The 115343-nt window shown below is 59.4% G+C and carries 111 protein-coding genes, 3 pseudogenes and 2 riboswitches (1 of these 116 only partly in view); of the genes and pseudogenes, 64 read left to right on the top strand and 50 right to left on the bottom strand.

The window, feature by feature from the left end; genetic code table 11:
• Positions 1-1044, top strand: partial view of an ABC transporter ATP-binding protein gene (locus tag D3P04_RS16520; protein ID WP_119750900.1) — the 3' portion only. The gene continues 36 nt to the left of window position 1, outside the view; only the last 1044 of its 1080 coding nucleotides appear in the window; the start codon falls outside the window, past its left edge; its stop codon occupies positions 1042-1044.
• 57 nt (positions 1045-1101) lie between these two features.
• Here the strand turns inward: D3P04_RS16520 and D3P04_RS16515 are convergent, their stop codons facing one another.
• Complete coding sequence (locus D3P04_RS16515) at positions 1102-1743, bottom strand: DsbA family protein (protein ID WP_119750846.1); 642 nt, start codon at positions 1741-1743, stop codon at positions 1102-1104.
• The gene (locus tag D3P04_RS16510; protein ID WP_119750845.1) at positions 1737-2279 is read right to left on the bottom strand and encodes a DUF721 domain-containing protein; all 543 of its coding nucleotides are present in this window, start codon (positions 2277-2279) and stop codon (positions 1737-1739) included. The genes D3P04_RS16515 and D3P04_RS16510 overlap by 7 nt, the downstream gene beginning before the upstream one ends.
• A gap of 85 nt (positions 2280-2364) precedes the next feature.
• Here D3P04_RS16510 and D3P04_RS16505 point away from each other — a divergent pair, with 85 nt between their 5' ends.
• From D3P04_RS16505 to cysN, 7 genes are all read left to right on the top strand, one after another.
• Complete coding sequence (locus D3P04_RS16505) at positions 2365-3405, top strand: A/G-specific adenine glycosylase (RefSeq protein ID WP_119750844.1); 1041 nt, start codon at positions 2365-2367, stop codon at positions 3403-3405.
• Positions 3402-4541, top strand: a complete 1140-nt coding sequence (locus D3P04_RS16500) for an alkane 1-monooxygenase (RefSeq protein WP_119750843.1) — start codon at positions 3402-3404, stop codon at positions 4539-4541. Before D3P04_RS16505 ends, D3P04_RS16500 begins: the two co-directional genes overlap by 4 nt.
• A gap of 11 nt (positions 4542-4552) precedes the next feature.
• A complete protein-coding gene (locus D3P04_RS16495; protein ID WP_119750842.1) occupies positions 4553-5305 on the top strand; it encodes a 5-oxoprolinase subunit B family protein in 753 nt (250 codons plus the stop codon).
• Positions 5302-6315 carry a 5-oxoprolinase subunit C family protein gene (locus D3P04_RS16490; protein WP_119750841.1) on the top strand — a complete coding sequence of 338 codons (1014 nt, stop codon included), beginning with the start codon at positions 5302-5304 and terminating at the stop codon, positions 6313-6315. The genes D3P04_RS16495 and D3P04_RS16490 overlap by 4 nt, the downstream gene beginning before the upstream one ends.
• Positions 6312-7070, top strand: coding sequence for a LamB/YcsF family protein (locus D3P04_RS16485; protein WP_119750840.1), 759 nt, complete (start codon positions 6312-6314; stop codon positions 7068-7070). The genes D3P04_RS16490 and D3P04_RS16485 overlap by 4 nt, the downstream gene beginning before the upstream one ends.
• A gap of 171 nt (positions 7071-7241) precedes the next feature.
• Complete coding sequence (gene cysD / locus D3P04_RS16480; RefSeq protein WP_119750839.1) at positions 7242-8177, top strand: sulfate adenylyltransferase subunit CysD; 936 nt, start codon at positions 7242-7244, stop codon at positions 8175-8177.
• The gene (cysN, locus tag D3P04_RS16475; protein ID WP_119750838.1) at positions 8177-10099 is read left to right on the top strand and encodes a sulfate adenylyltransferase subunit CysN; all 1923 of its coding nucleotides are present in this window, start codon (positions 8177-8179) and stop codon (positions 10097-10099) included. The genes cysD and cysN overlap by 1 nt, the downstream gene beginning before the upstream one ends.
• 341 nt (positions 10100-10440) lie before the next feature.
• Here cysN and D3P04_RS16470 read toward each other — a convergent pair whose 3' ends face one another.
• The 11 genes from D3P04_RS16470 to D3P04_RS16420 all read right to left on the bottom strand — a co-directional run bounded on the left by D3P04_RS16470 (position 10441) and on the right by D3P04_RS16420 (position 19776).
• Positions 10441-11115 carry a rhomboid family intramembrane serine protease gene (locus D3P04_RS16470; RefSeq protein ID WP_119750837.1) on the bottom strand — a complete coding sequence of 225 codons (675 nt, stop codon included), beginning with the start codon at positions 11113-11115 and terminating at the stop codon, positions 10441-10443.
• Between the two features lie 7 nt (positions 11116-11122).
• Positions 11123-11317, bottom strand: coding sequence for a Trm112 family protein (locus D3P04_RS16465; protein WP_119750836.1), 195 nt, complete (start codon positions 11315-11317; stop codon positions 11123-11125).
• A complete protein-coding gene (locus tag D3P04_RS16460; RefSeq protein WP_119750835.1) occupies positions 11314-11940 on the bottom strand; it encodes an LON peptidase substrate-binding domain-containing protein in 627 nt (208 codons plus the stop codon). The genes D3P04_RS16465 and D3P04_RS16460 overlap by 4 nt, the downstream gene beginning before the upstream one ends.
• Positions 11940-12854 carry a tetratricopeptide repeat protein gene (locus D3P04_RS16455; protein WP_408634386.1) on the bottom strand — a complete coding sequence of 305 codons (915 nt, stop codon included), beginning with the start codon at positions 12852-12854 and terminating at the stop codon, positions 11940-11942. The genes D3P04_RS16460 and D3P04_RS16455 overlap by 1 nt, the downstream gene beginning before the upstream one ends.
• 103 nt (positions 12855-12957) lie before the next feature.
• Entirely contained in the window at positions 12958-13602 is a 645-nt protein-coding gene (locus D3P04_RS16450; RefSeq protein ID WP_232845048.1) for a PqiC family protein, read from the bottom strand.
• A 1-nt stretch (position 13603) separates the two neighbouring features.
• A complete protein-coding gene (locus tag D3P04_RS16445; RefSeq protein ID WP_119750833.1) occupies positions 13604-15664 on the bottom strand; it encodes a PqiB family protein in 2061 nt (686 codons plus the stop codon).
• Complete coding sequence (locus tag D3P04_RS16440; protein ID WP_119750832.1) at positions 15661-16356, bottom strand: paraquat-inducible protein A; 696 nt, start codon at positions 16354-16356, stop codon at positions 15661-15663. Before D3P04_RS16440 ends, D3P04_RS16445 begins: the two co-directional genes overlap by 4 nt.
• Positions 16353-17051, bottom strand: coding sequence for a paraquat-inducible protein A (locus tag D3P04_RS16435; protein WP_119750831.1), 699 nt, complete (start codon positions 17049-17051; stop codon positions 16353-16355). The genes D3P04_RS16440 and D3P04_RS16435 overlap by 4 nt, the downstream gene beginning before the upstream one ends.
• Before the next feature lie 166 nt (positions 17052-17217).
• Positions 17218-19014 (bottom strand): sensor histidine kinase, encoded by a 1797-nt coding sequence (locus D3P04_RS16430; protein ID WP_119750830.1) that lies wholly within the window; start codon positions 19012-19014, stop codon positions 17218-17220.
• Positions 19015-19026: 12 nt separating this feature from the next.
• Complete coding sequence (locus tag D3P04_RS16425) at positions 19027-19626, bottom strand: RNA polymerase sigma factor (RefSeq protein ID WP_119750829.1); 600 nt, start codon at positions 19624-19626, stop codon at positions 19027-19029.
• Between the two features lie 3 nt (positions 19627-19629).
• Positions 19630-19776, bottom strand: coding sequence for a NepR family anti-sigma factor (locus D3P04_RS16420; RefSeq protein WP_119750828.1), 147 nt, complete (start codon positions 19774-19776; stop codon positions 19630-19632).
• Positions 19777-19872: 96 nt separating this feature from the next.
• Between D3P04_RS16420 and D3P04_RS16415 the strand changes: the two genes are divergently transcribed.
• Entirely contained in the window at positions 19873-20676 is an 804-nt protein-coding gene (locus D3P04_RS16415; protein ID WP_119750827.1) for a response regulator, read from the top strand.
• Positions 20677-20723: 47 nt separating this feature from the next.
• On the opposite strand, the gene D3P04_RS16410 is transcribed toward D3P04_RS16415, so the two are convergent.
• The 4 genes from D3P04_RS16410 to D3P04_RS16395 are packed head-to-tail and all read right to left on the bottom strand — an operon-like array spanning position 20724 to position 23765.
• Positions 20724-21578 (bottom strand): YihY/virulence factor BrkB family protein, encoded by an 855-nt coding sequence (locus tag D3P04_RS16410; protein WP_119750826.1) that lies wholly within the window; start codon positions 21576-21578, stop codon positions 20724-20726.
• A gap of 51 nt (positions 21579-21629) precedes the next feature.
• Positions 21630-22334: a DNA polymerase III subunit epsilon gene (gene dnaQ / locus D3P04_RS16405; RefSeq protein ID WP_119750825.1), complete on the bottom strand. Its 705-nt coding sequence runs from the start codon at positions 22332-22334 to the stop codon at positions 21630-21632.
• Positions 22327-22914, bottom strand: coding sequence for a dephospho-CoA kinase (gene coaE / locus D3P04_RS16400; RefSeq protein WP_119750824.1), 588 nt, complete (start codon positions 22912-22914; stop codon positions 22327-22329). Before coaE ends, dnaQ begins: the two co-directional genes overlap by 8 nt.
• Positions 22911-23765, bottom strand: coding sequence for a shikimate dehydrogenase (locus D3P04_RS16395; RefSeq protein ID WP_119750823.1), 855 nt, complete (start codon positions 23763-23765; stop codon positions 22911-22913). Before D3P04_RS16395 ends, coaE begins: the two co-directional genes overlap by 4 nt.
• A 494-nt stretch (positions 23766-24259) precedes the next feature.
• Between D3P04_RS16395 and D3P04_RS16390 the strand changes: the two genes are divergently transcribed.
• The 7 genes from D3P04_RS16390 to D3P04_RS16360 all read left to right on the top strand — a co-directional run bounded on the left by D3P04_RS16390 (position 24260) and on the right by D3P04_RS16360 (position 31504).
• Positions 24260-24706: a CopD family protein gene (locus tag D3P04_RS16390; protein ID WP_119750822.1), complete on the top strand. Its 447-nt coding sequence runs from the start codon at positions 24260-24262 to the stop codon at positions 24704-24706.
• Positions 24707-24828: 122 nt separating this feature from the next.
• Entirely contained in the window at positions 24829-26100 is a 1272-nt protein-coding gene (gene rho, locus D3P04_RS16385) for a transcription termination factor Rho (protein ID WP_119750821.1), read from the top strand.
• Between the two features lie 10 nt (positions 26101-26110).
• On the top strand, positions 26111-27379 hold the full coding sequence (gene mnmE / locus D3P04_RS16380) for a tRNA uridine-5-carboxymethylaminomethyl(34) synthesis GTPase MnmE (RefSeq protein ID WP_119750820.1): 1269 nt from the start codon (positions 26111-26113) through the stop codon (positions 27377-27379).
• 13 nt (positions 27380-27392) lie between these two features.
• The gene (gene mnmG, locus D3P04_RS16375; RefSeq protein WP_119750898.1) at positions 27393-29252 is read left to right on the top strand and encodes a tRNA uridine-5-carboxymethylaminomethyl(34) synthesis enzyme MnmG; all 1860 of its coding nucleotides are present in this window, start codon (positions 27393-27395) and stop codon (positions 29250-29252) included.
• Positions 29249-29851, top strand: coding sequence for a 16S rRNA (guanine(527)-N(7))-methyltransferase RsmG (rsmG, locus tag D3P04_RS16370; RefSeq protein ID WP_119750819.1), 603 nt, complete (start codon positions 29249-29251; stop codon positions 29849-29851). Before mnmG ends, rsmG begins: the two co-directional genes overlap by 4 nt.
• The gene (locus D3P04_RS16365) at positions 29838-30623 is read left to right on the top strand and encodes a ParA family protein (protein WP_119750817.1); all 786 of its coding nucleotides are present in this window, start codon (positions 29838-29840) and stop codon (positions 30621-30623) included. The genes rsmG and D3P04_RS16365 overlap by 14 nt, the downstream gene beginning before the upstream one ends.
• On the top strand, positions 30623-31504 hold the full coding sequence (locus D3P04_RS16360; RefSeq protein WP_119750815.1) for a ParB/RepB/Spo0J family partition protein: 882 nt from the start codon (positions 30623-30625) through the stop codon (positions 31502-31504). The genes D3P04_RS16365 and D3P04_RS16360 overlap by 1 nt, the downstream gene beginning before the upstream one ends.
• A 134-nt stretch (positions 31505-31638) precedes the next feature.
• On the opposite strand, the gene D3P04_RS16355 is transcribed toward D3P04_RS16360, so the two are convergent.
• From D3P04_RS16355 to rph, 5 genes are read right to left on the bottom strand one after another with little or no spacing between them, the layout of a single operon-like run.
• The gene (locus tag D3P04_RS16355; RefSeq protein ID WP_119750813.1) at positions 31639-31992 is read right to left on the bottom strand and encodes a YbaN family protein; all 354 of its coding nucleotides are present in this window, start codon (positions 31990-31992) and stop codon (positions 31639-31641) included.
• On the bottom strand, positions 31993-33174 hold the full coding sequence (hemW, locus tag D3P04_RS16350) for a radical SAM family heme chaperone HemW (protein ID WP_119750811.1): 1182 nt from the start codon (positions 33172-33174) through the stop codon (positions 31993-31995).
• A complete protein-coding gene (locus D3P04_RS16345; protein ID WP_119750809.1) occupies positions 33171-33545 on the bottom strand; it encodes a RidA family protein in 375 nt (124 codons plus the stop codon). Before D3P04_RS16345 ends, hemW begins: the two co-directional genes overlap by 4 nt.
• Complete coding sequence (gene rdgB / locus D3P04_RS16340; RefSeq protein WP_119750807.1) at positions 33538-34146, bottom strand: RdgB/HAM1 family non-canonical purine NTP pyrophosphatase; 609 nt, start codon at positions 34144-34146, stop codon at positions 33538-33540. The genes D3P04_RS16345 and rdgB overlap by 8 nt, the downstream gene beginning before the upstream one ends.
• Entirely contained in the window at positions 34143-34856 is a 714-nt protein-coding gene (rph, locus tag D3P04_RS16335) for a ribonuclease PH (protein WP_119750805.1), read from the bottom strand. Before rph ends, rdgB begins: the two co-directional genes overlap by 4 nt.
• Positions 34857-34930: 74 nt before the next feature.
• On the opposite strand from rph, the gene hrcA reads away from it, so the two are divergent.
• From hrcA to D3P04_RS16275, 12 genes and pseudogenes are all read left to right on the top strand, one after another.
• Positions 34931-35986: a heat-inducible transcriptional repressor HrcA gene (gene hrcA, locus D3P04_RS16330; RefSeq protein ID WP_119750803.1), complete on the top strand. Its 1056-nt coding sequence runs from the start codon at positions 34931-34933 to the stop codon at positions 35984-35986.
• 8 nt (positions 35987-35994) lie between these two features.
• Positions 35995-36534, top strand: coding sequence for a nucleotide exchange factor GrpE (locus D3P04_RS16325; RefSeq protein WP_119750801.1), 540 nt, complete (start codon positions 35995-35997; stop codon positions 36532-36534).
• Positions 36535-36748: 214 nt separating this feature from the next.
• The gene (gfa, locus tag D3P04_RS16320) at positions 36749-37333 is read left to right on the top strand and encodes an S-(hydroxymethyl)glutathione synthase (RefSeq protein WP_119750799.1); all 585 of its coding nucleotides are present in this window, start codon (positions 36749-36751) and stop codon (positions 37331-37333) included.
• A 98-nt stretch (positions 37334-37431) separates the two neighbouring features.
• Positions 37432-38559 carry an S-(hydroxymethyl)glutathione dehydrogenase/class III alcohol dehydrogenase gene (locus tag D3P04_RS16315; protein ID WP_119750797.1) on the top strand — a complete coding sequence of 376 codons (1128 nt, stop codon included), beginning with the start codon at positions 37432-37434 and terminating at the stop codon, positions 38557-38559.
• A 74-nt stretch (positions 38560-38633) separates the two neighbouring features.
• The gene (locus tag D3P04_RS16310) at positions 38634-39617 is read left to right on the top strand and encodes a quinone oxidoreductase family protein (protein ID WP_220475361.1); all 984 of its coding nucleotides are present in this window, start codon (positions 38634-38636) and stop codon (positions 39615-39617) included.
• A 42-nt stretch (positions 39618-39659) separates the two neighbouring features.
• Positions 39660-40289: an ATP-dependent Clp protease proteolytic subunit gene (locus tag D3P04_RS16305; protein WP_119750795.1), complete on the top strand. Its 630-nt coding sequence runs from the start codon at positions 39660-39662 to the stop codon at positions 40287-40289.
• Complete coding sequence (locus D3P04_RS16300) at positions 40286-40801, top strand: GNAT family N-acetyltransferase (protein ID WP_119750793.1); 516 nt, start codon at positions 40286-40288, stop codon at positions 40799-40801. Before D3P04_RS16305 ends, D3P04_RS16300 begins: the two co-directional genes overlap by 4 nt.
• Positions 40791-41624, top strand: coding sequence for an S-formylglutathione hydrolase (gene fghA, locus D3P04_RS16295; RefSeq protein ID WP_119750791.1), 834 nt, complete (start codon positions 40791-40793; stop codon positions 41622-41624). The genes D3P04_RS16300 and fghA overlap by 11 nt, the downstream gene beginning before the upstream one ends.
• A 170-nt stretch (positions 41625-41794) precedes the next feature.
• Positions 41795-43591, top strand: a pseudogene (locus D3P04_RS16290) (methanol/ethanol family PQQ-dependent dehydrogenase); the annotation flags it as partial.
• Between the two features lie 289 nt (positions 43592-43880).
• Positions 43881-44468 (top strand): c-type cytochrome, methanol metabolism-related, encoded by a 588-nt coding sequence (locus D3P04_RS16285; protein ID WP_119750787.1) that lies wholly within the window; start codon positions 43881-43883, stop codon positions 44466-44468.
• Position 44469: 1 nt separating this feature from the next.
• Positions 44470-45285: a quinoprotein dehydrogenase-associated putative ABC transporter substrate-binding protein gene (locus D3P04_RS16280; protein ID WP_119750785.1), complete on the top strand. Its 816-nt coding sequence runs from the start codon at positions 44470-44472 to the stop codon at positions 45283-45285.
• The gene (locus D3P04_RS16275; RefSeq protein WP_119750783.1) at positions 45282-45812 is read left to right on the top strand and encodes a PQQ-dependent catabolism-associated CXXCW motif protein; all 531 of its coding nucleotides are present in this window, start codon (positions 45282-45284) and stop codon (positions 45810-45812) included. The genes D3P04_RS16280 and D3P04_RS16275 overlap by 4 nt, the downstream gene beginning before the upstream one ends.
• On the opposite strand, the gene D3P04_RS16270 is transcribed toward D3P04_RS16275, so the two are convergent.
• Together D3P04_RS16270 and D3P04_RS16265 are read right to left on the bottom strand one after the other, a co-directional pair.
• Positions 45787-46752, bottom strand: a complete 966-nt coding sequence (locus tag D3P04_RS16270) for a YncE family protein (protein WP_119750782.1) — start codon at positions 46750-46752, stop codon at positions 45787-45789. The genes D3P04_RS16275 and D3P04_RS16270 overlap by 26 nt on opposite strands.
• 3 nt (positions 46753-46755) lie before the next feature.
• Positions 46756-47316 (bottom strand): SRPBCC family protein, encoded by a 561-nt coding sequence (locus D3P04_RS16265; protein WP_182912899.1) that lies wholly within the window; start codon positions 47314-47316, stop codon positions 46756-46758.
• Between the two features lie 181 nt (positions 47317-47497).
• On the opposite strand from D3P04_RS16265, the gene D3P04_RS16260 reads away from it, so the two are divergent.
• From D3P04_RS16260 to D3P04_RS16195, 14 genes are all read left to right on the top strand, one after another.
• On the top strand, positions 47498-48688 hold the full coding sequence (locus tag D3P04_RS16260) for an ABC transporter substrate-binding protein (protein ID WP_119750780.1): 1191 nt from the start codon (positions 47498-47500) through the stop codon (positions 48686-48688).
• A gap of 8 nt (positions 48689-48696) precedes the next feature.
• Entirely contained in the window at positions 48697-49656 is a 960-nt protein-coding gene (locus D3P04_RS16255; protein ID WP_119750778.1) for a YVTN family beta-propeller repeat protein, read from the top strand.
• A gap of 152 nt (positions 49657-49808) precedes the next feature.
• Positions 49809-50378: a cupredoxin domain-containing protein gene (locus tag D3P04_RS16250; protein ID WP_119750776.1), complete on the top strand. Its 570-nt coding sequence runs from the start codon at positions 49809-49811 to the stop codon at positions 50376-50378.
• A gap of 6 nt (positions 50379-50384) precedes the next feature.
• Complete coding sequence (locus D3P04_RS16245; RefSeq protein WP_119750774.1) at positions 50385-51107, top strand: ABC transporter ATP-binding protein; 723 nt, start codon at positions 50385-50387, stop codon at positions 51105-51107.
• The gene (locus tag D3P04_RS16240) at positions 51104-51925 is read left to right on the top strand and encodes an ABC transporter permease (RefSeq protein ID WP_119750765.1); all 822 of its coding nucleotides are present in this window, start codon (positions 51104-51106) and stop codon (positions 51923-51925) included. The genes D3P04_RS16245 and D3P04_RS16240 overlap by 4 nt, the downstream gene beginning before the upstream one ends.
• Positions 51922-52518 (top strand): hypothetical protein, encoded by a 597-nt coding sequence (locus D3P04_RS16235; RefSeq protein WP_119750763.1) that lies wholly within the window; start codon positions 51922-51924, stop codon positions 52516-52518. The genes D3P04_RS16240 and D3P04_RS16235 overlap by 4 nt, the downstream gene beginning before the upstream one ends.
• Positions 52519-52617: 99 nt before the next feature.
• Positions 52618-53394, top strand: a complete 777-nt coding sequence (locus tag D3P04_RS16230; RefSeq protein WP_119750761.1) for an enoyl-CoA hydratase — start codon at positions 52618-52620, stop codon at positions 53392-53394.
• Between the two features lie 105 nt (positions 53395-53499).
• Entirely contained in the window at positions 53500-53769 is a 270-nt protein-coding gene (rpsT, locus tag D3P04_RS16225) for a 30S ribosomal protein S20 (protein WP_119750759.1), read from the top strand.
• Positions 53770-54289: 520 nt separating this feature from the next.
• The gene (gene dnaA, locus D3P04_RS16220; RefSeq protein WP_408634385.1) at positions 54290-55693 is read left to right on the top strand and encodes a chromosomal replication initiator protein DnaA; all 1404 of its coding nucleotides are present in this window, start codon (positions 54290-54292) and stop codon (positions 55691-55693) included.
• A gap of 99 nt (positions 55694-55792) precedes the next feature.
• On the top strand, positions 55793-56911 hold the full coding sequence (dnaN, locus tag D3P04_RS16215) for a DNA polymerase III subunit beta (RefSeq protein WP_119750757.1): 1119 nt from the start codon (positions 55793-55795) through the stop codon (positions 56909-56911).
• 11 nt (positions 56912-56922) lie between these two features.
• Positions 56923-57990: a DNA replication/repair protein RecF gene (gene recF, locus D3P04_RS16210; protein ID WP_232845047.1), complete on the top strand. Its 1068-nt coding sequence runs from the start codon at positions 56923-56925 to the stop codon at positions 57988-57990.
• Positions 57987-58622 (top strand): LysE family translocator, encoded by a 636-nt coding sequence (locus D3P04_RS16205; RefSeq protein ID WP_119750753.1) that lies wholly within the window; start codon positions 57987-57989, stop codon positions 58620-58622. The genes recF and D3P04_RS16205 overlap by 4 nt, the downstream gene beginning before the upstream one ends.
• 94 nt (positions 58623-58716) lie before the next feature.
• Positions 58717-61155 carry a DNA topoisomerase (ATP-hydrolyzing) subunit B gene (gene gyrB, locus D3P04_RS16200; protein ID WP_119750751.1) on the top strand — a complete coding sequence of 813 codons (2439 nt, stop codon included), beginning with the start codon at positions 58717-58719 and terminating at the stop codon, positions 61153-61155.
• Between the two features lie 199 nt (positions 61156-61354).
• Complete coding sequence (locus D3P04_RS16195; RefSeq protein WP_119750750.1) at positions 61355-62104, top strand: outer membrane protein; 750 nt, start codon at positions 61355-61357, stop codon at positions 62102-62104.
• Between the two features lie 71 nt (positions 62105-62175).
• Here D3P04_RS16195 and D3P04_RS16190 read toward each other — a convergent pair whose 3' ends face one another.
• Positions 62176-62898, bottom strand: coding sequence for a helix-turn-helix transcriptional regulator (locus tag D3P04_RS16190; protein WP_119750748.1), 723 nt, complete (start codon positions 62896-62898; stop codon positions 62176-62178).
• Between the two features lie 64 nt (positions 62899-62962).
• On the opposite strand from D3P04_RS16190, the gene D3P04_RS16185 reads away from it, so the two are divergent.
• Positions 62963-63559 carry a glutathione S-transferase family protein gene (locus D3P04_RS16185; RefSeq protein WP_119750746.1) on the top strand — a complete coding sequence of 199 codons (597 nt, stop codon included), beginning with the start codon at positions 62963-62965 and terminating at the stop codon, positions 63557-63559.
• A gap of 62 nt (positions 63560-63621) precedes the next feature.
• Here D3P04_RS16185 and rpsU read toward each other — a convergent pair whose 3' ends face one another.
• Positions 63622-63828 (bottom strand): 30S ribosomal protein S21, encoded by a 207-nt coding sequence (gene rpsU, locus D3P04_RS16180; protein WP_119750744.1) that lies wholly within the window; start codon positions 63826-63828, stop codon positions 63622-63624.
• Positions 63829-63927: 99 nt separating this feature from the next.
• Here rpsU and D3P04_RS16175 point away from each other — a divergent pair, with 99 nt between their 5' ends.
• Both D3P04_RS16175 and D3P04_RS16170 read left to right on the top strand, forming a co-directional pair.
• Positions 63928-64584 (top strand): COQ9 family protein, encoded by a 657-nt coding sequence (locus tag D3P04_RS16175; protein WP_119750742.1) that lies wholly within the window; start codon positions 63928-63930, stop codon positions 64582-64584.
• Between the two features lie 12 nt (positions 64585-64596).
• Positions 64597-65583, top strand: a complete 987-nt coding sequence (locus D3P04_RS16170; RefSeq protein WP_119750894.1) for an NAD(P)H-quinone oxidoreductase — start codon at positions 64597-64599, stop codon at positions 65581-65583.
• Between the two features lie 74 nt (positions 65584-65657).
• Here the strand turns inward: D3P04_RS16170 and D3P04_RS16165 are convergent, their stop codons facing one another.
• The 6 genes from D3P04_RS16165 to ubiE form a co-directional block, all read right to left on the bottom strand.
• Positions 65658-66674, bottom strand: coding sequence for a sn-glycerol-3-phosphate import ATP-binding protein UgpC (locus tag D3P04_RS16165; RefSeq protein ID WP_119750740.1), 1017 nt, complete (start codon positions 66672-66674; stop codon positions 65658-65660).
• Between the two features lies 1 nt (position 66675).
• Positions 66676-67524 (bottom strand): sn-glycerol-3-phosphate ABC transporter permease UgpE, encoded by an 849-nt coding sequence (gene ugpE, locus D3P04_RS16160; RefSeq protein WP_119750738.1) that lies wholly within the window; start codon positions 67522-67524, stop codon positions 66676-66678.
• On the bottom strand, positions 67524-68402 hold the full coding sequence (ugpA, locus tag D3P04_RS16155; RefSeq protein WP_119750736.1) for a sn-glycerol-3-phosphate ABC transporter permease UgpA: 879 nt from the start codon (positions 68400-68402) through the stop codon (positions 67524-67526). Before ugpA ends, ugpE begins: the two co-directional genes overlap by 1 nt.
• A gap of 55 nt (positions 68403-68457) precedes the next feature.
• The gene (ugpB, locus tag D3P04_RS16150) at positions 68458-69777 is read right to left on the bottom strand and encodes a sn-glycerol-3-phosphate ABC transporter substrate-binding protein UgpB (protein WP_119750734.1); all 1320 of its coding nucleotides are present in this window, start codon (positions 69775-69777) and stop codon (positions 68458-68460) included.
• Between the two features lie 273 nt (positions 69778-70050).
• Positions 70051-71580, bottom strand: a complete 1530-nt coding sequence (gene ubiB, locus D3P04_RS16145) for a 2-polyprenylphenol 6-hydroxylase (RefSeq protein ID WP_119750732.1) — start codon at positions 71578-71580, stop codon at positions 70051-70053.
• The gene (gene ubiE, locus D3P04_RS16140) at positions 71581-72327 is read right to left on the bottom strand and encodes a bifunctional demethylmenaquinone methyltransferase/2-methoxy-6-polyprenyl-1,4-benzoquinol methylase UbiE (RefSeq protein WP_119750730.1); all 747 of its coding nucleotides are present in this window, start codon (positions 72325-72327) and stop codon (positions 71581-71583) included. It abuts the gene before it with no gap.
• 76 nt (positions 72328-72403) lie between these two features.
• On the opposite strand from ubiE, the gene mutM reads away from it, so the two are divergent.
• From mutM to D3P04_RS16100, 8 genes and pseudogenes are all read left to right on the top strand, one after another.
• Positions 72404-73249 (top strand): bifunctional DNA-formamidopyrimidine glycosylase/DNA-(apurinic or apyrimidinic site) lyase, encoded by an 846-nt coding sequence (mutM, locus tag D3P04_RS16135; protein ID WP_119750728.1) that lies wholly within the window; start codon positions 72404-72406, stop codon positions 73247-73249.
• 267 nt (positions 73250-73516) lie between these two features.
• Positions 73517-75436, top strand: coding sequence for a molecular chaperone DnaK (gene dnaK / locus D3P04_RS16130; RefSeq protein ID WP_119750726.1), 1920 nt, complete (start codon positions 73517-73519; stop codon positions 75434-75436).
• 76 nt (positions 75437-75512) lie between these two features.
• Positions 75513-76676: a molecular chaperone DnaJ gene (gene dnaJ, locus D3P04_RS16125; protein ID WP_119750724.1), complete on the top strand. Its 1164-nt coding sequence runs from the start codon at positions 75513-75515 to the stop codon at positions 76674-76676.
• Positions 76677-76736: 60 nt separating this feature from the next.
• Positions 76737-77525 carry a RadC family protein gene (radC, locus tag D3P04_RS16120; RefSeq protein ID WP_119750722.1) on the top strand — a complete coding sequence of 263 codons (789 nt, stop codon included), beginning with the start codon at positions 76737-76739 and terminating at the stop codon, positions 77523-77525.
• Positions 77526-77760: 235 nt separating this feature from the next.
• Complete coding sequence (gene petA, locus D3P04_RS16115) at positions 77761-78321, top strand: ubiquinol-cytochrome c reductase iron-sulfur subunit (protein WP_119750720.1); 561 nt, start codon at positions 77761-77763, stop codon at positions 78319-78321.
• Between the two features lie 10 nt (positions 78322-78331).
• Positions 78332-79654 (top strand): cytochrome b, encoded by a 1323-nt coding sequence (petB, locus tag D3P04_RS16110; protein ID WP_119750718.1) that lies wholly within the window; start codon positions 78332-78334, stop codon positions 79652-79654.
• 441 nt (positions 79655-80095) lie between these two features.
• Positions 80096-80830 (top strand): annotated as a pseudogene (locus D3P04_RS23750) (cytochrome c1); the annotation flags it as partial.
• 107 nt (positions 80831-80937) lie between these two features.
• Positions 80938-81816, top strand: coding sequence for a ribokinase (locus D3P04_RS16100; protein ID WP_119750714.1), 879 nt, complete (start codon positions 80938-80940; stop codon positions 81814-81816).
• An 87-nt stretch (positions 81817-81903) separates the two neighbouring features.
• Here D3P04_RS16100 and D3P04_RS16095 read toward each other — a convergent pair whose 3' ends face one another.
• The 7 genes and pseudogenes from D3P04_RS16095 to D3P04_RS16065 all read right to left on the bottom strand — a co-directional run bounded on the left by D3P04_RS16095 (position 81904) and on the right by D3P04_RS16065 (position 89211).
• Positions 81904-82887, bottom strand: coding sequence for an ABC transporter substrate-binding protein (locus D3P04_RS16095; protein ID WP_119750713.1), 984 nt, complete (start codon positions 82885-82887; stop codon positions 81904-81906).
• A gap of 23 nt (positions 82888-82910) precedes the next feature.
• Positions 82911-83852 carry an ABC transporter permease gene (locus tag D3P04_RS16090; RefSeq protein ID WP_232845046.1) on the bottom strand — a complete coding sequence of 314 codons (942 nt, stop codon included), beginning with the start codon at positions 83850-83852 and terminating at the stop codon, positions 82911-82913.
• The gene (locus D3P04_RS16085) at positions 83849-84712 is read right to left on the bottom strand and encodes an ABC transporter permease (protein ID WP_119750711.1); all 864 of its coding nucleotides are present in this window, start codon (positions 84710-84712) and stop codon (positions 83849-83851) included. Before D3P04_RS16085 ends, D3P04_RS16090 begins: the two co-directional genes overlap by 4 nt.
• Positions 84713-84946: 234 nt before the next feature.
• Positions 84947-85729, bottom strand: a complete 783-nt coding sequence (locus D3P04_RS16080) for an ABC transporter ATP-binding protein (protein ID WP_119750709.1) — start codon at positions 85727-85729, stop codon at positions 84947-84949.
• Positions 85726-86424, bottom strand: a complete 699-nt coding sequence (locus D3P04_RS16075) for an SDR family oxidoreductase (protein ID WP_119750707.1) — start codon at positions 86422-86424, stop codon at positions 85726-85728. The genes D3P04_RS16080 and D3P04_RS16075 overlap by 4 nt, the downstream gene beginning before the upstream one ends.
• A gap of 1 nt (position 86425) precedes the next feature.
• Positions 86426-87877, bottom strand: a pseudogene (gene hydA / locus D3P04_RS16070) (dihydropyrimidinase).
• Between the two features lie 68 nt (positions 87878-87945).
• The gene (locus tag D3P04_RS16065; protein ID WP_119750705.1) at positions 87946-89211 is read right to left on the bottom strand and encodes a Zn-dependent hydrolase; all 1266 of its coding nucleotides are present in this window, start codon (positions 89209-89211) and stop codon (positions 87946-87948) included.
• A gap of 195 nt (positions 89212-89406) precedes the next feature.
• Here D3P04_RS16065 and D3P04_RS16060 point away from each other — a divergent pair, with 195 nt between their 5' ends.
• The 5 genes from D3P04_RS16060 to D3P04_RS23425 all read left to right on the top strand — a co-directional run bounded on the left by D3P04_RS16060 (position 89407) and on the right by D3P04_RS23425 (position 94733).
• Positions 89407-90027 (top strand): TetR family transcriptional regulator C-terminal domain-containing protein, encoded by a 621-nt coding sequence (locus D3P04_RS16060; RefSeq protein WP_408634384.1) that lies wholly within the window; start codon positions 89407-89409, stop codon positions 90025-90027.
• Positions 90028-90215: 188 nt separating this feature from the next.
• Entirely contained in the window at positions 90216-92390 is a 2175-nt protein-coding gene (katG, locus tag D3P04_RS16055; protein ID WP_119750703.1) for a catalase/peroxidase HPI, read from the top strand.
• A 117-nt stretch (positions 92391-92507) separates the two neighbouring features.
• The gene (locus tag D3P04_RS16050) at positions 92508-93425 is read left to right on the top strand and encodes a sulfurtransferase (RefSeq protein WP_119750701.1); all 918 of its coding nucleotides are present in this window, start codon (positions 92508-92510) and stop codon (positions 93423-93425) included.
• Between the two features lie 10 nt (positions 93426-93435).
• Entirely contained in the window at positions 93436-94572 is a 1137-nt protein-coding gene (locus D3P04_RS16045; RefSeq protein WP_119750699.1) for a YeeE/YedE thiosulfate transporter family protein, read from the top strand.
• Entirely contained in the window at positions 94569-94733 is a 165-nt protein-coding gene (locus D3P04_RS23425) for a hypothetical protein (RefSeq protein ID WP_182912898.1), read from the top strand. Before D3P04_RS16045 ends, D3P04_RS23425 begins: the two co-directional genes overlap by 4 nt.
• Positions 94734-94768: 35 nt before the next feature.
• Here D3P04_RS23425 and D3P04_RS16040 read toward each other — a convergent pair whose 3' ends face one another.
• From D3P04_RS16040 to D3P04_RS16030, 3 genes are read right to left on the bottom strand one after another with little or no spacing between them, the layout of a single operon-like run.
• On the bottom strand, positions 94769-95281 hold the full coding sequence (locus D3P04_RS16040) for a flavin reductase family protein (RefSeq protein WP_119750697.1): 513 nt from the start codon (positions 95279-95281) through the stop codon (positions 94769-94771).
• 3 nt (positions 95282-95284) lie between these two features.
• On the bottom strand, positions 95285-96178 hold the full coding sequence (locus D3P04_RS16035) for an aldo/keto reductase (RefSeq protein ID WP_119750695.1): 894 nt from the start codon (positions 96176-96178) through the stop codon (positions 95285-95287).
• Positions 96178-97332: an LLM class flavin-dependent oxidoreductase gene (locus D3P04_RS16030; protein WP_119750891.1), complete on the bottom strand. Its 1155-nt coding sequence runs from the start codon at positions 97330-97332 to the stop codon at positions 96178-96180. The genes D3P04_RS16035 and D3P04_RS16030 overlap by 1 nt, the downstream gene beginning before the upstream one ends.
• Positions 97333-97497: 165 nt before the next feature.
• Between D3P04_RS16030 and D3P04_RS16025 the strand changes: the two genes are divergently transcribed.
• The gene (locus D3P04_RS16025) at positions 97498-98205 is read left to right on the top strand and encodes a GntR family transcriptional regulator (protein ID WP_119750693.1); all 708 of its coding nucleotides are present in this window, start codon (positions 97498-97500) and stop codon (positions 98203-98205) included.
• Between the two features lie 7 nt (positions 98206-98212).
• Positions 98213-99340: a Gfo/Idh/MocA family protein gene (locus D3P04_RS16020; RefSeq protein ID WP_119750890.1), complete on the top strand. Its 1128-nt coding sequence runs from the start codon at positions 98213-98215 to the stop codon at positions 99338-99340.
• Between the two features lie 241 nt (positions 99341-99581).
• Here D3P04_RS16020 and gcvP read toward each other — a convergent pair whose 3' ends face one another.
• The 3 genes from gcvP to gcvT all read right to left on the bottom strand — a co-directional run bounded on the left by gcvP (position 99582) and on the right by gcvT (position 104072).
• Positions 99582-102422: an aminomethyl-transferring glycine dehydrogenase gene (gcvP, locus tag D3P04_RS16015; RefSeq protein ID WP_119750691.1), complete on the bottom strand. Its 2841-nt coding sequence runs from the start codon at positions 102420-102422 to the stop codon at positions 99582-99584.
• A 155-nt stretch (positions 102423-102577) separates the two neighbouring features.
• Positions 102578-102937, bottom strand: coding sequence for a glycine cleavage system protein GcvH (gcvH, locus tag D3P04_RS16010; protein ID WP_119750689.1), 360 nt, complete (start codon positions 102935-102937; stop codon positions 102578-102580).
• Positions 102938-102947: 10 nt separating this feature from the next.
• Positions 102948-104072: a glycine cleavage system aminomethyltransferase GcvT gene (gcvT, locus tag D3P04_RS16005; RefSeq protein WP_119750687.1), complete on the bottom strand. Its 1125-nt coding sequence runs from the start codon at positions 104070-104072 to the stop codon at positions 102948-102950.
• A 161-nt stretch (positions 104073-104233) separates the two neighbouring features.
• Positions 104234-104323: riboswitch (glycine riboswitch) on the bottom strand.
• A gap of 147 nt (positions 104324-104470) precedes the next feature.
• Here gcvT and D3P04_RS16000 point away from each other — a divergent pair.
• On the top strand, positions 104471-106216 hold the full coding sequence (locus D3P04_RS16000) for a glycosyl transferase family 90 (protein WP_119750685.1): 1746 nt from the start codon (positions 104471-104473) through the stop codon (positions 106214-106216).
• Between the two features lie 77 nt (positions 106217-106293).
• Here D3P04_RS16000 and D3P04_RS15995 read toward each other — a convergent pair whose 3' ends face one another.
• Positions 106294-107184 carry a DMT family transporter gene (locus tag D3P04_RS15995; protein WP_232845045.1) on the bottom strand — a complete coding sequence of 297 codons (891 nt, stop codon included), beginning with the start codon at positions 107182-107184 and terminating at the stop codon, positions 106294-106296.
• 345 nt (positions 107185-107529) lie between these two features.
• On the opposite strand from D3P04_RS15995, the gene D3P04_RS15990 reads away from it, so the two are divergent.
• The 3 genes from D3P04_RS15990 (at position 107530) to D3P04_RS15980 (ending at position 110731) form a co-directional block, all read left to right on the top strand.
• Positions 107530-108519, top strand: coding sequence for an ABC transporter substrate-binding protein (locus D3P04_RS15990; protein WP_119750683.1), 990 nt, complete (start codon positions 107530-107532; stop codon positions 108517-108519).
• A 96-nt stretch (positions 108520-108615) separates the two neighbouring features.
• Positions 108616-109671: an ABC transporter permease gene (locus D3P04_RS15985; RefSeq protein ID WP_119750681.1), complete on the top strand. Its 1056-nt coding sequence runs from the start codon at positions 108616-108618 to the stop codon at positions 109669-109671.
• A gap of 10 nt (positions 109672-109681) precedes the next feature.
• A complete protein-coding gene (locus tag D3P04_RS15980; protein ID WP_119750679.1) occupies positions 109682-110731 on the top strand; it encodes a quaternary amine ABC transporter ATP-binding protein in 1050 nt (349 codons plus the stop codon).
• 189 nt (positions 110732-110920) lie between these two features.
• Here the strand turns inward: D3P04_RS15980 and D3P04_RS15975 are convergent, their stop codons facing one another.
• From D3P04_RS15975 to D3P04_RS15960, 4 genes are all read right to left on the bottom strand, one after another.
• A complete protein-coding gene (locus D3P04_RS15975) occupies positions 110921-111613 on the bottom strand; it encodes a thiamine ABC transporter ATP-binding protein (protein WP_119750677.1) in 693 nt (230 codons plus the stop codon).
• Positions 111606-113132, bottom strand: a complete 1527-nt coding sequence (locus D3P04_RS15970; RefSeq protein ID WP_119750888.1) for a thiamine/thiamine pyrophosphate ABC transporter permease ThiP — start codon at positions 113130-113132, stop codon at positions 111606-111608. The genes D3P04_RS15975 and D3P04_RS15970 overlap by 8 nt, the downstream gene beginning before the upstream one ends.
• 426 nt (positions 113133-113558) lie before the next feature.
• Positions 113559-114542, bottom strand: coding sequence for a thiamine ABC transporter substrate-binding protein (locus D3P04_RS15965; RefSeq protein ID WP_119750675.1), 984 nt, complete (start codon positions 114540-114542; stop codon positions 113559-113561).
• 30 nt (positions 114543-114572) lie between these two features.
• A riboswitch (TPP riboswitch) is annotated at positions 114573-114670 on the bottom strand.
• 53 nt (positions 114671-114723) lie between these two features.
• Positions 114724-115251 carry a carboxymuconolactone decarboxylase family protein gene (locus D3P04_RS15960; protein WP_119750673.1) on the bottom strand — a complete coding sequence of 176 codons (528 nt, stop codon included), beginning with the start codon at positions 115249-115251 and terminating at the stop codon, positions 114724-114726.
• Between the last annotated feature and the right edge of the window lie 92 nt (positions 115252-115343).

Below are 115343 nucleotides of genomic sequence, written 5' to 3'. Positions count from 1 at the left end.
ACCCGTTCCTTCAACGGGCAAGCTGTTGTGGAAAATGTCAGTTTTTCGGTCGAGGCAGGGCAGGTGGCCTGCCTTCTGGGCCCCTCGGGCTGCGGAAAATCCACAACGCTCCGGCTGGTGGCCGGGGTGGATATGCCGGATAGCGGGCATATCCTTGTCGATGGCAAAACCATGTGCGATGCCGCGACACATGTTCCGCCCGAACGCCGCTCGGTCGGGCTGATGTTTCAGGATTTCGCGCTTTTTCCGCATCTTCCGGTCAGCGAAAATGTCGCCTTCGGGCTGAAGGGCGGTTTTTCGGCCAATCGCGACCGGGTGCGGGAGCTGCTGGCGCGCGTGCAGATGTCATCCCATATCGACAGCTATCCGCATCAGCTTTCGGGCGGCGAACAACAGCGTGTGGCCCTGATCCGTGCGCTTGCGCCGCAGCCACGCATCCTGTTGATGGACGAGCCTTTCAGCGGTCTGGATGAGCGTCTTCGCGACGGGATCCGCGACGAAACGCTGGCGCTACTGAAAGAAGAGGGCACCGCCGTCCTGCTGGTCACGCATGAACCCGACGAGGCGATGCGCATGGCAGATCAGATCCTGCTGATGCGCCGGGGCCGGATCGTGCAGCAGGGCGCGCCCTATAACCTGTATAATGCGCCGGTCGACCGCGAGGCAGCCGGATTTTTCAGTGATATCAACATCCTGACTGGGAAGGTGCAGGGCGCGTTAACGAATACGCCCTTTGGCGAATTTCTTGCGCCGGGCGTTGCGGACGGGCAAGAAGTGGAAATCGTCATCCGCCCGCAGCACCTGAAAATCGACTTCGACCGGGCCGGACGAGGGCCTGCCCCTACGGCGGAAAACGGCAGCGCGGCGCTAGCCCGTGTCAGACGCGCGCGGTTTCTGGGCAGGGAATCCCTGGTCGAGTTCATCACCGATAACGGGGAAATCACCCTGAACGCGACAGTTCCGGGGGTATTCCTGCCAAGCGCCGATACGCCGATGTGGCTGATGCTGCGCCGCGACCGGGTTTTCGTGTTTCCGAAAAAGTGAAGACGGCCCCTTTCGCCAAGAAGCGGCAGGGGGCCGCGAACCGGATCATGCGTTGGTTTATTCCGCCTCGGCCAGTTTGTCGTCGATGATCTTTTTCATATCATCCCACGGCTGGTTCATCACCTTTTCCTCACCGATGATAAAGGTCGGCGTCGCCTCGATCTCATCCGCGGTGGCATTGTCCTGGAAGGTCTTGATCAGGCTTTCGGCAGTGCCCTTGTCGTCCCAGCAGGCGGTCATCTGCTCTTCCGACATGCCCGCTTTCAGGCCGATCTTGCGCAAATTCGACGCGATTTCATCGCCCGAACCGCCGGACAACCATTTTTTCTGATCGTCGAACAGCATGTCCGATACGGCATAGTATTTATCATCACCACCGCAGCGGGCAAGAATACCAGCCCAAAGGCCGACCGCATCGAAATAAACGTCGCGCTGGATGAACCGGACCTTGCCCGTATCGACATATTCCGATTTCAGCTTGGGCCAGTTTTCCTCGTGAAAATTGGCGCAATGCCCGCAGGTGAAGCTGGCATATTCGATGATTGTCAGCGGCGCGTCCTCTGCTCCCAACGCGATGTCGGGAACGGTCTGCGCTTGGCTGGCCTCGGTTTCGGCCTCGGCGGTCGCGGCCTCGTCCTGAGCCAAGGCGGGAGTTGCCAGCGACAACGCCAATGCGGCAACGAAAGAGCGGGTCAGCATGAAGAATCCTTTCGGTTTGATCGGGATGAGATATTCAGTGTCAGTCGCGCCATGGCCTCGGCAAGTTGCGGATCCTCGAACTGCCCGGCAACCTGTCTTGCCTCGGCCTGCGCTTCGGGATCCGGCGGCCGCATTTCGCGGGGTGCCGCAGTAAACTGAGCCTGACCTTCGGCAAAACCGCTTGCGGCAGTCTGGGTCAGGGAAATTTTCTGAATCGCGTTATAGCCGTAGCAGGCATTGATACGCTCGCGCAGTTGCGGCAGCTGCATCTCGACCATCGGTGCGGCAGGCCCGGTGGTCAGCAGGATCAATGTCGCGCCGATTCCGCCCCGGCCATAGCTGATGCGCACCGGGCGGGTCTGCCGGGCAAGCTGTTCGCCCGCGACTTCCGGCCAATGCGTCAACAGCCGGGTCACGGCGAAGCCACGGCCCTCGGCCGCCTTCTGCACCTGCTTTGCCAGCACCGAAGACGCCGCCTGAAAGCCACGCTTCCGACGGTTTGTGCTTTTATTCGGGCTATGCGATATCTGGGCCATACCTGTCTGTTCGGTTATCCGTAATATATCCTTAACCAGCAGCAGGCCCGGATGAAAGCGTGCCGAATGGTCGGAGTCCTGAAAATTGCGTGACAGCAAGGTGATCGGAGCACAGCTTCTGGAATGGTATGACCGCCATGCCCGCGTCTTGCCGTGGCGTATTCCCCCCGGCAAAGGCAATGCCGATCCTTATCGCGTCTGGCTGTCCGAGATCATGTTGCAGCAGACCACGGTTGCGGCAGTGAAGGCATATTTCGAACGATTCACCAGTCTCTGGCCGACAGTTCAGGCACTTGCAGCGGCAGAGGATGCCCGGGTGATGGCCGAATGGGCGGGGCTGGGATATTACGCCCGCGCCCGGAACCTGCTGGCATGTGCGCGGCAGGTTTCCGAAGCGGGCGGTTTCCCGACGACTCGTGAAGGTTTGCAGGCATTGCCCGGCATCGGCCCCTATACATCCGCCGCCATTGCCGCCATCGCCTATGACCTGCCCGAAACCGTCGTGGACGGTAATGTCGAACGGGTCGTGGCGCGCCTGTTTGCCGTTGAAACCCCGCTGCCCACAGCCAAGCCTGAACTGGTGGCCCTTGCCGGTGGCCTGACACCAGGACACAGGCCCGGCGATTACGCGCAGGCGATGATGGATCTGGGCGCCACGATCTGCACGCCGCGCAACCCTGCCTGCGGTATCTGCCCGCTTATCGGTGACTGCGACGCGCGACAGCAGGGGATCGCAGCGGAACTGCCGCGCAAATTGCGGAAAACTGCCAAGCCGAACCGGAAAGGCGTTGTCTGGGTGGCGTGGCGGGGCGGTTCGCTGTTACTCGAAACACGGCCCGCCAAAGGATTGCTTGGCGGGATGATGAGTTTCCCCTCGACGGGGTGGGACGGGCGCGATCTGCCTCCGCCCGGTCAGGCCGATTGGCGCGAAATCGGAGAGGTGCGGCATGTGTTCACCCATTTCAACCTGTCCCTGACAGTGCTGCAGGGGAAATTGACGGGGCCGCCGCAGCGGGGGCATCTGGTCCCGGCACAGGATCTTGACAGGAACGGTTTGCCGGGATTGATGCGCAAGGTCTGGGATGTGGCACAAGCAGAACATGACAGTCTGAAAGAGCAAGCATGAGTGGAAAATCATCCGGCCCTCTTCCCGCAGCCGCGCCTTTCTGGATGTCGGCGGTCATGCCGCTGCTGGTCGCGCTTGCCGCGTGGCAGGGGGGGGGCTGGTGGATGCTGCTGCCCGCCTATGCATGGTATCTGACCACGGCGCTTGATGGCGTTCTGGGCCTGAACGAGGATAACCCCGATCCCGAAACCGCCCTGCCACAGCTTTTCTGGCACCGCGCGGTCACGATCATCTGGTTCCCGCTGCAATTCGCGGCGATTTTCGGATCGATCTGGTATGTGACCGCCACGGGACATCTGTCCGGGCTGGAAAAGCTTGGCCTGTTCTTTGGAATCGGCGTGCTGTCCGGCTCTATCGGCATCGTTTATGCGCATGAATTACTGCATCAGAAGACCGCGCTGGAGCGTTGGCTGGGCGATCTTTTGCTGGGCTCGGTTCTGTATTCGCATTTCCGGACCGAGCATCTGCTGGTTCACCACTCATGGGTCTCAACCCCCCGTGACGCTGTGTCGGCGCGCTATAACGAGAATTTCTATCGCTTCTTCTGGCGGGTGCTGCGCGATGGTCCGGTCAGTGCGTGGCGTGCCGAAACCGGCAAGCTTGCGCGGGGGCGCAAAGGGCCGTTCGACCGGCGCAATCCGTTCTGGCGTTATGCAGCGATCCAGCTTGGCATGCTGATACTGGCGCTGTGGCTGGGCGGCTGGCAGGGGCTTTTGCTGTTCGTCTTTCAGGCATTTATCGCCGTCTGGCAGCTTGAGCTGACGAATTACGTCGAACATTACGGCCTGACCCGCCGCTATCTGGGCGAGGGCCGCTATGAACATATCCTGCCCCGCCATAGCTGGAACGCTTCGCACAAGGGGTCGAACTGGCTGCTGATCAACCTTCAGCGTCACTCGGATCATCATTACAAGCCCGACCGGCGTTTTCCCCTGCTGCAAACCTATGGCGAGGACGAGGCACCGCAATTGCCTTTCGGCTATCCGGCGATGACCTTCGTGGCCATGGTTCCGCCCTGGTGGCGGCGGCGGATGAATCCACGCGTTCGCGCATGGCGGCGGCAATTCTATCCCGATATCGAGGACTGGGGTCCGTATAATCGCGGAGAACTGCCAATGCCTCGAAATGCTCTGTAAACGAGGCAGTCATGTCGCTTGAAACCATACAGAACACGGAACCCCAGGCGCTTTGGGCGGGAATGGACGGCGTATTGCTGCGCTTTGGACTGACCCCCGAGCCGGAGGCGATGGCGGCGGCGCAGCGACTGGCGGCCGATACCGAAAATCATACTCCTGACGGGGTGATCGAGATCGCGCCGGGCCTTGTTTCTGTCCTGCTGCGATTTGATCCGGCAAAAACCACACGGACGGCTTTGGCCAAGGAATTGCTGGCACGCGCACAGCATATTTGGCAACATGCGCAAGACCGGCCCGAGCCTGCCCGAAGATGGACGATTCCCGTTGCCTTCGGGGCCGAGTATGGTCCCCAGCTTGAGGAAGTGGCACAGATCGTCGGTTGCCGCCCCGAGGAAGCCATCCGCCGGATCTGCAAAGCGGATCTGCGGGTGCTGGTCATCGGCTTTGCCCCCGGTCAGCCATATATCGGACTGTTGCCCGAGGAATGGAACCTGCCGCGCCAATCAAGTCTTACGCCGGGCGTTCCCGCCGGTGCCATCGTCACCGCCGTGCGACAGATCGTGATGTTCGGCGCTGAGTCGACGACCGGATGGCGGCAGGTCGGGCGCACGGCATTCCGCAGCTTCCGTCCCGGGCAGGACACGCCCATGCCGCTCAGGGCGGGCGACGCGATCCGCTATGTTCAAGCCTCGGGCCCCGAGATCGAGGCGCTGGAACGGACGGGCGACCTGTCCGGCGGCGCAAAGCTTCAGGTGTTGCGATGAGCGTTCTGCATCTGCGCCGCGCCGATGGCATCCTGACGGTTCAGGATATGGGCCGCCCCGGACATCTTGCCAAAGGCCTGTCGCGCGGCGGCGCGATGGATCGGCTGGCATTGATCGAGGCTGCCGCATTGCTGGGAGCGGATCAGCCGCTGGCCGCAATCGAAATGGCGGGCGCGGGGGGAGTTTTCGAAACCGCCCAACCGATGCGCATCGCCCTGACCGGCGCACCCATGATCGCCACGCTGGACGATGCGCCGCTGCAATGGCACGCATCGCATCTGATCCTGCCGGGGCAAAGCCTGCGGATCGGAGGCGTGCAGGCGGGAAGCTACGGCTACCTGACACCCGCCGGAGGGATGGCAACCGAGGAATGGCTGGGCAGCCGCTCGGCACATCTGAGTATCGGTATTCTCGCTCCGCTATCGGCTTGCAACCTACCCGTCGGCGACGATCCCGATCCCGACCGACCGCCACAACTGATCGAGCCTGTCCGCCGCTTCAATGGCGGCACGATCAGGGTAATCGACGGGCCGCAAACCGGGCTGTTCGGTGACAATATCCTTGCCGCATTCTTTGAAACCACCTTCACCCGCTCGGATCGCGGTAATCGCCAGGGGGTCAGGTTCGACGCGGCACGCAACTTTACCGCGGATCTGGCGGCGGGTCTGGCCTCGGATCTCATCGGGCCGGGGGATTTGCAGATGACCGGCGATGGCGTGCCCTTTGTCCTGATGGCCGAATGCCAGACCATCGGAGGGTATCCGCGTATCGGGACGGTCATTCCCGCCGATCTGCCGATTGCGGCACAGGCCGCGCCCGGCGCGAAACTGCGTTTTCAACGTCTGCCACTGGACGAGGCGGACAGGCTTTGGCAAACCGAAACCCGGCAAATCCAGACCGCCGCGGCGGCCTGCCGTCCTTTGGTCCGCGATCCGGCCCTGATGCCGGATCTGCTGGCTTATCAACTGATCGGCGGTGTGACCGCGGGTCGAGAACTGGAGGATCAATGATGCGTGTCGATCTCAATTCCGATATGGGCGAAAGTTTCGGGCCGTGGGTGATGGGCGATGACAATGCGCTTCTGGATATCGTCACCTCGGCCAATATCGCCTGCGGTTTTCATGCCGGAGACCCTGATGTGATGGCCCGCACCATGAGTCTTGCCCATGCTCGCGGCGTCGGTATCGGCGCCCATCCGGGATTCGCCGATCTGCAGGGATTTGGCCGCCGGCGCATCCGGCTGGGCGCGGAAGAACTGGGAAACATGGTTGCCTATCAGGTCGGCGCGGCCATCGGTATGGCGCGCATGGCGGGCGTGGAGCTGCGGCATCTGAAACTGCACGGGGCGCTGTCGAACATGGCCACGGACGAGCCCGAGCTTGCCCGCATCTGCTATGATGCCGTCCTGAAGGTCGATCCGTCACTGGTCCTTGTCGTGCTGGCCGGTACGGCACTGGAGGCTGCGGCGCGCGATCTGGGCGCGGCATATGCTTCCGAGATTTTCGCGGACCGGGCGTATAACGACGATGCCTCACTGGTCGATCGCGGCCAGCCCGGAGCGGTGCTGCACGATCCGGACGAGGCGGGGAAACGCATGGTCGAGATGATCCGCGAGGGCGCGATCATCACCGGCAGCGGCAAACGCATACCGTGCCGAATCGACACGATTTGCGTCCACGGCGATTCTGCGCAGGCGGTGGCTATGGCCGCAACAGTGAAGAAAACCCTGACCGACGCCGGAATCGAGGTCAAGCGATTTGACTAGGCCGCATTCCGGCCATGAACCGCAACCAGGTCGAAGCCACTCAAATCATGAAGAGTTTACACAAACTTTGCCGATTTAAGCAGAATCTTAAGCGTAATTCTGCTGCACCCCCTTGGTATTATCGCCCAGATCTGCCACATGCCAGACCGCATAGGACAAAGAGTTATAGCCATGACAACCCAGCCCGCCACTGAACCTGAACTCAGCACGGCAACGCTGACTCATTTGCAGCGTCTTGAAGCTGAAAGCATTCACATTATGCGCGAGGTTGTGGCAAATGCCGACAACCCCGTGATGTTATATTCCGTAGGCAAGGATTCCGCCTGTATGCTGCATCTGGCGAAGAAGGCGTTTTATCCGGCCCCTCCGCCTTTCCCGCTGATGCATGTCGACACGACGTGGAAGTTCCGCGCCATGTACGAGTTGCGCGACCGCGCGGCCGAAGATGCCGGGATGAAGCTGATCGTGCATCACAATCCCGAAGCTGTCGAGAAAGGCATCAACCCGTTCGATCACGGCAGCCTGCACACCGATATGTGGAAGACCGACGGTCTGAAACAGGCATTGACCAAGTATAATTTCGACGTCGCTTTCGGCGGCGCCCGTCGCGATGAAGAGAAATCCCGCGCGAAAGAGCGGATCTTCTCGTTCCGCTCGGCCAATCATCGCTGGGACCCGAAGAACCAGCGGCCCGAGCTTTGGCGGCAGTACAACACCCGCAAGGCGAAGGGCGAATCGATCCGGGTCTTCCCGCTGTCGAACTGGACCGAGCTGGACATCTGGCAATATATCCATCTGGAAGGCATCGAGATCGTGCCGCTCTATTTTTCGGAGCCTCGTCCGGTGGTCGAGCGTGACGGATTGCTGATCATGGTGGATGACGACCGTTTCCGGCTGAACGAAGGTGAAGTTCCGCAAATGAAATCGGTGCGCTTCCGGACGCTTGGCTGCTATCCGCTGACCGGCGCGGTTGAATCCGAAGCGAAGACTTTGCCCGAGGTCATTCAGGAAATGCTGCTGACCACCACGTCCGAACGTCAGGGACGCGCGATCGACCACGATAGCGCCGCCTCGATGGAGAAAAAGAAACAAGAGGGGTATTTCTGATGACCCTGGATACCAAAGATCCCGTATACCTCACCGATACACTGATCGCCGAGGATATCGACGCCTATTTGCTGAAGCATCAGCACAAGACCATGCTGCGCTTCATTACCTGCGGCTCGGTCGATGACGGCAAATCGACGCTGATCGGGCGGTTGCTTTACGATAGCAAGATGATCTTCGAGGATCAGCTTGCCAGTCTGGAGAACGACTCGAAAAATGTCGGCACGCAGGCAGGCGAGATCGATTTCGCGCTTCTGGTCGATGGTCTTGCCGCCGAGCGCGAACAGGGCATCACCATTGACGTGGCATATCGCTTCTTCGCCACCGACAAGCGGAAATTCATCGTCGCCGATACGCCCGGCCACGAGCAATATACCCGCAACATGGTGACCGGCGCCTCGACCGCCGATCTGGCCGTGATCCTGATCGATGCGCGTCAGGGTGTGCTGACGCAGACCAAGCGTCACAGCTATCTTGTGAACCAGCTTGGCATCCGTAATGTCGTGCTGGCGATCAACAAGATGGATCTGGTCGATTACTCGGCCGAGCGGTTCTACGAGATCGTCGGCGAATATTCGCATTTCGCCAAGCAGATCGGCATGGAAAGCTTTCTTCCGATCCCGATTTCGGGGCTGAAAGGCGATAATATCGTCACCAAAAGCGAACATATGGCCTGGTTCCAGGGTCCGACCCTGCTGGGCCATCTGGAGCAGGCTCCGATCAGTGATGCGCGCATGCAGGACCATCCGTTCCGCATGGCCGTGCAATGGGTGAACCGTCCCAATCTGGATTTCCGCGGCTTTGCCGGCTTTATCGGCGCGGGTGTGGTGCGTCCGGGCGACGCGATCCGGGTTCTGCCCTCGGGCAAGACCACGCGCGTCAAATCCATCGTCACCTATGACGGCAATCTGGATCAGGCGATTGCCGGACAGTCCGTGACGCTGACCTTCGAAGACGAGATCGACTGTTCACGCGGCGATGTGATCGTGAAATCCGATGAACCCTGCGAGGTCGCCGACCAGTTCGAGGCAACGCTGGTCTGGATGTCCGAAGAGGAAATGCTGCCGGGCCGTCCCTATATCCTCAAGATCGGCACGCAAAGCGTCACCGCGACCGTGACCGAGCCGAAATACGAGGTGAACGTCAACACGCTTGAGCATCTGGCATCGAAGACGCTGGGGTTGAACGCGATCGGCGCGGTCAATATCTCGACCGACCGGGCGATCCCGTTCGAGGCTTATGACAAGAACCCGGATCTTGGCGGCTTCATCCTGATCGACCGCATGACGAATGCCACAGTCGCGGCGGGGATGATCAAATTCGCCCTGCGTCGCAGCCAGAACATCCACTGGCAGGCCGTCGATGTGGACCGTGACGCACATGCTTCGCTCAAGAACCAGAAGGCCGCTGTGGTCTGGTTCACCGGGCTTTCGGGTTCGGGCAAATCGACCATCGCCAATATCGTCGAGAAGAAGCTGCATGCGCTTGGCAAGCACACATTCCTTCTGGATGGCGACAACGTTCGCCACGGTCTGAACCGCGATCTGGGCTTTACCGATGCGGACAGGGTCGAAAACATCCGCCGCGTGGGCGAAGTCTCGCGGCTGATGACCGATGCCGGACTGATCGTGCTGACGGCGTTCATCTCGCCCTTCCGTTCCGAGCGGCGGATGGTCCGGGAACTTCTGACCAATGGCGAGTTCGTCGAGGTCTATGTGGACACGCCGCTTGAAGTCGCCGAGCAGCGCGACGTCAAAGGTCTGTACAAGAAGGCTCGCGCAGGCGAGCTGAAGAACTTTACCGGCATAGACAGTCCCTATGAAGCGCCCGAAACCGCAGAGCTGACCGTCAACACAGTCGAGCTGAGTGCCGAAGAAGCCGCCGAAAAGGTGGTCGATTATATCCTCAAGTCATCGCGCTGACGGATATCGCTTTGTATCATGGAGGCGGACGTTCGCGTCCGCTTCCGATTAGAACAGGTCGCGTTGAACCGGAAACGCCGGTTATTTGCGTCCCGCTACGGCCTGGGGCGCCGCCCCGTCGCCGGCAGGTCTCTCGAACCAGTGGCGCGACCCGCCGGCGACCCCGAGGTATTTGGACAAAGAAGAAGGGGAAGCGATCCGGGAGGCGTGATGCGCTCTGGAGTATGTCTCTGCATTGAATGGACGCGGAATGCGATGCTTTCACTGCCGCCATATCCCCACCCGGAATCAAGGCCCGCCGATGATCATTCCGATAAATCAGCCCGCCTGATCCCTGCCCTTTATCGCGTATTCGGTGGATTTACCGTTGGAAAACGCGACCGGCGCGGTCGCTTGAATTCCGGTCTCAGCGGCAGCAGAAGCCCCAGAACAAAACCCGCCACGGTTCCGCCCAGATGCGCCTGCCATGCGATATTGGGCACAGCGAAAGTCAGGGCGACGTTCAGCCCGCCGATGATCAGCACCGTCCGCCAGATCGGTCGCATCGACATCGCGTTATGAAGACGCCACTTGATTGCCTGACCGATCAACGCACCGGCAAGCCCGAAAATCGCACCGGACGCGCCAACCATCGGCGCCGTCAGTGAAGACATCCAGGCAAATGCCAGGGCAGCGGCAACCTGTGAAACAAGATAGACCAGACCCATCCGCAGGGGACGCATGAAGCGGGCAAGTTCCCTTGCCACCGCGGCAAGGGAAAACATGTTCATCGCCAGATGCATCAATCCGCCATGCAACAGCCCATAGGTCAGGAACATTGCGATGGACTGACCCGGATACAGACCTTTCCCGCTTTGGAAAACCGGCGGCCAGAACGCACCGACCAGATTTGCCATCGCCCGCAACGGCTGATCGAACCCCACAATCGGAGCCAGCCAAAAAGCCGCCTCGATCGCACAGCACGAGACGATCAGCATCCTGATCCACAAAGGCAGGGAAGGGCGGTCGAGTGCCATCAGATGCTTAATCCGCCTTGATCTGGCGAGCCTCGTCGATCAGCATGATCGGGATGCCCGCATGGATCGGAAATGCCAGCCCCGCGGCTTTCGACACAAGTTCCTGCCGGTCGCGGTCGTAATGCAGCGCCGTATGGGTCACTGGACATACAAGGGCCTCCAGCATGTGGCGGTCGAATTCGGGGCACGCTTTATCTGTCATTGCAAAGGCTCGTCACTTTCGCCGCAACGAAGGGCATAGTCGATCAGCCCCTCAAGAAGTTCCCGGCGCTCGGTCAGGGTTCGGGTTTCAAGCAAAGCCTGCTTTTCGCCCGGTGAAAAGGGCAACAGCATTGAAAATGCGTTGATCAGGACTTCGTCGGCAGCTTTCCCCGCCTCTTTCAGATCGGTCGAAAGCTGGCGCAACTCGGCATAACGGCACAGCCTGTCCAGTAAAGCCGGGCGGTCAAGGTCGGGATCGAATTCCGGCCCGCCAAGATCCCGCGCGAATTCCGCCCAATCTATCTGCGCTTGCTGATATGGGGCGAAACCTTCCTCGATCCCGGTCAGGCGGAATCGCGAGACGGCACGCAATGTTATCATCATCCGCCCGTCGTCGCTTTCAGAGAAGGCGACAAGCCGTCCCGCGCAACCGATATCGGCCAGCCCGCCGTCAACGGGTTGGATCATACCGATCAGCCGGTGATCGGTTTTCAGCGTGTCGTCAAGCATCTGAAGATAACGGGGCTCAAAAACATGCAATGGCAGTTTGGCGCGAGGCAGCATGACCGCTTCGGCCAGCGGAAACAGCGCGATCCGCGAGGGCAGATCGAACCGGAAAGCCATCACGCGAAGATCAGCGAGGAAAGCCGGCGGCGGCCCTTCTGGCCAATCGGATCATTCGGCTTGAGGCTTTCGAAAATCGTCAGAAGCTGCGCCTTGGCCGCACCATCATTCCATTCGCGGTCGCGGCGGAAACTGTCCAGAAGCGTATCCACCGCCTCTTCGACCTGACCGGCAGCATGAAGCGCCCTGGCATATTCCAACCGCGCTTCCTGATCGTCGGGATTCGCCTCGACACGCGCCTGCAGATCACCGATAGGACCGGCATCCTCGGCTTGCTGGGCCAGTTGCAGTTGTGCCTTCGCGGCCTCGACCGGTGCGGATTCGGCAATTCCGGCAGGCACCTGCTGCAATGTCGAAGCGGCAGCCGCCGCGTCTCCGGCTGCCAGATGCGCGCGGATCAGGCCGCCCCAGGCCTCGGCATTCTCGGGCTCTTCGCCGATAATGGCGGCAAAGGTTTCGATCGCGTCACCTGCCGCGCCTTCGTCAAGCATCGACTCGGCTGCGGCAAGTGCCTCGGACAAACCGCCGTCGTCACCGGGAAGCGCTGCCAACTTATCCACGAATTGCTTGATCTGGCTTTGCGGAACCGCGCCCTGAAAGGCATCCACGGGGCGGCCCTGAAAGAAGGCATAGACGGTTGGAACGGATTGCACGCGCAATTGCGAGGCAATCATCTGGTTTTCGTCGATATTGACCTTGGCCATGCGGACCCGGCCTTTGTGCCGCGCCACTTCGGCCTCGAGCTGTGGGCCAAGCGTCTTGCACGGGCCGCACCACGGCGCCCAGAAATCCACGACGACCGGAACTTCCATGGATTTCTCGACAACTTCGGCCATGAAATCGGCTTCGGTCACGTCGCGGATGAATTCACCAGTCTGTGGCGCGTTATCGGCGCCATCGAACAGCATGGTCATTTTGCCCCCAATCGGCTGAGATCAACGGTTGCCCGCAATATGGGGCGCGAGACGCCCGAACGAAAGGGCAGATCCGCGCAAAACCGGGTCAGCGGCCTGTTCATCAGAAAATCGGGTCCAGTGCAAATGGATCAGGCGATGCGCTGGTCGCAATCGTCCGGCCCGGCCCGCCAAGAGTGGCGATCTGCCCGGCAAGCTGGCCGATCGCCTGCGACATCGCGCGCGCGATCGCGGCGGGCTGATTTCCTTGCAGCGGAACGGAAATATCGAAGCTGCGGGCATGATTCGTGCCGCCGCTGGATTGATCCGACACGAAATAACGCCCGCTCAGGCGATAGATCCCATCGGCCTGCGCAAGCGCCTTTTCGACCCGGACGACAAGCTCGCGCTGCGGAGGCTCGGCCAGAGGCCAGGGCTCGCCGATGACTGTCGCGCCCGAGATGTCCGAGATTTCCCGCGCAAGGGCAAGGGTGAAGGCGCGCTGGGGATTGTCCGCCCAGAGATTGTCGGGGTTCGAACGGATTGCGCCATCTTCGGTCTGCCACATCACTTCTTGATCAGAGGCATATTCAGGCAGCGACACATCCTTGAGCTCTGCGGATCCCAGACGGTTCGGCACCTGTCCGGATCCGGAAGGGGGATCGATCAGGAATCTGCCGGTCTTCTCTGGATTCGAACAGGCGGTCAGCGTCAGCAGCATGCCCAGCAGCAGGGCGGAAATACGCACCGGGTGAAACTTCGTATTCATGTCATCGTCCCAGAATGAAGGCGCGCGGATTACGTTCGATCATGCGGGCCAGAGAGCCAAATGATTCCGTCGCCCGGCGCAATTCGCGCAGCATGTTGATGGCCTCGGTATTGAATGCCGAACGGTTGCCATATGCCGCAAGAACCGCATCGGCACGCGCCGCGGTGGCTTGCAGACGTTGGATCAGTTCGGGCAGATCCTGAACGGCTTTCGCGATTTCGTCGGCGGCGACACTTGCCGAATTCAACGCGCTGTTCAGGCTTTCGGTGGCATTGCCGTCCCGCAGGTCGTTCAGCAGCCCCGCGGCGGCTTCAAGCGTATTGGACAGATTGCGCGGCAATGCTTCGGCATCCTCGCTGCCAAGCATCGCCCGGAGATCCGCCAATATGCCCTCTGCCTGAGTGCCGATGGCCGCGAAATCCACCTCGTTGATCTTCGCGGCAATCTGATCGATTTCTTCCACCATTGCAGGGACTTCGTCAGCAGCCTCCTGGACGGATATGAAGGCCGCGGTTGCCTCGTCGACCATGGTGCCCATATTCTTTGCCGCGCCGCTTTCACGAAGCTCTTTCGTGATCGTCGTGACATCGATCAGGGCCGTCTGTGCCTCGTCAATGGTTTTGCGCAGAGTTTCGGGAATTGCCCTCGTATCCGGTGCGCTGGCGATTGCGGTGATGCTGTCCATCATGTCGGTCGCGGATACCAGCACCTGTTCGATCGGCAGATCACCGATACGGTTCATGAATCCTTCGGCGGTTTGCGTGAAGTTGGACAGATCTCCCTCGACCGCAGGAACGATCGGGTAGGGTTTGGCGTCCATATCGATCTCGGCCGCGGGTGCGGTCGGAATATTGACCAGCTCGATCATCAGGGCACTGCCGAAGAAGCCGGTGCTGGCAACCCGGGCGCGAAGGCCCGACTGAACCGAATCCTGCAGGAATTCAAGCGCATCCTCGGGCGTCGCATCGGTATCCAGCCCCAGCCTGCTGGGCGAAACCGCGATCGTTACCCTTTGCAGAGTGACCGGCGGCATATCCTCGTTATCCGGCTCTTGCACGAAAACGGAAATATTGGTGACCGTGCCGACTTTGAGCCCGAAGAACTGAACGTCCGAGCCTTTGGAAAGACCGGAAACGGAATTATCCACCAGCACATTCAGATGAAGCTGTTCGGACTGATCCTCGATGAACATGTTGCTTCTGGCGGTGTCTTCATCGGGGTAGACGGTAAAGACCTGCCCCGTCTCGACCTGCCTGCCACCAGAGGCTAGCGTGTCAAAGGCAACGCCGCCCTGCAGCAGTGACGCAAGAGAGTTAACATTGAACGATACCCCGCTCGTGCCCAGGGAAAGCGAGAAACCCGACGTATCCCAGAAGGTTGTCGCAGTCGTCAGACGCTTGTCATGCGGTGCCTCGACAAAGGCATTGGCAACCACCATGTCCGAGCCATCCTCGGCCAGGCGGATATTGTCCATCTGGCCGACCTGAACCCCGTGATACAGGATCGGCGCACCCTCCGAGATCCCATCGGCATTTGTCATTCGCAGAACGATCCAGCTTCCCTCGGCATCGCTGCGGACCAGCGGAGGGCGTTCGAGTCCGGTGAAATGCGTTTCCCGGGTAGAAACCTCGGAATCCCAGTAACCCTCGATGAACGCCCCCGACAGCACGGTATCAAGCCGGGTAACCCCTTGAGCCGTCACCTGAGGGCGGACGATCCAGAAACTGGCCTGATCGTCGATATATTGCGCCACATCGGAATCGATACGGATCTGAACGCTGACCTTGGAAAGATCCGGTGTGAACCTGACCGATTCAACCTGTCCAACGGTAATCTCGCGGAAGCGCAAGGCGGTTTCCCCGGGCGTGATGCCGGTCGCATCGGCAAACTCAACCTCGATCAGGGCACCACGATTGGCATAGGAATTCCATGCAACGCCAAGCGTCACGACCAGCGCCAGAATTGGCACCAGCCATACGATATTGACACCGGCCTGCGCTGCCCGTGCCGCAGTTTTACGCACCGGGCTTGCCGGTTTGATCGGACCTTGGGTATCGCTCATTCTGCCCGTGTTTCCTGCACATCTTTACCGTCACTCCGGCTGCGGAGGGGAAGCCCCCGCCAGATCAGCCTTGGATCGAAACTTTGCGCAGAAAGCATCGTAAAAGCAACTGACAAGGCAAAAGAAACCGCCGCCGGTCCCGGATGAATCGACGCGACGAAGCCCAATTGCACCAGTGCCGAAAGGATCGCCACCACGAACACATCGATCATGGACCAGCGTCCGATGAATTCGACAACTTCATATACTTTCAGCCTGACATGCGCCTGTTCGACAGTCGCGGGACGACCGGCAACAAGCGCCAGCCAGGAAATGGCCACGAATTTGGCAATCGGCACCACGACCGAGGCCACGAATACGATGGCCGCGATATCGTAGCTACCATGATGGATCAGTTCCACCACGCCCTCCAGAATCGTCGCCTCGGAGCTGCCCTGGAGGCCCGCAAAGGTCTGCGTGCTCATCATCGGAAAGACATTCGCGGGAATATAGGTGATGATCCCCGCTGCCAGCCACGCCCAGACAAACTGAAGCCGCCTGCGATCGGGCGGAGTAAGTGTTTCACCGCAACGCTCGCATCTGGCGTGATCCGTGGGCCAGACCCGCCCGCAGCTATGGCACCCGATCAGACCTGCCCGATGTGCCGTCAGCACCGGACGGGCATCATGGTTGTTTGAGGTTTCGCCATTCATGTGGATATGCCGGGTTTTGGCGTTTCAGCCATTTCCCGGCCATCCGTCTTCACGCCGCTGTCTTCGATCGCGTCCCAGATGGTAGTCTGACACATGAAACCCCGCGACGCGATATTGACAAAGATCAACGCACAGAATGCCCAGAAGGCCGGACCAAGATGTACGCTGGCCAAACCGGCAACCTTGACCAGGGCGACCGAGGTACCGATGACGAAAATCTCGGCCATCGACCACGGGCGCAGATGCTCCGACAGGCGAAAAGCCGTGGCAGCATGACGACGGGCAGGACGGCCCTGTGCCAGTGGAACCAGCGTATAAAGCAGCAGGAACGAACGCAGCACCGGCAATCCGACAATCATCAGCAGAACCGCCAGCACCAGCGGCAGCAACACGCCATCGGCAAAGGAAAGCGCCACACCGAAAAGCGAGGTCGCATTGCCGAAACCCATCCGCGAGATTTCCAGAAAGGGAAAGAACATCGCGCCGACCATCAGAACCATCGTCGTAAAGGCCAAAGCGATAAGCTGAAGGAACGCGCCGCCGCGTGGATTGGCAAGAACCGTTCCGCAGCGAATGCAGCGGGCCGTTTCACCGGCGATAAGTTCTTCTTCGATATGAAGCGCATCGCAGCGAGGACAGGCCATCAGCCCCTCGCCGGTTTCAAGATTATAGCCACGTTCGCCATTTGTATCCATGCCTACAAGATAGACCGGCAGCGGGCAGGCGCAAGCAGGCAAGCTTACTCAAAGCGCAATTGATCGCGTAAGCCGAGCAGGCAAAGCGCAGGATCTTCTGCCGGAAAGCAGCGTCTGGCTATTTCAGGGTGCGGAATATGACTTCATACGACAGGAAACATTGCGGTTAATGTTTCGCGCCTTCGCGTGCCGCTGATGTCAGCACGATATTGGTGTTGTCGGGCAATTGGTCTGGCTTGGGCAATTCGATCCGGAAGGGCAGCCGCATGACAAAGGTGTCTCCGTCTTCGCCGAAAACCGGTTCACCCTGCAACTGTGTGGCGAATGCCTCGATCAACTGACTGCCCAGCCCTGTTCCCTCGGCTTCGTTTTCGCGTTGACCTATCGAATTCACGATTTCCAGAACACCGTTTGAACCACCGTCACTGGTAAGACCGACGCGCACCCATGCCTGACTGTCGTCGTCTGGTTTTCCGGCGTATTTCAAAGCATTGGTAAAGGCTTCAGTCGCAAGCAGCGACAACGGAACAGCCTGATCCGGCAGCAGCGTTACCGGTTCGAGTTCGGTTTCAACCCTGAGATTCGAACCGGGCTCAAGCGATACATTCACCATCTGGTTGATGATATCGCCCAGCAGGCGGTCGGCCTCTACCGCGTCGAGATGCTCGGCCTGATAGAGGTTCCGGTAGATCGTGGCCAGCGCTGCCACCCGGTCCTGAACCGAGCGTAAAACCCGTTTGGCATCGTTATCCGCGATCATCCGGCTTTGCATGTTGATGATCGACCCGATGAGCTGAAGATTGTTCTTCACCCGGTGATGCAGTTCTTTCAGAAGCACCGTCTTTTCGGCCACTGCCTGCTCCATCGCTTCTTCGTCGCGAATCAGGATTCGGGCCATATTATGAAATGTCTGGCTGACATCGGCGATCTCGGTTGGCGCCTCTGTCAGAACACGCGGCGCCTGATGCCGGCTGCCAATTGCAAAGCGGCGCATCTGGCCACGCAATTCGCTGATATGGCGCAGGACCAGACGGAAAACCGCGAAATAAGCCACCGCCAATGAGATCAGCCAAAGGATGATGGGAAGTACCACCGCGCCAAACCGCGAAAGCTGCAGGAACCCGATACCGGCAATCTTCGGACTCCAGCTTCCCAATGCGTATACAAGGCCAGGCACAACCGGAACGACGGTGAAGACCCGCGATTCACCGGTATTTGAATAATCGCGGAACGTTGTCTCTGTCCGTGACAGAAGGCTGACCAGCTTAACGCCCTGCGGAAGGATATCCGTCGCGTTATCTCCTTCGCCACGATCAGCGGTCAGGATTTCTCCGCGATGATTGAAGGTTGCGATCCTTGCGCCTTCGGTACCGAAACCGATCGAATGGGTCGAACGCAGCAATTCATGCGTCAGGCCGACAGAGACATATCCCAACAGGTCCCGATCGCGATATAGCGGCTGCATCACCAGCACCATCGAGCGCTCGGAGCCGAATGCGTCATCTACCGAAGTGACCAACGTGCCCGGTTCGGCGATGAATTTCTCGTAGGCCGGGGATTTGCGCATATCCATGACCTCGGCCATGCCCGAACGCGAATGGCAAGTGCTGAGACCATTCATGGGCACAAAGCCGACATAAATATAGGTCGCGCTTCGTTCGATGAAATTCTGCATAAGATCCGCGCAGCCGCGCTTTTGATCAAGCGCATCCAGAACCGCCGGACCCAGAGCATCCGCCGATCCCAATGCGCTTTGCAGCAAGGCCCGTTCCCCCGCCGCGGCCGAGGCGGTGCGGCCCAGCAATGCGATCTCTGCGCTGCGATCGGCCTCTTGCGAAAGATTCAGGTTCTGGACCAGCGACATCAGCCCGACGGGGAGGATCGCAACCGAAAGCAATGTGCCAAGCCGGAAGCCCAGCCGCTTGGTGAAACTCAACCGTTCGGTCAGACGCTGAAGTAACACCTACAGACCGATTTAGCGGCGGACAGGATGATTCGGCGCCATGACGGCAAGAGTGACCTGATCATTCATGTTCAACTCTTCGTTCTCTCCCAGATGCAGAAGTTCCGCCAGTTTACGCCGACCGCGATTGGCGCGGGACTTCACGGTTCCGATAGCCACGCCAGTCATATCGGCGACTTCTTCATAAGAGAAACCCGATGCGCCAACCAGAATCAATGCCTCTCGTTGTTCATCGGGCAGTTGTTCGAACGCGGCGCGGAAATCCCGCAGGGCAAGGCGCCCGTCATGATCCGGGCGGGTCGAGAGCCGGGCGGCATAAAGTCCGTCGCTATCACTGACTTCCCGCTTGGTCTTGCGCCGGGCCGAATAGAACGTGTTGCGCAGAATTGTGAACAGCCAGGCCCGCAAATTCGTACCGGCTTGAAATTTATCCATATTTGTCCACGCTTTGACGATGGTGTCCTGCACCAGGTCATCGGCGGACGCACTTTCGCGGGTAAGCGAAAGGGCAAATGCCCTTAGCGCCGGAAGATGGCTGACCAGTTCGTCGCGCGGATCGGACTGGGCGGAAGCATCGCTGTGCTCACCGCCGGATTTGTCGGCAGGTGCCATATGTTACTCCTGCTCGCGCAGTTTTTGCAGCAATTCCAGAAATCGGTCCGGGATCTGTTCGGTGCTGTCCTCTTCATACACCCGCCTCAGGTTTTCATCGATCTGTTTCTCGATCGCATCCCTAGGGTCATTTTCTCGCTTAGGTGTCATCTTTCGTCAGCCCCGGTAATCTTGTGCGCCCCCCTTCCAACCTGTAGGAATAGGAAATGGTTCCGCCCAACATGCGAAAATCGAGGATAGACTGCAATGTCCGCTGAAAAACTGGCTCAATCCGTGGGACGCGAACTCCCGTATCTGCGCCGCTATGCGCGTGCGCTGACCGGCAGTCAGCACGCGGGCGACAATTATGCTGCCGCAACGCTGGAGGCGATCCTGACGGATCGATCGATCATGGAGGGCGAGACCGAGATCCGAATCGGCCTTTTCCGCGCCTTTCATGCAATATGGCAAAGCTCCGGCGAGCCGGTGGATGACGCCGGGGCCACGATTCGCGAGAAGGCCGCACAGGCACGGCTGCGCAAGCTGACGCCGAATTCCCGCGAAGCCCTGCTTTTGCGGACGATCGAAGAACTGCGCTACGACCAGATCGCCCGGGTCATGGATATCAGTCAGCCCGAAGCTGAAGAACTGGTCGGGATCGCATTGAATGAAATGAGCGGCGCGGTCGCCGGCCGGGTCATGGTGATCGAGGATGAGACGATCATCGCCATGGATCTCAGGGGTATCGCGCAGGCAATGGGCCACGAGGTAACGGGCATCGCCCGCACGCATTCCGCCGCGCTTGAGCTGGCCGGTAAAGAGCGTCCCGATCTTATCCTGGCGGATATCCAGCTTGCGGATGGCTCTTCCGGGATAGACGCCGTGAACGACCTGCTGAACAATCTGGGGGATCTGCCGGTGATCTTCATCACCGCCTTCCCGGATCGGTTGCTGACCGGCGACAGACCCGAGCCGGCCTTCCTGATCCCGAAACCCTATACCGAGGAACAGGTACGTTCGGCCGTGTCCCAAGCAATGTTCTTTGCCACGACAGAAGGTCTGGCGGTCTAGGCAGGGCTATCAGTATCAGAACGGTGTGATCGGAAGAACCGGCCGCCTTATTGTTCGGCTGGCGTCTTGCGGTGCCGTTTCTTCTGCGCAAGCTCGATATTGATGACAGCGCCCAGCAGCACGGAAAATCCCGCCAGATAGAACCACATAAGCAATGCGACAACGGTCCCGATCGAGCCATAGATACGGTTATAGCTGTTGAAACTGCCCAGATAGGCCGAAAATCCGATTGAGGCCGCCGACCACAGGAGCGTTGCGAACAAGCCGCCCCATGTCAGCAAAGGCGGACGCTGCGCACCGACATTCGGTCCGTAGCGATAAAGGATTCCGATTCCGATATTGACCAGAACGAACATTCCTGCCCATGGCAAGGCGGTCAGCAGCGCTGCCCTTATCGGTGCTATGACCATGAATTTGAGCAATATCGGAACAACGACAATGGTCGCCATCCCGGCTAAAGAAATCCCCACCATTGCCAAGGTCAGCACATATGCGCGGATAAATCCGACCAATGTCGAACGACTGCGCGCGCCATGCGCCGCATTCAACCCCCGGATAAGGGCATCGACTCCGGCACGCGCGGATACGGTGGCAATCACGAAGGAAATGACAGAGGTCCATCCGATGGTGGTCCGTCCTCCTGCCGTAAGCGATCTGATCTGGGTATCTATGATGCCGGCCGCGTCCTCGGGCAGGAATTCATGCGCGACATTGACATATGTCATGATGACGTTGGGCTCGAACCACAGGCTCCATAACGCGATGATTGCCGCAAGGCCGGGAAAAACCGCGAACATGGCATAGAATGCGACACCTGCTGCGATAAGAGCCATATGGCTTTCGTCCATACGCTCGAAAACAGCCTGCCAGAATGACCAAAACCGTTTAATCAGAACCAGCATCGGTTCTCCTTGACACGATTACGGACTTGTCCTGGTTGGACATGTCCGTAGCTAGACAGAATAGCGCGACCAGATTGAATCGTCACCCAGCCGGGTCAGAAACTCTGCATGGGCGGCCGCCTCTTCCCTGGTCAGCCGGGAAGGCAATGGAACCGGCCTTGCCCTGGCCTTCTGTGAACCGGGTGTGTCTGCCATATTGGAAACCCGGCTTTCCGCGGGCTGATCCAGCACGAGATCGGGCTGCCGTCCGCCGATAAGCTCCAGATAGACCTCTGCCAGAAGTTCCGAGTCAAGCAGTGCCCCGTGCAGCTCGCGGTTTGAGTTATCAACGCCGAAACGTCTGCAAAGCGCGTCCAGAGACGCCGGAGAGCCGGGAAATTTCTCGCGCGCGACGGCAAGCGTATCAAGCGCGCGATTCCATGGCAGGGCGGGGTGGCCGGCACGTTTCAGCTCTGCGTTCAGGAATTTCATGTCGAAACTGGCGTTATGGATCACCAGCTTGGAATCCTGACCTATAAAATCAAGGAAGCCCTGAGCAATTTCCGAAAATTTCGGTTTGTCGCGCAGGAAATCGTCGCCAAGACCGTGAACCTCGAATGCTTCGGTCGGCATGGAGCGTTCCGGATTGATATATACGTGGAATGTATTGCCGGTAGGCAGGTGATTAAGCAATTCAAGCGCACCGATCTCGACGATGCGGTCATCCTTTTCGGCATCGAAGCCGGTGGTTTCCGTATCCATGACGATTTCACGCATTCGCAAGAATCTCCTTGCAGATTCGTTCAACAGCGGCGCGCGCGGTTTCCAGATCATCCGTAGGGATCACCCAATCGGCTCGGTCGCGCTTTTCACTATCGGGCATCTGGCGGGACAGAATCATCCTGAAATGATCCTCGGACATGCCGGGCCGGGACAATACCCGGGCTTTCTGCGTATCGGCATCGGTGGAAACAACTGCCACGCCATCGAAGGAATGATCTGAGGATTTTTCGAAAAGCAAGGGAATATCAAGAATTATCAGATCGCTATCCGAATTTCTCTTTACGAAATCCGCGCGATCCTGAGCGACTAACGGATGAACGAGGGATTCCAGCTTTTCGATCAGGCTCGGGTCTGTCTTCAGGGCGAGTTTCAACGCCTCGCGATCTATCGCATCGTTTTTCAAAGCATCCGGCACCAGCTCCGAAATCGGAGCAACAGCTGCCCCACCCTGCGCGTAAAGGCGATGCACAGCCCCGTCCGCATCCCAGACGGGATGGCCAAGATCGCGAAACATCTGAGCTGTGGTGGATTTTCCCATTCCGATACTGCCGGTCAACCCAAGCTTGTACGTCATTCAAGCACGACCCGGCGGGTTTCATCGTCTATGGCAGGGCGTTGACCAAACCATCTTTCAAACCCGGGCGCCGCCTGATGCAGAAGCATTCCCAACCCGTCGACGACCCGACAGCCGCGCGCCTGAGCATCGATCAGAAACTGCGTCATCAGCGGCGTATATACAAGATCGGTTACCAAGGCGTCAGGGGACAGCGCATCCAGCGGAATCCTGAGTGGCTGCTTGTCCTGCATTCCGAGAGAACTGGCATTGACGACAGTCACCGCGCCTTCAAGCATATTTCCGGCCTGCGCCCAATCATAGACGATCAGGCGCGCACCAAACTCTGCGCGAATTTGTTCGGCTCGGACCCGGGTGCGATTGGTGATCCGGATCTCCTTGACCCCGCTGTCCAGCAGCGATGCAACAACCGCCCGCGCAGCACCGCCCGCGCCAATGACCGCGGCGGGACTGTTATCCGCATCCCAGTCGGGCGCCGCTTGCCGCAAATTGGCGATGAATCCATAACCATCTGTGTTATCGGCATGAATTTTTCCGTCAGGGCGGAAAATGAGGGTGTTTGCAGCGCCGATCAATGCCGCACGATCGGTAACGACATCGGCGAGCGTCAGAACGGCCTCTTTATGCGGGATGGTGACATTAATTCCAACGAAACCAAGGTGCGGCAGCGCGCGAAGCACTTCGGCAAGGTTTTCGGGCTTAACAGGCATGGGAATGTAATGTCCGTCGATAGAATAGCGCTTCAGCCAGTAGCCATGCAGCTTCGGCGAACGCGAATGCATGATCGGCTGCCCGATCACTCCGGCCAATGGCGCGGGCCGTGACTGGCTTTCTGGCGAATCTTCGGTCATCACAACAATAAGTTATCTCATCTTTCAGGCTCTGAGTAGAGTAGGGTACATGCCCACCGCAATAAAAGAGCGGATATGCAGGACGGGCGGTCATTGTGGCACTTCAGACTCACCCAAGTGGATGAAACACTGGATATCTCTGGGGACATTCTGCGGATAATCTACCAGCTTGGCGCTTATAGCTGAAACTCACTGTGAACATAAGGTAAACGGAGACCGATTATCCACAAGTGGATCGCAGGAAGCCGGTATCATTTCCGTTGTGGACTAGTGACATGACCCAGATCTTGCCGATCACTTATTAAAATTATTAATTTATTGAAATATAAAGATATTATACGTATAGCATCTGTTCCCATGACGCTACACTCATCCATCCTTACTGGGGATGCCGTTGTGGATAAGTCGCTAATCCAGTTTTCCTCAGGCCCTATAACAACAACATTTCTTTTCTTCTTTATTTTATTTAGAGCAGTCCCAACGGGAGAGATTTCATGACCGGATTGCTTGCCTTGATCTATCTGTATGTGAAAGCATTCCATGTGATGGCTGTCATGTCATGGATGGCCGGTCTGTTTTATCTTCCACGCCTGTTTGTTTACCATGTTGAGCGAGGGGCAAAGGCGGATGAGCCTGCAGCAAGTCTTTTGATCATGGAAGACAAGTTGCTGCGCCTGATCATGCGGCCTGCGATGATTGCGACATGGGTCAGTGGCTTAATTCTGGTTCTTACCCCCGGGGTGGTTGACTGGTCGATGAGCTGGCCCTGGGTCAAGGCCGGATGTGTTTTGATCATGACCTGGTTTCATGGCTGGTGTGCGGGACAGCGACGAGCATTGGCGCAAGGCATATGGCTGAGCGGAAAACGATATCGTTTGATGAACGAGGTTCCGACTTTGCTGATGATTGTGATCGTTTTGTCAGTTATCCTTAAATACTGACGCTAAGATTGACTCGTTCGTCTTTACAGCCTATTTGATGCTGGAACCCGGCCGTCCGGTACGGGAATCTCCATGATATTGATGTTTTCGCCAGCCGCCGCTGGCATCGATGAGGTTACATAATGAGCGACGAACGCCTGAATCTGTCCGATCTCAAGGCCAAGAGTCCTGCGGATCTGCTGGCTATGGCAGAGGAATGGGAAATCGAGAACGCCTCGACGATGCGCAAGGGCGAGATGATGTTCTCGATCCTGAAAGAACACGCTGATGAGGGGTGGGATATCGGTGGCGAGGGAGTTCTTGAAGTCGTTCAGGACGGGTTTGGATTCCTGAGATCTACCGAAGCGAACTATCTTCCCGGGCCTGACGATATCTATGTCAGCCCGGATATGATCCGGCAGTATTCGCTTAGAACTGGCGATACGGTTGAGGGCGTGATCCGGGCGCCGGGTGAAAACGAGCGCTATTTTGCGTTGACGAAGGTGGAACGGATCAATTTCGAGGATCCGGAGAAGGCGCGGCATAAGGTCGCGTTCGATAACCTGACGCCGCTATACCCGAATGCGCGGCTTAACATGGAAATCGATGATCCGACCAGCAAGGATCGTAGCGCCCGTATCATCGATCTGGTTGCCCCGATCGGGAAGGGTCAGCGTTCACTTATCGTGGCCCCTCCGCGCACAGGTAAGACAGTGTTATTGCAGAATATTGCGCATTCGATCGAGCGTAATCATCCGGAATGCTATCTGATTGTCCTGTTGATCGATGAACGCCCGGAAGAAGTAACCGACATGCAGCGAAGCGTGCGCGGCGAAGTGATTGCTTCGACATTCGATGAACCGGCGAGCCGGCATGTCGCCGTGAGCGAGATGGTCATCGAGAAAGCCAAGCGTCTTGTTGAGCATAAACGAGATGTTGTTATTCTTTTGGATTCAATCACTAGACTTGGTAGGGCTTATAATACCACTGTTCCCAGTTCGGGGAAAGTCCTGACTGGTGGTGTCGATGCGAATGCGTTGCAGAGGCCTAAGCGTTTCTTTGGCGCGGCGCGGAATATCGAGGAAGGCGGTTCGTTGACGATTATCGCGACAGCCCTGATCGATACCGGTTCGCGTATGGATGAAGTGATCTTCGAGGAATTCAAGGGCACGGGTAACAGCGAGATCGTGCTTGACCGGAAAGTTGCCGATAAAAGGGTCTTCCCGGCTATGGATATCCTTAAATCTGGAACCCGAAAAGAAGAATTGCTGGTGGAAGCGCGCGATTTACAGAAAACCTATCTGCTGCGTCGTATCTTGAACCCGATGGGAACGACGGATGCGGTCGAATTTCTGATTTCAAAGTTGAAGCAAACGAAGACAAATGCCGAATTTTTCGATTCGATGAACGCCTGACGAGGACGTCATGGATTTGATTTTTGCCGAGGCCACCTCTCCTGGACGGGGGGGTGTTTCGGTTATTCGTCTTAGTGGAGACAATGCGCGCGCAGCAGCAGAGAAGCTTACCGGGCCGTTGACGCGACCACGGTATGCCGAATTGCGTGATATTCGAGATGATGATGAAATCCTAGATCATGCGCTTGTGCTTTGGTTTGAAGAAGGGAATAGCTTCACTGGGGAAGAGGTCGTCGAACTTCATCTTCATGGTGCTCCGGTTATTGTAAAGCGGATCTCACGCGTGCTGTTGGAGATGGGGCTGCGTTGGGCGGAAGCCGGTGAATTTACAAAACGGGCATTCCTTAATAACCGCATGGATCTTGCTGAAGTTGAAGGTCTGGGAGATCTTCTGGAAGCGGAAACCGAAGTGCAGCGACAACTTGCTGCTCGTGTCGCCAGCGGTGAGCTGAGCAAGAAGACGGAAGCCTGGCGAGGGTCGCTTATTCGAGCCGGAGCTCTTGTCGAGGCGAGCGTTGACTTTGCTGATGAAGAAGTTCCTGAGCATGTTCCCTTGGAGGTATATGAAATCCTATCGCAGTTGAAGGACGACCTGGATAGTGAGATAAATGGGTTTTCTGCAACGGAGCGATTGAGAAAAGGTCTTGAAGTTGCAGTTATCGGTCCACCTAATGCTGGAAAGTCCAGCCTGATCAATCGAATAGCCCGCCGGGATATTGCGCTGGTTTCGGATATCGAAGGTACCACAAGGGATATTATCGAAGTCCGATTGGATCTTTACGGGCTGGCGGTCACAATCCTGGACACGGCGGGGCTACGTGAATCCGTAGATGAAATCGAAAAAATGGGAGTCGGCCTTGCGAAAGAGCGTGCGATGGCTGCTGATTTACGTCTTCATCTATCGGAGAACGGAGATATTGTTTCCGATTTATGGAAAAATGGCGATATCTCAGTCAGGACAAAATCGGATCTGGGTGGAAGTATAACTGGCGACGTTGCCGTTTCGTCTTCTACGGGTGACGGAATAGATGCGTTGCTTTTACGTCTATATGATAAGTTGTCTTTAATGATTGTTGGCGCCCGTACCATTAGTCATGAGAGGCAGTTGGTGGCGTTGGTTGATGCAAGTGCGTGTCTTTCAGATATAGAAGGGCTGCCGCCGGAGCTGTTAGCCGAATCTATAAGAGCAGCGGCAACATCTCTGGATAGATTACTTGGCAGAATCGGTGCAGAAGAGTATCTGGGAGTGATCTTTAGCTCGTTTTGTATTGGGAAGTGAAATGGTGTTTCACGTGAAACATTTCGATGTGATAGTAATCGGAGGCGGACATGCCGGTACCGAGGCAGCCGCGGCTGCAGCGCGAATGGGGTCACGAACCGCGCTGATTACCATGCAGGAAGTTGATATCGGCGCACTTTCCTGTAATCCTGCTATCGGTGGGCTGGGAAAAGGCCACTTGGTCCGTGAGATTGATGCGCTGGACGGGCTTATGGGACGTGTTGCTGATTGCGCAGGTATCCAGTTCCGTCTTCTTAATAGACGTAAGGGGCCGGCGGTTCAGGGGCCTCGTGCACAAATGGACAGGGCGGCATATCGAACGCATGCGTTAACTTATTTGCGCGGTATACCCGGGTTGGAACTGCTGTTCGGTGAGGTTGCTGCATTCACCGGTGATTCAAACCGGATAGACGGTGTAGAACTTGCGGATGGTACTCGCTTAAGTGCCACTGCTGTTGTCCTTACTACCGGTACATTCCTTAACGGAGTTATCCACATCGGAGATGTAAGTCGGAAAGCAGGTCGCTGGGGTGATAATGCTTCAAACAGGCTTGCCGATTCGCTTTACGGTTTAAATCTTCCGATGGGGCGCCTAAAGACCGGAACGCCGCCGCGCCTTGATGGCCGCACAATAGATTGGGACCAGTTGGGGAAACAGCCGGGAGATGAGAGCCCGGTCATGTTTTCGTATCTTTCAAAGGCGCCTTCTCTGCGTCAGATATCTTGCGCAATTACGCATACGAACGCTCATACGCATGATATTATTGATAAAAATCTCAATCGTTCAGCGATGTATGGTGGGCATATCTCGGGAAAGGGTCCGCGATATTGTCCATCGATTGAAGATAAGATTGTGCGATTTTCGGATAAAAGTTCTCATCAGATTTTCCTTGAGCCCGAAGGGCTCGAAGATACCACAGTATATCCGAATGGTATCTCAACATCGTTACCAGAAGATGTTCAGACGGCGTATGTGCATACGATAAAGGGCCTTGAAAATGCAGTTATCACTCAACCTGGATATGCGGTTGAATATGATTATGTCGATCCAAGAGCGTTAGATTTCAGCCTGAAAGTCAAATCCATTGAGGGTTTGTATTTTGCTGGCCAGATTAACGGTACCACTGGATACGAAGAAGCCGGTGCGCAAGGAATGGTTGCTGGCCTTAACGCGGCTCGCTTTGCTTCGAATAACGCTCCGGTAATTTTCAGTCGAACAGACAGTTATATTGGCGTGATGATCGATGATCTGGTTACTCGCGGAGTAAGCGAACCATATCGCATGTTTACGTCCAGGGCAGAATTTCGCCTGACTCTACGTGCCGACAATGCGGATCAGCGACTGACACCACTTGGCATAGAAATCGGCTGCGTTGGAGCAGAGCGGCGTGGAAGATATGAAGCTCGGCAGTCGAAATACCTTGCTGCGCGCAGCAAGGCGGAGGAACAAGCGCATTCGCCCAATGATTTGCTGCAGGGAGATATTCAGGTACGTCTGGACGGTCAGCGACGCTCGATTTTTTCGCTTCTTGGGATGCGAGAACTTCCGATACAAAAAGTTTGTGCAATCGCGCCATGGCTGGAAAAAATCGACCCGGAAACGTTACAACAGCTCTTGAACGATTCTCTTTATCATCGGTATGTGGATCGACAGAAGCGGGATGCGGAAGCTCTAAGGGCAGATGAGAATATTCCATTGGCTGCGGATATTGACTACTCCGATATCGCCGGACTTTCATCCGAGCTACGCATTAAGCTGACAGATGTCCGTCCGAGCACGTTGGCGGCAGCTGCCAGGATCGAGGGTATAACGCCGGCTGCACTAACATTATTGATCGCAGTAAGTCGAAGCGCAGAGCGAAAACGAGCATGACCGGCAATGTTTCACGTGAAACAATGGAACGCCTTGCAACATTCAGGGATCTGGTAATTCGTTGGAATTCTCGAATAAATCTCGTAGCACCGTCAACGATATCCGAATTCGATTCCCGGCATATCGAGGATTGCCTGCAGATTTCTAAGCATGTCAGCCCAGAATCAGGCATCTGGGCGGATCTTGGGAGCGGGGGAGGTTTGCCAGGTATCGTATTGGCAATCGTTTTCTCTAATCATCCGGTGCAGTTCAGGCTTTTGGAAAGTGATCAACGAAAAGCCGCCTTCCTTCGGACAGTTATCCGTGAACTCACGCTGGAAAATACCCAAGTGTATAACCGACGAATAGAAGATGCTGATCCGCTGAATGCCGCCTATCTGTCGGCCCGCGCGCTTGCTCCTTTACCTCGCCTTATGCCATATCTTGACCGGCATTTGGCAAAATACGGGCAGGCTTGGATCATGAAAGGTGAGAATTGGCGGGAAGAAGTCGAGGATGCTCGCCATAAGTGGAAATTTAACGTCTTTCCGATACAAAGCACTTCCAGACCCGGCGCCGCGATACTCAAGATCAGTGAGGTGACAGATGCCAAATCATAGAATAATAGCGATTGCCAACCAGAAGGGCGGCGTTGGAAAAACCACAACGGCAATCAATCTTGGTGCAGCACTCGCTCAAGCGGGGCATGAGACGATCCTTATTGATCTTGACCCGCAAGGAAATGCCTCGACAGGTTTGGGCATTGATGCAGATATGCGGCAACAGACGGTTTACGATCTCTTGCTGGGTGAAGGCTCGCTCGACGATGTTGCGCAAAAAACCAATATTGATGATCTTTATATAGTGCCGGCAACATCGGATTTGGCTTCGGCGGATGTAGAACTCTCCAATGCTGCAAATCGGACCAAACTTCTTCGAAATAAGCTTGTTGAGACAGGCTCGGAAAAGATCATCCTGATAGATTGCCCGCCTGCACTAGGTCTTCTGACCATAAATGCGATGGTCGCGGCCACCGGTGTTTTGGTGCCCCTTCAGGCCGAATTCTACGCATTGGAAGGGCTTTCCCAACTTCTGACCTCTATTCGTCATGTTCGACAGACTGCGAATCCGGAACTTCGCGTGAATGGAGTCTTGCTGACGATGTCGGATTATCGCAACAATCTATCCCAGCAGGTCGAGGCCGACGCGCGTGCCACCCTTGGTGAATTGATATATACGACCGTGATTCCACGCAATGTTCGTGTTTCCGAAGCGCCGTCGCATGCTCAACCAGTGTTGATTTATGACCCGAACTCAAAAGGCAGCCTCGCGTACCGTCAGTTCGCAGAGGAATTTGTCAATCGTCTTAATCTTGCACCAGAGGCAGCGTGATGTCCGAAAATAAAAACGTAAAAAGAGGGCTCGGCCGTGGTTTATCGGCGCTTATGGCTGATATCGATGTTAACGGCCCGGAAAAAAATGGAAGCTCCACACTTCCGATAGAACAGATTACCGCTAATCCCGATCAGCCGAGGCGGCAATTCAAACCCGAAGATCTACAAGAGCTTGCGGAGTCGGTCAAAAACCGGGGCGTGCTTCAGCCTCTGATTGTTCGCCCCCATCCAAGCGATGAAGGGTTATATCAGATCGTTGCCGGAGAACGTCGGTGGCGTGCCGCACAAATGGCACAGCTTCATGAGCTTCCCGTTCTGATTCGCGACCTGAGCGATTCCGAGGTACTCGAAGTCGCGATCATCGAGAATATTCAGCGGGCGGATCTGAATGCAATTGAAGAGGCAACGTCTTTTCGCCAGTTGATGAACCGGTTCGGTCATACCCAGGAAAAACTTGCCCAATCGCTGAATAAAAGTCGCAGCCATATTGCAAACTTGCTGCGCCTGTTGAATCTTCCGGATTCCGTACAGGATTTTCTCAAAAATGGCCAGATCAGTGCTGGCCATGCAAGGGCGCTCGTAACCGCCAAGAACCCCGAACAGCTTGCACGTAAGGTGATTGATAAGGGCCTGTCGGTTCGCGAAACGGAAGAGCTTGCACGCAAGCAAAGCGAAGAACCCAACAATAAGGCAGGCCAATCTTCAAGCAAAGCAGAGAAAGATGCGGACACGCGCGCGCTCGAATCTGATCTTTCCGCGCATCTCCGTATGCGAGTATCGATCAAGCATGCCGGTACAGATGGCGGGCAGCTAACGATCACTTACAAGGAGCTCGACCAGCTTGATGAACTCTGTCAACTATTGGGCGGCAATCGGTAATCGGGCCGGGTATGAGATATACTGCGATTGCGGTTTTAGCGAATTGGAATAGCGACCGCGGTAAATCCTCAAACCTCAACCAAGAGATTACATAGCACAGGAATTCAAAGCCACAATTCCGACAGATGATAAATTCAGGCTTCTGGGCGTGTAATTACATACAGACCTACACTCAAGCAGATGATAGCCTGACCGGTAATCAGCCAAGCCGGCAATCCTGCCCAAAGGGCAGCCGCGACACCCGCCGTCATTGCTGAAACTGCCCATATCTTGGCAATCCGACCGATTGCTCCACGCTCCTGCCATGCCCTGATCGGAGGGCCGTAAATCCTATGACTCAATATTCTCTTACGTAGCTGTGGAGAAGAGCGGGCGAAGGCCCAGGCTGCGATCAGCAGAAATGGAACAGTGGGAAGAATCGGCAGCACGATGCCAATTACACCCAGACCAAATGCGATTGCGCCAATCGAATACCAGACGATAGGCATCTAATCTGCCAATTCCCGAAGAATTGCATTCAGGATCGGGCGCCCTTCGCGGCTGGCCTTCAGCCGCCCCGCAGACCGTTCAACCATCTTCAGCTCCAATAACTGCGCAACCGACGCTTCGTTTAATGGGTTGCCCGCAAGCCGTGCATAACGCTCTTCGTCCAAACCTTCGACCAATCTTAACGACATTAACAGATATTCCGTTGCCTGCTCCCTGAGGGATAACAACTCCCGCGGCAATTCACCCGTTCCATGACGCTCGACAGACTCCAGCCATGCCCCGGGTGCACGATGCGCTTCCGTTGCGAGGCGGCCATGGGGAAGGGTGATCCGCCCATGGGCACCCGGCCCAACCGCCGCCCAGTCGCCCTGCCGCCAATAGACCAGGTTATGGCGGCTTTCTGATCCCTTGGCGGCATGGTTTGATATCTCATAACCCGGCATTCCTGATGCCTCACAGATCTCCTGCGTTTCCAGATACATGTCTGCGGCCAGATCGTCATCCGGCAAATCCCGCAGCTTGCCGGCCGCCGCACGCGCCCCAAAACTCGTGCCGGGTTCAATCGTCAGTTGATAAAGTGACAGGTGATCTACCGCCATGCTTAGCGCTTCGCGCAGTTCGTTCCGCCAGGCCTTTGCGGTTTGCCCCTGTCGCGCATAGATCAGATCCATGCTCACGCGCGAAAAACAGTCCTGCGCCACGTCGAACGCAGCGCGTGCCTCTGCCACCGTATGCATCCGCCCGAGCCGGCGTAAATCGTCATCGTTCAATGCCTGCACGCCCATGGACAGACGATTAACCCCCGCTTCCGCATAGGCTTGAAAGCGTTCTTTCTCGACGCTGGTCGGATTAGCTTCCAGGGTTATCTCGATATCATTGGCAAAGCCCCACCCGGCACGCGCTGAACGAAGCACGGAATCCACAGTTTCTGGCGCCATCAATGATGGAGTGCCGCCGCCGAAAAAGATACTGCCAAGAATTCGTCCGGGAAGTTCTTCAGCCAGCCGTGCAATCTCTGCGCCCAGTGCGCGTGCCCAGCGGGTCTGATCTACTGATCCGACAACATGGCTGTTGAAATCGCAATAGGGGCATTTGGCGGCGCAGAATGGCCAATGCACATACAGCCCAAATCCTCCGGCATGCCAATCTTCATCACACCGGAAAGCGTCTTGCTGGGTCATTCGCGCATCGCGGTCACTTCGATTTCGATCTTCATCTCGGGACGGATCAAGCCGGAAATGACCATGGTTGCAGCCGGGCGAATTTTGCCCATTGCTTCTCCCAGGATTGGCGCTATCTCATCCACCAGGATCGCATCGATGACAGTATACTGCACACGGACAATATCATCCGCAGTAAAACCAGCTTCGTCCAGAACTCTGAAAATTGTATCAAAACAATTCTTCGCCTGCTCGGCTGCTGTTTCAGGCATGGTCATGGTGGTGTAGTCATAACCCGTCACGCCAGAGACAAAGCACCAGTTGCCCTTAACCAATGCCCGGCTGTATCCCATCGAAGCCTCAAAAGGCGATCCAGTAGAAATTCTATGCAAAACAACCTCTTATCATGTTTTCAACGGCCAATGCCCGATGGCTGAGCCTGTTTTTCACGTCCGGCGCCATTTCACCTAATGTAACCTGCTGTCCTTCGGGCATGAATATCGGATCGTATCCATGTCCCTCAGCGCCGCGCGGAGGCCAGACGACTCGCCCCGGCAAAACGCCCTCGAAGATTTCATCATGCCCGTCCGGCCACATCAGAACCAGCGTACAGCGGAACTGTGCATTACGAGGTTCCGGTGTGTTCAGATCCTCCAGCTCACGCCAGGTCCGCTCCATCGCCATGCCGAAATCACGACCATTCCCGGTCTCGGCCCAATCGGCGGTATACACGCCCGGAGCACCATCCAGTGCATCCACGCAAATCCCGCTGTCATCGGCAAGTACCGGCAAGCCCGTCGCTTCCATGGCGGCCCGGGCCTTGATCCGCGCGTTGCCAATGAAATTATCCTCGGTCTCCTCCGGCTCGCTCAGCCCGGCCGCTGCCGCCCCGGTCACATCGACACCATAGGGCGCCAGCAATGCGCGCATCTCATTCAGCTTGCCGGCGTTATGCGTGGCCATCAGCAGGCGCTTTTCGGTGAATTTCCTCATTCCAGCGCGGCCTTTTGCGCGGAAACCAATTCGCCGATCCCGGCCTCGGCCAGATCAAGCAATTTCCCCATTTCCTCGCGCGAGAATGTCGCCCCCTCGGCAGACATCTGCACTTCGATCAGGCGGCCGGCCCCGGTCATGACGAAATTCCCATCGGTTCCTGCCTCGCTATCCTCGGCATAGTCCAGATCGACCACCGGCTGGCCGGCGTAAATGCCGCAACTCACCGCAGCCACATGATCGACGATCGGATCACTGGTCAGTACGCCTGCGCCCAGAAGTTTGTTGACCGCCAGCCGCAAAGCCACCCAGCCTCCGGTTATCGAGGCGCAGCGCGTTCCGCCATCAGCCTGCAACACGTCGCAGTCGATAGTGATCTGACGTTCGCCAAGTGCGACGCGATCCACGCCCGCGCGTAAACTGCGCCCGATCAGCCGTTGAATTTCCTGTGTCCGCCCCGATTGCTTCCCCTGCGCGGCCTCTCTTCGGTTTCGCGTATTCGTGGCGCGCGGCAGCATTCCATATTCCGCGGTGACCCAGCCCAGCCCGGTACCTTTCAGGAAACGCGGCGGATTGTCCTCGATCGAGGCGCTGCAAAGTACATGCGTATTGCCGCAGCGGATCAGGCAAGACCCCTCCGCGTGCCGCATCACTCCGGTTTCAATTGAAATCGGACGCATTTGGCTTAAGTTCCGGCCAGAGGGACGCATCGGGTTATCCTTTCATTCATGATCAGGCTGCCCAATACCGCCCCAGGCATCGTTCACGCAAGCCCAAGCAGGCCATGAGTCAGGAATCGCTACTTTCAGAACTGAACGACCGCTCGCGCGAAGTGTTCCGGCGGGTAGTCGAATCCTATCTCGAGACGGGGGATCCGGTGGGCTCCCGCACCCTGACACGCAGCATGTCGGAACAGCTTAGCGCCGCGACGATCCGCAATGTCATGCAGGATCTCGAATTCATGGGCCTGCTTGACAGCCCGCATACTTCTGCCGGGCGGCTGCCGTCGCATCTGGGGCTGCGCCTTTTCGTGGACGGCATGATGGAAGTGGATAGCGTCGATCCCGACGATCAGGCCGTCATGGATCGGACCCTGGGCAATGACGACTCGGATACGAATGTCATGCTGGATCGTGTCAGTACGGCGCTTAGCACGATCACGCGCGGAGCCTCGCTGGTCCTGATGCCCAAGCACGAGGCGCCTATCCGTCATATCGAGTTCGTCAGCCTTGCTCCGGATCGCGCCCTTGTGGTGCTGGTTTTTGCGGATGGTCATGTCGAAAACCGGATTTTCATTCCGCCCGAAGGCCAGACACCCTCTTCCATGCGGGAAGCGGGCAATTTCCTGAATGCCATGGCCGAGGGAAAGACACTTGCCGAATTGCGCAGGCACATGGCCAGCCAATTGGCTGAACGTCGGCGCGAGCTGGATATCCTCGCGGCGGAACTGGTGCAATCCGGACTTGCCCTGTGGGACGGCGAAAGCTTCGATCCGCGCCTGATCGTGCGTGGCCGTGCGAATCTTCTGGACAGCGAGGCGGCGGATCTCGACCGTATCCGGGTATTGTTCGACGACCTGGAACGCAAACGTGACATCGTTGAATTTCTCGAACTGGCCGAGCAGGGCGACGGTGTGCGCATTTTTATCGGCTCCGAGAACAAGCTTTTTTCTCTTTCGGGTTCCGCTTTGGTGGTTTCTCCCTATATGAATGCCGACCGAAAGATTGTAGGCGCGGTGGGCGTCATCGGACCGACCCGGCTGAATTATGGCCGTATCGTTCCGATTGTCGATTATACCGCGCAACTGGTTGGGCGGGTGCTGTCCGGCCGGAAAGGATGAGAGTTGGAATGACCGAGCAGAATCAAGAACCGAATGACGACATGACCGAAGAATTGCTGACCGAGGCCGAGGAACTGGCCGATGAGGTTGATCGTCTGATCGCGGAACGGGATGAATTCCGCGACAAGTTCATGCGGGCGCTTGCCGATGCCGAGAATTCCCGCAAGCGCGCCGACAAGGATCGCCGCGATGCCGAGCAATATGGCGGATCTCGTCTTGCCCGCGACTTGCTGCCTGTTCACGATGCCTTGAGCCGCGCCCTTGATGCCGCCGGCGAAGAGCAGCGCGCCTCGGCCAAAGCGTTGATAGAGGGGGTCGAATTGACGCTGCGCGAATTGTCCAATGTTTTCGGCAAGCATGGCGTTACTGTCATTACTCCGGAAATCGGCGAGAAATTCGATCCGACCTGGCATGAAGCGATGTTCGAAGCCGCTGTTCCGGATACCAGAGCCGGTGAGATCATACAGGTCATGGAAAATGGTTTCCGCCTGCATGATCGCCTGTTGCGCCCGGCAAAAGTTGGGGTTTCATCGACTCCGGCCGAATAATCACGGCTTGTACGAATGCCGGATATGGCCCGGCGACAAGCGGCGATTGTCATCCCATTGCGTCAATGGGCGGGTTTTGCGTGCCGTCTCTCCCGAGGTGAAACACGGCACAACCGGCCCGTTGACGGCGCGTTACGCTACAACCTTCCTCTGACTTGCCGATTCTTCCTGACCGCGCGACCTTTGGGATATTCGGTCATCGCAGGAGGGGACCATGGCGAATACAGATGGGGTGCTAATTCATCCCGCCGTTGATAACGGCATCAAATCGGGTAACTCAAACTTTTCGGGCGGCACACTCACCTGTCATTGCGCCAGCAATCCGGTGAAGGTTCGCATCGGAGCCCAGACAGCGCATAATCATGTTTGCGGCTGCACCAAATGCTGGAAACCCGATGGCGCGGTCTTCAGCCAGATCGCCGTCGTGTCGCGTGATGCGGTGGAAGTCATCGAGAACGGCGACAAACTCGAAATTGTCGATGCCTCGGCAGCGATCCAGCGTTACCGTTGCCGCGATTGCGGCGTTCACATGTATGGCCGCATCGAAAACAAGGACCACCCGTTCTACGGCCTTGATTTCGTCCATACCGAGCTTTCCTCGGAAGCGGGCTGGTCCGCGCCGGAATTTGCCGCATTCGTAAGCTCGATCATCGAATCCGGTGTCGATGCGTCGCGTATGGATGGCATCAGGTCGCGTCTGCGGGAGATCGGACTCGAGCCTTATGACGCTTTGTCGCCACCGCTGATGGACGCGATCGCGACCCATGTGGCGAAAAAATCCGGTGCGCTTCCCGCTTGACGGGGACTGTACCGGGCACGATAGGTGACGAAAGGGCCGGTATGCTGCGGCCCTTTCGGTCATGACATGAAGTTGTTGAGATTGATAGGAGAATTACGATGAAAACCCGTGCCGCCGTAGCCTTCGAGGCTGGCAAACCGCTGGAAGTGATAGAGGTCAATCTCGAAGGGCCGAAGGAAGGCGAGGTCCTGATCGAAATCAAGGCGACTGGTATCTGCCACACCGACGAATTCACCCGTTCGGGCGCCGACCCGGAAGGTCTCTTCCCTTCAATTCTGGGACATGAGGGTGCCGGTGTCGTGGTCGAGGTCGGCCCGGGTGTAAAATCCGTGAAACCCGGCGATCATGTCATTCCGCTTTACACGCCGGAATGCCGCGAATGTGCGTCCTGCCTGTCGGGCAAGACCAATCTCTGCACCCGGATCCGCGCGACCCAGGGGCAGGGGCTGATGCCCGATGGAACCTCGCGTTTCAGCCTCGATGACGGGACGGTGATCCATCACTATATGGGCTGCTCGACCTTCTCGAACTATACGGTCCTGCCGGAAATCGCGGTTGCCAAGGTTCGCGAAGATGCGCCTTTCGACAAGATTTGCTATATCGGCTGCGGTGTGACGACAGGTATTGGTGCGGTCATCAACACCGCCAAGGTCGAGATCGGCGCGAAAGCCGTGGTGTTCGGTCTGGGCGGCATCGGCCTGAACGTGATTCAGGGTCTGCGCCTTGCCGGGGCAGATATGATCATCGGCGTCGATCTGAACGACGACAAGAAGGAAATGGCCGAGAAATTCGGCATGACCCATTTCGTCAATCCGAAGAATGTCGAAAATGTCGTTCAGGAAATCGTCGAGATGACGAAAACCCCGTTCGATCAGATCGGCGGCGCGGATTACAGTTTCGACGCCACCGGCAGCACCAAGGTCATGCGCGATGCGCTGGAATGCACCCATCGCGGCTGGGGTCAGTCGGTGATCATCGGTGTCGCGGCAGCGGGGGCCGAGATCAGCACCCGTCCGTTCCAGCTTGTTACCGGCCGGGTCTGGAAAGGCACCGCATTCGGCGGCGCCCGCGGCCGGACCGACGTGCCGAAAATCGTCGATTGGTACATGGACGGAAAGATCGAGATCGACCCGATGATCACCCACACCATGCCTCTGGATGACATCAACAAGGGCTTCGACCTGATGCATAACGGCGAGTCGATTCGGTCAGTCGTGCTTTACTGATCCTTCATCGCTGCTTGTTAAATGGTGCGGCGGGCTCTCATGCCCGTCGTTACTATTAAACAAGGGGCCATCGCATGAAGACACCCAAAAATTACATCGTCCGCATGACTGGCACAGGGGGAGTCGAACATCTTGAAACCGTGTGTGTTCCTGACGAGGCTCCGGCCCCCGGAACAGTTCGGATCAGGCAGGCTGCTATTGGGGTTAACTTCATCGACATCTATCACCGCACCGGGCTATACCCCCTTTCGCTTCCCGCAGTTCTGGGGGTTGAGGGGGCGGGCGTGATCGACGCGATAGGCGAGGGTGTAACGGGTTTTGTTGATGGAGACCGGGTAACCTATGCAGGTGCCCCGGTTGGAGCCTATGCAGCTTCCCGCATCCTGCCCGGTATTCGCCTGATCAAGCTTCCGGACAGCATAGAATTTCGAACCGCAGCGGCGTCAATGCTGAAAGGGCTTACAGCCCATATGCTCCTTACCCGTACATACCCGGTTCAGGCAGGAACCCGATTGCTGATACATGGTGCCGCTGGTGGGTTGGGGTCCATTCTGGTGCGTTGGGCGAAACATCTCGGCGCAGAGATAATCGGCACTGCGGGTTCTGAGGCTAAGGCAAAGATAGCGCGAGGCTACGGCGCGGATCATGTGATTGTAGGACGTGATGTCGATCTCGTTTCCGAAGTGGGCGAACTGACTGACGGGGTTGGCGTTGATTACACTATCGATGGAATCGGCGGGCAGATGTTACTGAAAAGCCTTGCCAGCACCCGTCGATTCGGGACGGTGGCCAGTATCGGTCAGGCAGCCGGACCGATACCGCCTTTGCCGGTCGAGGCGATTGGCCCGGTCCGCTCTCTGACGCTCGCCCGGCCAAGTGTGATGGGTTACATTGCGGATGAGCCGACATACTTACAGGCGTGCGAAGCGCTGTTGGATATGCTTTCTCAAGGGATTTCTGCGGAAACTGGTCACGAATACCCATTGACTGACGCCGCACAGGCTCAATCCGATCTGGAATCCGGATGCACCACCGGAAGCGTGCTTCTTATCCCGTGAAAACTATTATATCACGGCAATCATATTTGAAGGAGTGAATCCATGCGGCACCAGTGGCTTGACGATGACGACGACGATCAGGACGACGACCCGAAACAGGGCGAAAAAGAAGGGCTGGGCCTCCCCGAGGGCGACAATATCGGCAAGCTGTATTTCAAATCCCGCACGGTGATCGTTGCGGGGACGATCAATGACAAGCTTGCGCAGCGCACCGTGGCCCATCTGCTGGCCCTTGCCGAAGAAAGCGACGAAACGATCAACATGCTGATCTCTTCGCCGGGCGGCCATGTCGAATCGGGCGATATGATCCATGACGTGATCCGATTCATCCGCCCGACCGTCCGCACCATCGGTTCGGGCTGGGTGGCAAGCGCCGGGGCATTGATCTTTGTCGGCGCTGCGAAGGAAAACCGTTACTGCCTGCCCAATACCCGCTTTCTTATTCATCAGCCGTCCGGCGGAATCGGCGGCACCTCGTCCGACATGATGATCCAGGCCGAGCAGGTTCGCCTGATGCGCGACAGGCTGAATCAGATCTTCGCTGAGGCGACCGGTCAGAAGGTCGAAAAGATCGAAAAGGACACGCAGCGCGATTTCTGGCTGAACACGCAAGAGGCGCTGGATTACGGCCTTCTGGGCAAGGTCATCACTTCGGTGGATGAGTTGAAATGACGGTGCCGGTCGTGATCCGCAGGGCAGAAGACCGCGATCACGACGCTATCTGGACTGTTCTGGAACCCGTCTATCGGGCTGGTGAAACCTACTGCATTCCGCGCGACATCACGCGCGCGGATGCCCTGGCCGACTGGTTCGCGCAGCCGTTCACCGTCTTCGTGGCCGAGTTGGACGGGCAAATTCTGGGGACAAGCCATGTCGGGGCCAACCGGCCCGGCGGCGGGTCACATGTCGCGAACGCCTCTTTCGCCACCCATCCGCAGGCACGAGGCAAAGGGATCGCCCGCGGACTGGTCGAACATACGAAAACATGGGCGCGGGCGCAGGGATTCCGGGCGATGCAGTTCAATTTCGTCGTGTCGACAAATCTGGATGCCGTCCATTTGTGGCAGAAAGCCGGATTTGAGGTTGTCGGCCGCCTTCCCGGCGCATTTCTTCACCCGCAGAAAGGGCCTGTCGATGCCCTTGTCATGTTCCACGATCTGAACGGAGAATCCGATGAGCCTTGAAACCCTTTCCGAAAACCGCAGCTTTGGCGGCACGCAGGGCGTTTATCGCCATAAATCGCAGGCAACCGGTACCGATATGACCTTTGGTCTGTTCATGCCGGAACTGGCAGAGCATGCCCGTGTTCCGGTTCTGTGGTATCTGTCCGGGCTGACCTGCACCCATGAAAACGCCATGACCAAGGCCGCCGCCCAGCAGCTATGCGCCGATGCAGGGATCGCCATCGTCTTTCCCGATACCTCGCCGCGCGGTGACGATGTTGCCGATGATGAGGCCTATGATCTGGGCAAGGGCGCGGGCTTTTATGTGAACGCCACGCAGGATCCGTGGAAACCGCATTTCCAGATGTGGCATTATATCGTGCATGAACTTCCCGAATTGCTTGGCGATAATTTCGCTGTTGATCGTGATCGGATGGGAATCACCGGTCACTCGATGGGAGGCCACGGCGCATTGACCATCGCCATGACCCATCCCGAGCGGTATAAATCCGTTTCGGCCTTCGCGCCGATTGCAAACCCGACCGAGTCCGATTGGGGCAGAAAGCAGCTTGGCGCCTATCTGGGCAGCGACGAGTCCGCATGGCGTGCCCATGATTCAACCGTGCTGATGACCGAAAAAGGCTATCCGGGCGAAATATTGATCGATCAGGGCAGCAGCGACCAGTTTCTTGATCTGCTGAAACCCGAATCGCTTGCCCATGCCATGATGGCCCGCCGTCAGTCCGGTCAGTTCCGCATGCAACCGGGTTATGATCACAGTTATTTCTTCGTTCAGACCTTCATGAATGACCATGTGATGTGGCATACGGAACGGCTGATTTAGGCGATTGCCAAATATTCCCGATCGCCCTGCCAAAAAACCATCAGACTTTAGGGGGAATTGGCAGGGCGACAGATTGACGCAGAAGGGTGTGCACCCAAGACTGACTTCATTGGACGAGCTGCGGATAGGAGAGCCCGCAGCGGATGATCCAGAATCGGAGGAGCACATCCATGAAACACCTATTCAACAGCGCTGCGGTCGCGCTGCTGCTATCAGGCGCTGCGGCATATGCCAATGAAAGTGTCACAGAGGCGATCGAGACGCCTGGCCAATGGGGAATCCAGACCGGCGACTATGCCAATACCCGTTATTCGGAACTGGATCAGATCAACAAGGACAATGTCGGCGATCTGCGGGTTGCATGGAGCTTCTCGACCGGGGTTCTGCGCGGTCATGAAGGCGGCCCGCTGATCATCGACGGGGTCATGTATATCCATGCGCCCTTCCCGAACAACGTCTATGCGCTGGATCTGAACGAGGACGGCAAGATCCTGTGGAGCTACAAGCCCCAGCAGGATCCCGAAGTCATCGCTGTGATGTGCTGTGACACGGTCAACCGCGGCGTCGCCTATGCCGACGGCCTGATCCTGATGCATCAGGCCGATACCACGCTGGTGGCGCTTGATGCCAAGACAGGCGAGGAAAAATGGAAGGTCAAGACCGGTGATCCGGCCGTTGGCGAAACCAATACCGCGACGGTGCTGCCGGTTGGCGACAAGGTTATCGTCGGCGTTTCAGGCGGTGAATACGGTGTCCGGGGTCGTGTGACGGCCTATAGCCTTGCCGATGGCTCGGAAGTCTGGAAAGCCTATTCGACCGGCCCTGATGAAGAAATGCTGGTCGATCCCGAAAAGACAACCCATCTCGGCAAGCCGATTGGTGCTGATAGCTCGATCAACAGCTGGGAAGGCGATCAGTGGAAGATCGGCGGCGGCACGACCTGGGGCTGGTATTCCTATGATCCGGAGCTGAATCTGATCTATTACGGCACCGGGAACCCCTCGACCTGGAACCCGTCGCAGCGTCCGGGCGACAATAAATGGTCCATGACCATCATGGCCCGCGATGCCGATACCGGCATGGCCAAGTGGTTCTATCAGATGACGCCCCATGACGAATGGGACTTTGACGGCGTCAACGAGATGATCCTGACCGATCAGGAAATCGACGGCGAACAACGCAAGCTTCTGACCCATTTCGACCGGAACGGCCTGGCCTATACGCTGGATCGTGAAAGCGGCGAGCTTCTGGTGGCCGAGAAATACGATCCGGCTGTGAACTGGACCAGCGGCGTCGATATGGATCCGGAGTCCGAGACTTATGGTCGCCCGGCGGTGGTTGCCGAATTCTCGACCGAACAGAATGGCGAGGATACCAACAGCACCGGTATCTGCCCTGCGGCACTTGGCACCAAGGACCAGCAGCCTGCGGCCTATTCGCCCGATACCGGACTGTTCTACGTGCCGACCAACCATGTCTGCATGGACTACGAGCCGTTCCGTGTCGCCTATACTGCGGGTCAGCCTTATGTCGGCGCAACGCTGTCGATGTATCCGGCACCTGACAGCCATGGTGGCATGGGTAACTTCATCGCCTGGGATAACATCAATGGCGAGATCAAGTGGTCGCTGCCCGAGCAGTTCTCCGTCTGGTCCGGCGCGCTTGCGACGGCTGGCGGGGTAGTCTTCTACGGTACGCTTGAAGGCTATCTGAAAGCGGTTGATGCAGAAACGGGTGACGAGCTTTACAAGTTCAAGACCCCATCGGGCATCATCGGCAACGTGACGACCTACACCCATAACGACAAGCAGTATATCGCTGTTCTGTCCGGTGTCGGTGGTTGGGCCGGTATCGGTCTTGCTGCCGGTCTGACCAACCCGAATGACGGTCTGGGCGCCGTGGGCGGCTATGCCGCGCTTAGCGACTATACCGAACTCGGCGGTCAGTTGACGGTGTTCGAACTTCCAGGTGACGACGTACAGGCGTCCGCCGGTGAAGCAGCCGCACCTGCTGAGGCTGAGGCAGCTCCTGCTGACGGCGAGGCTGAGGCGGCTCCTGCTGAGGAAGCGCCCGCAGAAGAGGCACCTGCCGAAGAAGCGCCAGCCGAAGAAGAGGCTCCGGCGGAATAATCCACCTCGGGCTAATACTTTCGTTCCGAAAAAGCAAAGTTGATCTGTGAAAGGGCCGCCCCGGCGATAAACTGGGGCGGTTACGTCTGAGGAGAGCGGGCGTTAGACATTTGGAGGAAACTCGACCATGAAAACCATCACCAGCCTTGCGGCGCTGGTTCTTGGCGCGACCCTGGCCAGCACAGCCATCGCGCAGGATGAAACCAGTGAAAACGCTCAGCCAACCGATGAAGAAGTCGAACTGAAAGAAGATCAGACTGTCATGCCAAGTGGTCATGACATCACCCCATCCGAGATGATGGACGGTCGCTGGTATAACGAGGAAGGTGTTCCGACCTTCAAGGTCGAAGAGGATGGCACAGTCGATTACGCCACCTTTTCGGGTTTCCGGCGCTACCACGCGGAATGCCATGTCTGTCACGGACCGGATGGCGAAGGCTCGACCTATGCGCCGGCATTGAAGAATTCGGTCCTGCGGATGGATTACTACGATTATCAGGAGATCGTCGCTTCGGGTAAGCAAGAGGTGAGCAATTCAGCAAATCAGGTGATGCCGGCTTTCGGTACGAACAAGAATGTCTGGTGCTATGTCGATGACATCTATGTTTATCTTCTGGCGCGCGGCACCGACTCGATTCCGCGGGGGCGTCCGCCGAAAAAGGCCGACAAACCTGACGAGTTTACCACCGCCGAAGATTCCTGTATGTCGATGTGACATGAGGCAAATCTTCACCACGGCGTTGACATTGTGGCTCAGCCTGTCCGGGCTGGCCACCGCGCAGGTGGCCGATCTGCGTTCGACCACGCAGTTCCGCGTCTGCGCGGATCCCGCGAATGCGCCGATGTCGGTCAAGGACGGCTCGGGGTTCGAGAACAAGCTGGCCGATCTGTTCGGAAAGATCATGGACAGGCCGGTGACTTACACGTGGTTTCCGTCGGGAATGGGGTTCATCGCCAAGACGTTGCGCGCCGGCACCTGTGACGTGGTGATGGGTTATGCTCAGGGTGACGAGCTGGTGCAGAACACCAATCATTATTACACCTCTGTCTATGGGATCGTGACTCGCAAGGATAACGAATTGGCGGCGGTCGATCATCTGACCGATCCGGCGCTTAAGGACCATCCAATCGGGGTCATCGCAGGCACGCCGCCGGCCACGATCATGGCCCAGGCGGGGCTGGCCAAGGACATGAAAGGCAGGGATCTGATGGTGGATCGCCGGGTCATGGATCCAATCGGCGATTTGTTGAAAGAGGTCAGCGACGGCGCACTTGATGCTGCGGTCTTGTGGGGACCCGTGGCTGGGCCCCGGATCAAGGACGATCCCGATCTGCAGTTCACGCCGCTTCTGAAAGAGACATCCGGGCCCAAGATGTTTTATCGCATCACCATGGGCGTCCGTCCGGAAGAACAGGAATGGAAACGCGAGCTGAACAGCTTGCTGCGCCGTCACAAGGACGAGATTGATCAGCTTTTGCGGGATGCGGGCGTGCCGCTGGTTGACGATTATGGCAAGGAATTACTGCAATGATCCGACTGGCGGCGGCTGCCATATTTGCGGCCGCCCCGGTTCTGGCGCAGGTCCCCGAGCCGCAGGGCTACCGGGGCGAACCTTATAACGCCCCGGTCCCCGAAACGCTCGCCGGGGCAGAGACCATCGATGCGGAGCGGGCCCTGGAACTGCATGATGAGGGCATCCCTTTCGTCGATGTCTATCCCCGGACCCGCAAACCCGAAAATCTGCCCGAAGATACGTTCTGGCACGAACCGCGCCACGATACGATTCCCGGCGCGGTCTGGCTGTGGGATACCGGCTATCAGAACCTGTCCCCTGCCGAGGAAGCCCGGCTGACGAAAGGTCTGGAGCAGGTTACGGGCGGCGACAAGGCTGCTCCGCTGGTGATCTTCTGCCGCGCCGATTGCTGGATGAGCTGGAATGCCGCGAAACGGGCTGTTTCGATGGGTTACACGCAGGTGATGTGGTTCTCTGGCGGCACGGATGCGTGGCAAGAGACGCTTGGCCCGGATCTGGTCAGGGCTGAACCTGTCGACCCGTGAACTGCCCAAAAGCGCGTGGCCCTGCGGGGGTCTCGATTTCTGCCGTGATTTCAAATGTTTTCGCATCGACAATCACGACCGTATCGGAATCCCAATTGGCGACGACCACGCCGCTGCCATCAGGCAGGGGGGCGATGCCCTCGGGATAATCTCCAACTTCGATCTCTTCCAGAACTTCAAGACTGTCGGGGTCGAAAACTGTCAGCGTGCTGGCATATTGATTGGTGATGAACCCGTGTCCGCCGGCAAAGGCGACGCCGTAAGGGTGATTGCCGGTTTCGATCTGGCCGACAAGCTGCCCCTTCACGGGATCGATGACGGAAACGGTATCGCTTTGGACATCGGCGGTCCAGATCCGGCCTGCGTGAAACGTGACGGCAAAGGGATGTTCGCCCGCGGTTTTTATCTTGCGGATCAGCCGTCCGGTGCGGCTGTCGAACAGACTGACCTGATTGTCGTCGCGATCCGCGGTTGCCACCAGCAGCCCGTCATTGCTGACTGCTACCCCCGCCGGAGCTGCGCCCGTATCAACGGCCCACAGCTCCTTCAGCGTGCCATCCAGCCTTAGAAGCCTTCCACGGTACCAATCGGTCACGAATACGCCGCCATCCGGAGCGACTGCGACGCCAAAGGCACCTTCACCCAGTTCCCGCCGATCGATGATACGGGCCTCTTCGTCCAATACGCTAAGCCGTCCGGTATCGGCTGAAATCACATAGGCGCGTCCGCCGCGTGGATCATACGCGACCGGAGCCGGAGCGCCTTCCACGGGGCTGTCCGCAATGATTTCGTGGCTGTTCAGATCGACAATGGAGACGGCATTGCCGTTCTGCGACGTGATAAACGCCAGATCCCCGGCGGCTGCCGGAGAAAATGGCAAAAATACCGCCATAACGAACAGGCGCACCCGGCTTGTCATGGATGCCGGTGCGCGCCGCATGGTTTACTCGGCCTTTCCGAATTGCTCGGTCAATGCATCTATACCGGCCTGATAGATGCCCTCGACCGCCGCGATGGCAGCTTCGTCATTCAGCTCTGCCGGTGGATTATTGTTCGGAAAACCGCGATAGAACCCGCCTTTCCAGATCACCTCGGCCTTGCCGTCCTTGTCATTGACCTGCAGGGTCGATGAGTAATTCGTGACCGGCAGGACCTCGACGGCGACTTCGGTGATCATGTATTTATACATGTGTTTCTCGGGATCGATCGCCATCAACTGTTCGGTGATGGTCGGATCGCCTTCATCGGCCTTCAGATGCAGCACACGGGTGGATTCATCAGGCACATCGGCGGGCGCGCCTTCCGGTGTCATCTCGGTGGAGTCGATAGCGGGATGCCAGTTCATGTCATTGAAATTCCCGATTAATTCCCAGACTTCGTCCGGGCTGGCATTCAACGTCACACTCATCTCGACCTTTTGCCGCGAGGGGCCGTGCGCATTCGCCATACCCGCGAATACCAAAGCCGCGCCAAATGCGACGGCGGCAAGCGCTTTCAGTTTCATATTCCCTGTTCCTTTACAGTAATTCGCCGTGAATGGCGGGCCCGAACGAAATTGCACGTCGCATCGATCGACGTCCATAAGACCAAAGCTGTAGCCAAATGTTCCCGATACAACCGGGAAGATAAACCGGCTTGCCGCAGGACCTTCGTGCCCGCAGTATACCGAGTGGGAGAGGAACGAAATGTTCAAGAGAATCATACTACTTTTGGCTGGAGTCTGGATGATGTCCGCTCCGGTCGCGGCGCAGGATCAACCCGAGGCGACGCTTATTCCCTCGGCGGTTCTGCGCGTCGAGGAAGCCGGCCTGCCGCCCATTTCCCGACTGGAATTGCCACCCGAGGATCTGGGTTTCGCCGGCGCGCGTCTGGCCATCGAGGACAACGATACCACGGGCCGTTTCATGGGCCAGGATTTCGAAGCGGAGGAGGTCGTCACGACGCCTGACGCCGCTGCGGATGAAATGGATCGGCTGATCGACGAGGGCGTGGAGTTCATCGTGGTTCTTGCCGATGACGAAACCATGCTGTCGCTTGCCGATCACGCGGGCGATCGGGTGATGCTGTTCAATGCGACCGCGCATGGTGACAACCTGCGCGGCACGGATTGCCGGGCGAACACGATTCACGTCGCGCCCAGTCACGCGATGCTTGCCGATGGTCTGGCGCAATTCCTCATGTGGAAGAAATGGTCCCGCTGGTTCCTGATCGAGGGCAGTCATCCCGAAGATGCCGCTTTCGCCGAAGCATTGCGGCGCTCGGCAACGAAATTCGGCGCGAAGATCGTGGAAGAGCGGGTTTACGAAGATACCGGAGGCGCCCGCCGGACCGATTCCGGCCATGTGCAGGTCCAGAAGCAGATGCCGGTCTTTACCCAGCGCGCGGCCGAACATGACGTCGTGGTCGCTGCCGATGACGCAGGGATCTTCGCCGGATATCTGCCTTATCAGACATGGGATCCGCGGCCCGTTACCGGCTCGGCCGGGCTGATGCCCCGTGCATGGCATGCGGCCATGGAAGCATGGGGCGCGAGCCAGTTCCAGAACCGCTTCGAGAAACTGACCAACCGTCCGATGCGGGACGAGGATTATCTGACATGGCTGGCCCTTCGCATGATCGGCGAGGCGGCGACGCGCAGCCAGTCCAGCGATCCCGCTACGCTCAAGGAATTCATGCTGTCGGACCAGTTCGAAGTCGCCGGGTTCAAGGGACAGAAACTGACCATGCGCGATTGGGACCATCAGGTTCGTCAGCCCATCCTGCTGGTAACCGACCTGCTGCTGACCTCGGTCAGCCCGCAGGACGAATATCTGCATCAGGTCAGTCAGCTTGACACATTGGGCATCGACCGCTCCGAAACCGAATGTACCTTCTGAGAGGTGATATGAAACATCTTCTGACGCTTGTACTTTGCCTTGCTGCGACTCCTGTGTTGGCCAACCGGGTTTTCGTCAGTAACGAGAAAGGCAACGATGTCACCGTTCTCGACAGCGAAACGCTCGAGGTGATCGGCAGCTATCCTGTCGGTAACCGCCCGCGTGGCATCACCATCAGCCCGGACGGCAAGGAACTTTATGTCTGTGCCTCCGACGATGATCTTGTGCGGGTTTTCGATCCCGAGACGATGGAAGAGACCCACACGCTTCCGTCCGGTCCCGATCCCGAATTATTCGTGCTGCACCCGTCCGGAAACCCGCTTTATATCGCAAACGAGGACGATAACCTGGTAACGGTCGTGGATACGGAAACCCATCAGGTGCTGGCCGAGATCCCGGTGGGCGTCGAACCCGAGGGGATGGGGGTCAGTCCGGATGGCAAGGTGGTGATCAACACCTCTGAAACCACCAATATGGCCCATTTCATCGACAGCGAGACATTCGAGATCACCGCCAATGTGCTGGTCGACAGCCGTCCACGCTTTGCGGAATACAATCACGATGGCAGCAAGCTTTATGTCAGTGCGGAAATCGGCGGAACGGTCAGTGTGATCGATCCGGCGACGCAGGAGATCGTGCATAAGATCGAATTCGAGATCCCCGGTGTTCTGCCAGAGGCCATTCAGCCGGTGGGTGTGCGGGTCACATCGGATGGTAGCCGCGTCTTCGTGGCCCTTGGTCCGGCGAACCGGGTTGCGGTGATCGATGGGGAAACGGACGAGGTGCTGGAATATCTTCTGGTCGGGCAGCGCGTCTGGCAGATGGCTTTCACTCCGGATGAGAAGCTTCTGTTCACGACCAACGGCAATTCGAACGATGTCTCGGTGATCGATGTCGAATCGCTCGAAGTGGTGAAATCGGTGCCGGTGGGGCAGCAGCCCTGGGGGGTTGTTGTCGCTCCGGACTGATTTGCATTCCGCGATGGCCGGGGGCCAGCCCGTCGCCGGCTGGTTCCCGAACCAGTGGCGCACCTGCCGGCGATCCCCGGAGGTATTTGGACAAAGAAGAAGAAACGGGAATCCGCCTGGTTTGAAGGATTCGGAAATTCAAGGAGAGAGACATGACCCGTATACTGGCAATTCTGATGATCCTGGCCGGACTGGCCGTGCCCGCCGCTGCGCAGGACAAAACCGAGGGCGATTCCGCAACGGAGAATTCCGACGCGGCGGCAGTTGCTACTCAGGAAGACGATGATGACGACGATGAGGATGAGGAAGCCGGTGGCGGCGGCGAAGGCGTTCACGAGGCGGCCGGCAAGTTCGATTATGGGTTTTCCGGGGTATTGGCGCGTGACAACCGGACCGATCTGGCGCCGCTGACGCTTGCGTCGGGGCAGCCGGTGGCGACGGATGAGTATACTCTGAAATCCGGCGGTTATTACCGGATCGATATCAATGCGGATGGCAGTCAGGAACTGGCTCTTTCCGGTGGGGATTTCTTCCGCGCCGTCTGGGTGAACGAGGTTGTCATCAACGATATCGAGATCCGGCCCATGGGGGTACACAGCCTTGAATTCGATGATGCCGGCACCGCCAGCATGAGCTTTATCGCGATTGTTCCGGGGCGCTACACCCTGTCGATCCCCGGCTCTTCCGGTGAAACGCAGCAAGCCGTGTTCAACATTCAGTAGTCGACATTGGCCGCAGCTCTTGAAATAGATCGGGTCAGTCACAGCTTCGGCGCCGTCGAGGCGCTGAAGGATGTTTCGCTGACGGTGCCGGGCAGCGGGTTCACGGCATTGCTTGGCGTGAACGGTGCGGGCAAGACCACGCTGTTTTCGCTGATCACGCGGCTTTACAACAATAGTTCCGGTGTGATCCGGGTCGCCGGCTATGATCTGCGGCGTCAACCCGCGCAGGCGCTTGCCCGTCTGGGCGTGGTGTTCCAAAGCCGCGCCATGGATGCCGATCTGACCGTGCGCCAGAACCTTGCCTACCACGCCAGCCTGCATGGTATTCCGCGCCGTCAGGCGGCCGGGCGGATAGGCGAGATGCTGGCCCAGGTCGGACTGGAGGGAAAGGCCGGGGACCGGGTGTCGTCGCTGTCGGGTGGCCAGCAGCGCAGGGCCGAGATCGCCCGCGCCCTGATTCATCAGCCGGATATCCTGTTGCTGGACGAGGCGACGGTAGGGCTTGATGTCAAATCCCGGGCCGAGGTGCTGGAACTGACCCGCGATCTGATCGCAAGGAATGGCGTATCGGTCCTGTGGGCCACGCATCTCATGGATGAAATCCAGCCCGGAGACGATCTGGTGATCCTGCATCGGGGCGAAGTGCTGCGGCGGGGAACCGCCACCGAGATCGCGGGCCAGCGGGGGCTGACACAGGCATTCCTGGATCTGACCGGTGTCTCGGCATGAGCGATATCGCCTTTCCGCCCCGTGCATGGTTTACGGCATTCCTCGGTATCGCCCGCCGTGAAACATTGCGCTTCGTCAACCAGCGGGGGCGGTTTCTGGCGGCGCTGGTCAGGCCGCTGGTCTGGCTGTTCATCTTCGCCGCCGGGTTCAGGGCGGTTCTGGGCCTGTCGATCACCGAGCCCTATCAGACCTATGTGCTTTACGAGGTCTATGTGACGCCCGGCCTTTGCGCGATGATTCAGCTGTTCAACGGGATGCAATCCTCGCTGTCGATGGTTTATGACCGGGAGACCGGGGCAATGCGGACCCTGCTGGTCAGTCCGTTTCCACGCTGGTTCCTGCTGGGCGCGAAACTGATCGCGGGCGTGGTGGTCTCGGTGATCCAGGTCTACACATTCCTTGCCATCGCGTGGTTCTGGGATGTGCGTCCGCCCATATCCGGCTATCTGGCGGTTCTGCCTGCCCTGATCCTGTCGGGGCTGATGCTGGGGGCGATGGGGCTGTTCCTGTCCTCGGCGATCAGGCAACTCGAGAATTTCGCCGGAGTGATGAATTTCGTTATCTTTCCGATGTTTTTTGCCTCTTCCGCGCTTTATCCCTTGTGGCGGATGCGCGAGAGTTCGACGATCCTGCACGATATCTGCGCCTTCAACCCGTTCACCCATGCTGTCGAATTGATTCGCTTCGCGCTGTATATGCAGGTGAACTGGCTGTCTTTTGGGGTGGTTTTAGGCTGTTTGGCGGGGTTCTTCGGGGCAGCGGTATTCATGTATGATCCGGCAAAGGGCCTTTGGGCGCGAAGAAAGGGAAGGGCATGAAATATATCCTGACACTGATTCTTGCGATGGCAGCGGGCTCGGCTTTGGCGGCAAGCGGCGGCGTCGACCCGACCTGGCCATGCATTCAACGCAAGCAGCCGCATTTATCCCTTGGGCAGGTCTGGTCCGGACCCCCACCGGATGAAGAAACCGAGGAATTGGCGAGGGATCCCGAGATCGCCGCTCTGGCCGACCGGTTGGAGCAACGCCGCCTGCCTCTGGAAGAGGCCGAGGCCGAGATCGCCGAATTCGCCAAGCAGGCGGATGCTTCCAGGCTTACGGCGCTTATGGTGGCGATCTTCAATCGGATCGAGCCCGAGAGGAGCGCGATCATCGCCGGAATTGCGCGTTACGGAGAAAGCCAGGTCGCAATTTCCAAAAGGATCGAAGAACGCCGCGCCCGGATGGAAGAACTGGAAGCCGCCGAGGAACCCGATTTCGACGCGATCGACGCCGAGGAAGAGGCGCTTGACTGGGACCAGCGTATCCTTACCGAGCGCCAGCAGTCCCTGACCTATGTCTGCGAAACACCGGTGCTGCTTGAACAGCGCGCATTCGCACTTGGACGGGCATTATCGGCGCATATCGACTGATCGGGGAATGATGGCGGGATCCGTCATCGCGATACTGGCCACCTTGCCGGCACCCTGCTAGGAGTCGGGCGATGCTTAACAGCAATGAGGGCCGATCTAATGGCTTATGAAACGATAATCGTGGAAATAGAGGATCAGATTGCCCTGATTCGTCTTAATCGTCCCGAGGCTCTTAACGCGCTCAACAGCAAGCTTGTTGATGAGCTGTCGCGGGCGTTGACCGAGGCGGACCAGAACGACAAGGTACGCTGCATTGTCCTGACGGGGAACGAAAAGGCCTTTGCTGCGGGTGCGGATATCAAGGAAATGTCCGAGAAAAGCTTCGTTGATGTCTATGGCGAGGACCTTTTCGGTGCGAAGATCGAGGCGATTCAGCGTGTGCGCAAGCCAATGATCGCCGCCGTCAGCGGCTATGCATTGGGCGGCGGTTGTGAACTGGCGATGATGTGCGATTTCATCATCTGCGGCGAGAATGCCAAATTCGGCCAGCCCGAGATAAATCTGGGCGTGGTGGCCGGGATCGGCGGCACCCAGCGCCTGACCCGGTTCGTCGGCAAATCCAAGGCCATGGACATGAATCTGACCGGCCGCTTCATGGATGCGGCCGAGGCGGAACGTTCGGGCCTTGTCAGCCGCGTGGTGCCGACGCCGAAGGTGATTCCCGAGGCCATGTCCGCAGCCCGGAAGATCGCCGAGAAATCCGCGGTTACGGCCAAGGCGGTAAAGGAATCGGTCAACCGCTCCTACGAGGTGAGTCTGCGCGAGGGTCTTCTGTTCGAGCGCCGCAGCTTCCATTCCATGTTCGCGACCGAGGATCAGAAAGAGGGCATGGCCGCCTTTATCGAAAAGCGCGAGCCACAGTTCCGCGACAAATAGGCGGATGCGAGAAAAGAATCGCCGGGAACGGTTGACTTGCTTTTCCGCCGCGCGTAGAAGCGCGGCTTCAAGAATTCACCCGAAAACAGTCGGAACCGCATAGATATGGCAAATACGCCCCAATCCAAGAAGCGCGCGCGCCAGACCCTGCGCAAGACCGAGGTCAACAAAGCCCGCCGGTCGCGCATTCGTACCTATCTGCGCAAGGTCGAAGAGGCGATTGCCTCGGGCAATGCCGAAACCGCACGCGAAACACTGAAAGCTGCCCAGCCCGAACTGATGCGTGGCGTCACCAAAGGCATCGTGCACAAAAATACTGCAGCGCGGAAAATGTCGCGCCTTTCTTCTCGTGTGAAAGCACTTTCCGCAGCCTGAGCCAGCTGCTTCGGCACAACGGAAAAATGCTTTGATACGGTATGATAAGCCGTAATCACCAAAGCCGGACATGCGGATAACCGTATGTCCGGCTTTGGTTTTTCGCATTTGCAGAGAATAAAGCTAAGTCTTTCAAACTCAACAATTTTGAAATTTTCTCTTATGAGTCAATGAGATTGCAGATTCGTTCACCGGCAATCTCTGTCAAGCGCATAGTTCAGTTGCACAAACGGTCTCACTGTTGCAAATTTCAGGCTGCGATTCACGTCGCATTTGGGGGACAAGCCACGTCGTGATCGGAAGTCGATTCGGATCTTATGATGTGGTAGGGTGATGAAGAATATTTCTTCTTCCCTTGGGGTTTTGACGGCCGGCTGCCACTGGCCTTCTGAACCCCGTGTCTAAAACTGTTACGGGTTGAAACCCGGTCTGGCGGCCGCATTGCGGCCGCCCGGGTCGATTGTCGCCTATCGGTCTCCCAGAATGAAAGCGGGACAGGACACTTGCCGGATTGACTGGCATGGGTCGGACAGAATCAGGGCTGGGCGAAACGATGGACGAAATTTGGGGGCAAGCATGTATCAAGCTGGAAAGATCCGTTGGACCAAACAATTTCAACCACTGGATCAAGCCCCTTCGCCTGATGGGCGTTGAAGACGGGATCGCCCGTTTCAACAGCCCGACCCGATTCATCTCGGACTGGGTCAGCAGGCATTTCGCGGATGATATCATCGGAGAATTATCCCGCAGCGGCCAGCAGGTCGAACGGTTGCGATTCGACGTCGCCTCGCGCGCGCAGGATTCGTCGGATAGCGGGCAAAAAACCCGATCCCGCCCTGCCAAGGCCGCAGCGCCCGTGGCCGATGCGGTTCATGACCGGCCGGAACTCGGTGCGCCGCTGGATCCGCGCTATACTTTCGGCAATTTCGTGGTCGGCAAGCCCAACGAGCTGGCGCATGCCGCTGCCCGCCGCGTATCCGAGGGCGGGCCCGTCGGGTTCAACCCGCTATTCCTTTATGGCGGTGTGGGACTGGGCAAAACCCACCTGATGCATGCAATCGCACATGCCTATCAGCAGCGCGATCCGTCTGCGCGGGTGCTTTACCTATCGGCCGAGCAGTTCATGTACCGCTTCGTGCAGGCTTTGCGGGAAAGCACGATCATGGATTTCAAGGGCATGTTCCGCAATGTGAACATGCTGATGGTCGATGACGTGCAGTTCATCGCTGGCAAGGAAAGCACGCAGGAAGAATTTTTCCACACGTTCAATGCTCTGGTTGATCAGGGCAAGCAGATCGTCATTTCCGCGGATCGCACCCCGGCCGAGATCAAGGGGCTGGAAGAGCGGATCAAGTCACGCTTGTCATGCGGGCTGATCGTGGATCTGCATCCTACCACCTACGAATTGCGGCTTGGTATCCTTCAATCCAAGACCGAGGTATTCCGCCAGCAACAAGCCGATCTGCGGATCGGCAATGGCGTGCTGGAATTTCTGGCGAGTCGCATCACCACCAATGTCCGCGTGCTTGAAGGCGCGTTGCAGCGGCTTTTTGCGCATGCCAGCCTTTTGCAGCGCGAGATCACCCTGGAAGTGGCGCAGGAATGCCTGACTGACATCTTGCGCACGAATGACCGCAAGATCTCTATCGACGATATCCAGCGCAAGGTGGCAGAGCATTACAATATCCGCCTTGCTGACATGATTGGACCGAAACGGGCGCGGAACGTGGCGCGTCCGCGTCAGATCGCCATGTATCTGTCGAAGCAACTGACCAATCGTTCGCTGCCCGAGATCGGGCGCAGGTTCGGCGGGCGCGATCATACGACGATCATGCATGGCGTCCGCAAGATCGAGGAGCTGTCCGATGCGGATACCGGTTTGTCCGAGGATATCGCCTTGCTTCGCAGGCAACTTGAAGCCTGAAACCGATCGTTTCATGTTATCCTTGTGACCGCCTTTCGGGGCGGTTACAAATCGGGTCCAGAGAATGGGCCACATGGCCCTTAGGGACAGGGAAGAACGATGAAATTCTCGATCGAGCGCGCCGTTCTGGTCAAAGCCATTTCTCAGGCCCAATCGGTGGTGGAAAGGCGCAATACCATTCCGATCCTTGCCAATGTCCTGATCGAAACGACCGATGAGGGCGTCAGTTTCCGCGCCACGGACCTGGATATCGAGGTGGTGGACCGCGCCCCTGCCCAGGTCGAACTGCCCGGCGCCACGACCGTCAGTGCCGTGATGCTGAACGAAATCGCGCGAAAGCTGCCCGATGGCGCGCTTGTGCAGATCACCTCGGACGATGCGGCGGGGCGGCTGACGGTTCAGGCCGGGCGGTCGAATTTCAGCCTTGCGACCCTTCCGCGAGAGGATTTCCCGGCCTTGGCGGCAACGGAATATGCGGCGAATTTCACGGCCTCGGCTTCGGTGCTGCGTCGGTTGTTCGACAAGGCGAAATTTGCCATCTCGACCGAGGAGACGCGGTATTATCTGAACGGCGTCTATATGCATGTGGCGCAATCCGAAGACGGGCAAGTGCTGCGCTGCGTGGCGACCGATGGGCATCGTCTGGCGCGGATCGACGCACCGCTGCCCGAGGGCGCGAATGACCTGCCGGGCGTGATCGTGCCGCGCAAGACCGTAGGTGAGCTGCGCAAATTGCTGGATGATGACGAGGCAGATATCGCCGTCTCGGTCAGCGAAACCAAGATCCGCTTCGCGACGCCCGAGATTACCCTGACCTCGAAGGTCATTGACGGGACGTTCCCCGATTATACCCGCGTCATTCCCGCGAATAACAGCCGCAGGCTTGAAGTGGATGCCAGCGATTTTACCCGTGCCGTCGACCGCGTCGCAACCGTCAGCAGTGAGCGTTCGCGGGCCGTCAAGCTTTCGCTGGATTCCGATCGGCTGGTGCTGTCGGTGAATGCGCCGGATTCCGGCACCGCCGACGAAGAGCTGATCGTGGCCTATTCCGACGAGGCGCTGGAGATCGGCTTCAACGCCAAATATCTGCACGAGATCGCAAGCCAGGTCGATCGCGACAATGCGGTCTTCATGTTCAATGGTCCGGGCGATGCGGCACTGATCCGTGAAGGCGGCGACGAAAGCGCCATCTATGTCGTCATGCCGATGCGGGTGTGACGGTTACGGAATTGTCTCTGGCTCAGTTCCGCTCGTGGTCGCGCCTTGAGCTGGAACTGGACCGGCAGCCTTTGGCCATCTTTGGCCCGAACGGATCGGGCAAGACGAATATCCTGGAGGCCCTGTCGATGCTTGCCCCCGGCCGCGGGCTGCGCGGTGTTGCCGCAAGGGATCAGGCGCGGCATGGAGGACCGGATGCGGGCTGGCGTATCCGGGCGCGTGTTCAGGATCACGACGTGGAAACCTCGGCCCCGCCCGAAGGATCCCGCACGGTTGTTCTGGATGACAAGCAGGTGCCGCAAACCGTTTTGGGACGGCTGCTTCGGGTTATCTGGCTGGTTCCGGCGATGGATCGGCTTTGGACGGATCCGCCCGAAACCCGGCGCCGGTTTCTTGACCGGGTTACACTCAGCCTTTGCCCGGATCATGCCGAGCTGGCGCTTGCCTATGAAAAACCCATGCGGGAACGGAACCGCCTGCTGAAAGATCAGGTCGGCGATCCCGCATGGTATCGGGCGCTGGAGGCGCAGATGGCGCGGGCTGGCGCGGCACTGACCCGCAACCGGCAGGACGCCCTGACACGGATCATGGCCGCACAGGATGAAAGCGCGACCGGATTTCCGGCGGCGGTTCTTGCCCTGCTGCCGGGCGAGGGGCGGGCGGATGATACTGACGAGGAAAGCATCGCGTCGCGATTGGCCGATATGCGCCCGCGGGATCTGGCGGCGGGTCGCAGTCTGACCGGGCCGCATCGCGCCGATCTTGGGGCCCATTGGGGTCCGGCGAACACCCCTGCCGCACTATCCTCGACCGGCGAGCAGAAAGCGTTGCTGTTGTCTCTGGTGCTGGCCAATGCGCGCGCTTTGTCGGATCAGCCGGTGGTCCTGCTGCTGGATGAGGTTGCCGCCCATCTGGACGCCGACCGGCGGGCCGCGCTGTATGATCAGCTTGTCGAGCTGCCGGCGCAGTCAGTCCTGACCGGAACCGGCCCCGAACTCTTTGACGCATTCGCGGATAGGGCAAGGCGCATGGCGGTTGGCAAACAGGGCGGCATTTCCGCCATCACGGAGGTTCAATGACATTACCTGCCGAGTCGATCTGGCTTTACGCCATTGCCATGGTCGGGATCTGGTTCACGCCGGGGCCTGTCTGGGTGGCGATTATCGCGCGGGCGCTTGCGTCGGGGTTTCGAGGTGTCTGGCCGCTGGCGATCGGAGTGGCCATAGGTGACGCGATCTGGCCATTGATCGCGATTTTCGGGCTGGCGGTGATCGTTTCGCAAAATGCTGTGCTGATCGAGGCGATGCGCTGGGTGGCCGCTGCCGTCTTTATTGGAATGGGTCTGTTGCTGCTGCGAAAGGCATCGCAACCGGTCGAACGCGATTCTCGCCTGACCCGGGGTGGCATCTGGGCTGGATTCTCGGCCGGTCTTCTTGCGATTGCCGGAAATCCCAAGGCGGCGCTTTTCTATGTCGGCGTGCTGCCGGGCTTTTTCGACGTCGGCAAGCTGACCGGCCCTGACATCACGACAATCGTCGTCATGTCCTGCATGGTCCCGTTTTTCCTCAATCTCGGTATGGGCGGGGTAATCGCCGCTGCCCGTGACAGGCTGTCCAGCCCGAGCGGTTTACGGCGCATGAATCTGGTTTCCGGCGGGCTTTTGATCGCGGTTGGCTGTGTTATCGGGCTGGGTCAGTTGCTGGCAGGCTGAAACTGGCCGGATAACTGGAAAAAACCCAGTGTTTGCCGTGACTTTCCCTTTGCGAATGTCTATATCGTCATCAGATTGACAGGAACAATAACACATGACCGAGAACGCCCCGAAAATCGAAGAATATGGCGCCGATTCCATCAAGGTTCTCAAGGGGTTGGAGGCTGTCCGCAAACGCCCGGGGATGTATATCGGCGATACTGATGACGGCAGCGGCCTGCACCATATGGTTTACGAGGTCGTCGATAACGGTATCGACGAGGCTTTGGCGGGTCATGCCGACTATGTTCTGGTCAAGATTCACGCCGATAACAGCGTCAGCGTGCGTGACAATGGTCGTGGCATCCCTGTCGCCATGCATGCCTCGGAAGGGGTAAGCGCGGCCGAAGTCATCATGACCCAGCTTCATGCCGGCGGAAAGTTCGATCAGAACAGCTACAAGGTTTCGGGCGGTCTGCACGGGGTGGGCGTATCCGTCGTGAACGCCCTCAGCGATTGGCTGGAACTGCGCGTCTGGCGCAATGGCAAGGAACATTACGTCCGGTTTGAGAAGGGCGAAACGGTCGAACATCTGCGCGTCGTCGGCGACGCGGCCGAGGGCGAGACCGGGACAGAGGTGCGCTTTCTGGCGTCAAGCAAGATCACTGATCCGAACGGCACCTTCAGCGACCTGGAATACAGCTTCAAGACGCTGGAAAACCGCCTGCGTGAGCTTGCCTTCCTGAACAGCGGCGTGCGCATCATCATCGAGGACAGCCGCCATTCCGAATTGCAGCGCAGCGAGCTGTATTATGACGGCGGTGTGCGGGAATTCGTGAAATATCTCGACCGTTCCAAGACCCCGGTCATGGCCGAGCCGATCTTTATCACCGGCGAGCGCAATGATATCGGCGTCGAAGTGGCGATGTGGTGGAATGACAGCTATCATGAAACCGTATTGCCCTTTACCAACAATATCCCTCAGCGGGATGGCGGAACCCATATGGCCGGGTTCCGGGGCGCGTTGACCCGCGTGATTAACCAATATGCCCAGTCCAGCGGGATCGCGAAGAAAGAAAAGGTCGATTTCACCGGCGATGATGCCCGCGAAGGGTTGACCTGTGTGCTGTCCGTCAAGGTGCCAGATCCGAAATTCTCAAGCCAGACCAAGGATAAACTGGTCTCAAGCGAGGTTCGTCCGGCAGTCGAAGGTCTGGTCAACGAAAAGCTGTCCGAATGGTTCGAGGAAAATCCCGGGGAAGCCAGGCAGATCGTCGGTAAGATCGTTGAAGCCGCGCTTGCCCGTGAGGCGGCGCGAAAAGCTCGTGAACTGACCCGCCGCAAGACGGCGATGGATGTCGCCAGCCTGCCCGGAAAGCTGGCCGATTGTCAGGAGAAAGATCCCGCGCTGTCTGAATTGTTCATCGTCGAGGGTGACTCGGCGGGTGGATCGGCCAAACAGGGCCGCAGCCGGAAGAATCAGGCGGTGCTGCCTTTGCGCGGAAAAATCCTGAACGTGGAGCGGGCGCGTTTCGACCGGATGCTGTCTTCGGAAACGGTAGGCACTCTGATCACCGCGCTTGGCACCGGGATCGGGCGCGATGAATTCGATCTGAACAAGCTGCGCTATCACAAGGTCATCATCATGACCGATGCCGATGTCGATGGCGCGCATATCCGTACGCTTCTGCTGACCTTCTTCTTCCGCCAGATGCCGGAACTGATCGAGGCCGGGCATCTCTATATTGCGCAACCGCCGCTTTACAAGGTCGGGCGCGGGCGCTCCGAGGTGTATCTGAAGAACGAGGCCGCGCTTGACGATTACCTGGTTCAGCAGGGGATCGAAGGAGCCGTGCTGCGCCTTGGCTCTGGCGAGGATATCATCGGAAACGATCTTGTCCGCGTTGTGGAAGAGGCCCGGACCACAAGGCGGATCCTGCGTGCCTACCCGACCCATTATCCACCGCATATCACCGAACAGGCGGCGATTGCGGGCGCATTGTTGCAGGGCCGCATGGATAACGGCGCGCAGGATGTGGCGAATGCCGTAGCCGCCCGTCTGGATATCGTGGCCGAGGAATACGAACGTGGCTGGACTGGTCGTCCGACCCAGGATGGCGGTATCCGCCTGTCTCGGATATTGCGCGGGGTCGAGGAAAGCCGCACGCTTGACGGTCAGATGCTGCGCAGTGGCGAAAGCCGGCGTCTGGGTGAAATGACTCAGGTCCTGCAGGAAGTTTACGGCGCGCCCGCGACATTGGTCCGGAAAGAGCGCGTCATTCCGATTTACGGCCCGCTAAGCCTGCTTTCCGCGATCTTCCTTGAAGGCGAAAAAGGCCTGTCGCTGCAGCGCTACAAGGGTTTGGGAGAGATGAATCCCGAACAGCTTTGGGAAACAACGCTGGATCCCGCTGCGCGAACGATGCTTCAGGTCAGGATTGACGATGTCGCCGAGGCGGAAGACCTCTTTACCAAGCTGATGGGAGACGTGGTTGAGCCTCGTCGCGAATTCATTCAGCAAAATGCGCTGAGCGTCGAGAATCTCGATATATGACGAATGGATTTTCAGAATCGATTCTTGACAGTGTTGTAAATCTGCTTCGCTTGGCGACCCCTTTATGCTGTTCACGGGAATTTAAGGCTCGCTTTGATTGCATTTCCATGACGTAAAGCGTTAACTCCGCCTACATATGTCGGGCTGCCTACGCGGTCAGCATGAGGCATCCGGCACTTATTGAGAATGGAGATTTGGAATGCGTGGAAAAATTCTTTCGGCAGTTGGCGCCGCATCCGGCATCGCGCTTCTGGCAAGCGGTGCTGCCATTGCAGGCGGCTATGTTGAACCTGTTGTCGCGCCTGAACCAGTAGTTGTTGAGCAGCCTACTCCAGTAGGCGATTGGGCCGGTGCTTATGTCGGTGCCGCGCTGGGCTATGCTTTCGGTGGTGACGATTCCGTCGGTTTCCGTGCGCTTGACGCGAATGGTGACGTTATCGGCCGCGCGAACGATGTCGGCAGTGTTGACCTGAAAGGCGCCAATCTTGGTGCGCATGTCGGATATCGCTGGCAGCGCGATAACTGGGTCTTCGGCCCGGAGCTCGCGATCGAAGGTGGCGCCATCGAAGAAGACGGCAACACCCCGGCATTCGGCTTGGATGATCTGAACACCGAAGCCAAGGTGAACTACCTTGTCGGTCTGCGGATGAAAACCGGCTATGCCATCAATCCCAGCACGCTGGTTTACGGTACCTTCGGCGTCGCTCATGGTGATTTCGACTACACCGTCAAGAGCGGTGGCGATTCGGAAACCGAAAGCTTCTCGGATACCGGTGTGACTGCTGGTCTGGGCGTTGAGCGTAAGCTGAACGAGCGTCTGTCCATGTTTGGTGAGTGGGAATACCGTCATTTCGAAAATACCGATGTGACGTTTGACGAGGCAGGTCTGCAGACGAGCGCTTCGCCCGCACATCACAACCTGAAAATCGGTGTCAACTACCGCTTCTGATCTGTCGATACAGATCCGCAAAGGGCCGGTCGCTTCACAGCGCCGGCCCTTTTTCCATATTATCCCGGATTTCAGGTCCTTTGGCATCCCGGTTGACGCATCTTTCCCCTTTGCGCCCTGCGGACCGCCGTATATTCGCGTATCAGCGGAACCCGATGGGGACGAAAGCTTTCGTCGGTCCGTCTTAGCGTTTCGATACGGTTGACGTGAAAAATACGAAAATCCATCCGTAACCGGCAATGCGCCAGAAGCATCAGCGTGTGCTGTGTATAGGATATGCCCAGCGGCCAGATCACCCTGTGCGACCGCGTACCGTTCAGATCGGTATATACGATTTCAAGCGCCCCTTCCTCCCAGCAGGCGGTCCGAATCTCTGCCAGATCGACATTCGGCGGGTCGCGATCGGGGCCGGATTCGAAACTCCGCATCACCGCGTGCAATGCCTGCCGGGCCTGTCTTTCCGGCAAAGAGGCGATAATCCGCGAAAGCGCGTCATGCCCGGCCGAGATCAGCTCGGCATCGCCGATCCGGCCCAGCGCGTCCACCGCCAGCTTCAAAGCCTCGATTTCAAGTCGCGAAAAGCTTTGCGGCGGCAAAGCCGGATCTTCGGTCAGGCTGTAACCGACGCCGGCTTCACCATCGATCAACGCACCGCCCGCCCGCAGCGTCGCGATGTCTCGATACAATTGCCGTTGCGATACACCGGTTTCCTGCGCAAGCCGTGCGGCGGTAACCGGCGCGGGCAATCGCCGCAGCACATTCATCAGACGCATCAAACGATCGGTTCGGGCCATGCTGCCTCTTTCTGTCAGGAGCGATGGGTTAATCCTTGGCTCTCAATTTCCAAGGAGACAAGTCATGCGAACTCTTTATCACGCGTCCAACAGTCGCTCGACCGCCATCGTTCAATTGATCGAAGAGATGGGAATTGCCGACCGGATCGACATCGTCAACGTCACCATTCCCCGTCAGGATGGCTCGGGCAGCCACGATCCGAAGAATCCGCATCCGGAAGGAAAGGTGCCCTATCTTGTCGATGGCGACGACCATATCCGCGAACGCGGCGCGATCATCACCTATCTGACCGACATGTTTCCCGAAAGCGGGCTTGGCCGCCCGCCCGGAGATCCGCAGCGTGGGGAATATCTGTCCTGGCTGTTCTATTATCAGGGGGTGATCGAGCCGGTCGCGATCCTGCATTTCGCGGGGCTTACGCACCCGGCGATTCAGGCGTCATTGCGGGATTATGACACGATGCTGGCCCGTCTGGACGAGGTGCTGACAGCGCATCCCTATCTTCTGGGTGACAGGTTCAGTGCCGTTGATATCCTGTGCTCGGGGCCATTTGCGTGGTTCGGCGATCAGATGCCTTCGACTCCGGCCATCGATGCATGGGTCGCCCGCTGTCAGGACCGGGATTCGGTGCGAATCACCCATCAGCGAGACAATAGCTGACCCGAAAAGCGAACCCCCGCGGCGCTGCCACGGGGGTTGCTGATTGCGCATATCGCGTTGTCTTACAGCGCGCCTTCGCGCTGGGCTTTTTTACGAGCCAGCTTGCGGGCGCGGCGAATGGCCTCAGCCTTTTCACGGGCTTTCTTGACCGACGGCTTCTCGAAATGTTGCCGAAGCTTCATTTCGCGGAAAACCCCCTCGCGCTGAAGTTTTTTCTTCAGGGCGCGAAGTGCCTGTTCGACATTATTGTCGCGAACACTGACCTGCATGTGGTTGTCACCACCTTCCTAGGTTAGAGTTGAACAGATTGCAGGAGGCGCTCTTCTACCAGCGGAATGATCTCTTGTCCAGAAGAAGGTCGGAAACCGATGGAAACAGACCGGGAAAAACTGCTGAATGCGGCATTGGAGCATGTGCCGTTCGATGGAATGAACGATCGGGCGCTGCTGGCCGGGGCCGCCTCGATCAACATGCCCGAATCACTTGCCCGCGTCCATTTCCCTCAGGGCGGCGCGGGATTGGCGGCGGCTTATCATCGCGGGGCCGATGACAAGCTGCGCGAATGGCTGACCGCCACCCCGCCCGAGGGCGCTTTTCGCGACCGTGTCGCCGAAGCGGTCTGGCACCGTCTTTCGCTGATTCAGCCCGAGATCGTGCGCGCCGCCGCGGCGACTCTGGCGCTTCCGGTCAATGCCGCGCTTGGCGCCCGGCTGATATGGGAAACGGCGGATGTGATCTGGACCGGCCTTGGCGACAGTTCCGAGGATGCCAACTGGTACACGAAACGGGCGACGCTTTCGGCGGTGATCGGCTCCACGGTCCTGTTCTGGTTGGGCGACGAGTCGGACGGTCATGGCGAGACAAGGCGCTTTATCGATCGGAGAATCGAGGGCGTCATGGCTTTCGAAAAGACCAAGGCCAGCCTGCGCAGGATTCCGGGCGTGGCACCGCTTGGTGATCTCGCTTTCGGGTGGATACACAAGCCGCGAGGCCGTAACCTGCCGGGAAAGACCCGAACCAGATAAGGAGTGACCATGATCTCGGACATGATGAAGGCGGTTGAGATTGCCACCCCCGGCGATGCGGATGGGCTGCGACTGACGGACCGCCCGTTGCCGGTGCCCGGATATGACCAGATCCTGATCAAGATTGCCTATGCCGGGATAAACCGGCCGGATGTCTTGCAGCGTCAGGGTAATTACGCGCCGCCGCCGGATGCATCGGATCTGCCCGGGTTGGAAGCATCGGGCGAGGTGGTGGGCATCGGTGCTGGCGTGACCCGCTGGCGTGTCGGTGACAAGGTGGCGGCGCTTCTGCCGGGCGGCGGGTATGCCGAATATGCGGTGTGCCACGGCGATCACGCCCTGGCGATTCCCGAAGGGTTTGATCTGCGCGAGGCCGCCTGCCTGCCCGAGACCAGCTTTACCGTATGGTCGAATATCATTACCCGCGGCGGCTTGCAGGCGGGTGAGCGCTTTCTGGTTCACGGAGGAACCTCGGGCATCGGCATGATGGCGATACAGATTGCTCATGCGCTGGGCGCCCGTGTCTGGGCAACTGCCGGGAATGACGAAAAATGCGCCGCGATTGCCGATCTGGGTGCAACGGCGATCAATTATCGCAACGAGGATTTCGTCAAGATCCTGCGCGAGGAAGGCGGTGCCGATCTGATCCTCGATATGGTTGGGGGTAGCTATATTCCGCGTAATATCAAGACTCTGGCCAATGATGGCCGGCTTGTCATGATCGCGTTCCTCGAAGGCCCCAAGGCCGAGGTGAATTTCGCGCAGATCATGGTCAAGCGATTGAATGTCACCGGCTCGACCCTGCGCCCTCAATCGGATGCGGCAAAGGCCCGGATCGCCGAATCACTGCGCGAACATCTTTGGCCGATGCTTGAATCGGGGGCTGTCAAAGTCAGTATCGACAGCGAATTCGCCCTGAAAGACGCCGCCGAAGCACATCGCCGCATGGAAAGCAGCGGGCATATCGGCAAGATCGTCCTGAAAGTCGCGGACGACTGAGACATAAGGGGGCCGGGAGGGAATCACCGGCCCCTTCTTCATTCAAATATCCATAAATCAGAGCTTCGGGCAGGTCATCGCGCCTTGTCTATCCGCGCCCCGCTTTTGCTGTCGAACAGATGCAGGTTCTTGCGGTCGAAACCCAGCCGCAGCGTTTCGGCCAGCGGCGCGTCCGAAGGATAGGTGATCGTAATCGCCTCGCCGCCGGTCTGGCCATGGATCAGCCGCTGCGCGCCCAGTTCCTCGACGGCGGAAACGTTCATTTCGATGGGGCCATCTTCCGTCACGCTCAGATCCTCGGGCCGGATGCCGATCGTATCGGCATGCGCGGTGCCGGGCAGGTTGGGAACGGCGCGAGAGGGGATCAGATTCATCGCCGGGCTGCCGATAAAACCCGCGACGAAGGTCGATGCCGGGCGGCGGTACAGTTCAAGCGGTGTGCCGATCTGTTCGACCCGCCCGCCGTTCAGCACCACCAGACGGTCGGCCAGTGTCATCGCCTCCAGCTGATCATGCGTGACATAGATCGAGGTCGTGCGCAGGCGTTTCTGCAACTGCTTGATTTCCAGCCGCATGGTCACGCGCAGCTTGGCATCAAGATTCGACAGCGGTTCATCGAACAGAAAAGCCGCCGGTTCGCGGACGATGGCGCGGCCCATGGCGACCCGCTGACGTTGACCGCCCGACAACGCCCGGGGCTTGCGGTCGAGATACTGGCCGATCTGAAGGATCTCCGCGGCGTCGTTCACCCGCCGCTCGATCTCGGCCTTGGGCGTGCCGCGGTTCTTCAGCCCATAGGCAAGGTTCTGGCGCACTGACATATGCGGATACAGCGCGTAATTCTGAAACACCATGGCGATGTCGCGATCGGCGGGCTCGATCTGGTTGACGACACGTTCGCCGATGTGGATCTCTCCGTCAGTGATGCTTTCCAGTCCTGCGACCATGCGCAGCAATGTGGATTTGCCACAGCCCGAAGGGCCGACAAGCACGATGAATTCGCCATCCGCGATTTCGATATTCACATCGCCCACGGCGCGGGTGTCGCCGGGATAGACCTTGCCGACATTATCGAGGGTAATTGACGCCATATTATTTCTCCGTCTCGACAAGGCCCTTGACGAACAACCGTTGCATTCCGATGACCACGGCTACGGGCGGAAGCATGGCCATGATGGCCGTCGCCATCACCAGATGCCATTTCGGCAAGCCGTCCACCACGTCGGCCATCCGCTTGATGCCCGCGACGATGGTGTAATATTGTGGTTCGGTGGTGATCAGCAGTGGCCAGATATACTGGTTCCAGCCATATATGAACAGGATCACGAACAGCGCCGCCATATTGGTCCGTGACAGCGGCAGAAGGATATCCCGGAAGAATTTCATCGGCCCGGCGCCGTCGATACGCGCGGCCTCTGTCAACTCGTCCGGGATGGTCAGGAACACCTGCCGGAACAGGAATGTCGCCGTGGCTGATGCGATCAGCGGCAGCGACAGGCCGGCATAGGAATTCAGCAGCCCCAGATCCGCGACCACCTGAAAGCTGGGAACGATGCGAACCTCTACCGGCAGCATCAGGGTGATGAAGATGCACCAGAAGGCCAATCCCCGGAAGGGAAAGCGGAAATAGACGATGGCGAAAGCCGACAGCATCGAGATGCAGATCTTGCCGATGGCGATGGACAGCGCCATGATCATCGAATTGACCATCATCTGCCCGACCGGGGGCGTTCCGCTGGTGGATAGTCCGGTATCCAGCATGGTACGGTAATTCTCGACCAGATGCGGGCCGGGCCACATCGGGATCGTTCCCGATGAAAAATCGGTTGCCGTATGGGTCGAGGCGACGAAAGCCACCCAGACGGGCATGGCGACGACGACCACACCAAGGATCAGCGTCACATGGGCAAGAATGTTCAGGCCGGGGCGATTCTCGATCATCAGTATTCCACCCTCTTCTCGACATAGCGGAACTGGATCACCGTCAGCGAGATCACGATCAGCATCAGCACGACTGATTGGGCCGCCGAACTGCCCATGTTCTGGCCGATGAAGCCGTCGAAATAGACCTTGTAGACCATGATATTGGTGGCTTGCGCCGGTCCGCCCTCGGTTGTCGAGTCGATCACAGCGAAGGTTTCGAACATCGCGTAGACGATATTGACCACCAGCAGGAAAAATGTCGTGGGCGACAGCAGCGGAAAGGTAATATCGAAGAAACGCCGCACCGGACCTGCGCCGTCTATGGCGGCGGCCTCGCGCAGACTGGCCGGGATCGCCTGAAGCCCCGCGACGAAGAACAGGAAGTTATAGCTGATCTGCTTCCAGGCGCTGGCGATGACGACAAGGATCATCGCATCGCCTTTGTCGGTATTGTGGTTCCAGTCATAGCCGATGATATCCAGCATGAAAGGCAGGATGCCGACGGTCGGGTTGAAGATGAAATACCACAGGATACCCGCCACCGCCGGCGCGACCGCATAGGGCCAGACCAGCAGCGTGGTGTAAGGGCGCTGCGATTTCAGCATCCTGTCCACGGCTACGGCCAGTATCAAGGCGACACCCATCGACAGCACCGTCACCGACACGGCGAAAACGGCCGTCACCTTCAGCGAATTCAGGTATTGGGCGCTATCCAGAAGCGCCCGGAAATTCGCCATCCCGACGAACTGGCTGTTGATGCCGAACGCATCCTCGCGCAGGAAACTTTGCCGGATTGCCTGAAAGGCGGGCCAGATGAAGAAGACGAGCGTGACCGCAAGCTGAGGCGCCAAAAGCAGCCAAGGCAACAACTGGCCGTTGAATATCGTTCGCTTCATCTGATGCCCGGATATGAGAATGGGGGCCGCGAAACCCGGCCCCCGGACGGTTCATTTACTGGTTTTGCTTCTCGAATTCCTCAAGCAGCGCATTGCCCCGCTCGACAACGCTGTCAAGCGCGCCCTGTGCGTCCTTGCTGCCGGACAGCATCTGCTCGAATTCTTCGTCGATGATACCGCGGATCTGGACGTAATTGCCGAAACGCAGACCTTTCGAATTCTCGGTCGGTTCGTTCAGGGTAATCTGCTGCAAGCCGACCTCGGAACCGGGGTTCTCTTCGTAGTAACCTTGCTCTTTGCCCAGATCATAGGCCGCCTGCGTAATCGGCAGGTAGCCCGAGAACTGGTGCCAGTCGGCCTGGACTTCAGGGCTGGCGAGATATTCGAAGAACTTGGCGGTGCCTGCATATTCCTCGTCGGGACGGCCGGTCAGGACCCACAGGGTTGCACCGCCGATGATCGAGTTCTGCGGCGCGCCCTCGACATCGTCGTAATAGGGCAGCATGCCGAAGCCCAGCTCGAAATCCTTGGCATTGGCGACCACGCCCGCAAGGCTGGCAGAGCTGTTCATGATCATTGCGCATTCCTGGCTGTAGAACATCGGCGGGGCGTCGTCGCCGCCAACCGGGCCGCCATATTTGAAGAGCCCCTCATCAGCCCATTTCTTCAGATTGGCCCAATGTTTGACCTGAACGTCACCGTTCAGTGTCAGTCGGGCAGCCGTACCACCAAAACCGTTCTGTTCGGTACCGATGGGCTGGTTGTGGAACGCACTGAGATTCTCGGTCTGGATCCAGCTTACCCAGCCTGTGGTAAAGCCGCATTCCGCCGCACCCGACTCCATGATCTTGTTCGAGAATTCTTCCACCTCGCCCCAGGTCTTTGGCGGGGTTTCCGGATCAAGCCCGGCCTTTTCGAACACATCCTTGTTGTAATACAGGATCGGGGTCGAACTGTTGAACGGCATCGACAGCATATTGCCGTCCGTGTCGGTATAGTAGCCCACGACGGCAGGCAGGAATGCGGCCGGGTCGAATTCGACGCCCTGTTCTTCCATCAGCTGGTAAACCGGAACGATGGCGCCTTGCGCGGCCATCATGGTGCCGGTGCCCACTTCGAAGACCTGAACGATGGCGGGCTGTTCCTTCGCGCGAAAGGCGGCAATCGCGGCGGTCATCGTTTCGGGATAGGTGCCCTTATACGAGGGAACGACCTTGTATTCATCCTGACTGTCGTTGAAACCCTTGACGATTTCTTCCAGTTTGGTGCCAAGTTCGCCACCCATGGCATGCCACCACTGGATTTCCGTCTGGGCATTGGCAGCCGTAAGCGACGCAATCAGCGTGGCCGCGGATGCGGTCAGTAAGCGGGTCATTATTTTACCTCCCAATGGAGTTGCGTTCGATGCCGGACCTACCCCCCAAGCATGACGGTCACGCAACATTATTATGAACGAAATGTGACAGTATTTGACTATTCGGTCAACGGGATTGCGGGACGGAATACGCGAAAATCTTCGTATTTGTTCCCAAATTCGGCGAATCTCACATAAACTCACCCAAAACGAAAGCAATCCGGATCTTGGCCGAAACCGCAAATTTTGGCGGGGCGTCAGGGCCGGCGCGACCTTGTCCGATGCCGTTTCGGCTCAACCGAACAACAGCCCCAGCCCCAGCCCGATCACCAACGCGCCGCCAGCCGTGGCAGCATACCAGCGGTATTTTTGCGGTTTTTCGGATTTTGTTGCATGGCCGTGAACCTGTTCCCACAGCACCCGGTCAACCAGTTTCGGCAATAACGGGCCATATCGCCCCAGGATCTGGGCGACCTGAACCGCGTCCTGCGCCACCGCGCGCGGCCCCAGACTTGCCTTGATATAATCCGAAACAACCGGTTTCGCCGCTTCCCACATGTTCAGTTGCGGATCCAGCGAGCGGGCGACGCCTTCGACCACCACCATGGTACGCTGCAACAGGATCAGTTCGGTGCGGGTCGGCATGCCGAACCGTTCGGTCACCTCGAACAGATATGCCAGCAGGTTCGCCATCGAGATCTGGCTGGCATCGGCACCGAAGATCGGCTCTCCCACGGCGCGAAGCGCGCGGGCGAAAGCTGTTTCGTCGCGGTCGCGGGGGACATAACCCGCCTCGAAATGCACGCGGGCAACGCGCCGGTAATCGCGCTTGATGAAACCCATCAGGATCTCGGCATAGACCCGGCGGGTATATTCGTCGATCTCGCCCATGATCCCGAAATCATAGGCGATGATCGAACCATCCGCCCCGACCTTGAGATTGCCGTGATGCATGTCGGCATGGAAAAAGCCGTCGCGCAGGGCATGCTGCAGGAAAAGCTGGATCACCCGGCGGGCGACGGCGGGTAGATCGTGACCGGCGGCGATCAACCCGTCGCGGTCGCCCATCGCGACCCCCTCGGCCCAGTCCGAGGTCAGCACGCGGCGGGACGACAGGTGCCAATGCGGCGCAGGTATGGAAAAGCCCTCGTCATCCCGCGTGTTCTCGATAAATTCCGAGGCGGCAGAGGCTTCAAGCCGCAGATCCAACTCGCCTGCGACGACAGATTCGAAATGGCTGATCACGTCGCGCGGACGCAGGCGGCGGCTGCTGGGCGAAAGTCCTTCGATCATTCCGGCGGCGAAATGGAACGCATCGATATCGCGGCGGAATGCGGCCTGAATCCCGGGACGCAGCACCTTGACGGCCACCTCGCGCCCGGTGTCGCGCAGCCGCGCCCGGTGAACCTGCGCGATCGAGGCCGCCGCGACAGGCTCTGAAAACTCAAGGAATATCTCGTCGATCGGCCTGCCCAGTTCCGTCGCCACCATCTCCTTGGCGATCTGCGTGGGAAAGGGTGGCAACCGGTCCTGAAGCATCCGCAGCTGGTCGGCCAGCTCGGTTCCCACCACATCGGCCCGGGTCGACAGGATTTGCCCGAATTTGATATAGGCGGGCCCAAGCGCGGTAATGGCCCGGGTCATCGGCGGCAGGGCGGGATTGCCCTTGTAACCCATCCAGCGGAATGGCCAGCCCAGGATCCGCGCTGCAAGCCGAAGCCGCGGCGGAGCTTCAAGCGCATCCAGCGCGACACCCATCGCCCCGGTGCGCTCGAAGGTCGCGCCGGTACGGATCAGGCGCAGGATATTATGCGGTCCGCGCATCTACAGTTTCCAGCCGGAATGCAGCGCGGCGATGCCCATCGACAGATTGCGCCACTGCACACGGCCGAAACCCGCCTGACGGATCAGAGCGCCGAATTCCTCCTGATCCGGGAACCGGCGGATGGATTCGACCAGATACTGATAGCTGTCGTGATCGCCGGTCACGGCCTTGCCCATCGCCGGGATCACGTTGAAGCTATAGCGGTCATAGGCCCATTGCATCATCGGCACCGGGATCCGGCTGAATTCCAGCACCATCAGACGCCCGCCGGGGCGCAAGACACGATAAGCCTCGGAGAGGGCGTCAGCGATGCGGGTCACGTTGCGGATGCCGAAGCTGATCGTATAGCGGTCAAAGCTGTCATCGGCGAAAGGCAGCCGCATCGCATCGCCCGTCACCCATGCAAGGCGGTCGGCCTTCTCTGCGGCGTCGGCACGTTTGCGGCCCTCGACCAGCATGGATTCGGTCATGTCGCAAACCGTGACGCGCGCCCCCGGCGCACGATCAAGAAAGCGAAAGGCGATATCCCCGGTGCCGCCCGCCATATCCAGCAGATGCTGACCGTCGCGCGGGGCAAGCCAGTCCATCATGGCATTTTTCCAGACCCGGTGAATGCCCCCGCTCATCAGGTCGTTCATCAGGTCATAGCGCGACGCCACACTGGAAAACACGTCATGCACCAGCCCGGCCTTGTCATCCTCGTCCACGGTCCGGAAACCGAAATGGGTCTGTTTCTTTTCGCTCATCGCGCTTGCCACCCGCTGTTTCAGGCGTCAGATAACCCTGTGACACCGCGGGCACAATGCAGCGAAAGGAACGGGATTGCCAGAACTGCCGGAAGTCGAAACGGTCAGGCGCGGGTTGCTGCCGCATCTCGAAGGCCGCAGCATCGCCCGCGCCGAGGCCCGCCGCCCGGATCTGCGCTGGCCCCTGCCGCCGGATCTGGTGCAGGTACTGACGGGCGCAAGGGTAAAGGAGCTGCGCCGCCGCTCGAAATACCTGCTGGCCGATCTGGACCGGGGCGGCACGCTGCTGCTGCATCTGGGCATGTCGGGAAGGCTTCTGGTCGAGGGCGCGGGGCTGGCCGGATTTCACCGCGATCCCGCGATTCTTCCTCGTCACGATCACGTCGTGCTGGAGACCGAGGACGGCACAACCATCACCTTCAATGATGCCCGCCGCTTCGGCATGGTGGATCTGATCCGCGAAGGTACCTCCCATCCGCTTCTGGCGCATCTGGGCCCCGAGCCGTTCGACACGGAATTCGACGCCGCTTATCTGGCGGCTGTTTTCGCCGGGCGGCGTGTGCCGGTCAAACAGGCCCTGCTGGATCAGAAAATTGTGGCCGGGCTTGGGAATATCTATGTCAGCGAATCGCTGCACCGTGCGGGCATAGATCCGCGCCGGGCGGCAGGACGTATCGGCATGGCCCGGCTGGCTGCCCTGTCCGGGCATATCCGCGATGTGCTGACAGATGCCATCGCCGCAGGCGGCTCATCCCTGCGCGATCACCGGCAGGCTACGGGGGAGCTGGGCTATTTCCAGCACAGCTTCCGGGTGTATGACCGCGAGGATGCGGCCTGTTCGACAGATGGCTGCGCGGGCAGTATCCGACGAATCACGCAATCGGGCCGCTCAACCTATTTTTGCCCGGTCTGTCAGAAATGATGGCTGTCACAGCTTCTTCTTTGCCCCAATACCTCGGGGGTCCGGGGGCTGGCCCCCGGTTGCTGAAAGCTAAAAAACATGACGTTTCCGCAAAATTGAATCGGATTCCGACCCTTTCAAACGCTTGCAGCCCGAATTTCCCCACCTATATACAGCCGCGAAGCGTTCGGATTCTGGCCGGGCGCGAAATCAACCACCGGGATCGGGCCGTGGGGGCCATAACGGACCCAAGGCCCAATACATCGCCATAAGAAAGGTAAGAGATACATGTCCAAAGTCATCGGGATTGACCTCGGTACGACCAATAGCTGCGTCGCCATCATGGATGGCAGCCAGCCCAAGGTGATCGAGAACAGCGAAGGCGCACGCACCACCCCCTCGATCGTCGGTTTCACCGAAGGAGAGCGTCTGGTCGGCCAATCCGCCAAGCGTCAGGCCGTGACCAACCCTTCGAACACCGTGTTTGCGGTCAAGCGTCTGATCGGCCGCCGTATCGGCGACGAAGCCGTCGAGAAGGACAAGAAACTGGTTCCCTACTCGATCGTGGATGGCGGCAATGGCGACGCCTGGGTCGAGGTGCGGAATGAGAAATATTCCCCCGCTCAGGTCAGTGCAATGATCCTTCAGAAGATGAAGGAGACCGCCGAATCCTATCTGGGCGAAGAGGTGACGCAGGCCGTCATCACCGTGCCCGCCTATTTCAACGACGCCCAGCGTCAGGCCACCAAGGATGCCGGCAAGATCGCAGGCCTCGAAGTGCTGCGGATCATCAACGAACCGACGGCTGCCGCGCTGGCCTATGGTCTGGACAAGAAGGAAAGCCGGACCATCGCGGTCTATGACCTTGGCGGCGGCACCTTCGATATCACCATCCTGGAAATCGACGACGGATTGTTCGAAGTGAAATCCACCAACGGGGACACGTTCCTTGGTGGTGAGGATTTCGACATGCGGATCGTCAGCTATCTCGCTGATGAGTTCAAGAAAGAGCATGGCGTCGATCTGACCAAGGACAAGATGGCGCTTCAGCGTCTGAAAGAAGCTGCCGAGAAGGCCAAGATCGAACTGTCCTCCTCCAGCCAGACCGAAATCAACCAGCCGTTCATCTCGATGGACAAGGATTCCGGCACGCCGCTGCACATGGTCATGAAACTGACCCGCGCCAAGCTGGAAAGCCTTGTCAACGACCTGATCAAGCGCACCATGAAGCCGGTTCAGGAAGCGCTGAAAGACGCCGGTGTTTCGAAATCGGATATCGACGAGGTGGTTCTGGTCGGCGGTATGACCCGGATGCCCAAGGTTTTCCAGGAAGTCACCGATTTCTTCGGCAAGGAACCCCATAAGGGCGTTAACCCCGATGAGGTCGTGGCCCTTGGTGCCGCGATTCAGGCTGGCGTGCTGCAAGGCGACGTCAAGGATGTCGTTCTGCTGGACGTGACGCCGCTGTCGCTGGGGATCGAAACGCTGGGCGGTGTATTCACCCGCCTGATCGACCGCAACACCACCATCCCGACCAAGAAGGGTCAGATCTTCTCGACCGCCGAGGATAACCAGAACGCGGTGACGATCCGCGTCTTCCAGGGCGAACGCGAGATGGCTGCCGACAACAAGATGCTGGGCCAGTTCAACCTTGAAGATATCCCGCCCGCGCCGCGCGGCATGCCCCAGATCGAGGTGACTTTCGATATCGACGCCAATGGCATCGTTTCGGTCAGTGCCAAGGACAAGGGCACCGGCAAGGAACAGAATATCACCATTCAGGCTTCGGGCGGTCTGACCGACGAGGATATCGATCGGATGGTCAAGGATGCCGAGGCTAATGCCGAGGCCGACAAGTCCCGCCGCGAGATCGTCGAAGCCAAGAACCAGGCCGAAAGCCTGATCCATTCGACCAGAAAGTCGCTGGAAGAGCATGGCGACAAGGTGGATGAATCCACGGTCGAGGCGATCGAACTGGCGATTGGCGCCCTGGAGGAATCGGTGAAGACCGACGATGCCGACAAGATCAAATCCGGCATCCAGAACGTCATGGACGCATCGATGAAACTGGGCGAGGCCATCTACAAGGCGTCGCAATCCGAGGCCGAAGCCCGCGATGACAATGACCCGGACGAGCCTCGCGCCGCGGACGAAGATATCGTGGATGCCGATTTCGAGGATCTCGGCGAAGACAAGAAACGCGGCTGATCCGGGCCGTATCCCTGGACCGGCCCGCAGTTCGCGGGCCGGATTTCATTCCGGGGGTCAGTAGACAGGACAAGATATGGCCAAGCGTTGTTATTACGATGTGCTCGGGGTCGGACGCGGGGCTTCGACCGATGAGTTGAAGAAAGCCTATCGGCTGAAGGCGAAGGAGCTTCATCCCGACCGCAACAAGGACAATCCAAACGCCGAAGCGCAGTTCAAAGAGGTCAACGAGGCCTATGACTGCCTGAAGGACGAACAGAAAAAGGCTGCTTACGACCGCTTTGGCCATCAGGCCTTCGAAAATGGCGGCATGGGCGGCGGTGCCGGGCGCGGCGCGCATCCGGGCGATTTCGGCTCGGCATTCGCGGATGTGTTCGACGATCTGTTCGGCGACATGATGGGTCGTCGCGGCGGCGGCGGTGGCGCGCGTTCCCGGGCGCAGCGCGGGCAGGATCTGCGTTACAATCTGCGCGTTTCGCTTGAGGAAGCTTACGGCGGATTGCAAAAGACCATCAATATTTCCAGCTCGGTTGCCTGTGGCGACTGCAACGGCACCGGTGCCGAAGGCGCGACGCAACCCGCGAATTGCCCGACCTGTTCGGGCATGGGCCGGGTACGGGCCCAGCAAGGGTTCTTCACGGTCGAGCGGACCTGTCCGACCTGCGGCGGCCAGGGGCAGATCGTCAAGAATCCCTGCAAGACCTGTCATGGCGCGGGCCGGGTCGAGAAGGACCGCACCCTGTCGGTCAACATCCCGGCGGGCGTCGAGACCGGCACCCGGATCCGCCTTGCGGGCGAGGGCGAGGCCGGAATGCGTGGCGGACCCTCGGGCGATCTGTATATTTTCGTCGAGGTGAAAGAGCACGAGATCTTCATACGCGACGGCAAGACCCTGGCCTGTCAGGTGCCGGTCAGCATGGCGACCGCCGCATTGGGCGGCGAGGTCGAGGTGCCGACGATCGACGGCGGGCGTTCCCGCGTCAAGGTGCCTGCCGGAAGCCAGTCGGGCCGGCAGATGCGGCTGCGTGGCAAGGGAATGCCACCCTTGCGGCATGGCGCGGGCGCGAATGGCGAGTTTGGAGACATGCTGCTTGAGATTGCGGTTGAAACGCCGGTGAACCTCAATGCGCGTCAAAAAGAGCTTTTGCGCGAATTCGCTGCGGAGAAGGTTGATAACAGTCCCCAATCGACCAGTTTCTTCAACAAGGTAAAAGGGTTCTGGGACGGCATGACCCGATGATCAGGAGGCGCTTCGGCGCCTCTTTCCATTTTTTTCATATCTTCTCTGCATAATCCGGGCATGGCCCAGGACCGATCACCACCGACCCCTTCATTGCCGCTGTTCGATCCGGCGATTCGCGATTTTCATGCGGCGAATTCGGCGGCGCGGTCGAATCGGCGTAACAAGGCGATGCCTTCATATCTGGCCGATCATCGCGCAAGGCTTCGGGAACGCTTCATGCAAGGTGGTGCGGCGGCGATGCCGGATTACGAATTGCTGGAACTCGTCCTGTTCCGCGCCATCCCCCGGCAGGATGTGAAACCGCTGGCCCGCCGCCTGATCGAGCATTTCGGCGATTTCAACCGGGTGATTTCCGCGGCTCCCGCCCGCATGACGGAGGTCGAGGGCGTCGGCGCCGCTGTCGTGACCGAGCTGAAACTGGTCGAGGCCGCGTCTCAGCGGCTGGCCCGCGCGAAGGTGCTGCATCGGCCGGTGCTGTCGGGATGGCAGGTATTGCTGGATTATTGCCATACCGCCATGGCGCATCGCGAGACGGAACAGTTCCGGGTACTGTATCTTGACCGCAAGAATGTTCTGATCGCGGATGAGGAACAGTCCCGTGGCACGGTCGATCACGTACCGGTCTATCCGCGCGAGATCATGCGCCGCGCGCTTGAACTGAATTCATCGGCATTGATTCTTGTCCACAACCACCCCTCGGGCGATCCGACCCCGTCAGAAGCGGATATCGTCATGACCGCCCAGATCGCGCGGGCGGCGGATTGCATGGGAATCACCATCCATGACCATCTGGTCATCGGCAAATCACGCGAACTCAGCTTTCGATCCGAAGGATTGCTGAAGTGACGAAAATCCCGGTCTGAGGGGATTATCGGCCCTGCCCGCGACAAATCATCGCAGGTCGTTCGCGAAGACGCGACAATTTTTCAACATGGGCATAGTACCACAGACTCAGGAATGGGCTTACCCGCTGGACTGACGGGGATTTGAACGCTAGAACCGCCTACGCGACGGTTGCGATCAAAGCGCGGCCCGGAATGACATAGCGGCCAAATAATTGGCCCGAACTGGAGAATGACCCGTGTCCCACGCAGATGACCACGTAGGCACCCGGAGGGATTTCCTCTATTACGCCACGGCGGGAGCAGGCGCAGTTGCAGCCGGTGCAGCCGGCTGGACGCTTGTGAACCAGATGAACCCCTCGGCCGATGTGCAGGCATTGTCTTCGATCCAGGTCGATGTCAGTGGCGTCGAATTAGGTACCCAGCTTACGGTGAAATGGCTGGGCAAACCGGTATTCATCCGTCGCCGGACCCCGGATGAGATCGAGGCCGCCCGCGCTGTCGGGCTGGGCGAACTGATCGATCAGGGCGCCGAGAACGAGAACAAGCCCGGCGAAGCCGCGACCGACGAAAACCGCGCATTGGACGAAACCGGCGAATGGCTGGTGATGATCGGCGTCTGCACCCATCTGGGCTGCGTTCCCATCGGCGACGGCGCGGGCGATTTCGGCGGCTGGTTCTGCCCCTGCCACGGCTCGCATTACGACACGGCCGGCCGCATCCGCAAAGGCCCGGCGCCCAGGAATCTTCCGGTTCCGATCGCCGAATTCGTCAACGAAACAACCATCCAACTGGGCTGAGGAGGGCATCATGGCCGGAATTCCGCACGACCATTACGAGCCCAAATCGGGCCCCGAACGCTGGCTGCATCGCCGTTTGCCGATCGTCAGCGTCATCTATGACACATTGATGATCCCCACGCCCAGGAACCTGAACTGGTGGTGGATCTGGGGCATCGTTCTGGCATTCTGCCTTGCGCTGCAGATCGTCACCGGGATTGTTCTGGTGATGCATTACACCCCGCATGTCGATCTGGCCTTCGCCAGCGTCGAACATATCATGCGCGACGTGAATGGCGGCTATATGCTGCGTTACATGCATGCCAACGGCGCCTCGCTGTTCTTCCTCGCGGTCTATATCCATATCTTCCGCGGGCTGTATTACGGCAGCTACAAGGCCCCCCGCGAAGTTACCTGGATCATCGGCATGCTGATCTATCTGGCGATGATGGCGACGGCATTCATGGGTTACGTGCTTCCCTGGGGCCAGATGTCCTTCTGGGGCGCGACCGTCATCACCGGGTTGTTCGGCGCGATTCCCGGGATCGGCGAATCGATCCAGACATGGCTTCTGGGCGGACCGGCCGTGGATAACGCCACGCTGAACCGGTTCTTCTCGCTGCACTATCTGCTGCCCTTCATCATCGCCGCGCTGGTGATCGTGCATATCTGGGCCTTCCACACCACGGGCAACAACAACCCGACCGGTGTCGAAGTCCGCCGCACCTCGAAGGAAGAGGCCGAGAAAGACACCCTGCCATTCTGGCCCTATTTCGTGATCAAGGACCTGTTCGCGCTTGGCGTGATCATGGTGGTGTTCTTCGCCGTTGTCGGCTTCATGCCCAACTATCTGGGCCATCCCGACAACTATATCGAGGCGAATGCGCTCGCCACGCCCGAACATATCGTGCCCGAATGGTATTTCCTGCCCTTCTACGCGATTCTGCGGGCCTTTACCGCCGATGTCTGGCTGGTGATTCTGGTCAACAAGCTGTCCTTCGGTATCATCGACGCCAAATTCTTCGGCGTGCTCGCGATGTTCGGCGCGATCCTGGTCATGGCTCTGGTGCCGTGGCTGGATACCAGCCGCGTCCGCTCGGGTCGTTACCGGCCGCAATTCAAGTGGTGGTTCTGGCTGCTTGCCGTCGATTTCGTGATCCTGATGTGGGTCGGCGCACGCCCGGCAGAGGGAATTTATCCCTATATCGCCCTTGCTGGCTCGGCTTACTGGTTCATCTATTTCCTGGTGATCCTGCCGCTGCTTGGTGTGATTGAGAAACCCGATCCGATGCCTGCGACCATCGAAGAGGATTTCAACGAACACTACGGCGCCAAAGCGCATCCGGCCGAGTAAGGAGAGCCATCAATGACCCTGAGAACCAAGACGCTCACGGCTGTTGCGGCCCTGACAATCCTCGCCGGCGGCTATTCGCTGGCGCAGGAGGCCGAGACGGACCAACCCGCTGACGCACAGCAATCCATACCCGAAAGCGACGCGTTGACCGAAGCGCCCGCAGGTGCGGAGGCCGAGTCCGAAGCCACTGAAGGCGAAGCTGCAGGGCAACCTGCTGACGCCGAGGAAGCCGGTGCCGAAGAGCCTGCCGCTGATGACGCGGCGGCGGAGGAAGCACCCGCCGAAGGTGAAGCCACGGATGGCGACGCGGCGGAACAACCCGCTGACGCTGCTGAGGAAGCCGGTGCCGAAGAGCCTGCCGCTGATGACGCGGCGGCGGAGGAAGCACCCGCCGAGGATGAAGCTTCCGAAGGCGCTGCTGCTGACGAAGAGCATGCGGAAGCCGCAGGCGATCATGGGGGCGGGCATATCGAGGATATTTCCTTCAGTTTCGAAGGTCCCTTTGGCAAATACGACCAGTTTCAGCTTCAGCGGGGCCTGCAGGTCTATACCGAGGTCTGCTCAGCCTGCCACGGTATGAAATTCGTGCCGCTCCGCACATTGGGCGATAGCGGCGGCCCCGGTCTGCCCGAGGATCAGGTGCGCGCCTATGCGGCCGAGATGACCATCATCGACGAGGAAACCGAGGAAGAGCGGCCACGCCTGCCCACCGATCACTTCCCTGAAAACACGACTGCCGGCGCGCCGGATCTGTCGCTGATGGCGAAAGCCCGCGCGGGCTTCCATGGTCCGGCCGGGACCGGTGTCAATCAGCTGATCAAGGGCATCGGCGGGCCGGAATATATCCATGCCATTCTGACCAGCTATACCGGGGAAGAACAGGAACAGGCAGGTACGGTCCTGTATGAAAATACCGCCTTCCCGACCGGTTATATCGGCATGACGCCTCCGCTTTCCGATGATCTGGTCACCTATGAGGACGGCACCAAGGCCACCGTGGATCAGATGGCCCGCGACGTGTCGGCCTTCCTGATGTGGACGGCCGAGCCGAAACTGTCGGATCGTAAACAGGTCGGGCTTGTCTCGGTGCTGTTCCTGATCGTGCTGACGGGTCTGCTCTATGTGACCAACAAGCGGCTTTGGGCGCCCTACAAGGGCAAGAACCTGGACCGCTGATCTGTAACCGAAAACTTTGAACGCGCCCCTTCCGCGGGGCGCGTTTTCGTTGCTGGACAAGGCGCGGCGATATCGGTCAGATACGCCCGGCAATCGGGGAGCAAGTCATGGCGATCTGGAATCTGGGTTCGATCAATATCGATCACGTGTATCGGATGGACAAACTGCCGCGCCCGGGCGAGACGCTTGCGGCCGACAGTTACTCCATCGGGCTGGGCGGCAAGGGCGCCAATCAGTCCATCGCGGCCGCACAGGCCGGTGCGCCGACCCATCATCTGGGCGCGATGGGGCAGGGCGATGACTGGGTGATCGATCGGCTACAGGCCAGAGGGGTCGATACCACCTATATTCTGCGACTAGCGGATCAGGTGACCGGCCATGCCCTTATCCTGCTGGACGGTTCAGCGGAAAATTCGATCATCATCCATCCCGGCGCGAATCGCGCCCTCGCGCTATCCGCATTGGAAAACGCCATGGGCGCGATCAGGCCGGGGGATATCCTGCTGCTTCAGAACGAGACCAGCCTTCAGGCCGAGGCAGCCCGGATCGCACGCTTGGCCGGGGCGCGGGTGATCTATTCCGCCGCCCCTTTCGATCTGGATGCGTTGCAGGCGGTCATGCCGGAAGTCTCGATCCTCGCCATGAACGAGGGCGAGGCACAGCAGCTTTTCGCGGCGATCCGGGAACCGCTTCCCGTCGAGGGTCTTCTGATCACCCGTGGCGCGGAAGGCGCGGAATATCGTGATCTGAAAACCGGTCAAAGCTGGCACCAGCCAGCTTTCCCGGTCACGCCAGTGGATACGACCGGGGCAGGGGATACATTCGCCGGATATTTCGCCGCCGCGCTGGATCGTGGCGACGGAATTCCCGAAGCCCTGCGGCTGGCTTCGGGCGCCGCCGCCCTGAAAGTCACCCGGCAGGGCGCCGGGGACGCTATTCCGGCATTGTCAGAGGTCACGGATTTCCTCGCCTCTACAGAAGCCTGACGAAAACCCCTGCTCCGCTTCTTCTTTGTTTAAATACCTCGGGGTGAATTGGCCGCAGGCCAAGAGGGGCAGCGCCCCTCCCCCGGCTCACTCCGCGGCGGCCTTGTCCGTCACGACATGACTCCATGCGCCTTCCGGTTCCTTCGAGATGACCGGATCCGATCCGCCCGCAAGCAGCGTATCGACCGTACGCTGATAATCAGCCTCGTCCAGAACGCCGTCGCTGCCAGCGGTCAGCTTGGCGATTTCCTGCGCCATGCGGGCCTGATGTTCGATGGTCTGGGCGCCGGTTTCGTCGTTATCCAGAACGATCTCGGCGGATTCATCGGGATTTTCCTCGACATAACGCCAGCCCTTCATGCTGGCGCGGACGAATTTCGCCAATGCTTCGACCTTCGCGTCGTCCTCAAGCGTGCTTTCCAGCACGTAAAGCCCGTCTTCCAGAGTGGCCACGCCCTGATCTTCATATTTGAAGGTCACCAGATCCTCGGGCGCGATGCCGGCATCCAGAACCTGCCCATATTCGTTATAGGTCATGGTGCTGATGCAGGCGGCCTGCTTCTGCAGCAGGGGATCGACATTGAAGCCCTGTTTCAGCACGGTCACGCCATCCTCTCCGCCCTCGGTCGAAAGACCCAGCGTATGCATCCAGCTCAGGAACGGATATTCATTGCCCGAGAACCAGACGCCCAGCGTCTTGCCCGCGAAATCCTTGGTGGGATCGGTGATGCCGCTTTCCTTCAGGCAGGTCAGCATCATCCCGGATTTCTTGAAAGGCTGCGCGATATTGACCAGCGGCAGCCCCTTTTCCCGCGCGGCAAGTGCGGCGGGCATCCATTCGACGATCACATCCGCCCCGCCTCCGGCAAGGACCTGTGTCGGCGCGATATCGGGACCACCCGGCTTGATGGTGACCTCCAGCCCCTCTTCCTCGTAGAAGCCCTGGTCCAGTGCGACGTAATATCCCGCGAATTGCGCCTGCGTGACCCATTTGAGCTGCAAGGTCAGCTCTTCCGCATGGGCCGTGCCGGCAAGCGCAAATGATGCGGCGGCTAGCATCAGTTTCTTCATGTCCACTCTCCTGCTGGGGGGCGTCAGCCCCGTTGATTGCGCTGCGACGGGTGCCAGAACGTCACCTTCTTTTCGATCAGCGCCACGATGCCATAAAACAGCGAACCGGCGATTGCCGCCACCAATATCTCGGCCCAGACCAGCGGCAGGTCCAGCCGCCCGACGGCGGTCGAGATACGAAAGCCCATGCCCGTGGTCGGGCTGCCGAAGAATTCGGCCACGATGGCGCCGATCAGCGCGAGCGTGGTGGTAATCTTCAGCCCGTTGAACAGGAACGGCATGGCGGCGGGCAGCCGCATCTTCCACAGAGACTGCCCGTAAGGCGCGGCCCATGTCGCCATCTGATCGCGCTGCATCCGGTCGGTGGCGGCGAGGCCTGCGACCATGTTCACAAGGATGGGGAAGAACACCATCACCACGACCACGGCGGCCTTGGATTGCCAGTCGAACCCGAACCACATCACCAGAATCGGCGCGATCCCCACGATAGGCAGGGCGGCGACGAAATTTCCGATGGGCAGCAACCCGCGTTGCAGAAACGGGCTGCGGTCGATTGCAATGGCGGTCAGCACCGCCGCTGCACCGCCCAGTATCCAGCCGGTCAGGGCGCCCTTGACGATGGTCTGCACGAAATCACCCCAGAGCAGCGGGATATTCGCCACAAAACTGGCCGCGATCCGCGAGGGCGCGGGCAGGATCAGCGGGGGAATGGCGTAGATGCGTACGATCATTTCCCAAAGGGCGATGATAGTAAGGCCAAAGATCAGTGCGACAAGGAACCGCGTCAGCCTGGTGTCGAACCGCGCCAGCCAAGTGTTGAATATCCATGCGCAGAGCCAAACTAGCAAAACTGGCGCGAGTTTGGGCGATATCAACAGACCCGTAACGAGAATTGCCAACCAACCAGCTAGCGCCTCTAGGCCAATAAGCATGTTTGCATGGCGTTCCAGCTTCAGCACTTTCATCGCACCAGCCCCATGCGGCGCAGCGTGACGCCTTCGATCCGTCCAATGGCGATGACCAGAATGGCGGCAAGCGCGGCGGCTGCGAAAAGCGCCGCCCATATCTGCACCGTCTGCCCGTAATAGCTGCCAGAAAGCAGCCTTGCTCCCAGTCCGGCACTTGCGCCCGCAGGCAATTCGCCCACGATAGTGCCGACCAGCGCGGCCGCGATGCCCACCTTGAGACTCGCGAACAGATAGGGCATCGACGATGGCAGCCTCAGCCGCCAGAAGACCTGCCCGCCAGAGGCGCTCCAGGATTTCATCTGGTCAAGCTGCATCGCGTCGGGCGTGCGCAATCCCTTCACCATGCCGACAAGCACCGGAAAGAACGACAGCCATGCCGCGATGATCGCCTTGGGCAGAAGACCGGTGATGCCCGCACTTGCAAAGACCACGATCACCATGGGCGCGATGGCAAGGATCGGCACGGTCTGGCTGGCCACCGCCCAGGGCATGACCGACTGATCCATGGTGCGGCTATGCACGATCCCCACGGCAAGCAGGATCCCCGCCAGACTGCCGATGGCAAAGCCGGTCAGCGTGGCTGACAATGTCACCCAGCCATGCCAGACAAGACTGCGCTTCGAGGTGATCTTTTGCCCGGCAACCCCATCCCACAACCCGGCGGCAACCTGATGCGGAGCGGGCAGCACGGGGCGCTCAAGCGTCAGTGTCTGTTTGACGAGTTCCGTAGTTGTCAGTTCAGTTCCCGCCCGCGCCGCCTGATCCCGGACCCATGCGGAATTCATGCCGATGGCCGCAAGGTACCAGATCACGACAAGCGCCAGAAGAACGGTCAGGATCGGGATGGCATTTTTCATTGGCCAACCGCAAAAATATTGCCCCGTGCGAAATCAAGGGCCGTCGTCCTTTGCACGCATTCGCGTGACGGCCCGCCGCGGAGCGCCCGTCCGCCCCACCGCGCGGGTGCTTTGGTGACACTATCCTGCGGGTTCAGCACCGTGCGAAGTTGCACCATAAAGTGAAAATCACGACCAAAAGACGTCCATCCGACGGACGGGCGCTGCGAGGCTCTCTTCGGCATGGGACGGAAGTCATGTATCATCGCCATGCCCCTCGCGCAGCGCTTCGCGCACCTCATGCGCCAGCCGGATGAATTCGGGCGAATCGCGGATATCCAGCGGCCGCGCGGCCGGCAGAGTGCTGTCTATCACCCGCGTTATCCGCCCCGGTCGCGGCGACATCACCACGATCCGGGTGGAAAGATAAACCGCCTCGGGGATGGAATGGGTCACGAAGCCGATGGTCTTGCCGGTCTTGCGCCACAATTCCAGCAACGCCTCGTTCAGCCGGTCGCGCACGATTTCGTCCAACGCGCCGAAAGGCTCGTCCATCAGCAGAATGTCCGCGTCAAAGGCCAGCGCGCGGGCGATGCTGGCCCGCTGTTGCATGCCGCCTGAAAGCTGCCACGGAAAACGCCCGCCGAAACCCTCCAGATCGACCAGTTCCAGCACCCTGTCGACACGCTCGGCCCGGTCAGGTTTCGAAAAACCCATGATCTCCAGCGGTAACGAGATATTCCCGGCAATCGTCCGCCACGGATACAGGCCCGGAGCCTGAAACACATAGCCGTAAGCCCGCGCCTTGCGCGCCTCATCCGGGGTCATCCCGTTGACCATCAGTTCCCCGGCGGTCGGCATTTCCAGCGCGGCGATGGTGCGCAGAAATGTGGTCTTGCCGCAGCCCGATGGCCCGATGAAGCTGACGAAATCGCCCTGACAGACGGTCAGATCGACATCCTTCAGTGCATGCACCGGACCATCGGCGGTCTGGAAGGTGAGGCTGACGGCATTGGCCGCAATTACCGCGTTCATCATACCGATCTTGTGATACCCCCATCCACGCGGATATTCTGGCCCGTGATATAGCTGCCTCCCTCTGACGCCAGAAAGCTGACCGTTGCCGCAATCTCGGCCTCGCGGCCATAGCGGCCCATCGGGATGCGTGCCCGGAATTCCTCTTTCTCGGGCAGGCTGTCGATAAAGCCGGGCAACACATTGTTCATACGGATGTTGTCCGCCGCATAGTGGTCGGCGTAAAGCTTGGCGAAAGAGGCCAGCCCGGCGCGAAAGACCCCCGATGTCGGAAAGACCGGATCGGGTTCAAACGCGGCGAAAGTCGAAAGGTTGATGATCACCCCGCTTTTCTGCGCCTGCATATGCGGCGTGACCAGGCGGGTCGGACGGACGGCGCTGAGGAAATAGACCTCCATGCCTGTATGCCAGTCCTCGTCGGTCAGCTCGGTGACCGGTGCGCGGGGGCCGTGGCCTGCGGAATTCACCAGAACGTCAATCCGCCCCCACCGTTCAATCGCGCCATCGACCAGACGCGCCAGATCATCGTTCGAGCGGTTCGAGCCGGTGACCCCGAATCCTCCCAATTCGTCAGCCAAAGCCTCACCCTTGCCAGAAGATGACAGGATCCCGACCGAAAATCCGTCCGCCGCCAGCCGGCGGGCAGAGGCGGCGCCCATCCCGCTGCCGCCTGCGGTGATCAATGCAACCCCTGTCACCCTATACCCCGCTTGCCGGTATGCCGGTCCGCTCGACCGGCCGCGGCGCAGTCAGTTCCTTCCATCTGCTCAGCGCCCGGTTCACCGTTCCCCGCGCCTCGCGCGCCACGAATTTCCCGTGCCCCTCGCGGCTGTCCAGCTTGCCCTCGGTCACCGCCACGACGCCGCGCGTCAGCGTATAGCGCGGCAGGCCCTTGACCTTATGGCCCTCGAACACGTTGTAATCGATGGCGGATTGTTGGCTGTCGGCGGCAATGGTCTTTTCGGCCTCGGGATCCCATATCACCAGATCCGCATCCGCGCCCACCAGAACCGCGCCCTTGCGGGGATAAAGATTCAGGATCTTGGCGATATTGGTCGAGGTCACAGCCACGAATTCATTCGGCGTCATCCGCCCGGAGTTGACCCCTTGCGTCCACAGCATCGGCATCCGGTCCTCCAGCCCGCCGGTGCCGTTGGGGATCCTGGTGAAATCACCCACGCCATAGCGTTTCTACTCTGTCGTGAAGGCGCAGTGATCGGTGGCCACGACCGACAGGCTACCCGATTGCAGACCCGCCCAGAGGCTGTCCTGATGCAGCTTGTTGCGGAAGGGCGGAGACATCACCCGCCGCGCCGCGTGATCCCAGTCCTTGTCGAAATATTCGCTTTCATCCAGCGTCAGATGCTGGATCAGCGACTCACCCCAGACCCGCTTGCCCTGCTGCTTCGCACGCCGGATCGCTTCGTGACTGTCCTCGCAGGACACATGCACGACATAAAGCGGCACGCCGGCCATATCGGCCACCATGATCGCCCGGTTCGTCGCCTCGCCCTCGACCTGAGGCGGGCGCGAATAGGCATGCCCTTCCGGCCCGGTATTCCCCTCGGCCAGCAGCCGCGCCGAAAGCTCCGCCACGACATCGCCATTCTCGGCATGAACCAGCGCGATCCCGCCCAGATCGCCGACGCGGCGGAAACTGGCGAATAACTCATCGTCATTCACCATCAACGCGCCCTTATAGGCCATGAAATGCTTGAAGCTGGTGATGCCGCGTTTCACCACCTCGTCCATCTCGTCGAAAACCTGTTCGCCCCACCATGTGACGGCCATGTGGTAACTGTAATCGCAATGCGCCCGCCCGGATTTGTTATCCCACATCTTCAAGGCGTCCAGCAGCCCCTGACCGGGTGAGGGCAGGGCGAAATCCACCACCATCGTGGTGCCGCCCGCCAAGGCGGCGCGGGTTCCGCTTTCGAAATCATCCGCCGAATAGGTGCCCATGAAGGGCATTTCCATATGTGTATGCGGATCGATCCCGCCCGGCATGACATAGCAGCCGCTGGCATCCAGTTCGCGTTCGCCGGTCAATCCCTCGCCGATGGCGGCAATCCTGCCGTCCTCGATCAGCACATCCGCCTTATAGGACAGATCCGCAGTCACAATGGTTCCGTTCCTGATGACTGTGCCCATCTCCGCACCCTTCTTCTTTGCGATAAATACCTCGGGGGTCCGGGGGCAGCGCCCCCGGCTGTCGCGCCTCAGCGCAATATCTCTGCCGCTTCAAGCGCCGCATGCAGCAGCACATCCGCCCCGGCGGACGCCCATTCGGGGCTGATCTCTTCCGCTTCGTTATGACTCAGCCCGTCCACGCAGGGACACATGATCATCACCGTGGGCGCCAGACGGTTGATCCAGCAGGCGTCATGCCCCGCGCCCGAGACGATATCCATATGGCTGTATCCCAGACGCCCGGCGGCGTTCCGCAGCATATCGGCCAGTTCGGGATCGAATGTCACCGGATCGAAATGGCCGACCGGCTCGATCTCGATGCCAAGCCCGAGTTCCCGGGCGATCTCTGCCGCATCGGTTTCCAGACGCGCCCGCATCGAACTCAGCTTGTCCAGTTCAGGGCTGCGGAAATCCACGGTGAAAACCGCCTTGCCGGGGATCACGTTGCGGGAATTGGGATAGACATTGGCCTGCCCTATCGCGCCCACGGCATTCGGCTGATGATCCATCGCGATCCGGTGCACCGCCTCGGTGATCCGCGCCATGCCCAGCCCGGCATTCACCCGCATATCCATCGGGGTCGAGCCGGTATGCGCGTCCTTGCCGGTCAGGGTCACCTGCAGCCACCACAACCCCTGCCCATGCGTGACCACGCCGATCTGTTTGCCTTCGGCCTCAAGAATCGGACCCTGTTCGATGTGATATTCAAACATCGCGTGGATTTTGCGGTCGCCCGGGCTTTCGTCGCCGCGCCAGCCGATCCGCTGCAGCTCGTCGCCGAAACGCTTGCCCTCGGCATCTTCGCGGCTGTTGGCGAAATCTTCATCATGAATGCCGGCAAAAACCCCCGAGGCCAGCATGGCGGGCGCGAAACGGGTGCCTTCCTCATTGGTCCAGTTGGTGACCACGATGGGCCGGCGGGTCTTTACGCCCATGTCTCGGATCGAACGGATCACCTCCAGCCCCGCCAGCACGCCCAGTACGCCATCATATTTTCCGCCGGTCGGCTGCGTGTCCAGATGGCTGCCGATATAGACCGGATCCAGATCGGGCTCGGCCCCTTCATGGCGCATGAACATATTGCCCATGCGGTCCACGCTCATGGTCATGCCCGCGTTTTCGCACCAGCCTTGGAACAGGCGGCGGCCTTCGGCATCGGCATCGGTCAGGGTCTGGCGATTATTGCCCCCCGCCACGCCGGGGCCGATCCTGGCCATTTCCATCAGGCTGTCCCACAAGCGGTCGCCATCAATCTTCAAATTCGCGGCGGCAGAGGTCCCGTTCGGGCCAGTCATCGATATTCCTTCCTGTCGATCGCCCCATCTTTGCGCGGGGTCGAATAGATGGGGTATGGCACAGCATTGCCAATTCTTGACCAAATAGTCAGGATCAGGCTAGCACGGCCCCCTGTTCAGTCAAGCGCCGTGATGACGATATTGGCAGTGCAGGGTATTCTGCCCGAAATGATGGCAAAACGATAAAAGGGGCGGATGATGGATGAAGCCAAGGACAGCGGCCTGACCAGGATTCAGCGCCGCAACCGGGAAATCATCCTGGAGGGCGCCTTGACGGTTTTTGCCGTCAACGGGTTCCGCGGCACCACGATTGACCAGATCGCGGCAGAATGCGGATTGTCCAAGCCGAATGTGCTGTATTACTTTCCCTCGAAGGACGAGATCCACAAGACCCTGCTGACCAAGCTGCTGGATATGTGGCTGGCTCCGCTGGAAAATATCGAACCAGAGGGTGAAGCCCTGCAAGAGGTTCTGGATTATGTCGCCGCGAAGCTGCGCATGTCGCGGGAATACCCTCGGGAAAGCCGGCTATTCGCATATGAGATCCTGCGCGGCGCCCCTCATCTGACCGAAATTCTGGGCGGGCGGCTGCGGAATACGGTTGATGACGCCGTTGCGGTTCTTCGCGGCTGGACAGAGGCGGGCAAGCTGCGGAATGTCGATCCCCATCACCTGATTTTCTCGATCTGGTCCATGACGCAGCATTATGCCGATTTCGAGGTACAGGTGCGCGCGGTTCTGGGAGAGGGGCACGATCCGTTCAGCGAGGCGGAGATCTTTCTGGAGGATATGTATCGCAGGCTGCTGACGCCCTGATTGACCTCGCGGTAACAGCCATATTGGCTTTGTCCTGCCTAATAAGATATTCTTATTATAATTATCAAAATTTACAAGTTCCCCTGATCCATAAACATGTTAGAAACCACGTGTAGCCATAGACCGGATTCGGTTTCGTCAGAGCATCAGCCGACGTCACCGGTCGAGCAAGCAAAGGGGATTTTCAAATGGACGGAAATGACATCAAATCTGCGGGGAAATGTCCTGTCATGCATGGCGGCATGACCGCCACGGGCGCCAGCGTCGTGGAATGGTGGCCGAATGCGCTCAATCTGGACATTCTGCACCAGCATGACAGCAAGACCAACCCGATGGGCAAGGATTACAGCTATCGTGAAGAGCTGAAAAAGCTGGATGTCGAGGCGCTCAAGCGGGACCTGCATGCCCTGATGACCGACAGTCAGGACTGGTGGCCGGCCGATTGGGGCCATTACGGCGGCATGATGGTGCGCATGGCGTGGCACTCGGCCGGTTCCTACCGGATTTCCGATGGGCGCGGCGGCGGCGGCACGGGTAACCAGCGTTTTGCTCCGCTGAACTCCTGGCCGGACAATTCGGGCACCGACAAGGCCCGGCGCCTGCTTTGGCCGATCAAGAAGAAATATGGCAACAAGATCAGCTGGGCCGATCTGATCATCCTTGCAGGCACCATCGCCTATGAGGATATGGGCCTGAAGACGTTCGGTTTTTCTTTCGGTCGCGAGGATATCTGGCATCCCGAGAAAGACACCTATTGGGGCGCCGAAAAGGAATGGCTTGCGCCAAGTGACGGGCGTTATGGCGCGATCGACAACGCCACATCGCTGGAGAACCCGCTTGCCGCCGTGCAGATGGGGCTGATCTATGTGAACCCCGAAGGCGTGAACGGCCAGCCCGATCCGCTGAAGACCGCCGCCATGATGCGCGAGACTTTCAGCCGCATGGCGATGAATGACGAAGAGACCGTGGCCCTGACGGCGGGCGGCCATACCGTCGGCAAGACGCATGGCAATGGCGACGCGACCCTGCTGGGCGCGGAACCCGAAGGCGCGGGCGTCGAGGATCAGGGCCTGGGCTGGCTGAACAAATCCGTGCGCGGTATCGGTCGCGATCAGGTGGTCAGCGGGCTGGAAGGCGCATGGACGACGCATCCGACCAAATGGGACAACGGCTTCTTCGAGATGCTGTTCAACCATGAATGGGAATTGCGCAAAAGCCCGGCGGGCGCATGGCAATGGGAACCGGTCGACATCAGGGACGAGGACAGGCCGGTCGATGTCGAGGATCCTTCGGTCCGCCACAACCCGATGATGACCGATGCCGATATGGCCCTGAAGGTCGATCCGGTCTACCGCGAGATTTCGCTGCGCTTCAGGAATGACCCTCAGTATTTCAACGATTGCTTCGCCCGCGCGTGGTTCAAGCTGACCCACCGGGATCTGGGGCCGAAAGCGCGTTATTTCGGTCCGGATGTTCCGTCCGAAGACCTGATCTGGCAGGATCCGGTTCCCGCCGGGAATACCGCCTATGATCAGGCCGAGGTCAAGAAACGCATCGCTGAATCCGGTCTTTCGGTTGGTGAACTGGTCGCGACCGCATGGGACAGCGCCCGGACATATCGTGGCTCGGACATGCGTGGCGGCGCGAATGGCGCCCGGATCCGGCTGGCTCCGCAAAAGGACTGGGAAGGCAACGAGCCTGCGCGGCTGAACCGCGTGCTTGGCCTGCTGGAACCGATTGCGGCGTCGACGGGGGCAAGCATCGCCGATGTGATCGTGCTTGCCGGGAATGTCGGGATCGAGAAAGCGGCGAAAGCTGCGGGCTTCGACATCACTGTTCCCTTTGCGCCGGGCCGTGGTGACACGACCGACGAACTGACGGATATCGATTCATTCGAGCCGCTTGAGCCTTTGGCCGATGGTTATCGCAACTGGGTCAAGCAGGATTACGTTGTCAGCCCGGAAGAGATGCTGCTGGACCGGACGCAACTGCTGGGCCTGACGGCGGCGGAAATGACAGTTCTTGTCGGCGGAATGCGCATGCTTGGCGTCAATCACGGCGGCACGAAACATGGCGTCTTCACCGACCGCGAAGGTCAGTTGACACCGGATTTCTTCGTCAACCTGACCGATATGAACAATCGCTGGCTGCCGGTCGATGGCGGGCTGTACGAGATCCGCGACCGCAAGACAGATGCGGTCAAATGGACGGCGACCCGTGCCGATCTGGTCTTCGGTTCGAACTCGGTCCTGCGCGCCTATGCCGAGGTTTACGCTCAGGACGACAATCACGAGAAGTTCCTGCGCGATTTCGTCGCCGCATGGACCAAGGTGATGAACGCCGACCGTTTCGATCTGGCGTGATGAAACCGCTCTCTCCGGCAGCATCGTCCGGAGAGAGCGACACCGGCCCGGCTGTACTTGAATTCCGCGCGATCATGGCGATCTGATGTGGAGCAGGATTGTAAGGGAACAGGTCCGATGAAAGCATTTGCATTCGTTTTTCTGGCCGGGATCGCGGCTCTGACGGGTATGCCAGCCGCTGCGGATCCGCTTCTGGAGGTTGCGGAATTCGCGGATCTGACCGCCGGCAAGGATCCGATCATTCTGGATATCCGCGGTGATGCTTATGCCAAGGGCCATATCGAGGGCGCGGTATCCGCGCCTTACGCATTGTTCCGCGGCCCTGACGAAAATCCCGGGCAGCTTGTCCCCGTAGATCAGCTTGAAACCACCTATGAGGGGTTGGGGCTGGTCATGGACCGCCCGATCATCATCGTCTCCGAAGGGGATTCCGACAATGATTTCGGCGCCGCGGCGCGGGTCTACTGGACGCTGAAAAGCTCTGGCTTTACCGATCTTGCGGTTTTGAACGGCGGCATGACCGCATGGGGTCAGGCCGGGCTTCCGCTTGACAGGAATGCCGTGGAACCGCAGCCCAGCGATCTGGACATCACATGGGATAACCGCTGGACGGCGGACACGCAGGAGGTTGCAGATGTCGTGGATGGCAAGCGGCAGGCGGTCCTTGTCGATGCCCGGCCGCCCGAATTCTACGAAGGCAAGCAGGCGCATGAGGTCGCGGCGCGGCCCGGAACCATTCCGGGGGCGCAGAACCTTGCCCATTCCAGCTTTTTCCAGTCGGGATCGACCTCGATCGGTCAGGTTGAGGATGTGGCGGGCCTGAAATCCGCGCTTGGCATCGATGACGGGGAAGAGGTGGTTTCCTTCTGCAATACCGGCCATTGGGCGGCGACAGACTGGTTCGCCATGTCGGAACTGGCCGGGATCGAGAATGTGAAGCTTTATCCCGGCTCGATGGTGGAATATTCACAGACCGATAACGAGATGGCCAATGTTCCGGGATTGCTGGAAAATCTGCTGAATCAGTTCAGGTGAGATAACGAGGATGTCCGACGCGGCAGCACCTACCCGGGAGGTTACGGCTTTCGAAGGTTTCGCCCGGCGTGGCGGGCTGGTTCTGGCCCTGCTGATCGCCATCGCGCTTGTCGCGCTGTTCGCGGGCGGGCGTTTCGGAATGATGCTGGCTGTCGGACTGGGTTTCGGCATCGCGCTTGAGGGTCTGCGCTTCGGATTTGCCGGACCGTGGCGCGCGATGATCCTGCGGCGCGAGCCTGCGGGCATTCTGGCGCAGTTTCTGTCCATCGGCATCGTCTCTTCGGTCGCCATCCCGCTTCTGGCGGCGCATCCGGGGGAGTTGACCGGCGCACAGGCTCCGATCGGCTGGGCGATGATCGGCGGGGCCTTCGTTTTCGGTGCCGCGATGCAGGTCGTGCTGGGCTGCGGCTCGGGGACATTGGTGAATGCGGGATCCGGCAATCCCGTCGGCCTGCTTGCGCTGCCGTTCTTCGCCATCGGCAGCTTCGCCGGGGCCTATCATCTGATCTGGTGGACCGATCTGGGCAGCCTGCCCATCGCCACCCTGTCCGGCTGGCAGGGGCTGCTTGTCACATGGGCCGCCCTGTTGCTGACGGCGGCGCTGTTTTTGCGGCTGGGCCGGCCCGATGCCCGCCGGATTCCACGCCGCCTTGTGATCGCTGCCATCCTGCTTGCCGCGCTTGCAATTGCCAATTTGCTTATCGCCGGGCAGCCGTGGGGCGTGGTTTACGGTTTGGGATTATGGGCGGCCAAGGGATTCACCGCCCTGGGCGGCGATCTGTCCGGCTCGGCTTTCTGGAGCGCGCCCGGCACCGATCGGATCCTTCAAGGTAGCATCCTGACCGATTACACCTCGCTGACTAATATCGGCCTTATCGCGGGCGCATTCGTCACCGCCGCATGGCGCAATGGCGGGCTGTCCCAGAAACTGCCCAGCTATCCGATAGGCGCATGGCTGGCGGTGATCGTCGCCGGTTTCCTTCTGGGTTATTCCTCGCGGCTTGCGTTCGGCTGCAATGTCGGCGCGTTCTTTTCGGGCATCTCGACCGGCAGCCTGCATGGCTGGGTCTGGTTCGTCGCCGCGTTCGCGGGCGCTTTCCTTGGCGTAAGGCTGCGTCCCATGCTTGGGCTGGAGGCGCGGCAATGACACGGAAATTCACCGCATCGCTGGCCATTGCCTTTCTTGCGACGCTGATCCTGTTCGATCAGGCGACAGCAGAGCTGAACCCGTATCAGGCACCGCCCGCCTTTGCATTCGGTTCCGGTCTGGCTTCGGCAGGCGGGTTTTGCGGGGCGCTGCCGCAATAAGCGCCGCAAAAGAAAACCGGCATGGTGCGAAGAGGCTATCCCCCGCGCGAGAATTCCCCAAGATTTCCCCGCCAGACAAGCAGCGGTTCCCCTTCGGTTGTCGTCACATGCGCAACCTCGCCGACGATGATAAGGTGATCTCCGCCATCATGTACCGCCCTGCGCCGGCATTCGAAACGTGACAGACATCCTTCGATCAAAGGCACGCCCTGTTCATTCCAGATCCAGTCGGTTCTGTCGAAAGCATCGCCGGAAATGACAAAATCGCGGCAAAGCTGCACCTGTCGTTCGGACAGGACGTGGATCGCGAAATATTCCGCCGACCGGAAGGCTTCGAAACGGCGCGAGGCGCGGGCCGGCGACCACAGAACCAGCGGAGGATCCAGCGAAACCGAAGCGAAGCTGTTCGCCGTCATGCCCACCGGCCCCCGCTCTGACGCCGCAGTGACGACCGTGATGCCGGTGCCGAAGCGGCCCAGCGCGTCGCGGAACAGGTCGGGATTGCCGGTCGGGGTAAAGCCATGCGCTGCCTGCAGGGGATTCCGCATGTTTCAGGGCACCTCGAAGCCATTGGCAAGGCTGTAAAGCTCGAACCATGTTTCGCGGTCGATATCGATTGTCATGGCCTGTGAAAGCGCCCTGATCCGGTCAAGGTTATTCGTGCCCAGCACCGGCAGAATCCGCGCCGGATGCCGCAGCAGCCACGCGACCGCGACCGCCGCCGCATCCACGCCAGCTGCCTCTCCCAGTTCCATCAGGCGCGCCAGAAGCTTCGGATGGTTGCCGCTGAACAATGCGCCGCCGCCAAGCGGCGACCATGCCATCGGCGGAATGCTGCGTTCCTGCATGAATGCCAGGTCGCCATTGCGAAACGCATTGCTGTTCAGCAGGCTGAGTTCGATCTGATTGGTGACAAGGGGTGTCTGCATGGCCGATTGCAGCAGGGTCCAGTCATGCAGCCTGAAATTGGACACACCGATTGCCCGCACCTTGCCGATATTCACCAGCCCGTCCAGCACCGCCCCGGTTTCATGATGATCCATCAGTGGATCCGGGCGGTGGATCAGCAACAGGTCGATCCGCTCGATATTCATCTCGGTCAGTGAGCGGTTGACCGAGGCTTCGATATGATCGCGCCCGCTGTCGTAATGTTTCACCCGCCGCTGCGGAAACTTGTCCGATATCAGTGCGATATCGCATTTCGTGACGATTTCCATCCTGTCACGCAATGCGGGCGCCGCTTTCAGTGCCGCGCCCAGAACCGGCTGGCTTTCGTAATCGCCATAGATATCCGCCTGATCGAAACTGGTGATCCCCTGTTCCAGACAGGCCTCGATCTTGGCCTGAACATGCGCCGCTCCGGTATCGCTGTCCGCGGCCAGCCGCCACATGCCATAAACGATGCGGCTCAGTTCCAGTTCACCGTTCAGGCGGATCCGTTCCATTATCTGCGCTCTCCCGTTCCCAGCGGCGTGTCTGGCACCTGTTCCGGCACCCGCCCATATTCATGCGGCAGCGAGCAGGTCCTGATATGCGGCATGACCAGCCGCCCGAAATGCCCGCATTCCTCGATATGAGGATAACCCGACAGAATGAAGGCCCGCATCCCCATCTTTCGATATTCTTCCAGCTCGGTTAGCACCTGATCGGCCGAGCCGACCAGCGCCGCGCCGCAACCGGACCGCGCCCGCCCGATGCCGGTCCACAGATGCGGCTCGATGAAGCCGTCCATATCCGCAAGTTCCCGCGCCCGCGCCTGATGCGATACCCCCAGCGAGGTGGCATCCAGCGCCCGCGCCCGGATCGCGTCGCCCATGTCGTCATCCAGTTTCGAGACCAGTTCACGGGCATATTCCCGCGCTTCGGCCTCGGTGTCGCGCACGATGACATGAACGCGCAACCCGTAATCAAGCGTCCGGCCATATCGCGCCGCGACATCGTTCACGGCCTTCATCCGGGCGGCAAGCTGTTCCTTCGTTTCGGGCCACATCAGATAGACATCGCAATGCTGCCCGCAAAGTTCCAGCGCGGGCGGGCTGTAGCCGCCGAAATACAGCAGCGGACCTCCGGTCTGATAGGGTCTGGCCGGATCGGTACTCAGCCCGTGAAAATCGTAAATCTCGCCCTTGTAACTGATTTCGTCCTGCGACCATGCCTGCTTCAGGATCTCGACCACTTCGCGCGACCGCTGATAGCGAAAGGCGCTTTCGGCCTGTTCGCCGGGAAAGTCCGAACTGATGATATTCACCGTCAGCCGCCCTTTCAGCATATGGTCCAATGTGGCGATGGTCCGCGCCAGCATGATCGGCTGCATCTCGCCGCAGCGCACGGCGGCCAGCAGATTGATCTGTTCGGTGATCGGCGCGCATCCGGCGACGAAACTCAGCGTGTCCTGCCCGACCTGATAGGACGAGGGGCACAGGATATTCCGGAACCCCTGCGCTTCGGCGGTTCTGACGATATCCGAACAATGTTCCCAGCTAGAGCGCAGGCTGCCATCGGGCAGGCCGAGATAGCGGTAATCATCGGAACACAGCGCCGAGAACCACGCCACTTCGGCAGCCTGCAAATCCGGCGATGTTATGGGGACCACGCTCATATTCATCATTCCCGCATATGAATTTCTTCTTGCGTAGCAGGGTGAGTATAGTAGATCAATGCTATATCAATTTTAGCGGATGCCCGAAGCGATGCGGCTTGTTGCCGAAAAATCTGTATCTTTCACACCAACTGCGCCACGCAGCTTTCCATTGGGCGGGCGGCTATGCTGAGGGAAACGCATTCCGCGCTTCCGCTATATCTGCAACTCAGCGAGCTTCTGGCCCGCGAGATCGCCGCCGGTCACCTGCTGCATGGCGAGAAACTTCCGCCCGAGCGCGAGATGGCGGCGAAGCTTGAAACCTCGGTCGGAACCCTGCGCAAGGCTTTGGCCGAACTGACCCGGCAGGGCCTGCTGGAACGGCGGCAAGGTTCGGGGAATTATGTCTGCGCGACGAAGACGCCGCAGAATATCTATGCTTTCTTCCGCATCGAATTGTTGCGCGGGGGCGGTCTGCCCCGCGCCAGGCTACTGTCTGTCGAGCGATTGCCCAAGCCTGCCGATTTCCCCGATTTCGGCACATCGCATGAGGGGCACCGCATTCGCCGGCTGCGTTACCTGAACGATTGCCCCTGCGTGCTCGAGGAAATCTGGCTTGATGGCGACTATACGGATCGCATTGCGCCGCGCGACCTGTCGGAATCGCTGTATCTTTATTACCGAGAGACGCTGAAGCTTTGGATCGCCCATGTCGAGGACAGCGTAGGCATTGCCCCCGTTCCCGTCTGGAAGCCCGACGCATTCGCGCCGCCCGCCGGTACGCCGTCAGGCTATTTCCAGCGGATCTCCTATGCGCAGGACAATCGGCGCGCGGAATTTTCACGCAATTGGTTCGACACGGACAAGGCGCGATATGTCGCGCGGATAAGATAGGATCATGATGGGCAAGCAAGTGAATTACGGCATGATCGGCTGCGGCATGATGGGGCAGGAACATCTTCGCAATATCCTGTTGCTGCCCGACAGCCGCATTGCCGCGATCTATGAACCCGACCCCGATATGTGCGCCGCCGCCGCCCGTATCGCGCCCGACGCCATATTGGCCGACTCACTTGCGGATTTGCTGGCATCGCCGCTGGATTGCATCGTCATCTCGTCGCCCAATATCGCCCATGTCGGGCAGTTGGAACAGATCGCACAGGGGTCGCCCGTCCCGGTTCTGGTCGAAAAACCGCTTTTCACCCACCCCGCGGACCGCGCCCGGATCGAGCGGCTGATCCGGACCTATCGCGCCCCCATCTGGGTGGCGATGGAATATCGCTATATGCCGCCTATCACCCGCTTTCTGGAACGGCTGGATCCCGCGACCGGCGGGCTGAAGATGCTGACCATCCGCGAGCATCGCTTTCCCTTCCTGCACAAGGTCGGCGCATGGAACCGCTTCAATCGCAGCTCTGGCGGAACCCTGGTCGAGAAATGCTGCCATTTCTTCGACCTCATGCGGCTGGCCGTCCGGTCCGAGCCGGTCCGGGTCATGGCCAGTGCCGGACAGGCCGTCAATCATCTGGACGAAGCCTATGGCGGCGAAACCCCGGATATCTGGGACAACGCCTATGTCATCGTGGATTTCGCCAATGGTGCCCGCGCGATGCTGGAATTATGCATGTTCGCGGAAGGCGCGCGCTATCAGGAAGAGATCACGGCTGTCGGTCCCTCCGGGCGGATCGAGGCGCTGGTGCCCGGTCCCGGCCGGTTCTGGCCTGTGCATATGGGCGCGCCTCCGGTTCCGCAGCTGATCGAAAGCCCCCGCGCGCCCAAAGGGCCGGTGGCGACCGAGATCCCGGTTGATCCGGCGCTGCTGGAGGCCGGAGACCATAACGGCGCCACATTCTATCAGCATCGGAAATTCAGGCAGGCCATGCAGGATGGTCATGCCGTCGAAGTCACGGTTCAGGATGGCATGAAAGCCGTGCTGATGGGTCTGGCGGCGCAGGAATCGGCGGCAAGCGGCAAGGCGGTTGATCTGGATTTCAGCACAGAGGCCGAGGAATACAGGATCTGTTCGTGACCTCCACTTTCCGGACCCCCGCCTGATTGCGCCGGGAAGGGGCGTCTGTCAGAACATGTCGCGCCTGCCCGGTTCCGCGCCCCTCCCTCCCCCTTCTTCTTTGTCCAAATACCTCGGGGGGCGCCGGCGGGTCGCACCACTGGTTCAAGAGACCAGCCGGCGACGGGGCAGCGCCCCCGGCCATCGCGGGACGCAAATGACCGGCGTTTCCGATTCCACGTGACAGGCTCCGGAAACCGGATTACTCCGCCGCCTCGGCATAGCTTTCCAGCGGCGGACAGGTGCAGACAAGGTTCCGGTCCCCGAACACATTGTCGACCCGCCCGACCGGCGGCCAGTATTTGTCCACCCGGAACGCGCCCGGAGGAAAACAGCCTTGCTCGCGGCTATAGGGCCGGTCCCATTCGGCCACCAGATCCTCGACCGTATGGGGGGCAAAGCGCAGCGGGCTTTCTTCGACAGCCACACGGCTTTCGGCAATGTCGGTGATCTCGTCCCGGATCGCCAGAAGCGCGGTGATGAAACGGTCGATCTCGGCCTTGGTTTCGCTTTCGGTCGGCTCGACCATCAGGGTTCCGGCCACCGGCCAGCTCATCGTGGGCGCATGAAAACCATTATCGATCAGACGCTTGGCGATATCGTCCACGGTCACGCCATGTTCAGCGAAAGGCCGGGTGTCCAGAATGCATTCATGCGCCACGCGACCCCGATTGCCCATGAACAGGATCGGATAGGCGCTCGACAGGCGGCTGGCGATGTAATTCGCGTTCAGGATCGCCACGCGCGTCGCCTGTGTCAGCCCCTCGCCACCCATCATCAGGCAATAGGCCCATGAAATCAGCAGGATCGAAGCCGAACCCCAAGGCGCCGCACTCACCGCGCCCGAACCATCCTCGCGCGGGTCGCCGGGCAGATAGGGGGCCAGATGCGCCCGCACCCCGATCGGTCCCATGCCGGGGCCGCCACCGCCATGCGGGATGGCGAAGGTCTTGTGCAGGTTGAGGTGGCTGACATCGCCGCCGATCTCACCCGGCTGCACCAGCCCGACCAGCGCGTTCATATTCGCGCCGTCGATATAGACCTGCCCGCCATGCTTGTGGGTGATGTCGCAGACCTCGCGCACCGTGTCCTCGAACACGCCATGGGTCGAGGGGTAGGTGATCATCACAGCCGCCAGCTTATCGCCCGCCTTGGCGGCTTTATCCGCAAAATCCTCAAGGTCGATATCGCCATTGGGCGCGGATTTCACCACAACGACCTTCATCCCGGCCATCTGCGCGCTTGCGGGATTGGTGCCATGCGCGGAAACCGGGATCAGGCAGATATCCCGCTGCCCGTCGCCATTCGCCTTGTGATAGGCCTGAATCGTCAACAGCCCGGCATATTCGCCCTGCGCACCGCTATTCGGTTGCATGGAAAAAGCGTCATAGCCGGTGATCTGGCACAGCTTCTGCTCCAGATCCTCGATCGCCTCGGCATAGCCTGCGGCCTGATAGCGCGGGGCAAAGGGATGCAGCGCCCCAAATTCCGGCCATGTGATCGGCATCATCTCGGCGGCGGCGTTCAGCTTCATGGTGCAGGAGCCCAGCGGGATCATCGCCCGGTCAAGCGCCAGATCCCGGTCCGACAGGCGGCGCATATAGCGCATCATCTCGGACTCGGCCCGGTTCATATGAAAGACCGGATGGGTCAGATAATCGCTTTCACGCAGCAATTCCCATGGGATTGCCGGAACAGTCCCGGCCTCCGCAGGCTCATCGATCCCGAATGCATCCAGAAGCCGCGTGATCACATCGGCATCGGTCGTCTCGTCGATCGAGATCCCGACACGGTCGCGCCCGACCCTGCGCAGATTGATCCCGCGTTGCTCGGCGGCGGCAAGAATCCCGGCCTGCCCGACGCCCACCCGCACGGTGATCGTGTCGAAATACGCATCAGGCGCGACCTCGGCCCCGGCAGCGCGCAACGCATTGGCCACCGTGACGGCATTCAGATGCACCCGCTGCGCGATGGCCCGCAAGCCCTCCGGCCCATGAAACACGGCATAGAAGGATGCCATTACGGCCAGCAAAGCCTGCGCGGTGCAGACATTCGAAGTCGCCTTCTCGCGGCGGATATGCTGTTCGCGGGTCTGCAATGCCAGACGGTAGGCCTTGTTTCCCTTGGCATCCACCGACACGCCAACAATCCGCCCCGGCATGGCCCGTTTCAACTCGCCGCGGCAGGACATGAAACCGGCATGTGGCCCGCCATACCCCATCGGCACCCCGAACCGCTGGGATGAGCCAACGGCAATATCCGCCCCCATCGCGCCCGGCTCGCGCAAGAGGCAAAGCGCCAGCAAATCGGTTGCCACGATCGCCAGCGCCCCGGCCTCGTGCAAAGCGGCGCAATCGGCGCTCAGGTCGCGGATATGACCATAGGTGCCGGGATACTGGAAAATCGCCCCGAAAACCTGCGACGGATCCAGATCCTCTGCCGCGCCCCGGATTACCCGAATCCCCAAAGGCGCCGCCCGCGTCTCGATCACGGCAATGGTCTGCGGATGCAGATCCCTGCTGACGAAGAACCCGTCCGACTTGGATTTCGCCTGCCGCTTTGCCATCGCCATGGCCTCGGCCGCCGCCGTCGCCTCATCTAGAAGCGAGGCATTGGCGACCGGCAGCCCGGTCAGATCGGCGACCATGGTCTGAAAATTCAGCAAAGCCTCAAGCCGTCCCTGGGCGATCTCGGGCTGATAGGGCGTATAGGCAGTGTACCATGCCGGATTTTCAAGAATATTCCGCTGAATGGCCGGCGGGGTCACCGTGCCATAATAACCCTGCCCGATCAGGCTGGTCATGACCTTGTTCTTCGCGGCAACCTGTTCCATCCGCGCCAGCAGACCGGCTTCGGACAGCGCCGGCCAGTCCAGCGGCTCGGCCTGCCGGATCGCCTTCGGCACGGTCTGGTCGATCAGCACCTCAAGGCTGTCCGCCCCCACCGCCTTCAGCATCCCGGCCATCTCGGCCGGCGAAGGCCCGATATGGCGCCGGTTCGCAAAATCATCAGGATTGTAATCGATCGGAATCCAACGGCTCATATGTCGCCCTCTTGCATATTCCCAGAGCGAATCCGCTCATCATTTCTTCTTTGTCCAAATACCTCGGGGTCGCCGGCGGGTCGCGCCACTGGTTCAAGAGACCTGCCGGCGACGGGCAGAGCCCCGGCTGCCGCCGGGCAAGGCCCGGCAAGACCTTACCCGATCAGCTCGTTATAAGCGGCTTCATCCATGAACCCATCCAGCGGGTTATCCCCGGCGGGTTTGATCCGAAAGAACCATGCCGCCATCGGGTCATCATTCACATTTCCCGGATTATCGGCCAGATCGCCATTCACGGCGGTAACGACGCCCGCGACCGGCGCGGTGATGTCGGAGGCAGCCTTGACCGATTCGATCACGACGATCTCTTCGCCCGCCTCGACCTCGCGGCCCTCTTCGGGCAGTTCGATGAACACGACATCGCCAAGCTGTTCGCTTGCGTGGCTGGTGATGCCAACGGTGATCTCGTCACCATCGGCGCGCAGCCATTCGTGATCTTCTGTATATTTCAGCATGGGGTGCTCCTCAGCGTTTATAGGATGGGGTGACGAAGGGCAGAGCGGTCACGGTCACGGCGATGCGCTTGCCGCGCAATTCCGCATAGACCGTTGCGCCGTCGGGAATGTCGGGATCAAGCCGGGCCATGGCGACAGGTTCCCCGACCGAAGGGCCGAATCCGCCCGAACTCACGATGCCGATCGCATCGCCCCCGCTTTCCGCGGCAAAGATTTCGACGCCCTCGCGGATCGGGGCGCGACCTTCCGGGCGCAGCCCGCGGCGGGTGGAGGCGGGGCCGGATTCCAGTTCCGCCAGGATCCGCGCGGCACCGGGAAAGCCGCCTTCGCGTTCGCCCCCGTTGCGGCGGGTTTTCTGGATCGACCATGCCAGACCTGCCTCGGCAGGGGTGACGGTTTCGTCCATATCGTGACCGTAAAGCGGCATCCCGGCCTCCAGCCGCAGGCTGTCGCGGGCACCCAGTCCGATGGGGGCGACTTCTTCGAAGGCCAACGCAGCCTCGGCGAACTCCCTCAGCGAGTCATCGGGCACCGAGATCTCGAACCCGTCCTCGCCGGTATAGCCCGACCTCGATACCCAGACCTCTATGCCACCCCAGTCAAGGATGCGGCTGTCCATGAATTTCATTTCAGAGGTTTCGGGGATCATCCGTGCCAGCACGGTGACGGCCTCCGGCCCCTGAAGCGCAATCAGCCCGCGATCCGTGACCGGGCGAATCTCGACATCGTCCAGCCCTTGCAGATGCGCGATATCCTGTTCCGCGCAGGCGGCATTGACGACCAGCAGATAGTGATCGCCACGATTGGCGAACATCAGATCGTCCAGAATTCCGCCCTGATCATTCGTGAACAACCCGTAACGCTGACGCCCTTCGGGAAGTCCCAGAACCGCCGCGGGGATCAGACGCTCCAGCGCAAGCGCGGCGGTTTCCAGCTTGCCGTCACGCGGATGGACCAGCACCTGTCCCATATGGCTGACATCGAACAGCCCGGCGCGGGCGCGCGTGTGCAGATGCTCGGCCATGACGCCCATCTTGTATTGCACGGGCATTTCCCAGCCGGCAAAGGGCACCATCCGGGCGCCATGTTCAAGATGCAGCCCGTGAAGCCCGGTCCGGCGCAGTTCATTGGTCATACGATCCCCCTGTCATCCGCCGGCAGGCCGGCATCGTTAAAACGGGTCTGTACCCGTCTGTCGATGCCCCCTCTGTCCTTGCCCGGGTCCAGTCAGCCTGGTTCCGGGCGCCTGAGATCGTTATCCCTTCGGCGGGCCTGACGGCCACTCTCCAGAATTCACAACGGAAAACGGTCCTTTTGCCTGAGAGTTCGCCGGGGCGGCTGCTCCTTCGGCACCGGCGCGGGGCCGGATTCTCCCGAATTCCATGTCTGGCTTGCTATCCGTGACAAGGCAGCAATGCAAGACTTTTGTCTGATGTCTCCGTGCCGATAACAGCCCGTCGCGTTCTGTTGACAAGAGGGCGGGCCTGACCCACAACCTGTTTCGAATGCGTCCGTATCAGACAGATCGTAATCATGGCTCCCAAGTTCTTTCAGATCGGTTTCAACAAATGCGGCACGACGTTCATCGCGCGGCTGTTCGAGATGAATGACATTCCGGTCGTGCATTGGCTGGAAGGCGAATTGGCCGAGGATATCGCCTATTCGAAACTGACCGGCAGGAAGCCCTTGCAGAAATGGGCCGACAGCGTGACCGCCTTTACCGATATGGAATCGGTACGGTTCATGAACATGCCGATCATCGAGGCGTTCAAGGAATATGAATATCTCGACAGCCATTTTCCCGATTCGGTCTTTCTGCTGAATACCCGCAACGTGGAAGACTGGATCATCAGCCGCTATATGCATCGCGGCGGCGGCTATGCGCGGGCCTGTGCGCAGATACTTGGCGTCTCCATTGGCGATCTGGCCGATATCTGGAAGGACGACTGGAAGCGCCATCTGCGGGAGTGCCGGGCCTATTTCGGCGGGCGCCCCGAATTCATCGAGATGAATATCGACGATGCCGCGCCTGCCGATTATTACGACGCGCTGTCGCCGTGGTTCGATCTGAAGCATTGCCCCGAGCCTGTAGGAAAACGGGTGCGCAAGAAGCGGGAAGCCTATCTTCCCCGGCTTGGCGAAATGCTGACCGCGCCCGAGCCTTCGGATATGGTCACGGAGCCCGTGCGAAAGGACGTGGCGGCCCGGTTATCCGCGTTCTGTGCCCCCGCAAGCATCAGCCATGCCGCCGGTGGCTTTTCGCCCCGCTTGCGGATGCCTGTCCGCTTCAACGTCGAAAGCGGCGAAATCCGAGCGCCCGATTCCGAATTGGTGCCGATCATCCGCGATGACGATGGCCGCTATCATGCCGACCCGGCCTTCCCCGCGTTGCGGCCCGCCGCCGCCGCCGTGAACGATATCGCGCAGATCGCCGATCACGGCGAATACTGGCTGGATATGCGCCTGAACTGCCTTGCGGGGGCGGTAAAGGGTCATGCCGCCGCCACGCCGATCCTTGCCCCCAGCCGTCGGGCCGGGGTCAAGAATGTATTTCTCTGGCCGATGCCCTGGCTGCACCGGCTGGGAAGCGGCGGGTTGCCGGGTATCGTTCCGCGCAAGGAAAAACCGTTCCAAAACAAGCTTGATCACGCTGTCTGGTCCGGCGACCTTACGGGCTATGCCCGAGGGGAAGAGGGACCCGATCTGTCAAGACCGGTCTCGGGCGCGATCGACAGGCTTGTCGGTTCGCAATACGATTCCCCACGATTCAGGGCCGGCAAAAGCGATCTTGCCGACAGCGCAAGGCTTGGGTTCATCGAGAGTTGCGCGGGATCCGAGCTTGTGGATATCATTTTCAATCCCCGGGGCCGGGTGCGCAAAGCGCTGGAACGGACCGAGCTGGACCAGTTTCAGGCGATCGGCAAAGAGCACGGCTCGCCCTTCGACTATCGCTATATCGTTTCGCTTGGGGGCGTGCCGGGATCGGATGAATTCCTGTTGCACGCCAACAGCCATTCGGTCGTCCTGAAAGAGGAAGATGGCTGGGAGCTGTACCATTCCGGCGTCTTCCGCCCGTGGGAGCATTACATCCCGCTGGACTGGGGCGCCGCGGATCTGGAAGAGAAGCTAGACTGGGCGCGGCATCACCCCGATGAATGCAGGAAGATGTCCCGCGCCGCGCGGGATTTATGCATGATTCTTGCCGATCCGGCGGGCAGGCGCATGCAATTATCCATGATCCTCGGCGAATATCGCGCCGCGACCGGGCAGGGTGAGTGAAGGGCATGGTCCGGGCTTGAGGTTATCGCTTCAGGAAGCCTACGAAATTGCGCAACACCCGGCCGCGGCCGGGCAGCTCATGTGCCGGTCATCCGCTCGCGGTGGAAAACATAGATCCCCGCCGCAAGGATGATCGCGGTACCAAGCCATGTGAGCGCATCCGGAAAATCCCCGAAAACCGCGAAGCCGACGATGGTGGCGCCCACGATCTCCAGATATTGGAACGGTGCCAGCAGACCGGCCTCGACCCTGCTGAACGCATGGGTGATCAGCAGGAAGGTCAGTGACAGCATTGCGCCCGCGCAGATCAATGCCGGGAACACCCAGCCCGGCAATTCGAAGATCGATACCGTGTCGCGCCCAAGGATAATGCTGCCGGCGTCAAGGATCAGCATCCCGATGGCGGCGCAGAAGGTCGCGCCGATCTGCAATGTAAGCGCGGACCTGGTGCGGCTGGCACGGCGCAGCAAGATCATGTTCAATGCATAGGCGATTGCCGCGCCGACCGGAAACAGCGCGACCGGCCCGAATATGGTGAAATTCGGACGAATGACGATCAGCGCGCCGATCAGCCCGACGACAACCGCCGCAATGCGGCGCGGGCCGGGACGTTCGTTCAGAAACGGCCATGCCAGCAGCGTCAGAAGCAGCGGTTCGATGAAGAAGATCGCGATGGCCGTGGCGATCGGCATCTTCTGAAATGCACTGACAAGGCAGATCATCACCGCCGCGAACAGCGCCCCCGAGACCAGTGCGGTCCATGACAGCAGCGGTCCTTTCAGCCGGTGCCGCATGACAAGGACGATCGGTACGAAAAACAGCGCCTGCATCCCGATCCGCCAGACCGTCACATCGAAGGGCGAGGCGACGCCGGTCAGCAGCTTTGCGATCGCATCGCCGATCGGCAGAAGTCCCATGGCGGCAATCATGGCCAGCATCCCCTGACGGGTATCGCTTTGATCGGTCATTCATCCCTCCGGGTAAACGCGCAAGAAGGGGCAAATCCGGCCCCGAAGTCAGCCCTGTTCCGCGAGTGTTCGGAAATACTATATTGAATCAGATAATTGCAACAAGGCAGCGAAGAAATTGCGGGGTTTCCGGGCGCCGTTCAGGTTGCTTTTTCGTCGGCCTCATGCTAGCCAGATTACAATGGCTGAGAGGGAACATAACAGCTCTCAAGCGTGTCAACACGCTTTCACATGGCGGATTGTCGTGCCGCCGCGTGCGTTTCCAATTCCGTTATCATTCACCGACCGGATTCCCGGGAAATCCCGTATCCGGCCTTTCCGACCCATAAGAGTGAAGGACACACCATGTTCAGGATAACTTCTATCGCTGCGCTTGCCGCAGCCGGCTGCCTGTTTTCGCTGCCCGCGAATGCACAGGAAGGCGAAAGCCAGTGCGGTGACGTTTCAATCGCGCAAATGAACTGGGCATCAGCCGAAGTCATTACGGAAGTCGCCAAGTTCCTTCTGGAGCAAGGTTATGGCTGCAATGTTTCGCTGGTGAAATCCGATACCATTCCCGCGATGACCTCGGTCGCAGAAAATGGCGAGCCGGATATCGTGACCGATCTGTGGCCGAATTCCGCCGGGGAAGCTTATGACAAGCTGGTGGATGCGGGCACGCTGGTGCCCCTTGCCGATGTTCTTGATCCGGGCGGGACGGAAGGCTGGTGGATTCCGACCGCGCTGGCCGAGGAACATCCCGAACTGACCACTATCGAAGGCATCATGGAAAATCCCGAACTGGTCGGCAATCGCTTCAACAACTGTCCCGATGGCTGGGGATGCCGGGTGGTCAGCGACAACCTGATCCGCGCGCTTGATCTGGAAAGCTCTGGCATCGAGGTGTTCAATCACGGATCGGGCGAAACGCTGGCCTCCTCGATGGGTTCTGCGGTGACCGATGGCGAACCCTGGTTCGGTTATTACTGGGGACCGACCGTGCCGCTTGGCAAATACGACATGACGCAGGTGAAACTGGGCGAGTATGACGAAGAGAAAGCTGCCAATCTGCAAAACCCGAATGCCGAAAACCCGGAAGTGTCGGAATTTACCGCGGCTCCGATCCTGACGGCGGCCACCGCGGATTTCGTGGACAGCAACCCGGAAGAGACCGAGTTTTTCCGCAAGATGACGATCAAGACAGACATCATGAGCGCGTTGCTGGCGTGGCAGGATGACAATTCCGCCACCGCGGAAGAGGTTGCGGTGCATTACCTTACCGAGAATCCCGATGAATGGCAGGGCTGGCTGTCGGATACGGCACGTGAAAACCTGTCCGAGTTGCTTCAGCAATAAGTCGATGACAACCCGAACCCTGCAAAGGACGGCGCCGGATCCGGCGTTGTCCTTTCCGGGTTCCGAAAACAGGCGGGCATGCTGTCCGGAATAGCCATGGCAACTTATGACGGTGTAATTGATGCGCTTGGTTTGCGCGAATGGTGCGGCGGCGGCGACGGAGGTGGTGGCAGCGCCCCCATGTCCATGCAAGAGCTGCTTGCCCGCAGCCGGGGTGAATCCGGGGGCGGCGGTGACGGCGGATCACTTTGGGATCTGCCTTTTCCGTCGCTCGATACGCTTCACGATGCCTGCGCAGCGATTCCGGAAACCCGCGATCTGACGCTGGGACTTGAACGGGGGTTCCTGTCCATCCGTGACGCGCTGCGGGTGGTGGTCGATCCGGTCACCCAACCGCTTAGCTGGATGCTGCGCGAAAGCCTTGCGGTCATGACCAATACGCCCTGGTGGATCATGATGCCGCTGCTGCTGGCCCTTGTCTGGCTGGTCAGCCGGTCATGGCGGATCGTGGGTTTCGTGGCCATGTCGCTTGCGCTGCTTGCCCTGGTCGATCATTACGATGCGGCGATGCAGACATTGGCGATCATCTTCGTCTGTGCCTTCATCTGCGTGCTGATCGGCGTGCCCATCGGCATTGCCATGTCCCGCAGCGACCGGCTGCAACGGATCGTCATCCCCATTCTCGACATGCTTCAGACGCTGCCGCCCTTCGTCTACCTGATCCCGCTGATCTTCCTGTTTTCGGTGACCGAGCCGAAGCTTTATGGCATCGCGATCATCCTTTACGCCATCGTGCCGGTGGTCCGGCTGACGGATCTTGGTATCCGGCTGGTGGACAGGGACGTGATCGAGGCCGCCGACGCCTTCGGCATGACAAGCCGGCAAAAGCTGTTCGGCGTGCAGATCCCGCTGGCGCTGCCGAATATCATGGCAGGCGTGAACCAGACCATCATGATGAGCCTTGCGATGGTGGTCATCGCCTCGCTGGTATCGGCTCCGGGTCTTGGGGTGCTGGTGCTGCGCGGTATCCGCAGCCTTGAACTGGGTGTCGGGCTGGTCGCCGGTTTCGGGATCGTGCTGCTGGCGATCATGCTGGACCGCGTGACCAAGGCTTCGCTGGCGCGGATCGATGCCAGCCAGGCAAAGCGATAGGGGGGCGGTCATGGATGATAACGTCAAGATCTCGATCCGCCATCTTTACAAGATATTCGGCGACAATCCGAAATCCGTTCTGGCCGAAGTGCAGGCCGGAATGGGCAAGCCCGAGCTTCTGGAAAGCCGCAACCATGTGCTGGGCCTTTCCGATATCAATGTCGATATGCACGAGGGCAAGATCACCGTCATCATGGGGCTGTCCGGCTCGGGCAAATCGACGCTGATCCGGCATCTGAACCGGCTGATCGAGCCGACCTCGGGTGAGGTTCTGGTCGATGGCGAGAATATCCTGACCTGGAACGAGGCGCGGCTGCGGACGCTGCGGCGGGAAACCATGTCGATGGTGTTCCAGAAATTCGCCCTGCTGCCGCATCGGACGGTGCTCGAGAATGCCGGGATGGCGCTGGCCACGCGCGGCAAGTCCCGCAAGGAGTTCGAGGGCGATGCCAATCGCTGGCTGGATCGGGTCGGGCTGGGCGGCTATGGCGGCCATTATCCCTATCAGCTTTCGGGCGGGATGCAGCAGCGGGTAGGGATCGCCCGCGCCCTGACCTCGAATTCCGGGATTATGCTGATGGACGAGGCGTTCTCGGCGCTTGATCCGCTGATCCGCACCGATATGCAGGATCTGCTGATCGAATTGCAGGCCGAGCTGCACAAGACCATCGTTTTCATCACCCATGATCTGGACGAGGCCCTGAAGCTGGCCGATCATCTGGTGATCCTGAAGGACGGGCTGGTCGTTCAGCAGGGCGAGCCGCAGCATATCCTGTTGAATCCCGCCGATCCCTATATCGAGGATTTCGTCAGTGATATCAATCGCGCAAGGGTTCTTCGGGTCCGCTCGATCATGGATAGCAGCAGCGGCGAAGGCGAATTTTCCGGCGAGGTGGATCACGATGACAACCTTGAGAACGTGATCGCCATGGCCGAGGGTGCGCTTGACCGGCGGTTCCGTGTCACGCAGGACGGAAAGCCGGTCGGCACGCTGGAGATGCCCGCGATCATGCGGGCTTTGGTGCCGCGTCGCTCTGCGCGGGAAACGGCGCGGGGGTAAGGGTTTGCCCCGTGTTTCGCGCCCGGGCGGGGGATTTTGCATCCCCCGCACCCCCTGCAAGGTATTTGAGCAAAGAAGAAACACGCGGGAGCGGCGATCGTTTCGAGGCGCATTTGCCATAAAACGCGAGCCATAGTTGCTAATGCGCTGCCCGGCTATGGCGGGAGTCCGGGGCGGGCGATTTGTTCCTTAACCCAGATAGGTGCGGAGTCCCGGCGGGGGATCGTCCAGCAAGGGTCCGGTCGGCACAGGCGCATGGGCGATGCCGTCCTCGATCAGGATCGTCCGGGGGGCGAAACTGCGGGCATCCCTGGGATCATGTGTGACCATCAGCACGGTTGCCCGGGTTTCGCCCGCGATGCGGGCCACAAGTTGCAGCATCTCGGATTTCAGGGCCGGACCCAGCGCCGCGAATGGCTCGTCCAGCAATAGCAATGGGCGGGCGCGCAGCAGGATCCGGGCAAGCGCGACCCGGCTTTGCTGGCCGCCGGACAGGCTGGCGGGGCTGCGGCGCTCCATGCCCGACAGGCCAACCTCGGCCAGTGCATGGGTCACTTGCGCCTGTTGATCCCGGCTCAGGCGCAGATCGGGGCGCAGGCCAAGCCCGACATTCTGCGCCACGCTCAGATGCGGAAATAGGTTCTGGTCCTGAAACAGAAATGAAACCGGCCGCTGACCGGGCGGAATGGCGGTGATGTCCTGTCCATCCCACAGGATCCGGCCGTTATCCGGGGCAAGGAAACCGCCAATCAGCGACAGCAGGGTGGATTTCCCCGAACCCGACGCCCCGATCACAGCCATATGCGCAGCGGCAGGGACGGTCAGTTCCGCGCGGAGCGAGAAATCGTCCAGAGTGACGGTGATATCGCGCAGTTCAAGCAAGGCGTCCCCCGCGGTCGAAGATCCAGAAAAGCGCGAAACTGATCAGCATCAGCAGGATCGCGCAGGCGGCGGCATCCTCCATCCGGTAGGAATTCATCAGCTGATAAAGTTTCAACGGCAAAGTCGGCTGCTCCTGCGCGAAAAGCGTGATGACACCAAGATCGCCCATCGCAAGCGCGGCGGCCAGACCTCCGGCAAAGCCCAATGGGCGGGCAAGGCGCGGCAGGGTCAGGTAACGCAGCCGCGCAGCCCCGCGCATATCCAGCGACGCGGCCAGCCGCCCGTAATCCGCCTGCAGGATCCGCGCAGCCGGGATCAGGGCGCGAAGCCCGAATGGCAGTGCCATGATTGCATTGATCGCCACCGTGACCGGCAGGGCAAGCGTCTGGGGCGCGAACCATCCGCGCAGCAGGATGAACAGCCCGGTTCCCAGAACCAGCGGCGAGGCGACGATGGGCAGCATTCCGGCGCTTTCGATCCAGCGGGAATTGCCGCGCGCGACCTCCAGCGCGAGTATCAGCGAAAGCGTCAGGGCCAGAAACGCGGAACAGATCGCCATGACGATTGACCGTGCAGCGGCGCTCCAGACCTCGAGGGGCAGGGCCGGGATGCGCGGAAGCCCGTTCGCGGTGACGGACAGGATCGGCCAGAGCAGGAAAACCGCCGCCAGCAGGATGGCAAGCATATCCGCGCCGCGCCTCCAGCCGCGCGGGGCGTGAGGGGTATGGGTCTCCTGCATTCCGGCACCGAAAGCGGCGGGGATGGTGATCCGGAAGGCCAGCGTCATGGCGCCAAGGCTGAGGGCGATCTGCACCAGCCCCAGCATGGCCGCTCGCCCAAGGTCGAAGTCGAAACGGAATGCCTGATATATGGCCAGTTCGACGGTGGTGGCGGATGGCCCGCCGCCCAGTGTCAGGGCCACGGCAAAGGATGTCAGGCAGACAAGGAACACCGCCAGCCAGACCCCCGGCAGGACCGCGCGCAGCATCGGCAATTCCAGATGGCGCAGGCTATCGCGGGGCGTGAAGCCAAGGCTTTCGGCAAGGCGGAAACGTTCGGCCGGGATGGCCTGCCACCCTTGCAGGATCAGCCGGACCGAGAGCGGCAGGTTAAAGAACACATGCGCCAGGATCACCCCCTGCCAGCCATAGATGCCGATCTCGGGCAAGCCAAGCAGGCGCAGCCCCTCATTGATCGTGCCGTTCCGGCCAAAGACCGAGATCAGCCCCATGATCGCCACGATTACCGGCAGGATGAAGGGCGCGCCCAGCAAGGTCACCAGTGCCGCGCGACCACGAAATCGCCGCCGCGCCAAAGCCCGCGCCACCGGGATCGCAAGCAATGCCGACAGGGCTGCCGAGACGAATGCCTGCCACAGCGTGAACCGTACCGCCTGCCAGTCCCAGGGACCAAGACCGGACAGACCGCGCGCCTGCCATGCCACGGCGGCCAATGTGCCAAGGATCAGCGTGGCAAGCAGAGTGGCGATTATCGCTCCGGCGGGTTCGCGGTACGTCATCGGATATGCCCGCGAATGAGTTCTGCGGCAGCCGTGGGTGCCGCCTGTGGCCGGGCGGTTCTGTGACCGATGGCGCGCCATCCGGAAATCCCGGGATATCTGAGCGAAGAAGAGGCGAGGGCAGTTTCGGTCGGGGGAGGCATGCGCAGATATCGCCTGATCGCCTTGGACCGATCATGCCTTGCCGGAGATTGTGCCCTGTCGCGCCGCGGGGGAGTTTGCATCCCCCGCACCCCCTGCAAGGTATTTGAACAAAGAAGAAATATGCCGGAGGGGGGATGTTTCGGAGCGATCCGGCCATAAAATCCATTCAGGTTAAAGCTGTGTTTCATGTGAAAAATCAAAAGCTTTCGGATTTTGATGCGATATCGCCTGGGATGGAGGAGCGATGATTGCCTGAATATCGTGATTCTGCTGCGACCGATCCTATCGCGAAAAGGCTTGCAGCCATTCCTCAAGCGCCGGTTTGCGCAGCGCCTCGGCTTCATCCTCGGAATAGAACAGGGTCTTTTCGGGGCGCGGCAGATCGCGCATGACCTGCGGCCATTCTTCCATAGGAAGCTTGGCCGGCATGGACCAGTTGGCAAGCGGGATCGTGCTTTGGAATTCGGGCGTCAGGATCCAGTCCATGAATTGCTGCGCCAGTTCCGGCTGATCGGTCGATGCCACCTGCGCGGCCAGTTCGGCCATGAGGTAATGGCCTTCGGGGAAGATCGCGGCATGTTTGGTCCGGTCATCCTCGGCCTCGATATGATAGGCGGGCGAGGTGGTGTAGGACATGACCATATCCGCCTCTCCATCGGTGAACATGCCATAGGATTCCGACCAGCCCTTGGTCACGGTCAGCACCTTGGGGGCCAGTTTCGCCCATGCCTCGGGCGCATCCTCGCCATAGACCGATTTCACCCACAAGAGCAGCGCCAGACCCGAGATGCCCGAGCGCGGATCCTGTATCACGATCTTCAGATCGTCGGGCGCGTTCAGAAGCTCATCGAAACTCGCAGGCGGGTTTTCCAGCCGGGTTTCGTCGTAGACGAAGGCGGTTTCGCCCCAGTTATAGGGCAGGAAAATATCGTCATTCCATTCGACCGGCACAGAAAGATCGGATGTATCCTGCCCATGCGGCGCGAACAGGCCCGAGGCGCGGGCGCGCGCGGTTACATCGGTGTTCAGCCCGAAGACGATATCGGCCTCCGTGCCGTCTCCCTCCATCAGGATGCGGGGCAGGATGTCGCCGGTGACGAATTTCAGATCGCAATCGCAGAACGCCTCGAAACCTTGCTCGATCTTCGGGCCGGGGCCCCATTCGCTGGCGATGTAATCTCCGGCATAGACGGTCAGAACCGGCTTGTCCTGCGCGAAGGCCGGTGCCGCGAGCAGAAGGGTGGCGGCGGTCAGGGCGTATTTCATCAAGGCTGCTCCTTTCACTAATCACGAAAGAAAGGAGCATCAGACCTTCCCTCCGCCAGTACTAACCGGATCAGGTTCAACGGGTCCGCGATTGCGTCTCAGCCAATAAGGCACCCCGAGGTATCGAAGCAGCATAGTGGAACATAGCCGGTTAGCAAGGCCGTTCGGGTCGGTCCGGCTTTCAGCTTTCGCCGGAAGTTACGGGAACCTGTCCCTGTGCCAGTTTCAATCGCGTCCACAGATGCATATTGATGATGATAGCGGCAATTTCGGCGATTTGCCTTTCCTCGAAAAACTTGGTCAGCGCGTCATGGATTTCACCGAAACCGGGCCTGTCCGGACGTGACAATGCCTCACAATACGCGAGTGCGGCCTTGTCTGATGCCGAGAACATCGGACTTTCCCGCCAGGCAGGCAGATGGAAAACCTTTGCAACAGGGATGCCACGATCAAGCGCGGCCTGCATATGCGCTGTAAGGCAGAATACGCATTTGTTGATCTGGGCAACACGCAGACGCAAAAGCTGGGCGATCTGCGGCTCGACTGACAATTCGGCGGCGTAGCCAACGGAATCGGCAAGTTTGGTTGCCAGTCCGTAGAATTCTATTTGCGCCGGATCAAAACGGCTGTTTTCGAACTCGAGTGTTTCGTCTCCGAGCAGGACAGCATCAAGGTTAACCTGCTTCAAGCTCTCTTTTTTCGATTCCATATGTACTACCTGCAAAGTTTACAAAATAACAACGGGCAGGCTAACGAGCCGTGGAATAGATTTCAACGCCCTTGTGAAAGCTTCAGGATTTC

Source organism: Paracoccus onubensis (genome assembly GCF_003591515.1).
Classification (GTDB): Bacteria; Pseudomonadota; Alphaproteobacteria; order Rhodobacterales; family Rhodobacteraceae; genus Paracoccus; species Paracoccus onubensis.
The sequence above is the reverse complement of the archived record's forward strand: the minus strand, read 5'-3'. Positions and strand labels throughout refer to the sequence as shown.

Bases quoted from the DNA above. Each gene is read 5' to 3' on its own strand.
- D3P04_RS16515 (WP_119750846.1), bottom strand. From the start codon at position 1,743: ATGCTGACCCGCTCTTTCGTTGCCGCATTGGCGTTGTCGCTGGCAACT.
- D3P04_RS16510 (WP_119750845.1), bottom strand. From the start codon at position 2,279: ATGGCCCAGATATCGCATAGCCCGAATAAAAGCACAAACCGTCGGAAG.
- D3P04_RS16500 (WP_119750843.1), top strand. From the start codon at position 3,402: ATGAGTGGAAAATCATCCGGCCCTCTTCCCGCAGCCGCGCCTTTCTGG.
- D3P04_RS16495 (WP_119750842.1), top strand. From the start codon at position 4,553: ATGTCGCTTGAAACCATACAGAACACGGAACCCCAGGCGCTTTGGGCG.
- D3P04_RS16490 (WP_119750841.1), top strand. From the start codon at position 5,302: ATGAGCGTTCTGCATCTGCGCCGCGCCGATGGCATCCTGACGGTTCAG.
- D3P04_RS16485 (WP_119750840.1), top strand. From the start codon at position 6,312: ATGATGCGTGTCGATCTCAATTCCGATATGGGCGAAAGTTTCGGGCCG.
- cysD (WP_119750839.1), top strand. From the start codon at position 7,242: ATGACAACCCAGCCCGCCACTGAACCTGAACTCAGCACGGCAACGCTG.
- cysN (WP_119750838.1), top strand. From the start codon at position 8,177: ATGACCCTGGATACCAAAGATCCCGTATACCTCACCGATACACTGATC.
- D3P04_RS16470 (WP_119750837.1), bottom strand. From the start codon at position 11,115: ATGGCACTCGACCGCCCTTCCCTGCCTTTGTGGATCAGGATGCTGATC.
- D3P04_RS16465 (WP_119750836.1), bottom strand. From the start codon at position 11,317: ATGACAGATAAAGCGTGCCCCGAATTCGACCGCCACATGCTGGAGGCC.
- D3P04_RS16460 (WP_119750835.1), bottom strand. From the start codon at position 11,940: ATGGCTTTCCGGTTCGATCTGCCCTCGCGGATCGCGCTGTTTCCGCTG.
- D3P04_RS16455 (WP_408634386.1), bottom strand. From the start codon at position 12,854: ATGACCATGCTGTTCGATGGCGCCGATAACGCGCCACAGACTGGTGAA.
- D3P04_RS16450 (WP_232845048.1), bottom strand. From the start codon at position 13,602: ATGAATACGAAGTTTCACCCGGTGCGTATTTCCGCCCTGCTGCTGGGC.
- D3P04_RS16445 (WP_119750833.1), bottom strand. From the start codon at position 15,664: ATGAGCGATACCCAAGGTCCGATCAAACCGGCAAGCCCGGTGCGTAAA.
- D3P04_RS16440 (WP_119750832.1), bottom strand. From the start codon at position 16,356: ATGAATGGCGAAACCTCAAACAACCATGATGCCCGTCCGGTGCTGACG.
- D3P04_RS16435 (WP_119750831.1), bottom strand. From the start codon at position 17,051: ATGGATACAAATGGCGAACGTGGCTATAATCTTGAAACCGGCGAGGGG.
- D3P04_RS16425 (WP_119750829.1), bottom strand. From the start codon at position 19,626: ATGGCACCTGCCGACAAATCCGGCGGTGAGCACAGCGATGCTTCCGCC.
- D3P04_RS16420 (WP_119750828.1), bottom strand. From the start codon at position 19,776: ATGACACCTAAGCGAGAAAATGACCCTAGGGATGCGATCGAGAAACAG.
- D3P04_RS16415 (WP_119750827.1), top strand. From the start codon at position 19,873: ATGTCCGCTGAAAAACTGGCTCAATCCGTGGGACGCGAACTCCCGTAT.
- D3P04_RS16410 (WP_119750826.1), bottom strand. From the start codon at position 21,578: ATGCTGGTTCTGATTAAACGGTTTTGGTCATTCTGGCAGGCTGTTTTC.
- dnaQ (WP_119750825.1), bottom strand. From the start codon at position 22,334: ATGCGTGAAATCGTCATGGATACGGAAACCACCGGCTTCGATGCCGAA.
- coaE (WP_119750824.1), bottom strand. From the start codon at position 22,914: ATGACGTACAAGCTTGGGTTGACCGGCAGTATCGGAATGGGAAAATCC.
- D3P04_RS16395 (WP_119750823.1), bottom strand. From the start codon at position 23,765: ATGACCGAAGATTCGCCAGAAAGCCAGTCACGGCCCGCGCCATTGGCC.
- D3P04_RS16390 (WP_119750822.1), top strand. From the start codon at position 24,260: ATGACCGGATTGCTTGCCTTGATCTATCTGTATGTGAAAGCATTCCAT.
- rho (WP_119750821.1), top strand. From the start codon at position 24,829: ATGAGCGACGAACGCCTGAATCTGTCCGATCTCAAGGCCAAGAGTCCT.
- mnmE (WP_119750820.1), top strand. From the start codon at position 26,111: ATGGATTTGATTTTTGCCGAGGCCACCTCTCCTGGACGGGGGGGTGTT.
- rsmG (WP_119750819.1), top strand. From the start codon at position 29,249: ATGACCGGCAATGTTTCACGTGAAACAATGGAACGCCTTGCAACATTC.
- D3P04_RS16365 (WP_119750817.1), top strand. From the start codon at position 29,838: ATGCCAAATCATAGAATAATAGCGATTGCCAACCAGAAGGGCGGCGTT.
- D3P04_RS16360 (WP_119750815.1), top strand. From the start codon at position 30,623: ATGTCCGAAAATAAAAACGTAAAAAGAGGGCTCGGCCGTGGTTTATCG.
- D3P04_RS16355 (WP_119750813.1), bottom strand. From the start codon at position 31,992: ATGCCTATCGTCTGGTATTCGATTGGCGCAATCGCATTTGGTCTGGGT.
- hemW (WP_119750811.1), bottom strand. From the start codon at position 33,174: ATGACCCAGCAAGACGCTTTCCGGTGTGATGAAGATTGGCATGCCGGA.
- rdgB (WP_119750807.1), bottom strand. From the start codon at position 34,146: ATGAGGAAATTCACCGAAAAGCGCCTGCTGATGGCCACGCATAACGCC.
- rph (WP_119750805.1), bottom strand. From the start codon at position 34,856: ATGCGTCCCTCTGGCCGGAACTTAAGCCAAATGCGTCCGATTTCAATT.
- hrcA (WP_119750803.1), top strand. From the start codon at position 34,931: ATGAGTCAGGAATCGCTACTTTCAGAACTGAACGACCGCTCGCGCGAA.
- D3P04_RS16325 (WP_119750801.1), top strand. From the start codon at position 35,995: ATGACCGAGCAGAATCAAGAACCGAATGACGACATGACCGAAGAATTG.
- gfa (WP_119750799.1), top strand. From the start codon at position 36,749: ATGGCGAATACAGATGGGGTGCTAATTCATCCCGCCGTTGATAACGGC.
- D3P04_RS16315 (WP_119750797.1), top strand. From the start codon at position 37,432: ATGAAAACCCGTGCCGCCGTAGCCTTCGAGGCTGGCAAACCGCTGGAA.
- D3P04_RS16310 (WP_220475361.1), top strand. From the start codon at position 38,634: ATGAAGACACCCAAAAATTACATCGTCCGCATGACTGGCACAGGGGGA.
- D3P04_RS16305 (WP_119750795.1), top strand. From the start codon at position 39,660: ATGCGGCACCAGTGGCTTGACGATGACGACGACGATCAGGACGACGAC.
- D3P04_RS16300 (WP_119750793.1), top strand. From the start codon at position 40,286: ATGACGGTGCCGGTCGTGATCCGCAGGGCAGAAGACCGCGATCACGAC.
- fghA (WP_119750791.1), top strand. From the start codon at position 40,791: ATGAGCCTTGAAACCCTTTCCGAAAACCGCAGCTTTGGCGGCACGCAG.
- D3P04_RS16285 (WP_119750787.1), top strand. From the start codon at position 43,881: ATGAAAACCATCACCAGCCTTGCGGCGCTGGTTCTTGGCGCGACCCTG.
- D3P04_RS16280 (WP_119750785.1), top strand. From the start codon at position 44,470: ATGAGGCAAATCTTCACCACGGCGTTGACATTGTGGCTCAGCCTGTCC.
- D3P04_RS16275 (WP_119750783.1), top strand. From the start codon at position 45,282: ATGATCCGACTGGCGGCGGCTGCCATATTTGCGGCCGCCCCGGTTCTG.
- D3P04_RS16270 (WP_119750782.1), bottom strand. From the start codon at position 46,752: ATGCGGCGCGCACCGGCATCCATGACAAGCCGGGTGCGCCTGTTCGTT.
- D3P04_RS16265 (WP_182912899.1), bottom strand. From the start codon at position 47,316: ATGAAACTGAAAGCGCTTGCCGCCGTCGCATTTGGCGCGGCTTTGGTA.
- D3P04_RS16260 (WP_119750780.1), top strand. From the start codon at position 47,498: ATGTTCAAGAGAATCATACTACTTTTGGCTGGAGTCTGGATGATGTCC.
- D3P04_RS16255 (WP_119750778.1), top strand. From the start codon at position 48,697: ATGAAACATCTTCTGACGCTTGTACTTTGCCTTGCTGCGACTCCTGTG.
- D3P04_RS16250 (WP_119750776.1), top strand. From the start codon at position 49,809: ATGACCCGTATACTGGCAATTCTGATGATCCTGGCCGGACTGGCCGTG.
- D3P04_RS16240 (WP_119750765.1), top strand. From the start codon at position 51,104: ATGAGCGATATCGCCTTTCCGCCCCGTGCATGGTTTACGGCATTCCTC.
- D3P04_RS16235 (WP_119750763.1), top strand. From the start codon at position 51,922: ATGAAATATATCCTGACACTGATTCTTGCGATGGCAGCGGGCTCGGCT.
- D3P04_RS16230 (WP_119750761.1), top strand. From the start codon at position 52,618: ATGGCTTATGAAACGATAATCGTGGAAATAGAGGATCAGATTGCCCTG.
- rpsT (WP_119750759.1), top strand. From the start codon at position 53,500: ATGGCAAATACGCCCCAATCCAAGAAGCGCGCGCGCCAGACCCTGCGC.
- dnaA (WP_408634385.1), top strand. From the start codon at position 54,290: ATGGGTCGGACAGAATCAGGGCTGGGCGAAACGATGGACGAAATTTGG.
- dnaN (WP_119750757.1), top strand. From the start codon at position 55,793: ATGAAATTCTCGATCGAGCGCGCCGTTCTGGTCAAAGCCATTTCTCAG.
- D3P04_RS16205 (WP_119750753.1), top strand. From the start codon at position 57,987: ATGACATTACCTGCCGAGTCGATCTGGCTTTACGCCATTGCCATGGTC.
- gyrB (WP_119750751.1), top strand. From the start codon at position 58,717: ATGACCGAGAACGCCCCGAAAATCGAAGAATATGGCGCCGATTCCATC.
- D3P04_RS16195 (WP_119750750.1), top strand. From the start codon at position 61,355: ATGCGTGGAAAAATTCTTTCGGCAGTTGGCGCCGCATCCGGCATCGCG.
- D3P04_RS16190 (WP_119750748.1), bottom strand. From the start codon at position 62,898: ATGGCCCGAACCGATCGTTTGATGCGTCTGATGAATGTGCTGCGGCGA.
- D3P04_RS16185 (WP_119750746.1), top strand. From the start codon at position 62,963: ATGCGAACTCTTTATCACGCGTCCAACAGTCGCTCGACCGCCATCGTT.
- rpsU (WP_119750744.1), bottom strand. From the start codon at position 63,828: ATGCAGGTCAGTGTTCGCGACAATAATGTCGAACAGGCACTTCGCGCC.
- D3P04_RS16175 (WP_119750742.1), top strand. From the start codon at position 63,928: ATGGAAACAGACCGGGAAAAACTGCTGAATGCGGCATTGGAGCATGTG.
- D3P04_RS16165 (WP_119750740.1), bottom strand. From the start codon at position 66,674: ATGGCGTCAATTACCCTCGATAATGTCGGCAAGGTCTATCCCGGCGAC.
- ugpE (WP_119750738.1), bottom strand. From the start codon at position 67,524: ATGATCGAGAATCGCCCCGGCCTGAACATTCTTGCCCATGTGACGCTG.
- ugpA (WP_119750736.1), bottom strand. From the start codon at position 68,402: ATGAAGCGAACGATATTCAACGGCCAGTTGTTGCCTTGGCTGCTTTTG.
- ugpB (WP_119750734.1), bottom strand. From the start codon at position 69,777: ATGACCCGCTTACTGACCGCATCCGCGGCCACGCTGATTGCGTCGCTT.
- ubiB (WP_119750732.1), bottom strand. From the start codon at position 71,580: ATGCGCGGACCGCATAATATCCTGCGCCTGATCCGTACCGGCGCGACC.
- ubiE (WP_119750730.1), bottom strand. From the start codon at position 72,327: ATGAGCGAAAAGAAACAGACCCATTTCGGTTTCCGGACCGTGGACGAG.
- dnaK (WP_119750726.1), top strand. From the start codon at position 73,517: ATGTCCAAAGTCATCGGGATTGACCTCGGTACGACCAATAGCTGCGTC.
- dnaJ (WP_119750724.1), top strand. From the start codon at position 75,513: ATGGCCAAGCGTTGTTATTACGATGTGCTCGGGGTCGGACGCGGGGCT.
- radC (WP_119750722.1), top strand. From the start codon at position 76,737: ATGGCCCAGGACCGATCACCACCGACCCCTTCATTGCCGCTGTTCGAT.
- petB (WP_119750718.1), top strand. From the start codon at position 78,332: ATGGCCGGAATTCCGCACGACCATTACGAGCCCAAATCGGGCCCCGAA.
- D3P04_RS16100 (WP_119750714.1), top strand. From the start codon at position 80,938: ATGGCGATCTGGAATCTGGGTTCGATCAATATCGATCACGTGTATCGG.
- D3P04_RS16095 (WP_119750713.1), bottom strand. From the start codon at position 82,887: ATGAAGAAACTGATGCTAGCCGCCGCATCATTTGCGCTTGCCGGCACG.
- D3P04_RS16090 (WP_232845046.1), bottom strand. From the start codon at position 83,852: ATGAAAGTGCTGAAGCTGGAACGCCATGCAAACATGCTTATTGGCCTA.
- D3P04_RS16085 (WP_119750711.1), bottom strand. From the start codon at position 84,712: ATGAAAAATGCCATCCCGATCCTGACCGTTCTTCTGGCGCTTGTCGTG.
- D3P04_RS16080 (WP_119750709.1), bottom strand. From the start codon at position 85,729: ATGATGAACGCGGTAATTGCGGCCAATGCCGTCAGCCTCACCTTCCAG.
- D3P04_RS16065 (WP_119750705.1), bottom strand. From the start codon at position 89,211: ATGACTGGCCCGAACGGGACCTCTGCCGCCGCGAATTTGAAGATTGAT.
- D3P04_RS16060 (WP_408634384.1), top strand. From the start codon at position 89,407: ATGATGGATGAAGCCAAGGACAGCGGCCTGACCAGGATTCAGCGCCGC.
- katG (WP_119750703.1), top strand. From the start codon at position 90,216: ATGGACGGAAATGACATCAAATCTGCGGGGAAATGTCCTGTCATGCAT.
- D3P04_RS16050 (WP_119750701.1), top strand. From the start codon at position 92,508: ATGAAAGCATTTGCATTCGTTTTTCTGGCCGGGATCGCGGCTCTGACG.
- D3P04_RS16045 (WP_119750699.1), top strand. From the start codon at position 93,436: ATGTCCGACGCGGCAGCACCTACCCGGGAGGTTACGGCTTTCGAAGGT.
- D3P04_RS23425 (WP_182912898.1), top strand. From the start codon at position 94,569: ATGACACGGAAATTCACCGCATCGCTGGCCATTGCCTTTCTTGCGACG.
- D3P04_RS16040 (WP_119750697.1), bottom strand. From the start codon at position 95,281: ATGCGGAATCCCCTGCAGGCAGCGCATGGCTTTACCCCGACCGGCAAT.
- D3P04_RS16035 (WP_119750695.1), bottom strand. From the start codon at position 96,178: ATGGAACGGATCCGCCTGAACGGTGAACTGGAACTGAGCCGCATCGTT.
- D3P04_RS16030 (WP_119750891.1), bottom strand. From the start codon at position 97,332: ATGAGCGTGGTCCCCATAACATCGCCGGATTTGCAGGCTGCCGAAGTG.
- D3P04_RS16025 (WP_119750693.1), top strand. From the start codon at position 97,498: ATGCTGAGGGAAACGCATTCCGCGCTTCCGCTATATCTGCAACTCAGC.
- D3P04_RS16020 (WP_119750890.1), top strand. From the start codon at position 98,213: ATGGGCAAGCAAGTGAATTACGGCATGATCGGCTGCGGCATGATGGGG.
- gcvP (WP_119750691.1), bottom strand. From the start codon at position 102,422: ATGAGCCGTTGGATTCCGATCGATTACAATCCTGATGATTTTGCGAAC.
- gcvH (WP_119750689.1), bottom strand. From the start codon at position 102,937: ATGCTGAAATATACAGAAGATCACGAATGGCTGCGCGCCGATGGTGAC.
- gcvT (WP_119750687.1), bottom strand. From the start codon at position 104,072: ATGACCAATGAACTGCGCCGGACCGGGCTTCACGGGCTGCATCTTGAA.
- D3P04_RS16000 (WP_119750685.1), top strand. From the start codon at position 104,471: ATGGCTCCCAAGTTCTTTCAGATCGGTTTCAACAAATGCGGCACGACG.
- D3P04_RS15995 (WP_232845045.1), bottom strand. From the start codon at position 107,184: ATGACCGATCAAAGCGATACCCGTCAGGGGATGCTGGCCATGATTGCC.
- D3P04_RS15990 (WP_119750683.1), top strand. From the start codon at position 107,530: ATGTTCAGGATAACTTCTATCGCTGCGCTTGCCGCAGCCGGCTGCCTG.
- D3P04_RS15985 (WP_119750681.1), top strand. From the start codon at position 108,616: ATGGCAACTTATGACGGTGTAATTGATGCGCTTGGTTTGCGCGAATGG.
- D3P04_RS15980 (WP_119750679.1), top strand. From the start codon at position 109,682: ATGGATGATAACGTCAAGATCTCGATCCGCCATCTTTACAAGATATTC.
- D3P04_RS15970 (WP_119750888.1), bottom strand. From the start codon at position 113,132: ATGACGTACCGCGAACCCGCCGGAGCGATAATCGCCACTCTGCTTGCC.
- D3P04_RS15965 (WP_119750675.1), bottom strand. From the start codon at position 114,542: ATGAAATACGCCCTGACCGCCGCCACCCTTCTGCTCGCGGCACCGGCC.
- D3P04_RS15960 (WP_119750673.1), bottom strand. From the start codon at position 115,251: ATGGAATCGAAAAAAGAGAGCTTGAAGCAGGTTAACCTTGATGCTGTC.